Below are 115,343 nucleotides of genomic sequence, written 5' to 3' on the forward strand. Positions count from 1 at the left end.
CCTACGATTTACGTCATGTGAAGGTGGCGCTGTTACCTATAGGCGTAGGCGCTTTGTAGCAACGTTCAATGAGTAATAATTAACTTTTAAGTTAATTATTAGAAAAGGTCACTTCGGTGGCCTTTTTTAATGTCTGCGATTTACGTCATGTGAAGGTGGCGCTATTACCTATAGGCGTAGGCGCTTTGTAGCAACTATCGTAGGGTAATAATTAACTTATAGAGTTAACTATTAGAAAAAGGTCGCTTCGGTGGCCTTTTTTAATGTCTGCGATTTGAGCTTTAAGCCTTAAGCGGTAAGTTTTAAGTTGCTCGGAGTTAATATGTACTTGTAGGCGAGTGGCTTGCCACCGCGTTTATAACAGAAAGTAAATATATTAAATTTGCTTGCTATTTAAGTTGAGGAGATCTAGATTTTTACCGCTTACCGCTTACCGCTTACCGCTTACCGCTTACCGCTTACCGCTGATCCATCGTAACGTTATGATATAACAAATAAATAATGTGACCTTTCATTTTTATGTAACATAAAGTCACTTTTTAAGTAACAAAACCTACCTAATATGATGCTCTCATTACTACAGACATTCTTGACCAAATCGTATCAATGGAACTTAAAAATGAAAATTAATAAAATTGCGACTGCAATTGGTTTAACACTGGCATTGTCAGCGGGTGCTAATGCCGGTGTGTTACCTGATAACCAAATGAATAGTAATTGGTATAGCGCTGCACAGGCTAAATTAACCTCTAAAGAAACGATGGCTAATGCAACACCAGCTACTAAAGCAAAAAACGTAATTCTATTTGTTGGTGATGGCATGGGTATATCAACCCTCACCGCAGCACGTATCCTTGCAGGCCAAAAACAAGGCGCTTTAGGTGAAGAGGGCTTTTTGAGCTTTGAAGAATTTCCGTATTCTGCACAAATAAAAACGTATAACGTTGATGCGCAAACACCGGATTCAGCAGGCACCATGACGGCCATTATCTCAGGTGTTAAAACGGATGTTGGTGTTATTGGTGTAAACGAAGAGATTGAGCGTGGTAAATGTGCAACTGTAGCAGGTAATGAATTAATTACAGCTACAGAGCTTGCAGAAATTAAAGGGCTAGCCACAGGTATTATTTCTACTGCACGGATCACCCACGCAACGCCAGCCGCAACGTATGCAAAATCAGCTGATCGTAATTGGGAAGATATTTCCGACATGCCTGCAGATGCAGTCACTGCAGGTTGTGAAGATATTGCGTCGCAATTAGTTAATTTCGAAAAAAATCTTGAAGCGCGCTTTGCGGGTGTTGATGTTGATGGTCTAGAAGTGGTGATGGGTGGCGGTCGTCGTCATTTCTTACCAAAAGATGCTGCATTTAACTCTAATGATGCTATGAGTGCAGTCGAAGGTGATCGTACTGATGAACGTGATTTAACAGCGCAATGGCAGCAAATGTATAGCGATGGCAAATACATTACTGATCAGGCTGGCTTTGACGCAATAAATGGCGATACCAAACGTGTATTTGGATTATTTAATGAATCGCATATGCAATATGAAGCGGATCGCAGTAATGATATTGCAGGTGAGCCTTCATTAACGCAAATGACGACTAAAGCGATTGATATCTTAAAGAATAATGAAAAAGGGTTTTTCCTAACGGTTGAATCGGGTCGTATCGATCACGCACATCACGCAGGTAATGCTTACAACGCATTAAATGACACGATTGAGTTTGCCAATGCGGTAAAAGCAGCTGTAGAAAATACCGATCCAAATGAAACACTTATTTTAGTTACCGCGGACCACAGCCATGTATTTACTATTGCTGGCTATCCAAAACGCGGTAACCCAATTTTGGGTCAAGTTGTGGCCGTAGGCCGCGATGCACCAACACTTGCTAAAGACGGTATGCCTTATACTACAGTCGGTTACGCAAATGGCTTGGGCTTTAGAGGTTTAGGTAATGAAACTAATGCCGATGCTTCATATTTAGAAAAAGCCGTTGCTGGACGTGTTGAATTAAGCGGTATTGATACCTTAGCACCGGGCTTTCATCAAGAAGCAACTATCCCACTTAGCTCAGAAACTCATGCGGGAGAAGATATTTCATTGCATGCTAAGGGCCCTGGAGCACAGTTGGCACAAGGCGTTGTGGAGCAAAATGTTATTTTCCACATTATCAGTCAAGCGCTCGAACTAATAGAAGAATAATGGTGATTATAATGAAAAAACTTAACTTAATATCTCTCGCTGTAGTTGTTGCGTTAGCAGGTTGCTCTGATAATGATAAAAATACGCCGGAGCCAGCTGTCCCAGTTATAGATCCGGTGCCAGTGCCTATTGAGTCACTGACGGTTAAAAATACCCTTGCAGTTGGCTCTGAGCAATGTATCAATGGTGGCATTGAAACCCTAACAGGTGACGACAGCAATCAAAATGGTGAGCTTGATGCAGATGAAGTAACTACAACCACTGTAGTGTGTAACGATGCAGAAACTTCTTTGAATCCACAGCAGTTAGCGCCGCTTACTACCAATACTTGGTATAAAGAAGCACACACTAAATTAGCTAGTAGCCAAGATAATATTGCTAATATTGTTAAAGAGTCAGGCAAAGCGAAAAACGTCATTTTGTTTGTTGGCGACGGTATGGGGATCTCAACTGTAACAGCTGCGCGTATTTTAGCGGGTCAGTTACAGGGCAAAATGGGTGAAGAACATCAGTTAAGCTTTGAAACACTACCGTTTTCAGGATTTGCTAAAACTTATAATGTTGATGCACAAACACCTGATTCTGCAGGTACGATGACAGCAATGGCATCAGGCGTAAAAACTGATGTCGGTGTTATTGGTATTGATGAAGCAGTGGTTAATGGTAATTGTTTATCAGGTAAAGGCCATGAATTAGTAACGTCATTAGAGCTTGCGGAAATTGCAGGTAAATCAACGGGACTTATTTCAACAGCACGTATTACCCATGCCACACCAGCGGCAACGTATGCAAAAGCGGCAAACCGCAATTGGGAAGATATTTCAGATATGCCTGAGTCGGAAGCGGCTAATTGTGAAGATATTGCATCGCAACTGGTTAACTTTGAAAAGAACTTAGAAGCGCGTTTTGCTGGGATCGATGTTGATGGTCTTGAAGTGGTAATGGGTGGCGGTCGTCGTCATTTCTTACCAAAAGACGCTGCATATAATTCAGCCGATGCAGTTAGCTCAGTAGAAGGCGATCGTACTGATGGACGTGATTTAACTGCTGAATGGCAAGCTCAGTATCCAAATGGTCAATACGTAATGGATCAAGCGGGCTTTAATGCGATTGATGTGACTAACACTAAACATATTTTTGGCTTGTTTAATGAATCTCACATGCAATACGAAGCTGACCGTGGCAATGATATTGCCGGTGAACCATCGTTATCAGAGATGACAGCAAAAGCACTGGATGTATTGGATAACAACGAGAAAGGCTTTTTCTTAACGGTTGAAGCTGGACGAATTGACCATGCTCACCATGCGGGCAATGCCTATAACGCTTTAAGCGATACCATTGAGTTATCAAAAGCGGTGCAAGTGGCGCTTGATAAAACCAGCATTGAAGATACGCTGATTATTGTTACTGCCGATCACAGCCATGTATTTACTATCGCAGGCTACCCAAAACGCGGTAATCCAATTTTAGGTAAAGTGGTTGCCGTGGGTGAAACTGAGCCAACACTTGCTGCCGATAATATGCCATACACCACCGTAGGTTATGCTAATGGTGGCGGCTTTAGAGATTTAGGTGAAGAAACGGATGCTGAAGTAGGTTATGACTTTGCCCCAGTAACCGGTCGTGTTGATTTAACCGATGTGGATACGCAAAGCCCAGGTTTCCACCAAGAAGCACTTGTTCCACTGTCATCTGAAACTCATGCTGGTGAAGATGTTGGTGTTTATGCAATTGGCCCTGGTGCGCATTTGGTAACAGGTACTAACGAGCAGAGCTTTATTTTTCACGTGATGGATTATGCAGCTGACTTAGTAAAACAAGCGGATGCTAAAGTTACAAAATAAGTAATTGTCATGTAATACGCTTTACTAAAGAGCAACTCAAAACTGAGTTGCTCTTTGTCATTAATCTGCAAAATAAACACATTACAGTGACCCACAGTATTAAATCGAAAAGAGAATCCAGTGAAAAAAATTATCCTATCTTTAGCGTTAATAAGTCCATTGGCCAGTGCCACGCAGTGCGCGTTGGACAGTCAATATGTGCAAGCAAGCTATCAGGTTAGTAAGCAAGTTGCGGGCAAAGCTGTGGCTGAATCTCAGCAGTTTACATTATGGCGAACACCCCATCAGGTTGCAGAGCAAGGCCTTGAATTAGTTGAAGTGTGGCAACAGTTGAGTAATCAGCAAATTCGGCCAATTCGTTACTTTCAAACACCGCAGCGTGGTATTGAATATCAACCTTCAGAGGTGCAAGGTCAGCAAGATTGGAGTACTAAATACCAATTAGTTAGTGATGATTTTATTGCTAAGATGACTTTAACTGATGAGCAAGGTGATGGCTGTGAGAAAATACAGCATTATCAATTAGTGCAAGGTGATACTACGATTGAGCTTGCATGGTTGGTAAATCAAAAGCTGGTAAGCGCAATGAGTATTGCTAAACCGCAACTTACTCAAACATTAACGTTGGGCACTGTGGACTTTAAAAAAGCTCCGATACAGCAGCAATTTGCCCTGTGGGATGCTTATCAAACGACTGACTATGCGGATATCGGTGATAACGAAGGCGACCCATTTTTAGCCAAAATGATTAACTTAGGATTTATCGAACATGGTGCATCGGGCTTTTATGATGCTAATGGTAAAGCGCTTGGTGGTGGGCACAGCCATTAAAAAGAGCCGGTGAATGCTCTTTTAAAGTCTCGATTTGAGTGTTAAAAGGCCAAGTTCTAGCTTTATAAATTAGCATGTGGCCAGTGCCCGCAAAAGTATCGATTCGTTTAACCGTAATAAGTGATATTACATTACACTATCGTAGCTGTATTTAGGTCGGGTTCAAATCATTCGTTGTTTGTTTTGCTATAAAGATCACCTTACGATACAAATAAAATTGGCTAAAATGGCTTTCCTCTTTTAACTTTAGTAGATGTACTATTTAAGGAGATTGAATCGTGAGTGACACACAAAGTAATCACCCCCACGGGGTTTTCTGTTGGTCAGAGTTATGTACATCTAACTGGAAAAGCGGCAAAGCTTTTTACACTGAGTTATTTGCTTGGGGGGCTGATGATCAACCCATTGGTGATGGTCTTTATTACACTATGTTACAAAAGCAAGGTGATGATATTGCTGCCATGTATCAAATGCCGAACGAACAAAAAAACGCAGCAACATCAAGTCATTGGTTAGCCTATATTGCAGTAGATAATATTGATGAAGTAGCTGAAAAAGCTAAACAATTAGGTGCTGATATTATCGCCGGTCCTCATGATGTAATGGACGCGGGTCGCATGGTGCTGCTAAATGAGCCTGGTGGTGCATTATTTGCCTTATGGCAAGGTAATCAACATAAAGGTTGCAAACGTTTAGGTGAACTTAATACTCCCTATTGGCATGAACTGGCAACCCGCAACAGTGCTGCAAGCCGTGAGTTTTATTGCCAGTTATTGGGTTGGCAGAGCGTTGAAAAACCTATGCAAGGAATGAGCTACACATTATTCACTGTCGCTGACCAACCCGTTGCAGGGATGATTGAAATGACCGATGAATGGCCTGCAGAAATTCCTGCTCACTGGATGATTTATTTTGCTGTTGATGATTGTGATAACTATGTCGCAACGGCTCAGCAACTTGGTGGTGAGGTGTGTGTGGCACCAACCGATATTCCCGAGGTGGGCCGTTTTAGTGTGATCACCGATCCACAAGGCGCGGTGTTTTCAATTATGACCTCCGCTATGAATAATGTGAAATGTAACTAGTTATGCTTAATAAAATTGATTAAAAAGCACATAGGTGCTTTTTTTATTTTTGTTTGACCCAAAGTCTCAACTATTGGTTGTTTATTGGAGCAAAAGTATGACAAAGAATGTGGTAATTACAGGCGCTAATCGTGGCATCGGCCTTAATTTATGTCAGCAATATTTAGCAAAGGGCTACCAGGTTACGGCCGTGGTGCGTACTCCAAGCGATGAACTTAAAGAATTAGATGTGACAGTGATCAGCAATATCGATGTTGCCAATGCAGCAGACATCGAAACACTTGAAAGCCAGTTACATGGTCATAAGATAGATCTGCTTATTAACAATGCCGGTATTTTCCATAATGAAAGTATGGCAGAGATGGATTTTGATACTATTAATCAACAGATCGCCATCAATGCTGTAGCACCAATTCGAGTTACCCATGCGTTAATACATTGCTTAGGTATTGACGCTAAAGTCGCTATGATCACTAGTCGTATGGGTTCTATTGCTGATAATGGTTCAGGTGGCTATATTGGTTATCGTATGTCAAAAGCCGCACTTAATGCGGCATCGGTGAGTTTAGCCCATGAACTAAAGAGTAAAAAAATTGCTGTTGGCTTATTTCATCCTGGGTTTGTGCAAACGCAAATGGTTAATTTTGCAGGTGATATCTCAGCAGAGGAATCAGCAAGGCGTTTAACACTGCGTATCGATGAACTAAACCTCAATAATACAGGTAGTTTTTGGCATTCAAATGGTGAACCCCTACCTTGGTAAATTAGCCAAACTACACAGCGAGTGCCACTATATTTCAACAGTTAGTGGATAAAAATCCGCGAACTGTTGAAATCTTTCGCTAATTTTCGATGCTATTATTTGCTATAATCGTTCTATTAAAAGCCTGAACAGCCGCATTTAGAGAGCAGCACATGGAATTAGAGCAAGATAGCAGTTTAACCCTTCCGTTATTTCTTTTTGATGAGACCTTAAATGAACGAGATTTATCAACACCAGATCTCTCGTTAAGCGTACTTTTAGATGATGATTTACTGATCCAGCTTTGTCAAAACCCAGCACCAGATAGCAGTATTGCTATTACCATTTCTGATTATATGGTGGAAGCTCATAACCCTGCGTTTGCCGACGTAACACGCGAAGCACATCACGCACAGTTAACTTTAACCCACGGTCCATTGTTAAGCGCTGTGCTCGATGCAAAGTCAGAGCAAACATTTGTGTCACCGCAAATGGATATGATGCCGACGTTTGACTTGGGTGACGAGGACGAATAAATCGATGAAAAAGTCTTTTTTGCTGAGTGTATTTATTATTGTGCTCAGCGGCTGCGCTTATTTAGGTACAGCCCATTACAATGAGCTGTTTGGTCCAGAACAAACGCAACAACGCATTGTTGGGCATAATACTGGTAGTGGGGCCGAATTTTTACAGCATGTGCAACCGGTGCTCGATAGTCGCTGTGTTGTTTGCCATGGTTGCTACGATGCACCATGCCAACTGAAACTTTCATCTCCAGAAGGAATTGACCGCGGCCTAAGTAAGGAACGTGTTTACAATGGTACTCGTTTATTAGCATCGACTCCCAGCCGCTTACTTTTTGATGCAACGAATACCAGTCAATGGCGCGAAAAGGGGTTCACCCCGGTGCTGAATGAACGAGAGCAGTCGGAGCAAGCGAACCTTGCTGGCAGTGTGATGTATAACAGCCTTGTACTAAAAATGAGCTCGCCTTTACCTGAATATGACATACTTGAAGATGAGTTTGATTTTTCACTCGATCGCGAACAAAGCTGTACCGCCATGGGCGAGTTTGATCGCTTTGCAGATAGCCACCCGCATGCGGGTATGCCTTACGGATTGCCTGGTATCTCACGGGCTGAATTTAAGCACTTAGAAAAGTGGCTTAAAAACGGTGGAAAAATGGCGCACATCAAACCACCAAGTAAAGCTGCTTTAGCTCAAGCACAACGCTGGGAAAGCTTTTTAAATCAAGATGATTTAAAGCATCAACTAGCTGCACGCTATATATTTGAACACTGGTACTTAGCCCATATTTATTTTGTTCAAGATAGCGAAAAGAGCTTCTTTAAGCTAGTGCGTTCAAGTACGCCGCCAGGGCAGGACATTGAGTTAATAAATACTCGTCGTCCGTACGATGACCCTAAAGTGGAACGTGTGTATTATCGCTTAATGCATGACCGTTCGACTATTTTGGCAAAAACGCATTTACCACTGGCACTGAATGACAGTAAATTAGCGCGCTTATACAGCCAGTTTATTGCGCCAGATTATCACGTTGACAGCATGCCAAGTTACTTGCCAGAAATAGCATCTAACCCATTTAAAGTGTTTGCCGCCATGCCGGTTAAATCTAAATATCAATTCATGCTAGATGAAGCTGAATTAATTATTATGGGCTTTATTAAAGGGCCTGTTTGTCGTGGTCAAATTGCATTAAATGTTATTAATGATCATTTTTGGGTGGCATTTGCTGATCCTGCTAAAGCGGCAACGCCAGAAGTAGGGCAAATGCTGTTGCAACACGAAGATGCACTTGCACTGCCTGCGGCTGAAGAAAGTAATGCCTTACCTATATCTAGCTGGGTAAAATATTCTAAGCGCCAAAGTACTTACCTAGAAGCTAAAGTTAAACTGGCCAATCGTATGTTTCAAAACGGCGAAAACCTGACCACAGACGTGTTATGGCGTGGTGAAGAAATTAACAATAATGCTGCTTTGACTATTTTCCGCCATTTTGATAGTGCGACCGTGGTTAAAGGTTTTATTGGCCAAGAGCCAAAAACCATGTGGGTATTAGATTACGCACTTTTTGAGCGGATACATTATTTACTAGTTGCCGGGTTTGATGTCTACGGTAATGTTGGCCATCAGTTAATCACTCGCTTATACATGGATTTTTTGCGCCTAGAAGGCGAGCAAAACTTTTTAGCACTGTTACCTAAACCTCAGCGTAAAGAGTTAAAAGCAAACTGGTATCGTAAAGCACCACCGAGTTTAACTAATTTCTTTGAAAGTGGTGATGAGTTTAGTCAGCCAACTGGTATTGACTACAAAACACAGGATCAACAACACGAGTTATATGGCTTAATTAAACAAACGCTAAAACCGGTGTTAAGTCCGCGCTTTGATTACACACAAGTACCAGAGCCGTTACAGCAATTAAATAATATGCCTGCAAAAGCAATTAATTTACTGCCGCAAATCTCGTTTATATTAGTGAAAGACGGTGCTGCAGAGCATCAAGCGTATACCATGATCCATCACAATGCCCATTATAATATTTCTAGTTTATTGAACGAAGAAGGGCAGCGCGCTTATGCAGAAGATACCGTCACCATTGTGCCTGGTTTCATTGGTGATTACCCTGAAGCAATTTGGTACTTAAATAATCAGCAGCAAGTAAAGGCATTTGCTGAGCAATTACCGTTAATGCAAGTAGAGGCTGATTACCGTGCATTAAAAAGTAAGTTTGCTATTCGCCGCACGCACCCACAGTTTTGGCAATACAGTGATATTTTGCATAAAGTTGCCAAGCAATACCGTGGTGTGGAATACGGTTTGTTTGATTATAATCGTTTAGAAAATAGGTAATTATTAAACCAAAACTGATAAACCCCGCATTTAAGCGGGGTTTATTTTTTCATTAATATCATTGCGTAAAGTGTCGCTTTATCCCCTTTGGTCTACACTTATTAAAAAAAAGAAGGCCTATTATGATTCAAATTATTGCTAATATTCGGTCGCGTTATCGTTGGGCATTATTAGTGATAGCGATTCTTTCGAGCGCGAGTGCTCTGCTTATTCAGTTTATGTTTTTTGTGCAAAAAGATGATGCTCATATTATCAATGTTGCAGGTAAGCAGCGGATGTTGTCACAAAAAATCGCTTGGCATAGTAATGCTATGGCTACTGAGGTTGGTAGCAATATTAAATTACACCGTGATGTATTAGCTAAAACGAGCGCAGAGTTTAGAGCAGGGCATGAGTTTTTAGTACAGCAGCATTCAAATGGTGATTATTTATATTTAGATAACCAGTTAGTTGCTTATTATTTTTCGTCACCGGTTAATCTTGCGCAAACGTCGCTGGTATATTTGGCTAAAGTGCAGCAACTGTTAAATGATCCTAGTGCAAGTACAGCAGAAAAGAGATTTACAGTTGCTGAGATTGGACGCTTGCTCAAGGATCTTGATGGTGCAGTTACGCTATTTGAACAACAAGCAAATTTTAAAACCCGAGTGCTGTCCAACCTAGTGCTGGCTTTTTGGCTATTAACTTTAGTGTTGCTATTCATTGAGCTGAAATTTATATTTCAGCCTATGGAGCTGCAAATTACCGCTGCGATTAATAAATACCAACAACAAAAGTTGCGAGCAGAGCAGATAAGCACTTATAAAGAGCGCTTTATCGCACGGGCAAGTCATGAATTTAGAACACCGCTACAAGGGCTGGTAGACTCGATTGAGCAACTTCAGCTATCAGAATCTCAGCAAGCATTGCAAAAACAAGCAAAATATTGTGCCAGCAGAATTGTAAGTATGCTGGATGAGTTACATGAACTACAGCAGTTTAATACTGGGCAATGGCAGTTAAAATTTATCAAGCGTAATTTAATAACCACGCTTGAGTCGGCTATTACACCTTTTCAGTTTGCCTGTGATAACAAACAGTTAAAGTTTGAAGTAAAACTCAGTTCTGAGTTAGATCGCTATACAGAGTTTGATCATTTACGATTGCAGCAAATCATTACCGAGCTACTTAGTAATGCCATTAAATTTACTAGCACTGGGCAGGTTTCAATATCCGTTAGTTACCAAGATGGTCATATTAAAATAGTGGTCGCTGATAGCGGCGTTGGTTTTGCTCAATGCTATCCATATTTAAATCATCATAGTATAGAACAGAGCAATGACTTTCAGGGCTTACAAACCGGTTTGGCGCGTGTGCAACATATTGTCAGTGCTATGCAAGGCGGCATTGAGTTTAAAGATGTCATACCGCATGGTGCACAGATTAAGATCCGTTTGCCATTATCTAAAGCTACACTACTAACGAATCAAGGCAACTTACCCGCACAACTGCATTGCTTAATTGTGGAAGACAATTTATTAAACGCGACAATTTTATCGCGAATTTTAACCGAGCTTAATTACACGGTTGAAGTGGCTGAAAACGGTTTAATAGCAACACAAAAAATTGCTGAAAGTGAGTTTAATGTGATTTTTATGGATTTGAACATGCCGGTGATGGATGGCTTTCAAGCGATAGATATCATCCGCCAAGAACTAAATTCAACGGTTCCGATCATTGTGATCACCGCCAACACTGCGCCAAGTGATTTAGAGCGAACTTATGAACTTGGCTCTAATGTACATGTTTATAAACCATTTTCGGTTGCGGATATTAAAAAAGCCCTCATGAATATATTTAACGAGGGCTGATAGTTTTAATGGCTGATTTTTATATCACCTACACCGACTTTAACGTTAATGCGGTATTGGCCGTCACCGTTATATTTACTAGTTGAGGTGACCAGCTTACGGCTATGTTTAGCATCATTTTTCATGCCTGCTATTTTGGTGTCGCCAACACCACTATCTAGGGTGATCGTTTGATAGTCAGCTAACGCGCTGCTGATCCGCACCGCTCCCACACCGACATCGATGCTGGCAGTGTTAGCAAAATTATTTACTTCAATATCGCCCACACCTAGCTCTAAATCTATCGCCATGGTTGTTGGTATACTTACCAGCCAGCTTTGTTGCACATCGTCATTATCAATCGAGAGGCTCAGCTTATCGCTACTTTGTTGATGTTTTAAAGTGATATCTTCAAGTTCAACATCATCACTAAACCAATTATCATTTTTCGCTTTTAGCTCAATCGACACAGTTACTTGGTTACCTTGATGGGTGCTAAGTTCGAGGCTGCCAACGGGCACGTTGATCGCCAATGCCTGCTTGGCAGTGACATCAAAGGTCTGTTCAATTTTTTGCTCAGCATGAGCAGCTAAACTACTGGTTAATAAGATTACGGCTAAGCTAGAGATACTAAGTCTGTTCATTATTTTTACTCGTTGTTAATGGCTTTATAGGTTAGACGTTAGCAGATTTAAAAAGGTTTAAAGCGCGTGAATTTTATTCTATAGCCATGCTAATAAAAGTCATGTATTTTCAAACTAACTAATTTAAGAGCTAAAAAGGATCGCTGTGCAGTCAATTAAACTCAATAATGTGACGGCTAACCTTGGTACAAATGATCGCGAAAGTTTTCTCGTAAGTAAGCTAACTTGGCAGGTTGAGAGCGCTCAGCATTGGGTGCTGCTTGGCGGTAACGGAGCAGGAAAATCAGCCATAACAGCAGTATTACTCGATCAAGCTAATATTGTCAGTGGTACACGAAGTTGTGATTTTAAGCGTACAGAAATAGTCTCTTCAGATCTGCAAAAGCAATTGATTACCACTGAGTTATTAGCTGATCAAGACGACATCACCGATGGTAAAACTAGCCCTAAATTGGTGTCAGAGCTGATTTATCAGCAATCAAGCCCATATTTTGATCAACAGCTATGTCAGCAGTTAATCACAGGGTTTGCTTTTGAGGCATTGCTTAAGCAACGTTTGCGCGCACTCTCAACCGGGGAAACACGTAAACTAATGTTAATTAAAGCACTGAGTAATCGGCCCGAACTGATTGTGCTTGATGAACCGTTTGACGGTTTGGATGTGCAAAGCGTTGAGCTATTACGTAGCGTATTAATCGAACTAAGTGCCAGCATGACCATGATCTTTGTGGTTAATCGGTTAGACGAAATCCCCGTATTTATTACGCATTATGGTTATGTGAAAAATGGCGAATTACAACAGCAACTAGCAACTCCAGACCTTAAGCAGCGCGATGATTTATTTAAATTATTACACCTACAACAAACTGATTTAACGATCCCTAGCAAAGACGTGGCACACAGTGCCCCAGAGTTTAATGAGCCTGAGTTAGTAAGATTGCGAAATGCTATGGTCAGTTACAGTGGCAAGGTTATTTTTAGCCACTTAAATTGGACAATCAAAGCACGACAGCATTGGCAGCTCAGTGGTAAAAATGGCTCTGGCAAAACCTGCCTACTTAATTTAATCACTGGCGATAATCCGCAGTGTTATAACAATGATATTAAAGTGTTTGGCTATCAACGCGGCAGTGGTGAGAGTATTTGGCAAATTAAGCAGCATATTGGCTATATTTCCAATGCTTTGCATATGGAATATCGGGTTAGTATTTCCGCGCTCAATACCATAGTGTCAGGCTTTTACGACAGCATTGGCTTGTATCAAAAGCCAACTCAAATTCAGCTTGATATCGCCATACAATGGTTAGCGTTATTAGGTTTGAGTGAGTTAAAAAACACCCCGTTTACACAACTGTCTTTTGGTGATCAACGCATGCTATTGATTGCCCGCGCTATGGTAAAACACCCTACATTACTGATTTTAGACGAGCCATGTTTGGGGCTTGATGAAGCCAATCGGCAGCGTGTTTTACTGTTAATCGAAAAAATATGCGCTGCCGGCAGTAGCACAGTGATTTATGTCAATCATCATGCGAAAGATAAAATTACCGGGATAGAGCATTATTTAGATATGGCAGATTTTAGGGGGTAGAGAAAGGCGCTAGGTTTTAGGGGCTAGGTACTTATATGGACTCCCCAAGTAAATCAACAAAGAACTGTCATTAAAAACAAGTATAGATGCGTGCTTATATACGGGCTTTATTGAGGAGCTACCTCGCCCTAAAATGTACTCGCACCAATAGGCAAATTCTAGGAAGCGGCATCTAAAGTGCCTTAGGACCTAACTTGCTTCTATTGAGCAGAAAATTGACGCTGTGTGGGCTGCGATGGATATTGCTTTTTCTTGGCCTGTAACGGAATCTGATACCAAATCAGAATATGCGCCAACGCAAATAATATCAGAGTTTATTAAATCGAAAGGGTATGACGGGATTATTTATAAAAGCTCTTTAACTAAAGGGCATAATTATGTCCTTTTTAATTTAAATGATGCGGCAGTTGTTCAGTGTGACTTGTTTGTAGTATCTAAGGTTAAATATGACTTTGAGAGGTTGGATGAAAGCTCATCTTTGACAGCGTAGCGTGGCAACACATAACACATACGAACCTTAACTCTGGCAATAGGCACTAATGTTCTTTTTGACCGTTTTTATACAGTGACGGTCAATTCCTCAGTTTTCCATACCCAATACCGGACGATATGATCGATTACTGCCCGGATCTACAGCAAGAAGAAGGCCCAGAAAAGTTTACGAAAGATATTGAAATCCGCTCGTTTGAAGAAATATATAAAATGAGAGATGTATATTATCGAGCTATGTGGAGTTGTAGACATTACCAACTTAATAATGACCCCCATGATAATTTTAATATGAGCATAATCATGGAGCGCCGTCGAGCGCTAAGCTGGTGTCTTGATAAACAATTAGATTGGGATGATGTCCCTCAAGACACATAAAAAATATAGCAGGGTGATCACCCAAGGTCAGCTAATTTGCGGGTGATGGCGCTGTTGGAGATAAATATGAGATACATTGATGTCGAGTAGATACATGACCTTGAAGATGAGCCGTTTCGTCTCGTATCCGAAATTGGTGATGATAATTTTGAACTCCGCAAGCTTGAGGCATCAATAATATGCAAGAATATAAAGTGTCTCATAAACAGGGAAGCTCAAAGAAGCATATCGAGTTTTTTCACCGCCAGAGCCTGCTTATTGTAGAGCTGCATGTGAATCTGCTTTTTCTAAGCATAGCTTCACTATCGAATTTGATGGAAATTATTTATGTGTAACACATTCAGATAAATCGTCACGGTTGTCAGATATAAGTATTGAGTCTGATGAGTGGGGAGTTATTTGGGGTGAGGCATCTCAATGGGGATCGGATGAAGAGAACCATAGTGCAATAGAATTATTTGAAAAAATACTTGCAGAAAGTGGTGAGTTTATTGCTAAATAAATGCCATAACAGCGTTTTAAGTAAGAGTTTTTTGCAAAAGCTTGTCAAAAATTATAACCGCTTTTGCATTGATACCTATAACCGCTTGGCTATTACTAGCCAAGCAGGTGAGTTGTCTTTTCGTGAGTAATTACAGGCGAGTTACTGTAAAACCTTGATCTTTAAACTGCTTTAATAAACCGTGTTGTTCTGGCAAATGCAGGGCGCCTACGGCGATAAATAGTTTTTCTTTACCAATGCGAGGTGTGAGCTCTTTTATCCAGTTATTGTTACGTTCAATCAGCATAACTTGTTCGCTGATCTCACCGTAGTTGCTGTCGTCAAAGCTTTCATTGTAGTACTTAGTTAAGGTGGCCATATCGCCATTTTTCCATGCATTAACTAAGGTTATAAAGTAGGTTTCAACATCGGCAAGCTGTTCAAACGTTTCTTCAATCATTTCGTTACTTAACAACGATAGATTATTAAACATCTCCATTTGATATTCGAGCGTTTCTAATTCGCCAACCGGTATATTGTTAGTTTTTGTATAGGCAAGCACTTGTTTATCAATACCATATTGATCAGAAAAGCCGGCATTTTGAAACTCCATTTGCATCATGGTGACCATCACAGCCCACGGTGCAAGGTTATCAAACATAGCAATATCGATTGATTTTTTGCTAAAATACTCTTTTAGTTTGGTGTAGTTTTGTTCAGACAATTCGCTCTTTAGGGTTTTGCCATTTTTTAACATCATAAAAGGCATTGAGCGGCGCTGCATTTCCATCGGGCTAATTGCACTAACATTGACTTCAACAATTACTTTATCACTGGCATCGATGGCTTTAGTTACTTTACTTGGCAAGCCTTTCATACTGCTATCGCCCACATGTACGGTGCCAAATAAATACGATTTAACGCCATCTTTTTCAAGTTGCCAAAGGCCGGGCTCTGCATTGCTGGCAAAGCTGAGTGTAAATAAAACCGCTAAAATAAAGTAGCTACTGATACGCTGGGTGTAGTTCATAATTATCCTTATTGCTGAGTTGTTACTGCAATCATATATCCATCTCGTATGATTAGGCGAGTAGTTGTTCTGTTAATATAAAAAAAGCAACAGCAACTATATTGATCCTTCCACGCTTTGCTGGCAAAAATAAAACAATAATTTATACCGGTTTTGCTGAAAATTAATCAAACCAGTAATTGATTATAACGAGGTATGAAATATCAATAGCTTCATATATTAGGGAAATTAATCTATTTGGGCTTATATATTGGATTTTTATGCCTTTAAAGTTGATTGGTGAGTGTTTTTTTAGATTGATTTTAAGGTTGACTTAGCACTCTCATCGCGGTACTAATATAAAAAGACAGCGGGGGAGTTGCAATTCCTTCGTAAATTAACAAATTTTGGTATTTATTACATGCTTACAAACGCACTAAACCTAGTCCTTATTAACGTCGTGGTGATTATTATTACCGCGGGGGCTACTTAGTGCTTTAAAAATACGTAAAGCATTATAAAAGCCCCCCGCACTTAACCAGTCGGGGGGCTTTTTAGTTTCAGGGTTTAGCAATAGTTAAGTATAGATATGTCACTGAGGAATGAGGATTATTTAATGACAGGCGCAGAGTTAACAATTGATTTATTAGCCAAACACGGCGTAAAAGAAGTATTTGGTTACCCTGGTGGGGCAATCATGCCAATTTACGATGCGCTGTATGGTGCGCCGGTTAAACATTATCTCACTCGTCATGAGCAAGGTGCAGGTTTTGCTGCTGTTGGTTTTGCTCGTAGCACGGGTAAACTTGGGGTGTGTTTTGCGACTTCAGGCCCTGGGGCTACTAACTTAATCACCGCACTTGCTGATGCGATGATGGATTCAGTGCCATTACTTGCGATCACAGGCCAAGTGCCAACCGCTGCCATTGGCTCTGATGCGTTTCAAGAAATCGATGTACTAGGCATGTCATTGTCGTGTACTAAACACAGTTATATGGTTGAACGTCCTGAAGATTTAGCTGAAATACTGCAAGAAGCCATGCACTTGGCACAAAGTGGCCGTCCGGGTCCTGTGCTAGTAGATATACCAAAAGATATTCAAATGGCGCAAGTGCCTTTTCATCCTTGGCTTGCGGCTGATGATTACTTACCTCAGTTAGATTTAAAGCAAGTAGCTATTGCTAATCAACTATTAAGCGAAGCGAAACGGCCGGTGGCTTATGTTGGTGGTGGTGTACAAGCGGCCGATGCCCAACAGCAGTTAATGCAGTTTTTAGATAAAACGCAAATGCCAGCAGTATCAACATTAAAGGCGTTAGGCAGTGTATTACCTGAGTACGAATATAACTTAGGTATGTTAGGTATGCATGGCGGCCAAGCTGCAAATTTAGCGGTACAAGAGTGTGATGTACTAGTATGTATAGGTGCCCGCTTTGACGACCGCGTAACGGGTAACTTAAGTAAGTTTGCAGCCAAAGCAAAAGTAATTCATTTAGATATCGATGCAGCTGAAGTAGGTAAACGTAAACCGGCTAAAGCTTCGTTGATTGCAGACTTAAAAAGTTCATTACCTCAGCTTGAGTGTTTTGTTACTGAGCAAGCGTGGTTAGCGCATACCAAAGCGATGATGACCGAACATGCATGGCGTTATGATTACCCTGGTGAAAAGGTTTATGCGCCATACTTATTAAACCAGCTTAGTCAGCGTATGCCACAAAATGGCGTGGTTTGTTGTGATGTAGGCCAACACCAAATGTGGGTAGCGCAGCATATGAAGTTTAGCCACCCAAGCAATCATTTAAGCAGCGGTGGTGCAGGCACTATGGGCTTTGGTTTGCCAGCGGCGATAGGTGCACAAGTTGCGCGACCAAATGATTTTGTGATCACGGTTTCAGGTGATGGCTCAATCATGATGAACATTCAAGAGTTGGCGACTATTCGTCGTAACAATTTACCGGTAAAAATACTAATACTGGATAACCAACGTTTAGGTATGGTGCGCCAATGGCAAGAGCTGTTTTTTGATGGCCGCTACAGTGAAACAAACTTATCGGATAACCCAGACTTTGTGCAGTTAGCGGCGGTGTTTGGTATCCCAGGACAAACAGTTACCCATGCTAATCAAGTGGATGATGCAATTACGGCATTAGTTAACAGTACTGGCCCGTACATAGTACACGCCTGTATTGATGATAAAGAAAATGTATGGCCACTAGTACCACCAGGTGCTGCTAACGATGAAATGATGACGGAGAGTGTAAAATGAAACACAGTTTAACAGTGACTTTAAAAAACCAGAGTGTGGCCGTTGAGCGCTTTTTACGTGTAGTACGTCATCGTGGTTTTGATTTAATTCATTTTCAACTGAATATGGATGATGGCCAGTACCAAGTAGCTATGACAGTCGATAGTGATAAACCGATTCACTTATTAACTACACAGCTTAATAAGCTGGTGGATGTTAGGCATGTCACATTAGAGAATTTACACCAGCAAGCAATGTAGTTTGCTGTAGAAACTAAATCAACAGGGCTATTGGGATTTCCCTTTAGCGATAAAAATTTAAGAATGAGGATGTCAGCGGTTTATTAATCGTTGCAAAATACTGAGGTAACTATGGCTAAATTAAGAAGTGCAACTACAACTGAAGGTCGAAAGCGCGCAGGTGCTCGTGCATTATGGCGTGCAACAGGGATGACAGATACTGATTTTGGTAAACCAATTATTGCGGTTGTAAACTCGTTCACACAATTTGTACCGGGGCATGTGCATCTTAATCAACTTAGTGAGCTCATGGCTGAAACCATCACCCAAGCCGGTGGTGTGCCAAAAGAATTTAATACTATAGCTATCGATGATGGCATTGCCATGGGCCACGGCGGCATGTTGTATTCATTACCATCGCGCGACTTAATCGCCGACTCGGTTGAATACATGGTTAATGGTCACTGCGCCGATGCGATGATCTGTATTTCTAACTGCGATAAAATCACCCCAGGGATGATGCTTGCGGCACTACGTTTAGATATTCCAGTGATCTTTGTGTCAGGCGGCCCGATGGAAGCCGGTAAAACTAAGCTTGCCAATATCGATATCAAACTCGATTTGGTCGATGCTATGGTAAAAGGCGCTGATGAATCGGTAAGTGATGCCGATTCAGAGCAAGTTGAACGCTCAGCATGCCCAACCTGTGGTTCATGTTCAGGTATGTTTACCGCCAACTCAATGAACTGTTTATTAGAGGCGATTGGTCTAGCACTGCCGGGTAACGGTACAACGCTTGCTACTCATAAAGACCGCAAACAGTTGTATGTTGAAGCCGGTGCACGAATTGTTGATTTATGCCGTGAGTATTATCAAAAAGATAATAAAGATGTACTACCGCGTGCCATTGCTAATAAAACCGCGTTTATGAATGCCATGGTGGTTGATATTGCTATGGGTGGCTCATCAAATACCGTATTGCATTTACTTGCCGCAGCGCAAGAAGCCGGTGTTGATTTTGATATGTCGCACATTGATGCATTATCTCGTAAAACACCTTTCTTATGTAAAGTAGCGCCTGCAACTGCGCAATACCATATTGAAGATGTGCACCGTGCTGGTGGCATGATGGCAATCATTCGCGAGCTTGGCAAAGCGGGCTTAGTGGATATGTCGGTAAACCATGTTGCTGGCATGACTATGGCAGAGCTAGTTAAAAAATGGGATGCCACAGATCCAAACAACGAAGCTGCACAAACGTTTTATCGTGCAGGCCCAGCAGGCATTCGTACCACCAAAGCAATGAGTCAATCGTGCCGTTGGGATGAAGGCGATAATGACCGTGAAAATGGTTGTATCCGTAGCGTTGAACATGCGTTTCGCCAAGATGGCGGCTTAGCCGTACTATCGGGTAATTTAGCTGTTGATGGTTGTATTGTGAAAAGCGCAGGTGTGGTTGATGAAATGCTACACTTTGAAGGCACCGCCGTGGTGTATGAATCACAAGACGATTCAGTTGAAGGCATTTTAAATGACGAAGTAAAAGCCGGTGACGTAGTCGTTATTCGCTACGAAGGACCGAAAGGCGGCCCTGGCATGCAGGAAATGCTTTACCCAACCAGTTACTTAAAATCAAAAGGTCTGGCAGAGAAATGCGCTTTGATCACCGATGGTCGCTTCTCGGGCGGTACGTCAGGTTTATCAATTGGTCACGTCTCCCCAGAAGCAGCCAGTGGTGGCGCTATTGCTTACGTTGAAAACGGCGATAAAATTATTATCGATATCGCTACCCGCGAAATCACGTTAGCACTAACAGATGAAGAACTTGAAGCGCGTAAGCAAAAGCAACTAGCTCGTGGTAAGCAAGCTTATAAGCCGCTCGATCGTGAGCGTTATGTCTCATCTGCGTTAAAAGCGTATGCGCTACTTGCAACCAGTGCCGATAAAGGCGCGGTGCGTGATTTAGCCAAACTGGAGGAGCTTAGTTAATTATGGTTTCTCAAGAGCTCGATTATTTTCGCGCTATTATCCAGGCTAATATGGAGCCACTGGCAAAAGTTACTGAGGTTAGCGAAATGGCTGAACTCAGTGCTCGTCTTGGTAATCAAGTATGGCTAAAGCGCGAAGATCAGCAGCCAGTTTATTCGTTTAAACTGCGTGGTGCATACAACAAACTGGCTAAACTGCCAGCCGGTTCAGTGGTGATCACTGCCTCAGCTGGTAATCATGCTCAAGGGGTGGCGCTCAGTGCGTCACACTTAGGGCATCAAGCAACGATTGTAATGCCGGTCACTACACCTGAAATAAAAGTCAGTGCAGTACGTGCACTCGGTGGTGAAGTGGTTTTACATGGCCATCATTTTGATGCCGCTAAAGCTCATGCACTAGAACTAACTGAACAGCGCAATGGCGTATTTGTGCCACCATTTGATGACCCTGATGTGATTGTGGGTCAAGGCACCGTAGCCCGCGAACTTATGCAGCAGCTTAACCAGCTTGATGCGGTGTTTATCCCTGTGGGTGGCGGTGGTTTATTGGCTGGCATGGCGGTGTATATCAAATCATTACGCCCAGATATTAAAGTGATTGGTGTAGAAGCAGACGAAAGCGCCTGCTTACAAGCAGCCCTTGAAGCGGGTAAACCGGTAGAGCTGGAGCGGGTTGGCAGTTTTGCCGATGGTGTTGCGGTAAAAATTATTGGCGGCGAAACCTTTCGCTTAGCGCAAAAGTTTTGTGATGAAGTAGTCACTGTAACCGGTGATGAAATATGTGCGGCGATGCAAGATATTTTTGTTTCAACCCGTGCGATTGCTGAGCCCTCTGGTGCGCTGGCAACGGCGGGGTTAAAAAAATGGTGTCAGCAAACAGGCCAAAAAGGGCTGCATTTAGCCGCTGTGTTATCAGGCGCGAACTTAAACTTTGACCGTCTACGTTATGTGGCTGAGCGTACTGCGCTGGGAGAAAAAAACGAAGCGTTGTTAGCAGTCACCATCAATGAAGAAAAAGGCAGCTTTAAACAGTTTTGTGCCTCGTTAGGTGGCCGTGCGATTACAGAGTTTAATTACCGTTATGCTGGCCCTGGTGAAGCGCAAATATTTGTTGGTGTTGCACTACGCCAAGGTCAGCAAGAGTTAGATGAACTCACAGCTGATTTAACCACCAATGGCTATCAATTTTGTGATTTATCAGATAACGAACTGGCTAAATTACATGTTCGTTATATGGTTGGTGGTAAAGCACCTGAGCAGATGCATGAACGGTTATTACGCTTTGAGTTTCCTGAATATCCAGGCGCACTGGCGCGCTTTTTAGATACTTTAGGCTGCAACTGGAATATTACTTTGTTTCATTATCGTAACCACGGTGGCTCAATGGGCAATGTATTAGCTGGGTTTGCGATTGAACCTAATCAGTATGAGGTTTTTAACGAGCATTTAAATCGCTTAGGTTATAGTGTCCAAGATGAAACACTTAATCCGTGTTTTACCCAATTTTTAACTACTCAACTTCCTATCGATAGGGGGCAAGCGGTTAATAATTAAATATATACCCAAACCACTTCAAGATACGAATTCTGTAGCTTGAAGTGGTTTTAGTATAAGCAAGCACCTCAATTGAGGTGCTTTTTTGTCTCTTTGCAAACTCAATGTCTTGGGTTTATAGTTATAACAATATTAGTCAACTAATTAGATTACGATTTGTCATTAAATGGACTGAAGCTTAAGCTTTATACCACTAGGCTTATACTCAGCGGGCAAAGTTTTGCGGCTGTGACTTTACAACTAAAGTGGACCCATCAATTTTAATTTTCTGGTTACTATATGGCTCAGCAACAAGGCTTTTACAAAGCGGCAGGGCTAAAGTCACTATTTTACCGGCAGATCCTGAGAACCCAGATACCTTTAGTAAAGTGTTGGCTGGCCAAGCTCAATATTATGCGTGAGCAAGATGCCTTTAATCGGACGCAAGATGGCTTTATTTACCAGTATATTAAACCTGAACAAATTAAAATATCGTGGATGCTTATTACAGCAATTATAATTAGTTTGTTATCGATACCACTTTATTTACGTTTGATGTTCAGAAAAAGCGTATAATGCATAAATGAATTGACCATCGCTAAAATCACATGAGCCTTGCTGAGCAGTTTACAGCCCTAGATAACTTATTACATAGTACTCGCCGCTATTGGCAATGCACAGCATTCGATTTTGATCAGCTGCCATGGCCTGAATTAGAACAACCATTAACGGTGTTGAGCGATCAACAAGTTGCCGATCTCGATAGCAATCAAGATGCCTTGTATCAATTTTTTAGCCCGTATATTCCCGTAGTCAATAACTTAGCTACATTGTGTTACTTACCTCAAGCCTCCACTACGCGTAGCGAATATCCGTTTTGGATCAGCAATGGTATTAAAGGGCGCAAGTTTGCGCAGCTGCAAGATTTTGTTTGTGCGCTTGGCCAAGAATCACAATTACCGGTATTAGAATGGTGTGCAGGGAAAGGTCATTTAGGACGTATGTTGGCATTTAACCGTGCGCCGAGTGTGCACAGCATCGAACTGCAACAACATTTATGTGAACAAGGTCAGCAAAGTGCTCAGCAACAAGGGTTAGCCATGCACTTTAGCCAAGCAGATGTACTTAAGGATGATGTAACTGAGTATTTTCAACAAGCACAACATGCCGTAGCGCTGCATGCTTGCGGAGCGTTACATCAGACCTTCATGAGTGCCGCAGCTAGCGCGCAAACGCAAAAAATTAGTTTATCCCCGTGTTGCTATCACTTATTCACCGCTAATGATTATCAAGCTATGAGCGATGCCGGTAAGCATAGCCAACTGCAATTAACGCATCGTGATTTAAAATTAGCACTGCAAGAGACGGTGACAGCGCCTTCTCGGGTAGATAAAGTTCGTAAAACTGAAGTGCAATGGCGATTGGGTTTTGATGCCTTGCGCAAAAGTCTCACCAGCGAACAAAACTACGTCAGTGTGCCCTCTGTTAACAAAGCTATTTTTTCAGATTCATTTAAAGTTTTTTGTGCATGGGCAGCGGATAAAAAGGGCTTAAATATACCGCAAGATATTGATTATGAATCCTTTTTGAAAAAAGGCGAAATGCGCAAAAAAGTCACTGAACGTATCGAACTGGTCCGTCATGTGTTTAGAAGAGCAATTGAGGTTTGGCTTGTGCTCGATCGTGCTTTATATTTGCAACAACAAGGTTATCAAGTCAGTGTGCAGACGTTTTGCGAAAAACAATTAACGCCACGTAATATCTTGATCCAAGCTACCGTCAAAGACAGAAAAGAGATGTAATGAGAAAATTAAAAAACTTATTTGAAAACAATAAACGCTGGGCTGAACGAACGTGTAAAGATGATCCAGAATTTTTTAAAATTCTATCCATGCAGCAAAACCCAGAATACTTGTGGATTGGTTGTTCGGACTCTCGCGTACCGGCTAATGAAATCGTTGATCTAATGCCAGGTGAACTATTTGTTCATCGTAATGTGGCGAATGTGGTGGTGCATACCGATCATAACTGCTTATCAGTGATGCAGTACGCTGTTGAAGTGTTAAAAGTTAAACATATTATGGTTGTTGGTCACTATGGCTGTGGTGGGGTTCAGGCAGTACTCAAAGATGCTAAGTTTGGTTTAATTGATAACTGGCTTCGTCACGTCGGTGATGTAAAAGAAAAATACACCTCAAAGATCAATGCACTCGCAGAAAAAGATCGTCTCAATAGCTTGATTGAATTGAACGTGATTGAGCAAGTACGCAATGTATGCCGTACTAATATCGTCCAAGAAGCATGGCAGCGTGGCCAAGAGTTGACTATTCATGGTTGGGTTTATGGTCTAGCAAACGGTCACTTACACGACTTAGAGTCAGTAGTGACTTGTGCCGATGAAGTTGATGTTAACTATAAAAGTGCTGGGCTTAAAGTGTTTGAACGTTACGTAGTAGAATAAGTACGTAACTTAAGCACTGCGTCCTATCTGGGTGCGGGCTACCTTCAATAATTGTAATCTTAGTTTTAAAGGCTAAGTCGGTGTGCTTTTTGTGTGGTTAAAACACCCTCTATACTTTCGATGTTTTTCGCTTGCGATATTGCTGTGGTGTTTCAAAGGTAAAATTATGAAAGGCATGACAAAAGTGAGCCTGATCATAATAGCCACATTGCAAGGCTATATCTGTTATCGGTGTTTGGCTGTCAGCAAGAAGCGTGCGTGCGGCTTTTAGTCGGTAAAATTGCTGTAATTGAGTTGGACTAACTCCGGCTTCTTTTTTCAAGCGACGCTCAAGAGTACGGCGTGTCAGGCCAAGTTGCTTGCCTACACAGCTGGTGGAATTATTGAGTTGAATAAGTTGCTTGATCACTTTAATCGTATTGCTTTTGACGAGTTGATTGCTAATTGCTTGGCTGAGTAACCACTGCTCAAGTAAATACAGTTGACTGGTAAGTGGACTGCTTTGCATTTGTTCAACGCATGGCATTAAACTGTGATACCAGCTTGGGGTAAAATCTTCCCCGAGTAGATAATTTCCTTCAGCTAATTCGTGTAGCGTTATACCTAATAAGTGATAAGCACCAGTAGGCGCAAAACGAATACTAACTAAATAATCCTGATTGCTGAAAGTTATTGCCTGCGTTTGACGATTAAATGCGAAGGTAATAACGGGTGTCGCGTTGCTAAAATCAATTGTTAGGCTTGCGCCTGCATCAGGGTAGAGCTTTTCTGTAAATAACAGTGTTGTTTGTGTAGTGGTTGAACCTATTTTCCAATAACACTGCACCCAATCAGCTAAGCGTTGATCGGGTGCGAATTTTTGAAAGCTCAAATGGGGCAATGGATCATTTACTAATAAAATGGCCATGGTGTTAACCTGACTTATACCGTCGCAATAGCGATTTCTTCTTCGCGTAAAGTCAGTACTTCATAGCCGTCAGCGGTGACGACTATGGTGTGCTCCCACTGCGCAGAAAGCTTTTTATCACGAGTAACCACAGTCCAGCCATCCGGTTTAGTTTTTACTTTTGCCGCCCCTTGGTTGATCATCGGCTCAATGGTAAAGGTCATGCCTTCTTTAAGTTCAATGCCGGTATTGCGTTTACCATAATGTAAAACTTGCGGCTCTTCGTGCATTTGCTCACCAATACCATGTCCGCAGTATTCACGTACAACGCTATAGCCATTAGTATGGGCAAAATTAGCGATAGCGTTGCCAATATCGCCTAACCTGACTCCCGGTTTTACGAGCTTGATGCCTTGCCACATTGCTTGATAAGTTTTTTCGACTAAGCGCTTGGCCAGCGGTGACACTTCACCAAGCATATACATTTTACTTGAATCGGCAATAAAGCCATTTTTCTCAAGGGTAATATCTAAATTGACGATATCGCCTGATTTTAACGCGCGTTTAGGGTCTGGAAAACCATGACAGACTACTTCATTTACTGAGCTGTTTAACACATAAGGATAATCGTACTGGCCTTTGCTGGCAGGACGCGCAGCAAGCTCATCAACAATATAGCGCTCTACTAAATCATTGATCTCCATGGTGGTGATGCCGATTTTGACCTGTTTATCTAAATAGGCAAATACCTTTGCCAGTAGGCGACCAGACTCACGCATTAGCTCTATTTGTGCGGGAGTTTTAATAATTATTTCACTCATGCAAAGATTCTCCTGCTGTTACATCGGCTTGTGCAAGTTGCTGTTTGATTATTTCGGCGTAGGTCATGGTTGGATTAAGCTCAGCTAGCATGCCTATCTTTATCCAGTATTCAGATTGAGAGTTTATAGATCGTACCATAGTGGTACTGGCTTTGCGGATCTCTTCGTGCAGTTGGTCGCTGATTTTTACGATACCCATAACAGTGCCTATATATAAAACGTATACGTATCGTATATAGATGTTGATCTGTATGCAAGGCGTAAAATAAATCAAGCAGCCGAAGCTGCCTGAAGTAATAACTAAAACGGTATTATTCTGGTTGCTCGCTTTGTTTATTGCTACTGAGTTGTTGCTCAAGTAGTGCAACTTTCGCTTCTAATGCAACGAGCTTTTCGCGGGTGCGAATTAGTACTTGGCTTTGTACATCAAATTCTTCACGGCTGACAAAGTCCATCTCAGCAAGCTTATTTTGAATAGCTTGTTTGGTTTTCGCTTCAAACGTATCGGCAAGGTTTTTAACGCCTTGCGGCATGTTACTGGAAATCTGTTTGGCAATTTCTTCAAGTTTTGCTGGGTTGATCATGTCTGTCCCTTACTGTCGCGTAAATGATAATGGCTAATGTTACCTTATTGGCTAGGCGTATTGTAGTGATTACGTTAAAATTGCCCGTCTTTAATGCAATCTCTTTGGTCGATATGAAACTCAATCCTAAACAAGATGAAGCGGTAAAATATATTAGTGGTCCATGCCTAGTGCTGGCGGGGGCGGGATCAGGTAAAACTCGTGTAATTACTAATAAAATCGCTTACTTAGTACAAAAATGTGAGTATCAAGCACGTAATATTGCCGCAGTGACCTTTACTAATAAAGCGGCGAAAGAGATGCGCGAGCGAGTTTTTCAAACCTTAGGTAAAAAAGAGTCAAAAGGCTTGTGGGTATCTACCTTTCATACCTTAGGCCTTGAGATCATTAAAAAAGAATTAACAACACTGGGTTTTAAACCTGGCTTTTCGTTATTTGATGATCAAGATACCGGGCAATTAATTGCTGACTTAACTGAAGAAGAGCTAAAAAAAGACAAAGATTTACTCAATCTATTAAAAATGCAAATAGGCAGCTGGAAGAACGAGCTTATTTTACCAGAGCAAGCGATTCGCGAAGCGCGAGAGCCACAAAAAGCGCTATTTGCGCAATTATATGCGCGTTATCAAACCCAGTTACGCGCTTATAACGCTTTGGATTTTGATGATTTGATCATGATCCCCACCTTATTACTGATCAATAATGCAACTTCGCGTGAGCGCTGGCAACAACGTTTCCGTTACCTGCTGGTGGATGAATATCAAGATACCAATACCAGTCAATATCAATTAGTTAAGTTGCTTGTGGGTGAGCGTGCGCGTTTTACCGTGGTCGGCGATGACGACCAGTCAATCTATTCATGGCGCGGTGCACGACCACAAAACTTAGTGTTATTAAGCAAAGACTTTCCAGGTTTACGACTCATTAAGCTTGAGCAAAACTATCGCAGTGTGAAGCGTATTTTAAAAGCTGCTAATATCTTAATTGCCAATAACCCTCATGAATTTGATAAAAAATTGTTTAGTGAACTAGAAAATGGCGAGCCGATCAAAGTGATTGGCTGTCGTGATGAAGAACATGAATCAGAGCGGGTCGTCGCCGAGATCATCTCGCATAAATTTATGAAGCGCACAAGTTATAAAGATTACGCTATTTTATACCGTGGTAATCACCAAGCGCGTGGCTTTGAAAAGTCGTTGATGAGTAACCGAATACCTTACAAGATCAGTGGCGGAATGTCGTTTTTCTCACGCTCTGAGATCAAAGATATAATGGCGTACTTGCGCTTATTGGTGAATCAAGACGACGACAATGCGTTTCTACGTATTGTGAATACTCCGCGCCGTGAAATAGGCACAGTTACGCTGGAAAAGTTGGGCACTTTAGCCAATGAAAAACATGCCAGTTTATTTGCCACCTGTTTTGATAACGACTTAGGTTATCGCTTAAAAGGGCGTGGCTTAAACTCGTTGGCGGGATTTGCACGTTGGGTGGTTGAGCTGTCAGATAATGCGGTACGTGGTGATACGCTAGAAGCGGTAAAAGATTTAGTCAGACAAATAAATTACGAAGCCTATTTATACGAGTCATCGCCGAGTGCGAAAGCCGCAGAAATGCGCATGAAGAATGTTTCTGAGTTGTACCGTTGGATCACCGATATGCTCACAGGTGATGCGGATAACCCGCCATTGACGCTTGCTGAAGTGGTGAGTAAGTTAACTTTGCGTGACATGCTAGAACGTAACGAAGAAGAAGATGAAGCTGATGCGGTGCAATTACTCACGTTACATGCCTCTAAAGGCTTGGAGTATCCTTACGTATTTATGGTCGGCATGGAAGAGGGTTTATTACCTCATCAAGTGAGTATTGATGAAGAAAACGTTGATGAAGAGCGTCGTTTAGCCTATGTGGGGATCACTCGCGCTCAACAAGAGCTGACCATGACCTATGCGAAAATTCGTCGTCAATTTGGCGAAACATCACAAACCGAGTTGAGCCGTTTTGTACAAGAGTTACCGCAAGATGATTTAGCATTTGAAAATAAAAAAGCGCCAAATACGCAAGCTGAACGAATGGAAAAAGGCCAAGCCAGAGTCGCTAATTTACGTGCTATGCTGAAAAAGCCTGAGTAGTTCATATGAATTGCGGATAATAAACTGGTTATCCGCGACGCATATCGTTAATTTAAAATTTGCTCGTTCGAAGAGTCCGTTGGTAGTGTTACTGTGGAATTAATCGCATGTTGCCTACCAATAAAAAGCGATAAACCATGCGTGTCTAATAAGGCTCTATAATTTAATATTGAAGGGCCTTTCGCGATCACTTTCATTTGTTTTATCTTAGTTATCGCCAGTACCCCTTGTAGTTGTAAATCAAAGCTTTTTTGTTGTAACACTCGCTTACTAAAGGTAGAGCTAAGTAATAAATAGTTGAAATTGAGATCACAAAGTAAATTAAGTTCGCAGCGATCTTTAGCAAAATCATTTAAGCCAATCGAATAGCCTTGTTCACTGAGCATTTTTAAATTGCTAATTTGCATCGCTGAAGCATAACGGATCTCTTGTTCGTTAAATAATAAGCAAATTTGTTTTGTTATGTTGTGGTTTTGCATTGTTAGGCATAACGCCTGAAATTCATTTTTCTCCAGTAATAAACCTGAGCAAGGGAATAATACCATTTGCAGCTGTGCCGTTTGGATCTGTTGGCACGCTTTGGTTAATAACTGTAATTCCACTTCCAGCTGTTGTACTTTATCAGCGGCAAACTTCTTTAATATTTCAAAACTGGTGCTGCCAAGTACTGGGTGTTCGCCAAACGCCTCAAGCAATGATTCTGATTGATGCTGTTCATCAATAGTGATGATTTCAGAGCAGCGAAAATGCATTGGTAAAGAGTCTAAGTGATGACTGGTTTCTAGCTCATATGGACTGGTGCCGGCATTAAGTAATGGATGATAAAATTCAAACCGGCTGCGGCCAGCATTTTTTGCATAATACATGGCAGCATCAGCATCACGAATAATTTCATCAGTGTGCTTGTAGTTTGTTTTCGAATAGGTAATACCGACACTGGCACCACTTTGTACGCAAATACCTTTCATGCAAAATGGCTTTTTCATCAGTTCAATTAATCGCTTGGCAACATCTTCGGCTTGTTGACGATCGGTTAAATGAGTTAATAAAATAACAAATTCATCGCCGCCTAAGCGCGCAAGTAAATCGTGCTCCCGAATACATTGTGAAAAAGACTCACTGACGCTAATTAAAAACTGATCCCCGGCTTGATGACCAAGTTGATCGTTAATATCTTTAAACTTGTCTAAATCAATAAATAACACAGCAAACTGTTGTTCAGGGTAACGTTGATAATGCTGTAGAGTTTTTTCTAATTGGGTTAAAAACAAACTGCGATTAGGCAAGCCAGTAAGCGGGTCGTGGTGTGCATCGTGGTATAGCTGTTGCTCTACTTTTTTACGCTCTTCAATTTGCATTTGTAAATGCATGTTGGTTTGGCGGATCTCTTTGGTTTTTTCAGCAACCCGAAACTCTAATTGCTGATGACTCTGTTTTAAGGCTTGAGCAGCCAAATGTGCTTGTAATACAGTCGCTATTTGATGCGATACAAAGGTAATTAATTCAAAGTCGTCTTGATTAAAAATATGCTTATGATTGTAGGCTTGGCAAGTTATTAAGCCAATCACACCTTGCGCCGTTTTTAATGGTGCACCTAACCAGCTAGTTGCTGAGTTTGAGTCGGAGACTTGTCCTAGTCGTTCTACCTCACCTGACTTGAGTAATTTTTGTGCTCGATTACAATCAATGAGTTGAGTTTGTTCGGTACGTAATACTAATTCGCTATAACCTTTGGCGAAAGGACGCGGTTGAGTATTATCTCTATATTCATCCACACAGTACGGAAAGCTTAACCAACCCGTTTCGCGATCATACAATGCAATGTATAAATTATCAGCGTAAGTTATTGATTTTATTATTTCATGTACCTGCTGGTATATTTCATCAATATGCTTCGTTTGCGTTGCTAGTTCTGAAATTTTAAACAGAATATGTTGCCGTGCGAGGGTTTTTTTATGTTGTTCTACTTCGAGGTTAAGTGCTTCATTGCTTTGCGTTAATGCGCGAGTTCTTATTCTTACTTCAGACTCTAGTAATTCGCGTTTTTTTACCCGCTCGATAGCTGTTGATAAGTAGAGCGACATGACTTCTAACAGCTCGATTTGTTGCTCAGAGTAGTTTTGTTGTTTATCGTAACTTTGTGCGACTAGCACCCCAATAATGCTTTGCTCTCGATATACTGGCACGCCTACCCAATGTTCTGCTGGTGTGCCAAGTAACTTAAATAAGCCCTTATTGGCAGCAGTCTGCATTTCATCACCTTGGAAGTAGATGGTTTTACCTTGCTTAAACACATACCCAGTGACCCCTTGGAGAAAATTATTATCTTGATTAAGTGGCACAGAAATACCATCTTTTTCATCGGCAAAGTAAGATAACTCAAGGGTGTTACTAAATTGATTTAACAGCACTACGTAAAAGCTTTTACTTGGTACATAATCTTGCAAAATATCATGAATAGCAGGGTAAAGTAGTGTTAATTCGGCAACAGAGCTAGCCTGCTCTGATAATTGGATCAGCGCATTTTTTAGGTGGTGGGATTGCTTATACTTTTGGACTAGAGTTTTTAAACGATTGTTTTTATGCTCCAGCTTATGTAGTAAAGCTGTTATATCTTCCAGTGACATTAAACCGATTTTTATTATTGTATATTTATTGTTCTTATATTTTCACTTTTTTAACGAATCGTCAAGCGGACAATAGTATTAGAAAGTAATAATAATAAATAGTGAGAAAGGTTGGTTTATCTTTGTATCGATAATAAAAAAGGCTGAAAATATCAGCCTTTATAGAAAAATAGTACAGAATTAAGTATTATTTTTTGCTCATAAAATCAATAGCTGCGCTTATTTCATCATCTGAGCAATCCATGCATGTACCGCGTGGTGGCATTGCATTAAAACCATTAATTGCATGGTTCAATAGAGTGTCGGTGCCTTTCGCTAAGCGAGGAGCCCAATCATCGGCTGATTTTGGCGCTCCAAGTGCGCCAGTACCATGACATGCAAAGCATGCCGCTTGGTAAACTTGTTCACCGGTACGAGGACCTGTTGGCACTTCAGCAACTGCTGCTTTATCGCCTTCAAAATAAACGGCACCAATAGGTGCGATACGTTTTTTGATCGCATCTTCAGTCATAGAGTTATCATATGGCTGTGCGTATGCGGTGGTTGCTAGCAATAATAATGCTGTTGATAGTTTTTTCATTTTGCCTTGCTCACTTCGATTTGAACGTGATCAATCACGATAGATGACGGAATTTAATTCGATTATAACGCTTAGCCACAATTTATAAAACGTTACGATCACTTTTTATTATTAAAAAAGTACTATTTTTTGCGCTAACGCAAGAAAAGATCGTATACAAACTGGTGGATTGACGAGCTCAAATTACGACGTTTCGCAGCTGTTTAGCTCATAGCCAGTACATTCGCAACTAATTTCTCGATGCCTGCATCAGTATCTAAAATTGACTGCGCTAACATATAAGCTGGAGTGCTTACGAGTTTATGTTGCTCATCAATTACAATATCATCTACAGCACAATCAATGTGTTGAGCACCTAAACTTTGTAGTGCGTTAGCAGTATCAACATCATTACCAATAGTGGTTTTTACGCCAGCACTGTAGATCAATGGGATCATTGCTGGAGCAATGCACATATAGCCTGCTGGTTTTTTGGCATTTGCAAATGCTTTAGCTGCACAGAGCATTTCAGGGTTTAATTGTGTTTGCACACCTTTGACAGCAAAGTCACAGAGGTTTTTGGCTGCGCCAAATCCACCAGGGACAATTAACGCATCAAAATCATTAACGTCTAACAGTGTTAACGCTTTGATATCGCCACGGGCAATGCGCGCCGCTTCGACTAATACGTTCCGGTTAGGGGTCATTTGTTCCCCATTCAGGTGATTGATCGTGTGCAATTGATCAATATCAGGGGCAAAACACTGGTAGCTTGCTCCGGCTTTGGCAATATGCAATAACGTTATTACGGCTTCGTTGATTTCTGCACCGTCATAAACTCCACAACCTGCTAAAATTACAGCTATTTTTTTCATATACTATGCCCTTATTTATTATTTATAAAGTCAGTTTAGCATGACTTTTGCTTGCTGTTGTGGCCTTATTAAGATCATTTGATGATCATAATTATGGTGTATTAAAGATTATTTTTATTCGATTAATACATCCAAAGCATAGTAAAAACGGGCTATATGCTTTTTTTAAAGTTAGCTAATAGGAAAAAATTATAAAGGATCGCTATGATCTTTGATCCATTGTGGTAGAATGCTCGTCCGGTTATTTATAAGGAATGAATTAACCGCTTTTTAGTTGTAAATAAACGCAATCAAGCAAAGCATTAAAATGCTTTTCCACATTGTGATAAAAATAATAAAAAACGAACCTCGTATTATCTTTTTTAATAAAAACATGCAGTTAAGAGTTTCTAAGTAGTTTTAAATTACTTTGGAAGAATAGCTTGTGGGTGTTATCTACATAGTTATCCACAACTTACTCTTATTTAATAGTTTAAACAAAGCATAATTCACAGTCGTTTTATGTGTGTCCTTATGGCATGCTTACCGATATTTAGTTTTACCTCATTTAGGATCCAATTACACCATGGCTCAGATCCCTGAAAATCCGCTTATTTTAGTTGATGGCTCTTCCTACTTATTCCGTGCATATCATTCACCACCACATTTAACTAACTCTAAAGGTGAAGCAACAGGCGCTATTTACGGCGTTGTTAATATGATGAAAAGCCTGATCAAACAATATGATCCAAGCCATATGGTGGTGGTTTTTGATGCTAAAGGTAAAACTTTCCGTAATGATATGTACAGTGAATACAAGGCCAATCGTCCACCGATGCCAGATGACTTACGAACACAAATAGCGCCGCTGCATAGTATTATAAAAGCGATGGGTTTTCCGCTTATTAGCATTGAAGGTGTCGAAGCCGATGACGTGATTGGTACTTTTGCGCGGATTGCCTCAGAGCAGCAGCGTCATGTATTGATCTCAACCGGTGATAAAGACATGGCTCAATTAGTTAATGAACACGTTACCTTGATCAATACTATGACCGACAGTATTTCTGATCCCGACACTGTGGTTGAAAAATTTGGCGTTGGTCCTGAGTTGATCATCGATTACTTAGCTTTAATGGGCGATAAAGTAGATAATATCCCAGGTGTAGATGGATGCGGTCCAAAAACGGCGGTTAAGTGGTTGCAAAAATACGGCTCATTACAAGGTGTGCTTGATCATGCCGATGAGATCAAAGGTAAGATCGGCGAAAAACTTGCCGCAGCAGCTGATCATTTACCGCTAAGTTATGAACTGGCTACCATTAAATGTGATGTGGAGGTTGAATCAGACTTAGATACCTTTAAATTGCAAGAACCAAACCGTGATGAATTGATTGCCTTGTATGGCGAGTGTGAGTTCCGTCGCTGGTTAGCTGAGTTATTAGATAATCCAAAAGATGCAGACACTCACTTGGCTGTCCCCAGTGAAGCGAATGAATTACCGCAAGTGGCTGATGCGCAATATGAAACAGTCCTGACCACAGAGCAATTAGATACCTTAGTCGAGCAATTAAATGCCGCAGAACTATTTGCCTTTGATACTGAAACAACCAGCCTTGATTACATGCAAGCTAAACTTGTCGGGATGAGTTTTGCTGTGAAAGCAGGCGAAGCCGTGTATTTACCGATTGGCCATGATTATCCTGGCGCACCTGAACAGTTAAGTTTAGAGACGGTAATGGCTAAGATAGGGCCAATCCTAGCGGATGAAAACAAAGCAAAAGTAGGGCAAAACCTTAAATACGATAAGAGCATACTAGCCAATGCTGGTTTTGAACTCAAAGGCATTAAATTCGATACTATGCTTGAATCTTACGTATTTAATAGTGTTGGCACTCGCCATGATATGGACTCGTTAGCACTGAAATATTTAGGCCATAAAAATATCAGTTTTGAAGATATTGCAGGCAAAGGCAAAAAACAGCTGACGTTTAATCAAATTGAACTTGAAAAAGCCGCGCCGTATGCTGCTGAAGATGCTGATATTACCCTTCGTTTACATGAAGTGTTATGGCCTAAAATAGCTGCTGATGAAAAACTTAAATCGGTATTTGAAGAAATAGAATTACCGCTGCTTAGTGTAATTTCAGATATTGAGCGCACCGGTGTTGCGATTGATAGCAAAATGCTTGCCGCACACAGTCAGCGTTTGGGTGAGCGTTTAATTGAGCTGGAAAAAGAAGCGCATGAGATCGCTGGCGAACCATTTAACTTAAGCTCACCAAAGCAATTACAAGTGTTGTTATTTGAAAAGCTGGAACTGCCAGTTATTAAAAAAACGCCAAAAGGCGCACCATCAACAGCTGAAGAAGTGCTGCAAGAATTAGCTCACGATTATCCATTACCAAAAGTAATCATCGAACACCGTGGTTTATCTAAGCTTAAATCGACCTACACCGACAAACTGCCATTAATGGTGAATGAGCAAACGAAGCGTGTGCATACCTCTTACCATCAAGCGGTAACGGCAACAGGGCGCTTAAGCTCGACCGATCCTAACTTACAGAATATTCCAATTCGTTCAGAAGAAGGGCGTCGGATTCGTGAGGCTTTTATTGCTGCGGATGGCTATAAGATAGTGGCTGCCGATTACAGCCAAATAGAACTACGTATCATGGCGCACTTATCGCAAGATAAAGGCTTGTTAAATGCGTTTGCCAATGGTCTTGATGTACATAGTGCAACCGCTGCGGAAGTGTTTGGGGTTGAGTTAGAAGATGTAACCACAGATATGCGCCGTAAAGCTAAAGCGGTTAACTTTGGTTTAATTTATGGCATGTCGGCATTTGGTTTAGCACGTCAACTTGATGTACCGCGCCATGAAGCGCAACATTACATTGATAAGTATTTTGAACGTTTCCCTGGTGTGCTTGAGTACATGGAATCAACCCGTGAGAAAGCCGCCGAAAATGGCTATGTTGAAACTATTTTTGGTCGTCGCTTACATTTACCTGAGATCAATGCCCGTAATGGCGCGCGTCGTAAAGGGGCTGAACGTGCTGCGATTAATGCACCCATGCAAGGCACCGCTGCTGATATCATCAAAAAAGCCATGCTAACAGTTAACAAATGGGTGTATGAACAAGCACCGAGTACCGTTAAGTTACTGATGCAAGTGCACGATGAATTGGTATTTGAAATCAAAACTGAGTGTGTTGAGCAATACACTGCAGAAATTTGCCAGTTAATGTCTGATGCTGCGAAATTAGATGTGCCATTAGTGGTCGAAGCGGACAGCGGCGATAATTGGCAACAAGCCCATTAATCTCTGAACTTTTTAAATCATGTAAGCGCGGCTGCAATGACTGAAGCCGCGCTTTTTTATGCCTACGCAATGATAGGCTAGTAATTTAATACAATGGGTATAACACTAAAAACCGCCTTTTTTGATTTGCGGTTAAATGCTCATCAAGTAGCTGGGTAATTTTTTGTTCTGCTTGCTGTGGCTCATAGTGTTGTTTTAACAGTTTAATTTGTTGTGTGAGTTGCTCACTCAATGTTTGCCATTGCCGGCGCTGCTGCTCTAGAGCGATTAACCTTGTTGCTGCAGCATCGCCAAATTCCGCAGCCAGTTGATTGTAGTCTTGTTGTTGCAGGGCATCTTTTAACTCAGTGTTTAAAGCTTTTAGATCGTTACTTGGTTTTAGTGCCCGGATAATACGCTCAGGTTGTTCGCCCTCTAAATTAGATAATAATTGTTGCTTTAATTCATCACTAATATGGTTGTTCTGATTAATTTCAAGCTTGGCAATCGTATAGTGCTGCCACTCATTATCATCGTTAAATAAAAGAGCTATTTCCGCGGCACTGAAGTAGCGCTGTTGAAAAGCGATCATTGCAATTAATTGTTCGCTTAGCGGTAAATGAGCGATCTGTTGTTGTAGTTCTGCCAGCGTTATCTTAAAGCTGAGGTAGCGCTCAAATAGAGCCCTATTTACTTTGCAAGTAACTAACTTTTCGCACTGATGTAGAGCTTGCGAAGCGCTAAACTCATCGGACTCTTGGCTAGCTAATATAACGTGTTCAAAAATGCTATCAATTGCCATCGGTGGATCGATATGTGGTGGCGTTGCACTTGTTAGTTTTGCGTCGCTGAGTAAAAAAATAATAGCAGTGCTAGTGATAGATATCACTAGCACTAAAATGAGCAACCGCTTCATTGTTTATAAGCCTAATTTTTTTAAGCGATTAGCATGTTGACGGTAGACTGTCAGTGGATCGGTTGCAAATAAATGATGAAAGCCAATTAGTTGATTCACTTCATCAAGGTGATTCATGCGGTAATTATCTTTTAATACATAACCTAAATGGCTACTACAACGAGAGACTAAGCCATCGTCATCGCCTGGGATCAGCATTGAAGTGATCGCCAGTGCTGCATCTGATGGGTCAAATATATTTGTTAAAATTCGTGTGCCACTCCAAGAAAAGTAATATACGCCATTACTAGCATACATAGATCCTTGCTGGCATTGCTCTGCAGGTAGCCCTTCTGGGTATTTTTGATTAAAGGCCAGCGCGCCCTCTGTAGTTAAGCTCCCCAATGCACCAAGCGCATCTTGTGGTAACTGACTATTGCCAGAGAGTAATGCGATTAACCCGCCAAATGCATCAAAGGCCGTTTTAGCGATGCCTTCTAACTTAGAGCCTGGGGTTATTCCTTGGCGGACCACATCAGCAACAGGGCTACCAAAATTAACACCACCAACACTGGTCGCAGAGGCAACTAAGTCGGGGCGTAGTGAGGCAACATAGCGAATACTTTGCGCGCCTTGGCTATGACCAATGAGATTAACTTTTGTTGTACCGTTTAATGCAATTATCTGTTCAACTTGTTGTAGCAATTGTTCACCTCGTTGTTCAGAGCTATTTAACGGTGAGACAGCTGTTACATAGACTTGTGCACCATCTCTACTGAGGTTTGCTGGCACTCGGTAGAAATAATCAATCCCTAGAACATCGTCAAAGCCCATAATTCCATGGGCTAGTACGATGGGATATTTGGTTTTGGTGTAGCCTGCGTGGGTATTGCAGCTAAAAATAAATAGTAAACTGCATAAATATAGAATAGTTATTTTTTTCATGGTCATTGCTCTTTATATTGTGTGTGAGCACGCTTTTGAGTTGTCAAAGCAACTTAAAGAGTGTGGAGTCTTTATTCCAATTATTTAATAGAGCAAATTTTGAGCAATAATTCAATGTTAATATTAAGTTAAATTAACATGCAGTTTGTAGTATTAGTTATATGTTTATCAATTCGACTAGTTAGTACCTGTATTTAGTTTATTTATCATGGTTAGTTTGGTAAAGTCCGCGTCGTCCTCATCCTGTAGGACATCCTGTTGATGATGCACTCGAAAGGGTGCTCGTATTGATAGCTTCTCCCCAGTTTGCTATACCGGCCCAGCATTAATTTGTTGGGTCGTTTTTTTGTCTCTGTTATTTATTATGCTATTGATTGCACTTCATAGAACAAGTGATACCATTGAATCTCATTTTCATTTTGAAAGGAATGCGTGATGGTTAAATCAATTGCGATATTAGGTCTTTCGTTATCAAGCCTATTAGTCTCTGGTGTTGCCTGTGCTGACTGGCAGGTTAACAATGATCAAAGCAAAGTAAGTTTTGTGTCTATTAAGTCAAATAGTATTGCTGAAGTGCATCACTTCAAAAATGTGTCAGGTAGTTTAGCTGAAAATGGCTCTTTATCAGTCGATATTGAGCTGAGCTCAGTTGAAACGATGATCCCTATTCGTAATGAACGCATGACCAAGTTGTTATTTGAAACAGCGAAGTTTCCAACCGCAACCATAACAGCTAATTTAAGCAAGCAATTAAATGCGCTTGAGCCTGGCCAACATGTGTTTAAAGGTGTTAGTGCTGAACTTGATTTTCATGGTGCTAAGAAAGAGATTACAGTGGATGTTATAGCCAACCTGTCATCGCAAGGGGACATTACTGTTTCGTCAATGAGCCCAATTATTATTAATGGCGCAGACTTTGCTGTCATAGATGGCATTATGCAATTGCAAAAGTTAGCAGGTTTGCCATCGATAGCAACAGCAGTACCTGTTAGTTTTTCATTAACGATGAACAAGCATTAAATTATGCACTCTTTGAATGAGCTTGCCACTGCACTTGAGCAGCCAAGCAAGCCATTTGCGCAATGGCAGCCGCAGCATTGTGGTGAGCTGCCAATTGTGATTAATCAACAAGGAGATTGGTTTTATAGCGGTAGTAAAATTACTCGTATTGCTATGGTTAAGCTGTTTGCCTCAGTTCTGTGTAAAGAGCAGGATGCTTTTTATTTAAAAACACCAATCGAAAAAATAGCTATTACTGTCCATGATGCTCCCTTTATAATCGTTAATTGGCGCTTTGAAATGACAGAACAAGGGCAAGTGTTATGTTGTGTGGATAATTTACAGCGAACTTGGCTAGTAACCTGCGAACAACCTTTAGTAGTACAAGATTATCAGGGCAATGATGTGCCGTATTTACAGTTACCGTATGGCTGTAGTGCTCGGGTATCAAGAAGTGTGTTTTATCAGTGGGCAGAAATAGCACAAGCTGATAAGCAAGGCTATTTCATTCAATCTGCGGGTCAGCGTTTTTACTTAAACGTGTGATTAAGCATCTGATTCAGGCGTTTGTTCAATATCAGTAGGTGGTATTGCAACAATTGGCCCTAGGAACCATTCATCTAATTTCTTCGCGACTTCAGGTAATCCTGTGCCTTTTAAAGATGAAAACGCATGAACGGTAATATCACCTTCTAAGCTGCTTAACTCGCGACGAACTTGCAGCACCTGTGCTTTACGTGCACCTTGCTTTAGTTTGTCGGCTTTAGTTAATAGTGCCAATACTGGAATTTCACTACCAATTGCCCAATTAATTAAATCGCGGTCTAAATCTTTAAGAGGATGACGAATATCCATTAAGATCACGATACCTTTTAAACTTTGACGTTTTTGCAGGTATTCACCTAATGACTTTTGCCATTTCTTTTTCATTTCGATCGGTACCTTAGCAAAACCATAGCCAGGTAAATCGATTAGGCGCATATCATCAACATCGGCTAATTCAAATGTGTTGATCAGTTGCGTACGGCCAGGGGTTTTACTGGTGCGTGCCAGTTTTTGGTCAGTTAATGCATTAAGAGCGCTAGACTTACCGGCGTTGGAGCGGCCAGCAAAGGCAACTTCAATTCCCGTATCAGCAGGCAATTTAGTGATATCTGGAGCGCTGGTAACGAACGACGCAGTGTTATATTTGATACGAGATTTGAGCACAGGCTCTCCTAGAAACTTAATTAAGTATTACAGCGAGTAAACTTTACTTAATTAAAGTTCACTTAAGGGGCGCATTTTATACTATTACTACACTATTAAAAAGCGGATTTAGACTAAGATAGCGGGCTAAAACCAACGAAAATGATACGGCGAAAGCTTAATCTAGGTCAAAACCCTATAATTTATAAGTTTAATATGAGTAGAAAACGTGCCAGAGAATTTATTATCGTGTAGAATATATGAATCACAACATCCATATTGTAGATGATACAGGGTCGGAAACAGAGAATTCACCATGAAAAAAATAGCACTATCTTTAACTATATTGCTTGGTGCGTTGTCAGCAAGCAACGCAACAGCATTTGATGGCGATGTAAACGCAGGTAAAGAAAAATCAGCAACGTGTGCGGCTTGTCACGGCCCAGACGGTAACGCGCCGGTTAATATCTACCCGAAACTTGCAGGCCAGCACGCGGATTATATTTATAAGCAACTTACTGAATTGAAGTCAGGTATGACCTCAGGCGGCAAAGAAGGTCGTATGGATCCAGTCATGAGCGCGATGGCAATGCCGTTGAACGATCAAGACATGAAAGATTTGGCTGCTTATTTCTCGTCACTTAACATGTCTGAAGGTGCGACACCTAAAGATGTGGTTGACGTTGGCGCAATGCTTTATAAAGCAGGTGATGCAGAACGTGGTATTCCAGCATGCGCAGCATGTCATGGTCCACGTGGTAATGGTTCATCACTAGCTAAGTTTCCAAAAATTTCTTTTCAACATCCAGAATACATCAAGTCACAGCTTGAGAAATTCCGTGATGGCACACGTCATAATGATTTAAATGGCATGATGCACGATATTGCCATTAAACTAACAGATAAAGACATCGAAGTGCTTTCTAAGTACTTAGGTGGACTGCACTAAAGTAGTAGAGATTAGTTTTATTATTAATCCTAAAATCTATAGTGGTTACAAAAAGCAGCGCAAGCTGCTTTTTTTTGTATTTGTATTTTGTCGATATCATCTCTTCCTTTGTAAGACATTGACCATACCTTGATGTAAGCTAAATCCTATTTTTATTTTTGTTTTTATTATAACTTATTGTAATTTAATGTTTTGGTTGTGTTGCGATTTGTGTTTAGGAATAAAAGTTATATAAATTAGTTGTAACAAAATTATTAATGCGTAAATTAACCCCTGTCGCTGAAACAATAAGAACAAAATGGACCAAGCTACACGGAAAGTAGTGTGACGTGATTATCAGGGATATGACATCGGTTGATGTCACCGAAGGAATATTAAAAAAGAGTCAATGAAGGCCGAAAATAATAAAATCTCACGGAAGTTTAAAATAAAAACAAAATGGAATGTTACACGGAAGGTAAAAATAATAACAACATGGAACAACAAAAATAATAACAATAATAAAGACTAAAAAGTCGAAGGGAGAAGTGTCCAGTTAAATGGCGCTCAGATTAGCAGGCGGTAGAGATGTTTTCTCTACCGCCTTTTTATTTGTCCTGTTACAATAGCCATCGTTTATACTTAAGTGTATAGAAAGTGCGCAAGTAGTCGAGTTACCCAACCTCAATCCGCACAAACCGAATTCTTCTGGCAAGGCCAGCATTGCAACGCTAACATGGGCGTTGCTCAAAACCTCTTAAGTGAGATGATCAAGATATGAGTAGAACTAAAAAGTCACGTAAAATCCCGTCTAACGGTCCTGTTCGTTTAAGTAAAGATAAGCTTAAAGAAATGCGTGCATTGAAAGAACAACGCGTTAAAAAGACCAAAGGTGCAAAATCAGGCTCACGTAATTCGATAGATGCTTTACAGCCTGAGAGTAATAGTAATCAGCAACATAAAGACAAACGTGTTGGTAGTAAAAAGCCAATCCCTTTAATTGCCGTTGCACCTGAACCAGTTATTGAGCTTAAACGTAACTTAAAGCCACAAGTTGAACTGAAAAAAGTAGTGCAGCCTGAGCTTTCACCAGAGCAAGAGCTAGAAGCGCTAGAAAATGACGAGCGCTTATTGAAACTGGTTGAGTTACATGAAAGTGGCCAGTTATTAACAGGTAAAGATGCTAAATATTTCAACAGCCGTATTGCACGTCATCAAGTGTTATGTGAATTGCTTGGTATTGAAGACGAAGCTGACGATTTTGATGATGAAGAGTTTAACGAAGAAGCTAATAGCGATTTTGATCACTACTTGTCGAATGATTTAGCCAATGAATGGCTAGATGACGAGGACGATAAATAATGAACATAATGATCTTAGCTCTGTGTGTTGGCGCTGTGATCATTGCAGGGCTGGCATTTTATGCTGGCCAATTACTGTATAAACTCAGTGCGCAAAAAAAACTGATCGCGAAAGAGCAGGTAAAACAGCAAGCTAAGTTAGCTAAGTCACGTTTAGAGCGTAATGCCAAGCTCGCAGACAGCATTCATTTAATCGCCCGTGCGATGCATCAAGAGCAATGTGAGTTCTCAGAAGGGTGCTTACGTGTCTGGGTGCTAATGTCGCAATACAGCTTTAAGGATGACGAAGACCTTCCTGGGCGTTATCCAGGCATATTTGCGATGTATGAAGTGGTAAAAGAAATGCCAACTCATGACGCTCGTAAAAAATATTCGAAGAAAGAAATATTTAAACAAGACAGCGCTCGGTGGTGTGCTGAAGAAACTTATGCAGAGCAAATTAAAGCTGACTGTAAGCAAATCATTGAAGAGTTTAAAGCAGCCCCTGGTAGCGAAAACGTGGTGTTTAACTAATTTTATAGCATCAATAAAAAAAGCAGACCTCGGTCTGCTTTTTTTATGCTTGTGCACTTAGATTAAATTACCCGAGAGAACCGAGTCGCGTTAATCTGTTTTTGTAAATGAGCATCAAAACACATACAAATGATACGAATAAACAAATTGCCGCGTGCTGTGACGGTTATTAAGTCTGCATCGATAGTCACCATGCCATCTGCTATTAGCGGCTCAAGAGCTTGCAGTGAGCAGGCAAAGTAATCTTTAAAGTCGAGTTGATAGGTATTAGCAATACTGTGCATATTCAGTTCAAAGTGGCAAATAAGCTGTTTGATCACAGCAGCGCGAATAACGTCATCATGATCAAGTTTCATACCTTTGCTGATTGCGCTGCCAAGCTGATCATCAATCGCGTGATAGTAATGCTTTAACTCTTTTTGATTTTGCAAAATAGCAGTGCCAATTTGTGAAATTGATGACACCCCTAAACCCAGTAAATCACAGTCACCATGAGTGGTATAGCCTTGAAAATTACGATGTAATTGCTGACTATTTTGTGCAATGGCTAACTCATTACTGGTTTTTGCAAAGTGATCCATACCAATAAACTGATAACCTGCGTTACTCATTTGTTCTAAGGTATTCTTAAACATGGTGAGCTTATCGTGAGCGCTGGGTAAATCGGCGTCCTTAATTTTTCGCTGAGCGGCAAAGCGATCCGGTAAGTGTGCGTAATTAAATACAGATACACGATCAGGGCTAAGGGCAATTAATTGCTCAATAGTCTCTTTAAAGCTCTCAGGGGTTTGCAGTGGTAATCCATAAATCATATCTGCATTGATTGATTTGAAGCCGAGTTCACGGGCTTCACCAATCAAACTTTTTACTGCATCAGCACTTTGTGGACGGTTAACGGCAAGCTGTACATCATCATTAAAGTCTTGAATGCCAAATGATACACGGTTAAAGCCAAGGCTACGCAAGTGGCTGAGCATGTCAGTTGCCAGTGAGCGAGGGTCTATTTCAATGCCTCGCTCTGCATCGGGAGCAAACTTAAAGTGCAGCTCAAGTAGCGCGATTAAACGGCTCATTTGGCTGGTTGTTAAAAAAGTGGGCGTGCCACCGCCTAAATGCAGTTGCTGTACTTGATAGCTATCAAATAGCTGCGCTTGAGCGATGATTTCTTTTTCAAGATAATCTAGGTATAAGTCAGCTTTTGATTGATGGCGGGTTATTACTTTATTACAGCCACAGTAATAGCAAAGCTGACTGCAAAAGGGAATGTGGATATATAAGGATAAGCTGCGACTGTTTGATGAGTTAATTGCACTGATCAAGTCTTGTTGTTGATAGCCATCATTAAACGACAATGCAGTGGGGTAGGAGGTGTATCTTGGTCCAGACACATTGTACTTATTTATTAAGCTTTGATCCCATTTGGGTAAATTAATCATCACGCGCACCTTTTATATCATTTTCGTTAGTATAAAAAGGATGCGTCGAGGGAATATTGATCTACAACAAAAAAGAGTGCCGGAGCACTCTTTTGCTTATCAATATTGGCTTACTTAAGCTTAAACTGATTAACGGTTTTATTTAGTAAGCTGGCAAGCTCGTTAAGGTCCCTTGCTTCATCAGCAAGCTCAAGGGCATGATCTGCAGTGCTGTTCACTAAGTGATTAATTGCTGCTAAACTATTATTTATATCTTCGGCAACCACCGTTTGTTGCTCGGTTGAGGTGGCAATGTGATGACTTTGATCTTGTACTTTAGTCACTGAGTCAGCAATGTTTTGCAATGCATCGAGGACTTCTTGAGTTTGCGTAACTGAGCTTTGCGCGCGCTCTTGTCCTTGTTGCATCATAGTTGAAGCTTGCTGTGCAATTTGCTGTAAGCGTGAGATCATGTTGCGAATATCATCAGTTGACTCTTGTGTGCGACTGGCCAACGAGCGAACTTCATCGGCTACGACCGCAAAGCCACGGCCTTGCTCACCAGCACGGGCCGCTTCAATCGCAGCGTTCAGCGCCAGCAAATTGGTTTGCTCTGCAATGGAATTGATCACATCAACTACGGCGCCGATGTTACCACTTTCTTGCTCTAAGCCTGCGACCACTTTAGCAGCTTCGCCAATATGGTCAGCTAAGGCGGTCATCACGCTTTGTGCATTTTGCGAGCGAGTGGCGCCATCTGCGGTGATCTGTTGGACTTTCTCAGCTGCATTGTTGGTGTGTTGTGCATTACGCGAGATCTCCATAACTGTGGTCGCCATTTCGGTTACTGCAGTGCTAACACTATCAACTTGCTGTTTTTCTTGTTGAATTTCGTCATTAGTTTGTTGCGAAACCGATTTTAATTGTGCCGCCGCATCGGTAAGTTGTTCAGCCTGTGTTGCGGTATTAAGCATCATAACGCGTAACTTATCGATAAAGGTATTCATATGATGAGCTAACTGGCCAACTTCATCTTTGCTATCAATAGTAATTTTTTGGGTTAAATCGCCATCACCAGAAGCAATATCGCGCATAATATGGGTTAAGGTGATGATCGGTTGTGAGATCATCTGTGTGGCCCATAAAATCATTGCTATGATGATTAATAAAATAAGAATAACCGAGCTGGTAGTGGTCATGACTGCGTCATTCACCGGCTCATCAATCATAGTGCGTGGCACTAAAATACCCACGTACCAGTTTAGATAAGGATGCTCTAATTGTAAGCGGTTATAAACCACAAAATATTCTTGTCCTTGCAAGGTTACTTTGGCATCACCTGCGACGTTATTTTTCATTTGCAGGTTGAGCGCACTGAAGCCTTGCGTGTCGCTAAATTGTTTTTCAAGTACTTCTAAGCCTTCTTTACCGTTAGGGCCTTCATCAGTGATTGAAAGTTTATGGTTAGTGCGGTTCGATAGGTGTACTACCTTTTGATCGCCATCGAGTAAAAAGCCAAACCCTTGACCGTTAAAACGAATATCTTCGACCATTTTATTGATTTTATTCAGTTGTAAATCTACGCCACCAAAACCAATGAGTTCGCGTTGCTTATTATAAACAGGCTGTTGTACAACCGCTGAGGCATTACCTGTGGTTAAATCAACTGAAATGGGCCCAACATATAAACGGTTAATTTTTAATGCATTTTGCCACCAACCACGTTTATAAGCGTAATACGGCTGGCCATTATAGTGGGTAGTACGTTCATGCTCTTTAAAATATTCACCGGTTCTAGCGGAGGCAAAAAATGCCGAGAGAATATTTTCATCATTGCCACTAATGCGTATAAAGTCTTGATTTACTTCGTCGTAACCTGGCGCGCCTTGGAGTGTTTGGTCGCGTTTATCCCATGCGTCAAACCAGTTAACGAGATGAGGATTATTCACAAAAGTTTCTACAACTTTGCCATATTGAGAAAAATAGCTTTGCATAGACAGCTGTTCGCTTTGTAAGTAGCTGTATGCTTCACGTTCAATACTTTGACGAGACAAGGCGGCTATATGGTTCACAAAGTAAGCCGAGGCAATAAGTAACAGCACACTGATAGTGCCACCAATTAATAACAGTATTTTTTTTCGTAATGATAGATTTCGTAACATAAGTGCACACATTCTTATTATTTAGTAGAGTAAGCACTCTTATCTAATCATATCTTTATCTTAATCGCTATTGTGTGTGATGAGGGAAGTGAACAAATTTCTATTTAATTGTAAGGGTGATGTTACGTGGCGGGTAAAAATAAAGACCAATTAATAGTATTGGGCGCAGGTTGGTTGGGTCAGCCATTGTGCTTGCAACAGCTCGCAAAAGACTGGGATGTTCAAGGCACCCATCGCAGCGCAGAGCATCAACATGCTTTTCAGCGCCAGTTAGTATTTGCAGATCAGCAATTAGTTCATCAACTAGATTTACATAATGCGTGGTGGGTGTGTGCTATACCGCCACGTAGTCGCCACGCTGATAGCCATTATTTAGCCACATTAAAATTAGTCATTGAACTGGCAGGCACCATGAATGCAAAAGGCTTTTTGTTGTGTTCATCAACGGCTGTGTATGATCAAGATAATCTAACCTATACAGAGCAAAGTGAGATTAAAGCAAGCACTGCACGCCAACAGCCATTAATTGATGCTGAGCAACTGGTATTAAATGCGGGTGGAAAAGTACTTAGACTCGGTGGTTTAATTGGACCAGAGCGAGAGCCAGGGCGTTTTGTGGCAGGCAAAGAACTACAAAGTTCGAGCAACCAAACCGTTAATATGGTGCAGCAACAAGATGTGATTAATGCGATTGTTACTGTGTTGGAGAATTGGCAAGTTGCAGCGCCAATTTACAATGTAGTCAATCCAGCTCATCCAAGCAAAGCAGATTACTATCAGCAAAAATGCCAGCAATACGGAACAATTCCTCCTACATTTACGAGTGACGAAAGCGCCGAACGCATCATTGATGGTTCGGCTATTGAATCACTTGGTTTTAACTATCAGTTTGCAATTTAAAACGACGGTAATACGCCTGTAGGTAATAAATTACACAACTCACCTTGCTGTAATAATAAATTAGCTGCTTCGATATCTGGGCCAAAATAACGGTCTTTATCGTAGTAGCTCACTTTTGTGCGCAGTGTTGCTTTAGCTTGTTCAACTTTGGCTGATGCCTGCAATGGCTTTCTAAATTCTAACCCTTGCGCAGATGCCAACCATTCAATTGCCAGTACGCCTTGCGTGTTATCAGCCATTTCTTGCAGACGACGTGCTGCAAAAGTTGCCATAGAAACATGATCTTCTTGGTTCGCTGAAGTTGGTAAGCTATCCACAGAAGCAGGGTGCGCCAATGATTTATTTTCAGACGCTAATGCTGCTGCGGTTACTTGTGCAATCATAAATCCTGAATTAACGCCGCCGTTTTCAACTAAGAAAGGTGGCAACTTCGATAGGTTTGAATCAATCAGTAACGCAATACGACGCTCAGCTAGTGCACCAATTTCGGCAATCGCTAATGCTAAATTGTCGGCTGCCATAGCCACTGGCTCGGCGTGGAAGTTACCTCCCGAAATAATATCGCCTACATCAGCAAATACTAATGGGTTGTCGGTTACACCATTAGATTCACACAACAACACTTCGGCGGCTTGGCGAATTTGCGTTAAACACGCACCAAGTACTTGTGGCTGACAGCGTAGGCAATACGGGTCTTGTACTTTTTCACAATCCACATGAGCTTCGCTGATCTGTGAATGTTCACCGAGCATATCGCGAAACATTGCCGCAGTATCGATTTGACCAAGTTGGCCACGAATTTCATGAATACGTGCATCAAATGGCGAACGACTGCCCATTGCAGCTTCAATACTAATTGAGCCAATCGCGCAGCTTTGTGCATATAAATCTTCAGCACGAAATAGCCCTTGAAGCGCAAATGCGGTAGAGGCTTGAGTGCCATTTAACAAAGCTAAGCCTTCTTTAGCGGCCAGCGTTAATGGCTCAAGACCGGCTATTTTAAGACCTTCAGCAGCGCTTATTAAGTTACCTTGATGGCGCATTTCGCCTTCGCCGAGCAGTGGTAAACACATATGTGAAAGTGGCGCTAAATCGCCAGATGCACCTACCGAGCCTTTTTTTGGCACGCATGGATAGACTTGTGCAGCAAGTAACTGCATAAAGAATTCGATCACTTTTAGGCGAATGCCAGAAAAGCCACGTGATAATGAATTAATTTTCAATACCATCATCAATCGTACTGTGCTGTCATCCATATAAGCACCGATGCCCGCAGCATGGGAAAGTACAATGGATCGCTGGAGTAACTCTAATTCATGTTCAGCAATTTTAGTATTAGCGAGTAAGCCAAAACCGGTATTAATGCCATATACCGTTCTGTGTTGGTCAATCACGTCTTGCACGGTTTGTGCACTGGCTGCTATTTTTATCTCGCTATCTTTGGCGAGCGTTAACGTCACTGGTGATAAATTAATTTGGCGCAGTGTTGCTAAATCGAGCTTTCCAGGTGTTAGGGTGAGTTTAAACATGATTATTCCTTATTTAACATTGGCAGGTCGAGGCCTTGCTCGGTCGCACAATTAATTGCAATATCGTAACCTGCATCCGCGTGGCGCATAACGCCCGTTGCAGGATCATTCCATAATACGCGGCCAACTCGCGCAGCTGCTTCGTCGGTGCCATCAGCAACAATGACTACGCCAGAATGTTGGCTAAAGCCCATACCTACACCACCACCATGATGCAGCGACACCCATGTTGCACCTCCTGCGGTATTGAGTAATGCATTAAGTAATGGCCAATCTGATACTGCATCTGAGCCGTCTTTCATTGCTTCGGTTTCACGGTTTGGACTCGCAACTGAGCCTGAGTCTAGATGGTCACGGCCGATCACAATTGGTGCTTTAAGCTCACCATTTTTGACCATCTCATTAAACGCCAGCGCTAAACGAGCGCGGTCTTTTAAGCCAACCCAGCAAATACGAGCAGGTAAGCCCTGGAATTGAATACGTTCACGAGCCATATCAAGCCAGTTATGTAAGTGTTTGTCGTCAGGAATAAGCTCTTTCACTTTTGCGTCGGTTTTATAAATGTCTTCAGGATCGCCTGATAACGCCACCCAACGGAATGGACCAATTCCTTCGCAAAATAATGGGCGAATATAAGCTGGCACAAAACCAGGGAAATCAAAGGCATTTGTAACGCCTTCTTCAAATGCCATTTGACGAATGTTGTTGCCGTAGTCAGTTGTTGCAGCACCAGCTTGTTGTAGTGCTAGCATTGCGTTGACTTGCACTGCCATCGATTGCTTAGCTGCTGTGACAACCGCTTGCGGATCTTGTTCACGCATTTTAGCCGCGTGTTGCATGCTCCAACCTTGCGGCAAATAGCCATTCAATGGGTCGTGAGCAGAGGTTTGATCGGTCACTACATCGGGAGTAATAGCTCGGTTAACAAGCTCACTAAATACATCAGCAGCATTACCAAGTAAGCCTACAGACAGCGCTTCGCCTTTGGTACACGCCTCGTTGATAAGCTCCAGAGCATGATCTAAATCAGTTGCTTTAACATCCACATAGCGGGTTTTGATCCGAAAATCGATACGCGTTTCATCGCATTCAACTACGAGTGCGCTAAATCCCGCCATGGTTGCCGCAAGTGGCTGCGCGCCGCCCATACCGCCTAAGCCACCGGTTAACACCCATTTTCCAGTAGCGTCACCATTAAAATGTTGTTTTGCCATTGCCACAAAGGTCTCGTACGTACCTTGTACTATGCCTTGTGAGCCAATGTAAATCCACGAGCCCGCAGTCATTTGTCCATACATCATCAAGCCGAGTTTATCGAGTTCGTTAAAATGCTCCCAATTAGCCCAGTGAGGCACTAAGTTTGAGTTGGCAATTAATACTCGCGGTGCATTACTGTGAGTTTTAAATACCCCAACAGGTTTGCCTGATTGTACGAGTAGCGTTTCGTCGTCTTCGAGTCTGTCGAGGGTTTCGATGATTTTATCAAAGCAAGGCCAATCACGCGCTGCACGACCAATCCCACCGTACACAACTAAAGCATGTGGATGTTCGGCTACTTCAGGGTCTAAATTATTCATTAACATGCGCTTAGCTGCTTCGGTGAGCCAGCTCTTAGCGCTGATTTTATCGCCGTGTGGGGCGCGGATAACGCGAGATTCATCAAGTCTGTTGTTCATAGATTACTCCTGTTGTATATACAAGCTTATTGGTTTCAAAAAATACGCTGTTAAGCGCATCATTTTGATTTTTATATTCTTTCTAATGTTATTTTTTACATATTACTTTTTAAAAGTTAAATGTCCGCCTAAGCGATACTTACTACCCGGTGATACTAAACGGGCAAAACTAACAATCCCAGATGATGACCAAGTACGCCTAATCACCTGTAAGCATGGCTCTTCATGGTATAAATTCAGCCATTGGCACATTTCGCTGTTAGGCATTATTGCTTCTACCGTATGGCGCGCTTCAGTTAATGGTGCGACGCTCGATAGATATTCGTGCGGAGTTAACGCAGTAAAATCTTGTTGTAGGTAGCTTGTTGCGAGTGCCGGGTTAACAAAGCGCTCCTCAACTTGCAGTGGCTGTTCGTTTTCGTTATGCACTAATACACTGCGATACACCACGCTATCGACTTCAACACCCAGTGCAATCGCAATTGGCGCAACGGCGCTGATAGATTCAAGCACTAATACTGTACAGCTGTAATTGCCGTTACGGGCTTTGACTTCATCTGCTATATTTTTAATTTCAAGCAATGATGATTGTGATTTAAAACTGGCAACAAACGTGCCTAAACCTTGGCTACGAGTAAGAATACCGGCTTCGGTTAATTCGCTTAACGCTCGACGCGCAGTCATTCGACTAACACTAAATTGTTCGGCCAATTCATTTTCAGAAGCCACACGTTGGTTTTCAAGCCACGCGCCGCTGCGGATATTATCAACAATAAATTGCTTTATTTGTGCGAACTTAGGTGTCGTCATTAAATTATTATGGTCTTTTAAATTTGCTATTAGCTATAAGATGGCATATTTACCTTGTATATACAAGATGGCTTGTTAGACTGATAAAAAATAATTTTCGGAGTTAATATGACAACAATCACTGCAAATGATCCGGCTAATGACTGGGATTTATTGATCACCGATGCCAATATCGCAACTATGGATTGCAGTATTGCAGCACCTTATGGCGCCATCGAAAATGCAGCGCTGGCAATCCGCAAAGGTGTCATTGTGTGGTTGGGTAAACAAGCCGATTTACCTAAATTCGATGTATTAGCAACGCCGATGCTGTCAGTTAAAGGGCAGTGGCTAACGCCAGGTTTAATTGATTGTCATACCCATTTAGTGTTTGCTGGCTCAAGAGCTGAAGAGTTTGAACAGCGTTTGCAGGGGGTTAGTTATGAGCAAATAGCAGCGCAGGGCGGCGGTATCGCAAGCACAGTAAGCGCGACCCGTGCGGCTGATCAGGAAGCATTATTTGTATTAGCGAAAGATCGTTTAAATGCGCTTTATAGCGAAGGTGTGACGACGGTTGAAATTAAATCGGGTTATGGCTTAGATTGCAAAAATGAAGTTAAGATCCTTGAAGTAGCACGATTACTTGGTGAAAATCACCCTGTTGATGTGAAAACCACTTTTTTGGGCGCGCATGCACTACCATCTGAATACAAAGGCCGTAGTGATGAGTATATCGATTTAGTGTGCAATGATATGTTGGAGCAGGTCGTGGCGGGCAATTTAGCTGATGCAGTAGATGTGTTTTGCGAAAATGTTGGTTTTAGTAATGAGCAAACTCGGCGGGTTTTTAATGCCGCAAAAAAACATAATTTGCCAGTAAAATGTCATGCTGAACAGCTTTCAAATCAGCAAGGAGCGCAATTAGTCGCTGAATTTAATGGGTTATCTGCTGATCATATTGAACATTTAGATGAAGCTGGAGTAAAGGCCATGGCTACAGCAGGCACTGTGGCGGTATTATTACCCGGGGCATTTTATTTTTTACGCGAAACCAAACAGCCGCCAATTGAGCTATTAAAACAATATCAAGTACCAATAGCGATTTCGACAGACTTTAATCCAGGTACATCACCCTTGTGTTCTTTGCAATTAATGATGAATATGGGGTGCACTTTATTTCGCTTAACGCCTGAAGAAACTCTCGCTGGAGTTACGCGTAATGCCGCAAAAGCATTGGGTTTAACTGATCGCGGAGTGTTAAAAGTCGGCATGCGTGCCGATATAGCTCACTGGAAAATATCCCACCCAGCACAATTAAGTTATCAATTTGGCGTAAATAAACTGTTAAATCTGTGGATTTTGGGTAGACTGAATTAGTCTGTTGTAATGTTGTACTCGAAAAATGATTTTAATTGCGCTATTAACAAATACGGGACTTGAATATTCTGCAGGGAGCGCTTTTTTAAACCACATACTAACGCCTACTTTTTTAGCAGGCGCTATTTTAATGGCGATGATCAGTGCCTTGTGCATGGTTAACAAGCCATTACTAGGCTTTAGTTACCTCATCAATGGGGTACTTGCGTTGGCAATATTAAGTGGCGACTTTAACTTTTTGGAGTTCCTATTCGCACTAAGTATTGGTGTGCATTTATGGCTGGCATTTTCGCAAAATAAGTGGACTATGCTCACCTTGAGCTGCTGCTCAGCACTTGTATTTACGGTGTGCTTAGCAGCTCATTTATTACTTGAGTTACCACTTTATTTAATTGTGCTGGCGAGCATTGTATTGGCGATGTCTGGCTATTTTGATGATGAAGAACTAGTTGCTGATGTGGATGATGCCGCACACATAAACCACTTTATGGAGCCTGCGCCGCTATTAAATCTTCCCGATATTAAGCAGCTACGCCAAGGATATTACTATTGGCGTAAAAACAATCAACAACGAGCTGCGCTGGTGGTCATCCGGTTAGAGGGGTTTTCACTGATCAATCAGCATATAGGCCGAAATTTTGGGGATTTACTATTAGCGCAGTCTGCAAATCGTATTAAGCAGTTACTGCTTATTGAAGAGGTGGTTAATTTAGGAGGGGAGCAAAAATTAGCACATCTTGGTGGCCTTAATTTTGCGTTTATATGTAATTTAGCACAACAAAAACATTTACATGAGCAATTAATCAATCAAATACTAGGGGCCACCTTGAAGCCGTTTAATGTGGCTAATTGCACTATTAAAGTTAATGCTCGGGCGAGTTTTGTTGATTGCGATGAACAAGAAAATAGCTTTGATAATTTAATTTCGTTTGCTTACCTCGCTTTAGATAGTCACCCAAAACAACAAGTGGTGGTGTACCATCAACAAATGAGAATAGAGCAACTAGAACAGCAAGCGCGTTTGCAAGAATTAGCAAATATCGATTTTTCTAGCGAACTTGAACTGTACTTCCAACCCATCATTTGCAATCACGATGAAAAAATTGAATTTTTAGAATTGTTACTACGTTGGCAACATCCTAGACAAGGGATTTTATCGGCTAATCGATTTATTGATGATATACGTGTTGCAGGGCTTGCTTATCCATTAGCCACATTTGTTATTGAACGTGCCGCAGAGCTTGCAATGGCGCTACGCATGGAAGGCATAACGATGCCTTTGAGTATAAATCTATTTGGCTCTGAAATGCTAAATGAAGAATTTATCGAATTTCTTGATCGTATTTTTATCGAGCATCAACTGCAAGCAGGCGATTTAATTGTCGAGTGTCCACTTAGCCTATTTATGAATTTAGATGAACAAGGTAAAGCGATGGTCGCACGAATAAATAGCATCGGTATTAAAGTCTGTGTGGATGGCCTTGGTGACAGCCCTATTTGGCTTGCTAAGTTACCAAATTTAGCCGTTGCATATGTAAAGATTGCGCCCTCATTAACAGCTGATTTCAGCCAGCAAAGCCATATTCGTAGTTTGATCAGCGGTATGGTAGATATGCATAATCAACAAAATACGAAGGTAATTTGCGAAGGGGTAGAAACACTTGAACAGCTAAATTTTGTGAAAAGTTTAAACGCCTATGCCGCGCAGGGGTATTATTATAGTCATCCACTGAGCAGCGTTGGCATGATCTCTTGGTTAAAACAATGGCAAATAGAGCATCCGTAATCGTTTTTAGTTTACTTTGGCTTGTAAATAAGCATTCACAAGTGCGGTGATTATTTGTCCCGCATCGCTCACTCCGGCCTGTACACCACTAGGGTGTTGGTTGGGGGCTGCTTCACATAAATGCAAGTATTGGCTGTTTACTTGACTGGCAGCTAAATGCACAAAGTGTTCGGCATCGCTTACACTAAAACCACAATTGGTATACGCACTGACGGGCATTAATGAAATGCTATCAAGATCGACTTCAACCCCAAGTGGTGCATCAACTAGATTATATAGCGCCTGCTGGCATGCTTCAGTTAAGGTTTTTTCGCGCCTTACTTGCAGCGCTTGGTAGCTATCATAACTAAATTGGGCAGCAGCTAAAGCATCAATAATTGCTTGATTGTTTTTCAGCTCGTGCATACCAATAACATGATAATTATTTAAGTGTTGCTCGTTATAGGCATAGCGAAAGCCATTACCACTATGGCGGCCTTCACAATCACGAAAATCGGCATGAGGGTCAAAGTTGATCGCGTTTATTGGGCACTGTTTATATTTGCTTAATGCGCGAATAATACCAAGGCAGTTATTATGGCCACCGCCAATAATGATTGGCTCTAATCCCGCAGCAAAAATTAAGCTTAGCACTTGCTCAACACGTTGATCAAGCTGGGCGCATAACTTACGTAATTGCGTTAGTTGCTGAGGGTTTTGGTTAGATAAATCGCGCGCCGCTAGAGTTAAATCACTGATCGCGACTTCGCCTAATAACAAAACTTTTTCGTTCGCTAAAAATTGGTTATCAGGTTGATTTAAAAAGCGTTTAAGAAATGCTTGCCAACCATCTTCGGCACCACCGTTGCCTAAATTGGCGCGTGGTCCTATATCTTCGCAAATACCCAGTAATACATACTTAATACCAAATTGCGCGGCATCGAGCATGGCTTGTAAAGGATCAACACCAGTATCAAGTAGGGCTATTGATTGCCATGCCTTTTTTTCATTAGTGCGACTGCTACACCAAGGTTTTACAGTCGCTTCATCATAGATATGTAGGTGGTTTGACACTCGTTATTCTTCTATGATTTCCAGTTCAAGTTCTTCACCAGATAATACAATACCGGTGCTATCTGCATAGATAAAGTCGTCATCAAAGAAAGATACACCAGCGAAGTTAACGCCAATGCCGTCTTCACCAGCCCCCGTGCTGTCTGCTGCAACAGGGATCGAAGCAATTGCTTGAATACCTAAATCAAGCTCTTCAAGTTCATCAACATGACGTACGGCACCGTATACCACAATGCCTTGCCAGTTATTTTCAACAGCGAGTTCAGCAAGCTCGATATCGATTAATGCGCGACGAGTTGAACCACCACCATCAATTAATAATACACATTCTTCGCCATCCTGAGAGAGTATGTCGCGGATCAGTTCATTATTTTCAAAACATTTGACGGTTTTAATACGACCACTAAAATTGTGACGGCCACCAAAGTTAATAAACATAGGTTCGAGCACATCGACCACATCGGCAAAGTGATCGCATAAATCTGAAGTGCTGTAATCCATTTTTCTATCCTTTCTAAAGATATGTGAGCTGATGTTCAGTATACCTTTCTTAAATGCAATAACAACGACTTAATAACAGTTAATTGCGCTCTTTTTAAACAATTATTGCGCTAAAACAGGAAAAGCAATATTAGTGTCTTAAAAGCGTCACTCAATTGTTATTTTCACCGCCTAAGCTGAAATTGTGTACATAGTTTGTACAATTAAAGGAGCAAGTAATGAGTGAGAATAATATGCTAAAAAAAGTTGCCCAGCTGGATCAAAGTTTGTTTTTGATGCTATTTAATGGCAATGCCCCAAAATGGTTAAAAAATTCAGCTTTAGGTTTTTCAAAAACAGGCAATGGAGGGCTGTATGTATTAATCGCTGTTGGTTTTGGCTGGCTTAGTAATGAAGCGGAATTACGGCTTATGGCGATGACTCTATTGCTGGGCTTTTTAATTGAGCGACCCATTTATTACGTGGCTAAAAATAGTTTTGCCAGAATTCGGCCATGTGATTGTTTAGTAAAAGGCGCTTATATTATCCCTAGTGATAAATTTAGTTTACCGTCAGGGCACAGTGCTGGCGCATTTTTAGTGGCCGTTATCTTAGCGCAGTATTTCCCGCAATTCGCAGAGTTATGTTTTTTGTGGGCAACTGGGGTCGCAGCATCGCGCGTGTTACTAGGGGTACATTTTCCTGTTGATGTAGTGCTTGGTGCATTGATGGGGGGGAGTTGTGGTTTATTGGCAATCTTGATCGTGGCTATCTTATGAAAATACTTTATGGCATTCAAGGAACTGGGAACGGTCATATCACCCGAGCGCGAATAATGGCGAGTGCGTTCAAAAAAATGGGTGTTGCAGTGGATTATGTGTTTTCAGGGCGAGCCCAGCAGAGTTACTTCGATATGGACGAGTTTGGCAATTACCGCACCTTTCGAGGGTTATCATTTACCACTCAAAATGGTCAAATAAATAGTTATCAAACAGTGAAAAATAGCCGTATATGTAAATTGCGCCAAGACATTAAACAGTTAGATGTTTCGGGTTATGATTTTGTATTTAATGACTTTGAACCGATCACCGCATGGGCTGCAAAACGCCAAGGAGTAAAGGTGATTGGCATGAGTCATCAAGCAGCATTTTTATCACCCAAGGTGCCAATGTTTGGCAGCAACTTGCTGCGTCGTTCATTCATAAAATACTATGCACCTGCCGATGTCCATTTGGGCGTGCATTGGCAACCATTTGCGCACAATATCATTCCCCCTTTTATTGCTCATCATCAGCATGATAACCCGGTCAATATAGATAATAAAATATTGGTATATCTACCTTTTGAAGAACTGCAAAGTGTGATTGATTATTTGCAAGAGTTTCCTGACAAAGAGTTTTATTGTTACCACCCGCAGGCACAGGATAGCTCAACAGCGAATATTCATTTACGAGCACCTTCGCGTAGTGGCTTTTTAAATGATTTAGCTAATGCCAGTGGTGTGATCGCTAATGCTGGTTTTGAGCTCTCTAGCGAAGCGCTAAAACTAGGGAAAAAACTGCTATTAAAGCCATTATTAGGGCAATTCGAACAAGATGCCAATGCGCAAACATTATTAGCAATGAAAGCCGCGCACGTAATGAACTATTTAAACCCCAATGCGCTGGACGATTGGATCAATAGCACTTCAAAAAAACAAATTAATTTTCCAAGTGATCCACAACCGCTGGTTGAGTGGTTAGCTGCCAAACAGTGGCATAATACGCAGGAATTGCATCAAAATTTATGGGCTTCGATAAGCTAAACTCAAAATCAACGGTTTTTTTAAACATCATAGTAATTAAGAGCAATAATGTAAGCCAATTGTGTGTTATTTAACTATACTAACTTGCAGTGATTTATTTTAAAGGCTGTTGTTAATGAGTTTACTCCAAAATTTGACTATTAAACGTCGTTTACAAGTCAATGCATTAGTTGTTGGTCTCGCTATGGTCGTTATGTTGTGCGCCATTATTTATGAGGCACGTATTATGCTGAAACTAAATGAAACGATTCAGTATGCTGAAAAGCTCGATATACATGAACTGTCAATGCGTAAGTACGAAAAAGATTTTTTGTCTTATAAGCAAGAAAGTAGCTTAGAGTTATTCGATAAAGAATATGAGCTGTTGCAGGTTAAAATTAAAAGATTGGTTGAACTATCAAGAGAACTTGATATTGCCACTGCGCAAGTTGAGCAATTTGCAGTACTTGCCAAGCGATATAATGACGACTTTCAAAAGGTTGTATCATTACAGAAGACAATTGGTTTGCACCCCAAAGATGCGCTGTATGGCGAACTGCGAGATGCTGTGCATCAAATGGAAACGTTGTTAGACAAACAAGATAACTATCATTTACTCACTTTGATGTTGCAGCTTAGACGTTCTGAAAAAGATTTTATGCTGCGTCTTGATCTTAAATATTTAACACGTTTTGAAGATGGTGTCTCGCAGCTAGAGCGCCAAATTAGCAAGGAAAACGTGGCTTCAAGTGACCAATCTGAGCTGTTACGTTTACTTGCAATTTATAAAAGTAAGTTTAAATCGCTAGTTGATAGTCAAGTTGCACTCGGTCTGGATTTGAACTCAGGTGCGCTTGGGGAAATGAGAGAGAGCGTTAAGCAAAGTGATGATTTGGTTACTTTAATTACAACTGCAACTAAGCAACAAGTTGAATCTACAGCTGCACAAACGCAAATGCTCGCTATCGTAATTTTTATTGTTGCCAGCTTACTGGTGATGATCTTGGTGTACTTGACAAGTCGCTCGATTATCGTTCCAATTGAGCGGGTTTACCACACCATCAATGAAATTCGTCGCAACAATAATTTAAGGCTTGTTATAGAACACAGTGGTAAAGATGAAGTAACCACTATGACGATTGATTTTAATAGTCTTATAAATGACTTCAAAAAACTGATCTACGAAGTGAATACTGCTTTAACTACACTAAATATAGCGACCGATCATTTGTCTGAGACCACCGCCGCAACCAGTTCAGGTATGCAAGAGCAATTGCACGAAGCGGATATGGTTGCAACCGCCGCCACTGAAATGCAGGCGACTATTCAAGATATTTCGCATAATACTGAAGCGGCAGCTAAAAAGGCAGAATCAACCAATCAAAGTGCTCAACAGGGGCGCAAAGAAGTTGAAGCAACGGTTAAGCAGATCAATCAATTATCTGATTCACTGGGTGATGCGTCTACTGTGGTATCACAGCTTGAAAAAGACGGTGAAACCATTGGTTCAGTATTGGATGTTATTCGTGGTATTGCTGAACAAACCAATTTACTAGCACTCAATGCCGCAATCGAAGCGGCGCGCGCCGGAGAGCAAGGCCGAGGCTTTGCTGTTGTCGCTGATGAAGTGCGTTCACTTGCACAGCGTACTCAAGAGTCAACCAAAGAGATTGAGAGTATTATCTCGATTTTACAAGGGCGTACTCAAGAAGTCGTAAGCATAATGCAACGATGCCGAACACAAGGCGGCGAAAGCGCAGCACAAGCAACAAAAGCGGGTGAACTACTGAACTCTATTACCGAAGATGTGCAAACTATTATGGAAATGAGCACGCATATTGCCACCGCAATTGACGAGCAAAGCCAAGTTGCTTCTGAGGTGAATAAAAACGTCGTGCGTATTCGTGATATCGCCGAAGATGCCTCAGCCCATTCAGCAACAAACGCACAAACTAGCGAAGAAGTATCAGAGCAAGCAAGAGTACTTTATAAAGCAATAGATAAGTTTAAGGTTTAAAAACAGCAGCTAGGTTCTAGGGTTTAGGCGCTAGGAGTTAGCTGAGCTTTAAGCGCTAAGCCATAAGTTTTAAGCAGCCCTGAGTTGTTTGAAAGTTATGGCTTTTTTGTTTTCACACTTTTTTATTTTTAGGTTAAAGGTTACTCTCAGTTTTATTTCTCGACGATAAACCAGTTAATTGGAGCCTCTTTGCTAAAGTGTAATCAGTGTGCGGCTAAAAAAGATTTCAAAATACATTTTTGGATGTCAAAAATAGACATGGTTGGGTTTATCTTTCTCAGCCTTTGTTTATCTATACCCATTGGGATTGTGGCTTTCTTAGCTGAGGAGTCGCAAAGTTTTGCTCGCTTTATTGCTTTTGCCGTTCTAATTTTTGCCGCAATTAAAAAACACGAAAAAGTGGTTGCACTTTTAATCGTTGAGTTTGTTATTGACTGGGCTCTTGATAAGGCTGGAATGTATGAGTTTAACTTAATGGTTGCAACAGCATTTATCCTCACATTCATAAAAATTGGCAGTAAGGTTTATGGATTCTTTTTTCAATGTGTGAATTATAAGTTTGATTTAGACATCTTTTGTCCAAAGTGTAATAAAACATATAAAAAAGTTAGGCTACCAGAGAGCAAGTGATAGCTAACTTAAAGTAAATAGGCAAGGGCGATATCAATCTTTTTACTCTAAAGTGCAGTGCTTTAAATAATAGAAAAGTTATGATTATTTGTAGTGGCTCATATCTTATCTTACAGTTTCGATAAATAGACTTGGACTTCACCTAACTGGCATTTATGAGCAAAAGCGGTCGCTGGTAAAAGTTAAACTTAGTCCTGTTTTGATGAGTAGGATCCTAATTTTGTCTGATAACATTATTAACCGCCGTTTTGATGCAAAATAACAAGCTTTGAATTTTAGCTATTTTAATTACTTGTTTACAAAGGTAATTATTGGTGGAATTATAAGAGTATATAATATAAACCGTTTTGGTGTGTTATAAGCACGGATGGATATGAGAGCACTTTATTTACTTTTATTTTTAGTTTCTATCAATGTAAGTGCTGATGCTTACTTTCCCAGCTGCTTTGAGTCCTCTACTTTTGAGAGGAATGGTAAAAAGCTATTTATTACACCAGATGATTTGTTAAACCGTCCTAATTGGGGCTTAGGTGATGGCGAACCACCAATATCAATTGGTAGTGCAACAGAAAAAGTTATGTCATTTCTTCGTGATAAATACAGTGTTGAAGAAGTGATTTTTGCATTTGTTCACCTAAAGAGCCAAGTTTGTTCAATAGACCAGGAAATGCAAATAGTTTGGTTTTACGTTTTCGCTGCTGACTCACCAATTAGTCTTGTTGGTATCTCAATGACTGGACGATTGATTGAGGCCGTAGAATGACATTTTGGAAATATGCTTCTAACAAACCAAGTCATCGGAAAATCACTCACTGGCTGCGCTAAAACGTTCGTGTGTTTTCCGCTGCTTGTGGCATTATATTTCATGAGAATTTTGCTTTCATCTATGCTATCAAAGGGGTTATATATGGATCTTGAAAAACAAATCAAAGTATTTAAAGATTTAGGCTACGAATTCGCAGAAGGTGTAACTAAAGAGCTAATTCTTCGTGATGTATATGAAATGACATGGGAAGAAGAAACGGAAAAACATATTGAAGAGAACCCTTTTTCAATTTTATATTATTTCTATGGATGGAGAGATTCTGCTGTAAAAGGACGCAATTATACAGATGATTGTATTTGGTACGATTTAGAGTTCTTTGATTCTAGATCTGAATATAAATGGTTTATGGAAAGAATGGGAGTTATTACCCATGGTGATATGATTTTTTCAGATATAACAATAGATACAGATTCAGATGATTGGGAATGGATTGATTTTAAAGTTAACGGTATACCTAAGCGATGGAAATTGGAGAAAACGGGCATAATACCAGATCATTTTGTAGAACGTTTTTCATCTTTAAATAAAGAATTAGGTTTTTCGCGACAGTTTACCTATTACGATAATGGCGGGCAACAATGGGTCATTGATTATGCTAACAAATCAGAACAAAAAGAATTTAATGAAAAAACAGGTTTAAATAGAGAGTGGCTAGGTGAAGGAAATCATTTTAAAGCTCTTCCAGAAAGCCATGATGAAGTACCATCTAAAACTCTACAGCAAAAATTTGTGAGTATATATTCAAAGTTAGCTAGTAGATTTCAAAGTCAATAACAAAAGAAATATAACACATATGAGCCTTAACTCTGTCAATAGGCACTAGTGTTCTTTTTGACCGTCAATTCTAAATCAATAAATAAATTTGTTTACTTCGTCTGACGATGTGGCTGTTAAGGCAGTAGCTTAAGGCAGACACATATAAGCGCAACGTAATAGCCTTCATGTTATTGGCGCAGCATTTGCTTATTTTCCTCTTAAGCGCAGCGCCTCTTAACCGCTTTGTAAATAATTCACTAAATTTTTTGCACAAAGAGAAGGGAATGAGAAGTAAATGAGGGAAACTTAGCGTTTAGTATTGGCATGCTTAAATAATCGATAATCTAACACGAATATTACTAAGTGATTGAATCAAAATAGCAACTCCGCTATGGTTAATACATCAATAAAAATAAATTAAAAACGAGTTAATCAACAGGCTCGTTAGGTTTTATAATGTTCTGGAAAATTGGTCATTCAAAATATTTGATCGTAAATTTAGAAAAGGAAACTGAAGAATGGTGCCATTTCAAAATGGATGGCAATGTTTTTCATAAGTCTATTTCAGGCTTTGTGGTAAATAGTGAAGGCGAAATGGTCCAAGAATTGAAAATGTATCAAGCATATTCAATTAGTGATACATATTCAATTCTACCACTGTACAATATTTATAAGAATAAACTTTATGAAAGTCATATAAGTCAAACAGGGATGTATGCCCCAGAGTTCCAGACAGAAGTGATCTACCAAGAAGTACATAAGTGCTCAGAGAATGACTTACCTAAAAGCGCGGAGCTATTTAAATCTAAGTGAACGTATGTTAATTGAATTGGCACACATGCGACTGTCAGATTTGATTGAATCTCATCTGTTCAGAGCATTTTAGGGCTTATTAAAACCTAAAACCTAGTTACTTCTCGTTACGCTTCACTGCACTCAACCACAACCACATAACCAACTTTAACGCCGAGCAACTTACAGCTTACAGCTTAAAGCTCGCAGCTAACCTAAGGTACAAACTTGATCGGTACACTGTCTTTATTGGCTTGATGTTCTGCGAGGCGTTGTTGGTAGGTTTGCCATAAATCGTCATGTTGGGCTTGTAGATGGCTGAAATATGCCCAGCTAAATAAACCGCTGTTGTGGCCATCGTCAAAGTCTAAACGCAGTGCGTAGTGGCCGACTGGCTCGATGCTTTTGATGCTAACCTGCGATTTACCGAGTACCAATTTCATTGGTTCGTTACCATGGCCTTGTACTTCGGCAGACGGTGAATGAACACGTAAAAACTCACTACTAAAAGTACATTGGGTGTCATCGTCAAAATAGACATCAAGGGTTTTGCTAACGGTATGATGATGTACCTTGATAACTTGTTTCATTGTTATGCCTGTGTATTGAGCCTAGAACTTAGAGCCTGGGCCCTAAGTTCTAGTTTTAAAATTAAAGAATAAAGCGACTTAGGTCTTCATCTTCAACCAGTGCACCTAAATGCTTCTCAACATAGGCGGCATCAATGACTAAACTGGTGCCAGCTTGCTCTGATGCATCATAGGAAATTTCTTCCATCAGTTTTTCCATTACCGTATGTAGGCGACGTGCACCAATGTTCTCGGTTTTTTCATTAACTTGCCATGCCGCTTTGGCAATGCGTTCGATGGCGTCATCGCTAAACTCTACACTTACTTGCTCTGTTTTAAGTAGTGCATGTTGTTGCTCGGTCAGTGAGGCATGTGGTTCGGTTAAAATACGTTTAAAGTCGTCAGCGGTTAATGCTTCAAGCTCTACACGAATAGGTAAGCGACCTTGTAGTTCTGGGATCATGTCAGATGGTTTTGCCATTTGGAATGCGCCAGAGGCAATAAACAGCATATGGTCAGTTTTCACCATGCCATGCTTAGTGCTCACGGTTGAGCCTTCAATCAGTGGCAGTAAGTCACGCTGTACGCCTTCACGGCTTACGTCTGGACCTGATGATTCTCCGCGTTTACAGATTTTGTCTATCTCGTCGATAAACACAATACCGTTTTGTTCGGCTGCGAAGATTGCTTGCTCTTTTAGCTCTTCAGGGTTTACTAATTTAGAGGCTTCTTCTTCAACCAATAATTTAAACGCTTCTTTAATTTTAAGTTTGCGTTTAGTGCGCTTGTCACCCGCCATATTTTGGAACATGCCTTGCAGCTGGTTGGTCATTTCTTCCATACCAGGTGGTGCCATGATCTCAACATTTGGTTGTGCTTGGGCTAAATCAATATCAATTTCTTTATCGTCTAATTGACCTTCGCGTAATTTTTTACGGAAGATCTGACGCGTTGAAGAGCCTTCGTCGCGTTGGCTTTCACCAGACGAATCTTTAGCTGGGGTCAGTAGTGCGTCTAAAATGCGTTCTTCGGCAGCTTCTTCTGCGCGATGTTTGAATTTTTTAGTTTGTTGTTCACGGGTCATTTTGATTGATACATCAACCAAGTCGCGAATGATGGTTTCAACTTCTTTACCAACATAGCCCACTTCAGTGAACTTAGTCGCTTCGACTTTAATGAAAGGCGCGTTGGCAAGTTTTGCTAAACGACGGGCAATTTCAGTTTTACCAACACCGGTTGGACCGATCATCAGGATATTCTTCGGCGTTACTTCTGTGCGAAGATCTTCATCTAATTGCATGCGGCGCCAGCGATTACGAAGGGCAATAGCCACTGCTTTTTTTGCTTTTGCTTGACCAATTATATGCAGGTCAAGTTCATGAACGATTTCTCTGGGAGTCATATCAGACATAGCAGTTCCTATTACAATTCTTCGATGGTTTGAAAGTTATTTGTGAATACACAAATGTTGCCGGCAATTGTCAGGCTTTTTTCAACAATTTCGCGGGCGCTTAAATCGGTGTTTTCAAGTAGGGCTGTTGCAGCTGATTGGGCAAAGTTACCACCACTACCAATGGCAATTAAATCATTTTCAGGCTGCACAACATCACCGTTACCAGTAATTATCAGTGAAGCTGTGGAGTCGGCAACAGCAAGCAATGCTTCGAGTTTGCGCAAGGCGCGATCGCTACGCCAATCTTTAGCCATTTCAACAGCGGCTTTGGTTAGATTGCCTTGGTGCATTTCAAGCTTGCTTTCAAAACGTTCGAACAGGGTGAAGGCATCAGCAGTGCCGCCAGCAAAACCAGCGATCACTTTGCCATTATAAAGGCGTCGAACTTTGCGGGCGTTGCCCTTCATTACGGTGTTACCAAGTGAAACTTGGCCATCGCCACCAATGACGACTTTATCGCCGCGACGTACACTTACAATAGTGGTCATGTTATTCCTCATCATCGAGTCGCAGGGGCGACTCGTTAAAAGCGATTGATGATGAGTTAATATGGGTTAATGGGCTAAAATCAAGTCCAATTCCAAATTCCGCAACCAGTTATTTTGCTACGCTTTAGTTTGTTTTTATCACTTTCGGCTAAACGTTTGGTTTTATAAGGACCTAAACGTACTTTATACCAGACACCGTTAGTGCCGGTTGTTTCACGAATTTCGGCGATTAATCCGGCAAATGCGATTTTAGCTTTTAAGGTTTCTGCTTGGCCATGGGTTCTGAACGAGCCGCATTGCATTACATAAGGGCCTTTTTGTTCAAGCTCTCTTACTTCAACTTGAATTTCATGCTCTTTGATTTCTTTTATGAATTCAGGAGGGCGTGGTTTAGGCAACTCTTGTTGCACTTTTGCAGGTGTTGGGTTTGCTTGCTGTTCAACCAGCTTTGGATCTGCATTGGTTTTGACATACCATAAACCAAAACTAAAACCGCCAACTAGTAGTACGGTAACCAGTACTAATAATACGGGGAATGGTTTTTTCGGTGGCGCTGTTTTTTTGCTATTACGGTTGCCCGGTTTTTTATTAATAAAATCGTGTTGTGCCATGGTGGTATTGGGCTTCTAACCTTAAATCATATCTATTGGATCTACATCTAAGCTCCATCGCACCTTTTGCGCTAATTTACTGGTACTTAAGTAGTCTACCATTTGCGCGAGATATTGGTGTAATAGAGGGCGTTCGAGCGCTTGAATATGCAATTGAAAGCGATATTTCCCTGCAATTCGCTCGAGCGGTGCAGGGATCGGACCTAGCAATTGTATACCAGTTAGACCCTGGACTGGAACTAAATCTGTTAAAAAATCGACCACTTGTTTTATATTGTGACCTTCGGCGCGGACAATCGCCATATTAGTTATTGGTGGTAGCTGTGCGTCATCGCGCTCTTGCAGTGCAAAACGGGCGAAATCTTGATAACCATTATTGACTAAATCTTGTAATAAAGGATGTTCGGGAAAGTGAGTTTGCAATAATACATGACCCGGTTCGCCACTGCGCCCAGCACGGCCAGCCACTTGAGTAACCAATTGTGCTAAATGCTCTGTGGCGCGAAAGTCGCACGAGTACAAGCCGCCGTCGACATCAAGGATCAATACTAAGCTCACATCAGCAAAGTGATGACCTTTGGCAAGCATTTGGGTGCCAACTAAAATCCGTGCACCGCCTTGGTTTATATCGTCTAGGGCTTTTTCTAAACTGCCTTTACGACGCGTTGAGTCGCGGTCAATCCGGCTAATCGGGGTATCAGGAAACTCGGTTGTTAAAAACTCTTCTATTTGTTCGGTGCCTTTGCCGTTAGGAAATATTTGTGTACTACCACAGTCTGGACACTGATGCGGCACGCGTTCTTGCTCCCCGCAGTGATGGCAAATCATCTGGCCGATGGCCTTGTGAAAAGTCGCGCTTGTGCTGCAACGTGTGCACTCACTTAACCAACCACATTCATGGCAAATCAGGGTAGGCGAAAAACCGCGACGGTTTAAAAATACCATCACTTGTTTGCCTCGTTTTAAATGCTGACGCATAGTGGCAAGACTGGCATGGGCTATACCAGCTTGATCCGGCTGGCCTTTCATATCAATCAGCTGAAATTTATTGTCGGTACTGGTTTGCGCACGTTGCGTTAGGCTCAGCAGTTGGTATTTATTATGAATTGCCTTATGCAAGGTTTCGAGCGCCGGGGTTGCTGAGCCTAAGATCAGCGGTATTTTATGTTGAAAAGCGCGGTATGCGGCTAAATCACGGGCATGGTAACGTAAGGTATCTTGTTGTTTAAATGAACCGTCATGTTCTTCATCAACAATGAGCATACCAAGCTTTAAAAATGGTAAAAAGATACTCGAACGTGTACCAATCACAATTGCGCAACTGGCTTTTTCACAAAAGCGCCAAGTTTGTAAGCGTTCGTTATCGCTCAGTGCTGAATGCCACAGCATAATCGGCGTATCAGGAAAGCGACGACGAAATCGATTAACCGTTTGTGGCGTAAGGCCAATTTCAGGCACGAGTACGAGTGCTTGTTCACCGCGTTTTAAAACTTCTTCAAGGCATTGTAAGTAAACCTCGGTTTTACCACTGCCAGTGACACCTTCTAGTAAAAAGCTATTGAAACCGACCGCTTGATTAATGGTGGTACAGGCTACTGCTTGCTCTTTATTTAGAGTCGGCTTAGTGCCTACGGTGGGAAGTTGTTGTTGCCATTGGTTGTCGTGTTCAATCGTTTGGCTGATCAGCTCTTTGTTAAGTAAGCTGTCGATGGTTTTTTTACTAAACCCCAGCGCTTTTAATTCTGTAAGTGATGATTTACCTGAATCTGCCAGTTGTTTGAGTAAGCTTAGTTGGCTCTTTGCTTTTAAAGATGGTAATTTAGCGCCTTTTTCAGTTAGTGCCACCATACTAATACTGCTTTTATCTGGGCACAGTCCTTGACGCAGCGCGCCAGGCAGGGCGATATGAATTGTTTCACCTAGTGGGTAGCAATAATAGCGTGCAGTAAAACGCAATAATTCGATATGTCGCTCTGATAAAACGGCTTCATCATCAATCACTTCAAGCACTGCTTTAAGTTTATTAACTGGCACATCGGTGTTGGTTTTTAGCGCCAGTACTACCGCAACTTTGCGCTGATTACCAAATGGCACCCACACCCGCGCACCGACTTTAGGCATCACCGATAAAGCATCGAGTTGCTCTGGAATGCGATAATCAAAGGTGCGATGCAACGGTACTTTTATAGCAACTTCAACAAAACTCATAACAACCCAAACAAGAACGAATAAGGGAGTTAATGTACTAAAATTATGGCTGAAAACCTACCTGCAAATATCTTCTTTAAAACTTTTGTTCATTTTATTAGCAAAAACGACATTTAAAGCTTGTAGCAAGTGGGGTTGTTGCTTAGAATACGCGTCCTAAATAATTTGTTTTAACGACGTATGGTGCCAGACTTCGGGTTTGGAGAGCGATGCGGCCTTAACTAGAGGTTTCTATGAAAGAAGGTATTCACCCTAAGTACGAAGTAATTTCAGCATCATGTTCATGTGGAAATAAATTCGAAACTCGTTCTACTCTGTGTAAAGACATTCACTTAGACGTATGTTCTGCGTGTCACCCGTTTTACACTGGTAAGCAAAAAGTTTTAGACACAGGTGGCCGTGTTGATCGCTTTAACAAGCGTTTCGGTTCACTTAGCAGCAAGTAATTCTTGTTGTTTTGTCGGAAAAAGCACCTTAGGGTGCTTTTTTTTATGCCTGCTATTTATTAAAAACACCGCCTTTTAGTCTTTATTTCTTGCTCTAGTGCTCCAGTTTACGCATTCATTATGTTGTGACTATTTCCCACTTTTATATTCAGTATAGCGAACAAATAACAGACAAATAGTGATTTGTTGACTATATTGTCATTCTCTTTAAAACGATAAATTAAACGGTTTTGTCGGTAAAGTTAGGTTTTTTGCGGTTAAATGTTGTTAACGTCTTACTTTGATGGTTTTTAGTCATAGGCCATTATTGTTGCTTTAAAGCGTTACATAATAAGCATTTTAAGAAGGGTTTTTTGATGCTTTGTGGCGTTTTTATAGTCGAAAATTGAAGGTTTTTTGCAAAAATTGCTGACAAAACGCATAAAATTAACGGATATAGCATATAACAGGATAGACCTGATATTGCTTGAATTTAATTATAATCTAGGTATTGTTCCCTATAAGATATTAGAACTGCTTACTCTCACTTTCAATTTAACTTACTTGCAGGATAAAATCGCGTTATGTCAGACTTTCGTGAACAAGCTTTACATTACCATTCGCACCCCGTTCCAGGAAAAATAAGCGTTGAGCTTACAAAGCCAGCTGAAACCGTACAGGATCTTGCACTCGCATACAGCCCCGGTGTTGCAGAACCGGTACGTGAAATAGCTGCTGATCCCGCCAATGCCTACAAATACACAGGTAAAGGCAATATGGTTGCGGTTATTACTAACGGCACTGCCATTTTAGGTTTAGGTAACTTAGGTCCATTGGCTTCAAAACCGGTTATGGAAGGTAAAGCGTTATTGTTTAAACGCTTTGCGGGTCTAGATTCGATAGATATTGAGGTGAAACACAATACCACCGAAGATTTCATCAATACAGTTGCTAACATCGCTGATACGTTTGGCGGTATTAACTTAGAAGACATTAAAGCCCCAGAGTGTTTTGAAATAGAAAAAGCGTTGATCGAGCGTTGTAGCATTCCAGTGTTCCACGACGATCAACACGGTACCGCGATTGTAACGGCCGCAGGTATGATCAACGCACTTGAAGTACAAGGCAAAGAAATCGAAGATGCGATTATCGTTTGTTTAGGAGCCGGTGCCGCAGCAGTTGCGTGTATGGAGCTACTGATCAAGTGTGGCGCATTGCGTGAACATATTTACATGTTAGATCGTAAAGGCGTTATTCATACTCGTCGTGATGATTTAAATGAGTACAAACAGTTATTCGCTAACAATACCGATAAGCGCACACTGCAAGATGTTATTGCTGATGCTGATGTATTTGTTGGTGTATCTGGCCCGAATTTACTTTCTCCTGACGATCTTAAGTTAATGGCTGATCGACCTGTCGTGTTTGCCTGTTCAAACCCAGATCCAGAAATCTCACCAGTGCTTGCTCATGGTGCTCGCGATGATTTAATCATGGCAACGGGTCGTTCAGATTATCCAAACCAAGTTAACAACGTGTTGTGTTTCCCATTTATTTTCCGTGGTGCGCTAGATGTGCGTGCTAGTAAAATTAATGACGAAATGAAAATTGCTGCGGTTGACGCTATTCGTAGCATTGCTAAAGAACCAGTACCTGCGGAAGTACTAAAAGCGGCGGGTGTTGAGAAACTTGAATTTGGTGCGCAGTATATTATTCCAAAACCGATGGATCCGCGTTTATTACCGCGCATTGCCAAAGCAGTAGCGCAAGCGGCAATTGATTCTGGTGTTGCACAAATTGATATGCCGGAAAACTACATGGAGTAGCTGCTCAGCTGCAATTTGTAATGGCACAATAATAAAAACCTCAGTAAGGTAAGTTACTGAGGTTTTTTTGTAGCCAATTCCTGAAGCAGGAATGTATATAAATGATAACTTAATCTTCGTTGAGTACAGGTACTTCGAGACCCATCTCAAGCATGATTTTTTTCACTTCTTCAGGCACTTTCTCTGGATTATCTTTACGTAAATCTTCATCGTTTGGCAGTGGTTGGCCAGTAAATGCGTGTAAAAATGCTTCACAAAGTAATTCGCTATTTGTTGCATGGCGAAGATTATTAATTTGACGACGAGTACGCTCATCAGTCAAAACTTTTAATACATTTAGCGGGATCGAAACGGTGATCTTTTTAACTTGTTCTGATTTTTTCCCGTGTTCTGCGTATGGGTGAATATATTCACCATTCCATTTAGCCATAGGATGTATCGTTGCCTCAGGTTGTTAATTGTTTGCGCGACCTTTTGCAGCGCAAAGATGGCGAAATTCTATCGTGTTAAAAAAGATAGTCAAATACTTGTTTTTTAGCCATCTAGCAGCTTAAATGTTTTTACTTCTAATCTTGCGGCTAAAAGCACATAAATGCTTTGACTTATTCAACTTGATCCTCTAACCTTTTAGACGTCTAAACATCCATTTAATAGTAGGTGACGGTATGAGTCAAAAGAATAAAGCAACCATTGCAGTACGCAATGGTATTGATGCAGATAAACATCACGGTGCGGTTGTGCCTCCTATTCATTTATCGACCACCTACTCATTTGCTGATTTTGATAAAAAGCGCCAATATGATTATGGCCGCAGCGGCAACCCAAACCGAGACTTACTCGCTGAAACGCTCGCCAAGCTTGAAGGTGGCGCTAAGGGTATTATCACTGCAACGGGCATGGCTGCGGTACATTTAGCTACTCAGCTGCTAAACAGTGACGATACCTTAGTGATCCCACATGATTGCTATGGCGGTAGTTACCGCTTATTTACTTCACTTGAAAAGCGTGGCTTATTAAAGTTAGTGGTTTTAGATTTAACTAAATCTGAAAATCATCAAAAAATTCTTGAGATAAAACCAAAGTTGATTTGGATTGAAACACCAAGTAACCCTATCCTACGCTTAACCGATATTAAAGCGATCACCTCGATTGCTAAGCAGTGCGGTGCATTGGTTGGTGCGGATAACACATTTTTATCACCGGCTTTGCAAAACCCAATTGAGTTTGGTGTTGATATTGTGGTGCATTCGACCACTAAATATATTAACGGCCACTCAGATGTTGTTGGTGGCGCGGTGATTGCCGCTACTCAAGAGTTGGGTGACGAGCTTGCTTGGTGGGCTAATAATATTGGTATTACTGGTGCGCCGTTTGATAGCTACTTAACGTTACGTGGCCTGCGTACCTTAAATGTCCGTTTACGCCAGCATCAAGAAAATGCCTTTATTATTGCCCAGTATTTAGAAAGCTCGCCTTATGTAAGCCAAGTATATTACCCTGGATTAGTATCTCATCCACAGCATGAACTTGCTAAACAGCAGCAACGTGGTTTTGGTGGTATGGTAAGCTTTGATATCAAGGGTGATGTTAACGATGCTGCGGTATTTTTAACCAGCCTTGAAGAGTTTAGCTTGGCTGAGTCATTAGGTGGGGTTGAGAGTTTAATTTGTCACCCAGCAACTATGACTCATGCAGGTATGGAGGCGACTGCTCGTCTTGCGGCGGGAGTCGGTGATACCCTGATCCGTATTTCGGTGGGCATTGAAGATGTGAAAGATTTAGTCGCTGATTTAGAACGAGTATTTAATAAAGTGAAGCCTGGTCAGGGGCTGCATGCAGCTGCTGCATTAACATCAGTTTCGCAACAACAAGATGAAGTGCAATCAAGCTCATTTAAACTGACTTCTGCACATACGGCTTTGTGGTAATAAAAAATGGTAAATGTAGTTCATAAATTTGGTGGTTCAAGTCTTAGTTCTGCGGAGCGTTATCAGGCTGTAGCAAATATTATTTTAGCCCATACGGAAGCTGGTGATTGTGTGGTGGTATCCGCAGCCGGTAAAACCACTAATACGTTAGTTACGCTATGGCAGAGTTACCAGCAAGGTGATCAACAGGCAGTGACTGATATTTTATTGCAGCTTGATAATCACCAACGTACTTTGATCGAGCAGTTGTTGAGTCCAGCAGCGCGACATACGGCATTAAATGTATTAGAACAAGAGTTAGCCTTAATCGCACTGCAAACTCAACAGCAAAGCTTACAGGAAGCCGCACTGCTTGCTCACGGTGAAGTTTGGTCGGCACGGTTATTGGCTAATTATTTAAAACAGTTAAATGTTGCAGCTCAAGATGTTGATGCTCGTCAATTGTTTACTCTTAATGATGGGCAATTATTACATCAAAAAAATCAACAAGCCTGTGCCGAGTTAATTTCAGCCAATTGCATTAACGTTGTTACTGGTTTTATAGCCGCTGATTGCCAAGCAAATACCGTTACTTTAGGGCGCAATGGCAGTGATTACAGCGCGACTTTGTTAAGCAGTTATTGCCATGCTAGTCAGGTATCAATTTGGACTGATACCCAAGGGGTGTTTAGTACCGACCCTCGTAAAGTAAAAAAAGCGATTAAGTACTCAAAAGTATGCCGTGGCCAAGCAAATTTACTGGCGCGTTTGGGCAACCCAGTGTTACATGCTAAAACTCTCTCGCCATTAAAAAATACTGATATCAAGTTAGTCGTTCGCAGTAGTTACGACAGCGAAGCTAGCGCGACAGAAATTGTCAAAGAAGGCTACAGTAAAGCTAAGCGTTTTATCACTACCTTAGAAAATATTGATTTACTGCGTATTGATCAGCTGCGTGGCGGTGAAATTGGCGAATTAAGTCAGCTTATTCAGCACAGCTTGCATCATTTTATTAAAAACGGCGATACCTACTTACTCGTGCCGGCAGTAGCGACTCATCAGGTGGTGAGCCACTTGCAAGGGCGCGCTAATATTATTGAATCGAACTTACATGGTTGCGCTGTTGTGGCGCCACGAAATGATGTAGCGCAATTATTTGAACAAGCAACGCAAGTACTTAGTGAGCAAAGTTTAGTGCCGCGCTTTAGTCATCAAGACGCAGACTACGTATTACTTCTTACAGATCAATCAATTGATAGTGATGTATTGACTATATTGCATGATAAGTTGATCAACAAAGGCCAAGAGCTTGCTATTATTGTTGCTGGCCTTGGTAATGTTGGTGAAGTATTTATTGAGCAACTAAGTCAGCAGCTTAATCGTTTGCAGCAACACTTCAGCGTTAAGCTGGTTGGTTTATTACGCTCGCGCTCTATGTTGTTCAGCCCAAGTGGTATCGTGCTTGAGCAATGGCAGTCACAGTGGCAAAACGAAGCAATAGATTACCAAGAAGCTGATTTACTGACACGTATCAGCGAACTCGATTACGAACACAAAGTACTGATTGATATTACTGCTAGTGAAGCGTTTAGTAAGCTTTACCCGGCGTTTGTAAATTTAGATTGCCATTTGATCAGCGCTAATAAATATGCGGGCACTGCAAATAATGACTGGTATCAAAATTTACGCCGTAATTTAGCTGAGCGTAACTTATTATGGCGTTATAACGCCAGTGTTGGTGCAGGGTTACCAATTAATTTTGCGTTAGCTGATTTACAAAACAGTGGCGACAGTATTACCCATATTGAAGGCGTGTTTTCAGGCACTTTGTCGTGGTTGTGCAGCAGTTATGATGGCGGTGTGGCGTTTTCCGATTTAGTGTTACAAGCTCAGCAAATAGGTTATACCGAACCTGATCCACGCGAAGATTTATCAGGGCGTGATATGCAGCGTAAGCTGCTTATTTTAGCGCGTGAGTTAGGACTCACCTTGGAGCTTGATGAGATTGGCTTAACGCCGTTGATGCCAGAGCAACTAGCGCAAGGTGATTGGCAGTCTTTCCTTGATAACAAGCAGTTACTTGATGACTTTATTGCTGAAAAAGCGCAGTCAGCTGCCAAAGAAAACAAAGTACTGCGTTATACTGGCGCGCTGACAATTACCGATGGAAAAGTAACCGCTAAAGTGGGGCTGGCATACGCAACTCAGGGGGATGCCTTAGCTAACTTGACTCCTGGCGATAATATTTTTGTGATCAACAGCCAGTGGTATAGCGATAATGCGTTGGTGATCCAAGGCCCTGGTGCAGGTAAGGAAGTTACCGCAGCAGGCGTGCATTCTGATTTATATTGGTTAATACAAAACTTAAAATGAGTTCTGAGTTTGTAAAATGAAAAAAGCGCCGATTGGCGCTTTTTTTATGTAGCAGCGATTTTATATCGCGACATAGTAATATTAAAACAGCTCTTCTTCTGTTTTGGTTTCTTCTTCAAACACGTTTTCTACATGCTGCATCACATACTTAGTAGGCGAGGTGCCTTTTTCAAAGTATTCAAAGCGACTGGTGTAATCGTTCTTTTGACTCAAGAGCCCTGTTGCTAAATCTATTCGTACCGACACTAATCCTTCAGGTGGCTCGATTGGCGCTTCTGGTTTATCTTTGAGTGCTACTCGCATAAAGTCAATCCATGCTGGTTGAGCTGTTTTAGCACCAGATTCTGCACCAGAGATCTGGGTATTATCCATGTTGTTATTATACGTCGAGCGACCAAGCGGGTTACCTGGATTATCAAATCCAACCCAGACCGAGGTCATAACATTGCGGTTAAAGCCGCTAAACCAAGTATCGACAGAGTCATTAGTAGTACCCGTTTTACCGGAAAGATCGCGGCGCTTTAATACTTGAGCACGCCAACCAGTGCCACTCCAACCGGTTTTATGCGTCCAACTACCGCCTCCCCAAATAGCGCTATTCATCGCATCAGCTATCAAAAACGCATTTTGTTTGGATATGATGCGCGGTGCACAATGATTTGCTGCTTGGCTGGCATTTAATCCAGTTGTGGACTCAAATTGAGTCATTGTTAGCTGAGGAGTAACAGGATCACAGGCTAATAATGGTTCTGCTTTAAATAACACATTACCTGCTGAATCTTGAATTTCATTAATGAAGTATGGCGTGATCAAGTGACCGCCGTTGGCAAAGGTACTCATACCACGAGCAAGCTCTAAAGGAGTAATTGACGCACTACCTAAAGCTAGCGATTCACTGCGATTGATATCATTATTTTGAAAGCCAAACTTTAATAGGTGGTCAGCTGTGCGCTGTAAGCCAACGCCGCGCAGCAAGCGCACCGAAATAACGTTTTTCGATTGTGCTAAAGCACGACGTATACGGATTGGGCCGTTATATACCGCAGGACTGTTCTTTGGTCGCCATGCAACCCCTAAGCTCTTGTCCCATTGATTAATTGGCGCATCATTTAAAATAGACGCTAAGGTATAGCCATTATTCAGTGCCGCAGAGTAAATAAATGGCTTAATGTTAGAGCCTACCTGACGCTTTGCTTGCACGGCTCGGTTATATTGGCTTTGTTCAAAGCTATAACCGCCAACAATTGCTTTAATGCGACCATCATTCGGATCCAGCGATACTAATGCGCTTGACGCTTCGGGTAACTGGCTGAGTAGATAGCTACCATCGTCATTTTTACGTAGCCAAACTTGCTCTCCTGGATTGAGTATGTCGGCAGCGGTTTTTGGTGGGAAACCTTGGCGGTAGCGCGTAATGTATTTACGTGCCCACTTTAGGTTATCCCAATTAAGGTCGGCTTGCTCACCATTTTTTAATAATACAGTGGCGTTTTGCTCACCGACTTCAAGTACGGCAGCTGCTAATAATGGACCAATTTCTTTTATTGGCTTTAACTTTTCTAAAATTTTGCTATAACTTAAAGCTGTTTGCGTTTCAAAGTCCCACAGTTGCTGCTCTGGGCCACGATAGCCATGGCGCATGTCGTATGCATGTAGATTATTAACGAGTGCAGTTTGCGCTGCGGCTTGTACGTCAGATTCAACACTGGTGTAAACTTTAAAGCCGGTATTATAGGCTTTTTCGTAGCCATAACGAGCGACCATTTCTGCACGCACCATTTCAGATATATAAGGCGCATATAAGTCTATTTCGGCACCATGAAATTTTGCCGTAATTGGTTCTTGAGAGCTCTGGGTGTAGTCTTCTTGAGAGATATAACCTTCATCGAGCATACGTCTTAGTACCACATTACGGCGTGCCTTGGCGCGAACAGGATTTCTGATCGGATTTAAAGCAGATGGCGCTTTTGGTAAGCCTGCAATCATTGCCATTTGCGCTAAAGTTAACTCGTTTAGTTGCTTACCATAATAAACTTGTGCGGCGGCCCCGATACCAAAAGCACGGTTGCCTAACTCTATTTTATTTAGGTATAAAGCGAGTATTTCATTCTTGCTAAGTAAGTTCTCAATGTGTAATGCAATGAAGATCTCTTTTACTTTACGAATATAAGCCTTTTCGCGTGTTAAAAAGAAGTTACGAGCAAGTTGCATTGTTATAGTGCTTGCGCCTTGCTTTTTCTCACCAGTTGAAATTAATACGAGCGCTGAACGTAAAATACCTATAGGATCTATGCCTATGTGGTCATAAAAACGGTTATCTTCAGTGGCTAAAATAGCATTTATGAGTGGTTGTGGGATCTCTTCTATAGTCACCGGAATGCGGCGTTTTTCACCGAACTGATTGATTAATAAACCATCTTTAGAAAAGACTTGCATAGGAGTTTGTAATTGCACGTCTTTTAAAACTTGCACACTGGGGATATCAGATCTAACGTAATAATAAAGGCTTACTAAGGTAATGAGCCCTAAAAACACGCAAATGATAAAAAATTGTAAAGTTCGTTTCAATAAAATCACTTATATTTTCCCTAAATGGACTCCCAATTAGAATCGGAGACTGCTAGTATATATTGATTAAAAAATGAATAGTATTTTTTCATATAAAAATTATAACTTGTTTATTCTTAAAACAAAGGCCAAGTTGCGAACATGCTAAGTCAACTATTGAATAAGTCTTCATCGATGATGGTAGGGATCGATATCGGTTCACACGCTATAAAAGCGGTGTTACTTAATGAAACGGACAGTGGCTATAGGCTCGAAGCGCTTGCAATTGAGCCAATGCCAAAAGGTACTATGGCTGAGCGCAGTATTCAAGATATTGAGGCGATTGGTAATATTGTTACTAAATTAAAGCGTAAGTTACCTAAGTCAATTCGCTCGGCGGCAGTGGCAGTATCAGGACAAACCGTCATTACAAAAGTAATTTTTATGGATGTCACGCTCACTGACGCAGAGCTTGAGTCGCAAATAGAAATCGAAGCTGACAGCCTTATTCCTTACCCATTAGATGAAGTTAGCTTAGACTTTGAAAAGCTTAGTACCAACGAAGCCGATCCTTCTAAAATGAATGTGTTACTTTCAGCTGCGCGTACCGAAAGTGTTGAAGCCCGAGTTGGTGCATTAGAATCGGCTGGCTTAACCACAAAAGTGGTTGATGTCGAAAGCTATGCCCTAAGTCGCGCAATGGAAGTGTATTATCAACAATTACCAAGCGATGCATTTAATAAGTGTGTGGCAGTGGTCGATATTGGTGCGGTACTTATGTTAGTAAGTGTGGTGCTTAGTGGTGAAACGATTTATACCCGGGACCAAGTATTTGGTGGCGATCAATACACCAACAGCATCGTGGCTTATTACAATAAAAGTTTTGATGAAGCTGAAATAGGCAAAACCACTGGCGATCTTCCGCCTAACTATACGTTTGAAGTTTTGGCACCGTTTCAAACTTCATTATTGCAGCAAGTGCGCCGCGCAGTACAGATGTTTTTAACCACCAGCGGCAAAGATCAAATAGATTATATCGTGCTTACCGGGGGCACAGCGATGATTGATGGCCTCGATAGACTGCTAATTGAAGAGCTAGGTATTCATACCATAGTAGCTGAGCCTTTTGAAAATATGGATATTTCCCACCATGTCGATCGTAATGTGTTACAGCGTCATCGTACTCAATTTGCAATAGCGACAGGTTTGGCATTAAGGAGTTTTTCATCATGCCACATATAAATCTACTACCGTGGCGTGAACAGCAACGAAAACAATCGCAGAATAAATTCGTCACTATTTTATTTTTCGTGGTGCTTGGTAGTTTTATCAGCATGTATTTATTGAGTAGCTATTACGGTAGTTTACGAGACGGCCAAAATATTAAAAATAATTACCTTTTAGCTGAAATTGGCCAATTAGATAAACGTATTAGTGAAATACGTGAATTAGACAAAAAGAAAGAAAACTTGCAGCAACGTATGCGCTTAATTGAAGAGTTGCAAAGTAGTCGTAATTTAGGTACGCAAATTATGGATGAAGTTGCCAAAGTTGTCCCAACGGGTGTTTATCTAACTAAGTTAGAGCGCCGTGGTAGTGCAATTCATGTGGTTGGTCGTAGCGAATCAAATAATTATTTGTCAAACATGTTGCGCCAAGTACAAAACTCCTATCTGCTCGAAAAGCCGATAATGCAAGGTATTATTGCAGGGGAGAAATCGTCTCGTTTATTGAGTGATTTTAATATGGAGTTTTATGTAAAACCCTTTGATAAGATCGGTGAGGTTAAATAATGAGCCTTGATATCAAAGCGTTAACAGAGATTGAATGGAACGAAATTGAACTTGAAAATATTGGCGACTGGCCAATAGTGGTAAAGATGATTTGCTGCACTTTTGTGGCTGCTTTAGTGTTGTTTTTTAGTTATAGCTTATTGGTTTCAGCCGAAATCGATAGCTACCACAGTGCGGTTAGTAAAGAAGTTGAGTTACGCAGTACCTATCGAGTGAAATATGCAGTGGCCAGTAATCTAGAAATTTACCGTCAACAAATGGTTGAAATGGAAGAAAAGTTTTCTTTATTACTAAAACGCTTACCGACTTCAAACGAAACGCCAGGCTTACTTGATGATTTATCTTATGTGGGTACAACCAGTGGCTTAACATTCCTTAAAATTGGCTGGTTACCAGAGGTGGAAAAAGAGTTTTATACCGAGTTACCGATTAAAATTGAAGTAATAGGTAGCTACCATGAGTTTGGTGACTTTGTTGACAAAGTGGCGCAGCTTCCTCGTATTGTAAGTTTGCATGACTTTTCAATTAATAGTTCAGATTCAGGCAAACTGACCTTTAGCGTTGTTGCCAAAACTTACCGCTATGAAGGTGGTGTGAAGAAAGCAGGGGCTAAAAAATGAAAAAACTAGCCTTGCTTTTACTCTGTAGTATTTTGGTGAGCGCATGTAACGATGATACTTCTGAGCAAAAAGAATTTATTGATCAGGTAAAAGCCAGCACTACGCCTAAGGTCGAGGGCATTCCAAAACTGACCCAATTTGAGCACTTTGGATATAGTGCACAACAACTGCGTAGTCCTTTTGTTGCGCCGCAACCGGAAATTATTCAAAATAATATGATCCAAGTTAAAAATTGCTTACACCCTGATCCTGATCGTACGCGGGAAGTATTAGAGAAATATCCATTGGATAACCTAACAATGAAGGGCACGCTAGGGTCTGCCAGTAAAACATGGGCACTAATTAAAGCCGCAGATAATACTTTACACCGAGTCACTGTAGGTAATCATATTGGTTTGTATCATGGTGTTGTACAAAATGTTAAAAGTGATTATATAGAATTGTTAGAATTAATACCCGATGGGTCTGGTTGTTGGAAAGAGCGGCTGACAAAGCTGGAAATGTTAGAGACGGGATCCAATGGCACTAGTTAAAAATAAAAAAGGTAAAATTAAAATGCATAAGGGAGTATCTTGGAGTAATCGTATTCATCAGGCTTTGTTTGTTATTATTGCCCTTTTTATCACACAATCAGCAATGGCTACCCCGCTATTGTATGACGTTCGTTATAGCCCGTTAATAGCTGGAGAAACACAGTTACAGCTGGTATTTGATGAAGAACTGAGTACCGAACCAAAAGTTCAGGTATTTAATAACCCAGCCCGTATTGAAATGCGCTTTAATGCCGCTGGTGTTGATCAAGGTTTGAGTGAAGTCCAAATTAACCAAGCGGGTATTGAAAAAGTTAATAGTATAGCTGTTGATGGTAACTTGATTGTTACTGTTCATTTAGAGCGTTTAAAAATTTACCAAACAACGGTTAATAATAATCTTGTTTCATTGCACGTCTCAGATAATCCTATCACGTCACAAGAAGATGATAATACAGTTAAAAAAGTGACTGGTAATTACATTAACTCAATCCAGTCTATTGATTTTCGCCGAGGTGAAAAAGGCGAAGCGCGAGTCTTAGTCTTTTTACAAGACACTCAAGCTGCAATTGATGTGCATGAAAGTGGCGGAAAAATTATTGCTGAACTTCATCACACCGATATTTTAGATGACTTATTGTATGAGCTAGATGTGCTTGATTTTGGTACAGTGGTGAGCTCAATTGAGACATTTAAAGCAAATAATATGAGTAGGGTAGTGATAACCCCTAATGCCGCGTTTAAATTCACTTATCAACAAATTGAAAATATTCTTACACTTACAGTTGAAAAAGATGATTCGCAACGTTCATATTTAGAAGGTGGTAAAGAGTATCAAGGTCGGCCTATGACCTTAAATTTTCAAGACATCTCAGTGCGTGCCGTATTGCAAATTATTGCCGGCTATAATGATTTCAACCTAGTAACTAGTGACTCAGTCAGTGGCAACATAACCCTTCGTTTAGATGGGGTGCCTTGGGATCAAGCGCTTGACGTAGTGTTACGTGTTAAAGGTTTAGACAAGCGTATGGATGGCTCTATATTAATGGTGGCACCATCTGAAGAGCTGGCCGCCCGCGAAGCGAAAGATTTAAAGGCCAAACAACAAGTTGAAGACTTAGAGCCGCTTTACAGCGAATACATTCGTTTAAACTATGCTAAAGCGGAAGAGTTTGCTGATCTACTAAAAACCGATACTAACAGTATCATTAGTGCTCGCGGCAGTGTATCCGTTGATAAACGTACCAATACTTTGCTAATTAAAGACACAGCTAAAAGCATTGCAAGTGTTCGCCGTATGGTCGAAACTTTGGATATCGCAGTCAGACAAGTCATTATTGAGGCACGTATGGTCACTGTACGTGATAACGTAAAAGAAGATTTAGGAGTAAGGTGGGGGTTTAGTGATCAACAAGGCACAGATGGTATTTCAGGAACTTTAAAAGGTGCTAATACGATTTCTAACGGGAAAATCCCAGATATTTCAGATCGCCTTAATGTCAACCTGCCTATCACAGGTGCTGCTGGTAGCATCGGTATGCACGTTGCTAAATTAGCAAATGGCACATTACTTGATTTAGAGCTAACCGCGCTTGAAGAAGAAAATCGTGGTGAAATTATCGCAAGTCCGCGTATTACTACTGCCAACCAGAAAAAAGCACGTATTGAACAAGGTACTGAAATACCGTATGTTGAATCAGCTTCAAGCGGTGCTACAACGGTTAGCTTTAAAAAGGCAGTATTGAGTCTTGAGGTAACACCACATATCACCCCAGATAATAAAGTTATCTTGGATTTAATCATTACCCAAGATACCCGAGGTGATACGGTACAAACTGGAACTGGTCCTGCAGTTGCAATTGATACCCAAGAAATTCAAACCCAAGTATTGGTTGAGAATGGTCAAACCGTGGTACTTGGTGGTATATTCCAGCAGCAAATCATTAACTCAGTTAAAAAAGTACCATTATTAGGTGATATTCCATACCTAGGAGTGCTGTTTAGAAGCACAAGTGAGTTTAATGAAAAGAAAGAATTGCTGATTTTCGTTACTCCGAAAATCCAAATAGAGTAATTTGCACTGATTTATTCTTACACAATGGGCAATTATTGACTTTAATTGCTCGTTAATTGGCTTTTTGTTCTAATTGACTTGAAATACCCAATCAATTACTGAGATAATCCCCTCCTTAATTTTGGGGCCAGGTCGTTAGGCGGGGTTTTATTTCAAATTTTAGAGTTCGTTTGTACTAAAAGATATGGCTGAAAAACGTAATATATTTCTAGTTGGCCCTATGGGGGCTGGCAAAAGCACAATTGGTCGTCACATTGCAGATCAATTGCACCTTGAATTTGTCGATTCTGATCAAGAAATCGAACGCCGTACCGGTGCAGATATTGCCTGGGTGTTCGATCTTGAAGGTGAAGAAGGCTTTCGACTTCGTGAAGAATCTGTCATTGGCGATCTAACAGAAATGCAAGGTATTGTACTTGCAACTGGTGGTGGTTCAGTGATGAGTAAAGAAGTTCGAAACAAGCTTTCGGCTCGTGGTATTGTTGTATACCTAGAGACACCTATCGAAAAGCAAGTTGCACGCACGCAGCGCGACAAGCGTCGCCCATTACTGCAAACAGAAGAAGCACCTCGTGATGTATTAGAGCGCTTAGCTGAAGAACGCGAACCGCTGTATAAAGAAGTAGCTGATTTTGTTGTACGCACTGATGAGCAAAGCGCTAAAGTTGTCGCTAATCAAATCATCGAGAAATTAGATTTTTAAATACCAATAAGAAAGGATACTAGCGATGCTTGAATTAACAGTTAATTTAGACGAGCGAAGTTATCCTATTTATATTGGTCAATCTGTTCTTCAACAGACTGAGAGGCTGCGTCATCATATTGGTGATTGTCGACCTATCATTATCACTAATGACACCATTGCACCTTTATACCTAAGCGATGCAATGGCGTTATTAGCTGATTTAAATCCGCTAAGTTTTATTATTCCTGATGGTGAGCAATATAAATCACTGGAGTGGTTTGAGAAAATCTCGGCATTTTTACTTGAAAACAATTGCGGCAGAGATACTTGCTTAATCGCCCTTGGTGGCGGTGTGGTTGGTGATCTGACTGGTTTTGTTGCGGCCTGCTATCAACGCGGAGTACCGTTTATTCAAGTACCCACTACCTTATTATCGCAAGTTGATTCATCAGTTGGCGGTAAAACGGCGGTTAACCATCCTTTGGGTAAAAACATGATTGGGGCTTTTTATCAGCCGCAAGCTGTGTTTATTGATACACAATCATTGCATACACTTCCTACTCGTGAATTTGCAGCCGGTATGGCTGAAGTCATTAAATATGGCTTAATTTACGACACAGAATTATTTACTTTTCTTGAAAACAATACCGCGCAATTGCAGGCCTTGGATGAAGAAACCATTCAGCATGTGATTTTTCGTTGTTGTGAAATTAAAGCACTGATTGTCGCTCAGGATGAAAAAGAAGCAGGACTACGAGCGTTACTTAATTTAGGCCATACCTTTGCACATGCTATCGAAGCGCAAATGGGGTACGGTCAATGGCTACATGGTGAAGCTGTTGCCACTGGCATGGTATTGGCAGCACGGCTAGCTCATACTCGTGGTGATTTAAGTGCACAAGAAGTTGCAAGGATCGTTACCTTAATAGCGCAATATAATTTGCCTAGTGAGATCCCCGATATCATGACTGCTGAACATTTCCTTCATCATATGCGTAAAGATAAAAAGAATAAAAAAGGCACGATCCGGTTTATTCTTCCTACAGTGTTTGGTCAATGCGCATTGGTTGATGACGTCTCAGATCAACAGGTCCGAAATTTAATAGGGCGCTAATGCAATCGCAAATCTTACCTAGCCGTGCGGCTTTGGTTGATCGGATTGCCCTACAGTTTGAATATGGGCAAAATTTAATTGTCTTACTGGGTCCTTCTGGACTTGGTAAAAGTTATCTTCTCGAAACCTTCATTACTGATAAATATAGTGATTTTAATAAGTCATTTGTGCAGCTTAGTGCGCGTATGAGTGATATGCAATTGATGAGTGAGTTACTGGAACAAAGTTTCCGCTCGCCGTTAATTGATCATAACCTAAGCTTGTCAGAGAATTTTTACCAACTAGCTAAACAGCAAAACTGTGGTCCATGTTTATGGGTGTTAGATGGTGGACGGCATTTATCTGAAGAAATGGTCGAAGAGTTAACAACGCTTGCCAAGCATAGTCCTACTACTTTATATGTCTTACTGGCATCGCAATCAGTAGGGCAATTTAAAAGCGCTGTTGAAATTCATCTCGAAGCACTTTCAATAGTAGAAAGTAAACAGTTGATGAAACGCTATTTTAATGATTTACCTTATGATGAAGACCCGGTATTTCAAACCTTTTTGCGCGAAGCACACGGTAATCCGAGTTTATTGTTAGCGTGGCAACCAACACAGCATACAGCTAAGGTTGTAGTCACTGATAAAGTATCTTGGCGAGTACATTTAATAACGCTGCTAGTGATTATTATGTTACTCATCATTGGCTTTTTATATAAATCTGATATGACCCGCTGGTGGCATGATTTTTATCAGCCACAAGCAGAACCACCAGTTGTGACAGCAATCGCAGTCGATACTTTAAAGCAAGCAGCACCTGCGGTGGCAACAGATTCGTCAGCAGTAGAACGCACTGAAGCTCAACTAGAACAGGTTAAGCAGGCAGATGAAAACCCTACCCAGAAAGAGAATAATGTCGCTGCAATATTAGATAGTTTGGCGCCAGCCGCTGAGCCTGAAGATGTTACAACGAGTTTAGCTGATGCTGTTATTGAGCCTGAAGTGAGCAGCGAAGCGGACGTTATTCTGCCCGTTGATAATCGCTGGTATCTACAACAGCCAGACAGCAAGCTCGTGATCCAATTATTAGCGGTAACTCAACAAACAATTGCTGAACAGTATGTGTTTGAACAAAGGTTACAACCACTAGCTAAGGTCTATCAGACGCGACGTAATGCTAAGATGTGGTGGGTGGTAACCTATGGCAGCTATGATAATTTAAATGCTGCTCGCGAAGTGCTAGCAAGCCTACCTGAAGCGGTGCGTAAAAATCAGCCGTTTTATAAAAAAATCAGTAAAATAAAACAAGAAATCGCGTTACTAGATCAGTAAATTTACACTGTTTAGTGTAAAATCGCGGCACACTAGTTTGAAGTAAAGAGCCGATGCAGAAAAAGACCAGAGCCTTCCTTAAATGGGCTGGCGGAAAATACAGCTTAGTTGAAGATATTAGTGCACGCTTAAATGAAGCGAGCAAACACGCTGATACCTTAGTTGAACCGTTTGTTGGTGCTGGCTCGGTATTCTTAAATACAAATTTTAAAAATTATATTCTTAATGATATTAATGCTGATCTCATTAACCTGTATAACGAATTAAAAAACTCACCAGATGAATTCATTTGCGATGCTAAAAAGCTGTTTGTTGATTTAAACAACCAGCCTGACGCATATTATGATTATCGCGTACAGTTTAATCAAAGTAATGACATCTACGAGCGAGCGGTTTTATTCTTATATATGAATCGTCACGGCTACAACGGTTTATGCCGCTATAACCTGAAAGGAATTTTTAATGTTCCGTTCGGTAAATATAAACGTCCGTATTTTCCTGAAAAAGAAATGTACTTTTTTGCCGAAAAAGCACAACAAGCCACATTTACTTGTTTAGGTTATGACGATGTATTTAAATTAGTACCCGATAACGCAGTGATCTATTGTGATCCACCTTATGTGCCTTTGAGTAAAACGGCGTCGTTTACCTCTTATGCTAAGGGGGGCTTTAATTTAGATGATCAGGCGAATCTAGCTAATTTAGCTGAGCAAGCGGCATTTGAAAACAAAACACCGGTATTGATCTCCAATCATGACACTGTATGGACGCGTAAAATATATAGCCAAGCAACGTTAGCTGAAATTCAAGTTAAGCGGACGATTAGCCCAAAAGGTGGTTCGCGTAATAAAGTCAATGAATTGATGGCTATGTACTTAGCACCCAAGTCACCACGCCATAGATAGCGGTTACAAAAAATATAAATAAAATAATAGCGATGATGATGATATTGGTAGGCGAGTGTTGTTTAAAGTCAGCGTCACGCTTGTGTTCAGATTGCACGCCAAAAAATGCCGCAATAACACTTTGTATAGCGCTGATCAGTTGCCGCATTTGATTAGAACCTAGGGCCAAGTGAACGCGCTTTTTGTGGTTCGTCTGAGCTGGTTAATAATTCAAGTAAATCTAAATAATGAAATTGTGCACTGCGACTACCACCAGTGAGCCATGACATCCAACTTGATTCTTGTTCGACCCTCATGCATTGCACTGCATTATTAATTGTTAAATGGCCTGAGCTACATTCGCAATCATTAGCTGTAATAAGTGCATCATCACTTTTTGAAAAATAGCTGATTGTACCGATAGTTATAGCAACCGCAGTTAAGATCCCGATTTTAAAAGCACGCATTTTACTAAGTCCATAATAGTGTTACTCACTAGAGCATACATAAAAAATGCTCAAATAACAAACTTAATTTATCCTTAACAAATATAAAAAATTAATAAAATTAAAAGGTTAAGGTAAAAATAATGTTTATATTTAACTGTTTAAAATATAACCGTTGCAAAACTTCAAATAGAGTTAAAGCTTTAATTAACTGGGATTCTTGGGGAATAGCTTGATTTAGGTTACATTATGGCAATTAACGGCCCTGCTATTTTGCGCATTTTTAATATCACTAAGGATTGTTTATGTTAGAAACACTACAAAAGTACCTTATCGCCCCGTCTATTTTATCTGCTGATTTTGCCCGTTTGGGCGAAGATGTTGAGCGTGTTTTAGCTTCTGGTGCAGATGTAGTTCATTTTGATGTGATGGATAATCACTATGTGCCAAACTTAACAATTGGGCCTATGGTGTGCAAAGCGCTGCGTGATTATGGTATTACTGCGCCTATTGATGTGCATTTAATGGTTAAACCGGTCGATAGTTTAATACCGCAATTTGCTGATGCTGGCGCTTCAATCATTACTTTTCATCCCGAAGCGAGTGAACATATTGATCGCACTTTACAGCTGATCAAAGATCATGGTTGCCAAGCTGGTTTAGTCTTTAACCCTGCGACGAGTTTAAGCTATTTAGAACATGTGATTGATAAGCTTGATGTAATTTTACTCATGTCGGTTAATCCAGGTTTTGGCGGTCAAAGTTTTATTCCTCATACTTTGGAAAAACTACGCCAAGCACGGAAAATAATTGATGATTCAGGTCGTGCTATTCGTTTAGAAGTAGATGGTGGTATTAAAGTCGATAATATTGCGGCGGCGGCTCAAGCCGGAGCTGACATGTTTGTTGCCGGCTCTGCTATTTTTAATCAGCCAGATTACCAACAAGTAATTGAACAAATGCGTGCTCAGTTAGAGGGTGTAAAATAATGAAGTATGAAGCCGCTTTATTTGATCTTGATGGTACTTTAGTTGATAGTGTTTATGATTTATATATAGCGATGAATCTGACTTTATCTGATTTAGCTTTTCCAATTGTAAGTCAGGGGTTGGTACAAAGCTGGGTTGGTAACGGCATTGAAATGCTGGTTAAGCGAGGCCTCAGTGGCGACATGAAAGTCAGTGAACACCTAGATCCAGCATTAGCAGATAAAGCAATTGCGCTTTTTTATGGTCATTATGAGCAACAAGTAGGTGAATACAGTGTGCTTTATCAACACGTAGAAACAGGCCTTGCGGCGTTACGTGGTATACCAAAAGCGTTGATCACTAACAAAGCCCGTTGCTTTACTGAAAAGCTACTTGATAAGCTCGCTTTAAGAAGTCATTTTGAGGTGATAGTGTGTGGTGATGACATGGCCAAAAAGCCTTCACCAGAGCCTCTTTTATTTGCTTGTCAGCAATTAAATGTACCAGTGAGTCAAGCAATTATGATTGGTGACTCAAAAAGTGATATCTTAGCGGCGCAAGCGGCACATATAGACGTACTTGCCGTTAATTATGGTTATAACCAAGGTGAAAATCTTGCTGATTTGAATCCACAGTACCTCTGTGAGAATTTCTTAGATATAATACCTGTTCTTACCCAGCGTTAAGCGATTTTTTAATTTTAGCATTTTTTATTTTTGTAATATAAAGGAACATCATGAGTAAACCAGTAGTGTTAAGTGGCATGCAGCCAACCGGTGGAATGACAATAGGCAACTATGTTGGCGCTATTAACCAGTGGGTAAAGCTACAGGAAGAGTATGATAGTCACTTTATGTTAGCTGATTTGCACGCGATTACGTTACGCCAAGATCCAGAGCTTTTAAAAAACCGTGTATTAGATGGCATAGCTTTGTATGTTGCATGTGGTATTGATCCAGACAAAGCTGCTTTATTTGTGCAGTCGCAAGTGCCTGAACATGCACAGCTAGGTTGGGTATTAAACTGTTATGCGCAAATGGGCGAGCTTAACCGCATGACCCAGTTTAAAGATAAGTCAGCAAAGAACACCAGCAACGTAAACGTTGGTTTGTTTGCTTATCCGGTATTACAAGCAGCTGATATTTTACTTTATCAAGCGGCGCAAGTACCTGTAGGTGATGATCAAAAGCAGCACCTTGAACTAACACGCGATATCGCAACGCGCTTTAATAACTTATATGGTGAAGTTTTCACGATCCCAGAACCTTACATTCCAGAGTTTGGTGCGCGCGTAATGAGCCTGCAAGATCCACTGAAAAAAATGTCTAAATCAGATGAAAACCCAAATGGTTTTATCATGATGTTAGACGAACCAAAAAAGATCGAGAAAAAGCTTAAAAAAGCAGTAACCGACTCAGACGAGCAAGCGCGTATTTATTTTGATCGCACTGAAAAACCAGGTGTATCAAACTTACTAACACTTATGTCTGTTGCAACCAAGCGCTCAATTGAAGAGTTAGTGCCTGAATACGAAGACAAAATGTATGGCCATCTGAAAAAAGACACCGCTGACGCAGTAGTAAGCATGATCGAGCCAATCCAAGCGCGCTATAAAGAGATCCGAGAAGATCAAGCATTGCTCAACAACATCATGAAAACCGGTGCTGAAAAAGCCAGCGCACGTGCAGAGGTAACCTTAAAGTCTGTTTACAACGCGTTAGGATTTATTCCACGTCCGTAACGCTTGCTAATAACTAACCATATAAAGCCAGATGGCTCCAACTACAACGGAATATCTGGCTTTTTTGTAACTGCTATATACCGATTACAGCTCAATGAAGAGCAGCTTTTAAAACTTAGGCTATGTGTAGGCAATCAATTTTTTGTTGTTTTAATGCTCTAAATTCTGTTCAATAGAAAAGTAATAGATATTGAGCAGTGCAGGGGTTGCTTAGATACAACAAGCACACAATTACATTTGTTTGATTAGTTTATACTAAAAAGACTTTCCATAAATTTAAAACCCTTAGCATAAACGACAGCAACTCTGACAGATCGAGCAGATAGCGCCTCGGTCAACGAGCGACACTAAAATATAAACTGCGTGTTGCATAAAAACTAAAATGTTATATTTAAGGATAAAAAAATTGGGTCTTGGCGGGTGGGATGATGCAATACTAAAAAGCCTCTTATATGTGGGACTAGGTATTGCTATTTACGCTTTATTTAATAGTTTTACATCATCATCAGAGAGCGATACTTTAGGCTTTGTTGTTACGTTATTGCTATACATCGGTGTGTATTTGCTTATTTCTATTGTTGGATGGTTAGTAATTGGATTCCCTCTCCATTTTGTAATCAGCAAATATACTAATGGTTCTTATTTATACTACGCTGCTTTGCCAAGTGTATTTGTTATACCGTGCTTGTTTTATGAAGGTTCGTTGTTGTTTGGTCTCGCAGCATTATTTCAAGCTTTAATATTTCGTTTTTTCGTTTACAAAAAAGCCTAATCAGATAGCCGGAGGTCACTAATCTCCAGAGTCTATATCACCCATCAAGTACTTTTTATTAACGGGGAGTGCAATGGGCGGTTCATCTTCCGTAATAAATATTTATCCAGATATCTCTCAGTAACGTTAAACCTCGTGAAGCTAAATAGTCATAGCGTTAATTCCTTCCAATCTCAAAAAAAACGGTACAAAAACAACCTGTATCATCATCTAAAACCCCAAATAATATTAATGACTACCAAATTAGAAAATCACTAAAAATTGAATCAAAATAGTAACTCGACTATGGTTGATACATCAATAAAAATAAATTTAAAATGAGTAAATTAACAGGATCGCTATATATTACTCAGAAAGCGGAGTTCAAATGAGTTCGACTAATAATTCAAATAGTGTTTTTCAAGATTTCCCAATAAACGTAAAACTAATAATATCCTCGCTTTGGGTGGCTGTTATGTTTTGCTATGTATATGGTGATTATATTGAAATTTATGTTCCTGGAGTTTTAGCTAATGCGATGGAAGTAACATCAGCGAAAGAAGGGATTCAATTAGAGTTCTTTGCCGTAGCTCTACTTATGTCTGTTCCAAGTGTAATGATATTTCTTACTCTAGTGTTAAAACCGAGTATAAATCGCTGGTTAAATATAATCATGCCTACTTTATAAGTCGTCCTTCTTATTGCGGCAAACTTAGAAACTACATGGGGTTTCTATTTATATCTAACGGCTATTGAAATATTACTTTCAATTTCTACTGTTTGGTATGCGTGGAACTGGCCTAAAACCGAACCGTGTGCATTAGGTAATGCATAAACGGGGGGGGCAATGGGCGGTTTACCTCCCGCGATGGGGATTACCGTTTTACTTTAATTCGCTGACTTTAGTATTTTCCGTAGCCCGCTATGGCGCCTTAATGCCCGGCGATTGGCAGGCTTTTACCGTAAAGCTGTAACCGTAAGGTTTGCTGTTATCGGGTGTAATTTCAACAATTTCGTAGTCGTTAATCTCAATCGCTTTACTGTCGTCAGATTTTTTGCAACGGGAGTATTGGTCTGCTTCGTAGGTGTAAGCAAACATAGCAATTAAGCGTTTGCTGCGTTCAAAGTAACCTTTGGTGTTAAAGAATAATCGTACGGATAGAGTAGTTTCATCTTCTTTCGTTGTGGTTACTAACGGTGTGGGAGGTGTTTGCGTAATGTTTTCACTTGGCAATTGCCCATGTATTTGTTGGCTGAGCTTTTCTACAACTTCAACTTCTTGTTGCTCTGTTAGTGCTCGACTTGAGAGCTGCTTGCTGCTGACGAAGTTGCTTACTATGTCATCAATAACGGCACCGGTATCTTTGTCATCAACAAAAGACATTAGATTGATTATTACAATAGTCGATAAAAAAAACCGTATAGAAGCGGTAAGCAAAGGTGAATAGCTTTGGCTAATAAACTTTACCCGCTGCGAACCAAATGGTTTGATGATTAAGAGCGCAAAAATGTAGAACGGCAATATCAATTGTAATAATAGCAATGTCGATAAAGAGATTCCCAACGCCCAGGGTGGTAAATAAAGTAGCGTGGCAAAATTATGGGTGTAATTAAAATGTGTTGCTGAAACATGAGTTACATTATTTACAATGCCACTGGCGTTGGCCAGCACAAAGTTGGCGATACTGGCATAGAAAATAAGTATTAGTGCTTTGCCAGCCAGTGAGTGCCAGAGCTTATTGAACTTTGGCCAAAACTCAATGGTAAGCGCTACGATGGTGATACTGGCGCACAGCCAACCACTTTGAAAGATAATTAGGCAGATTAACGCCAATAAGTAGAGTTTTTGCGCGGTGTTAAGATTAAACCAAATAGCTTTACCTTGCTCATAAAAGCGCAGTTTATGAGGTTGCAAATTTTGCTGTTGTTTCCTCAGCTGCGATTTGGCAATTTTTATATATCTTAACACCGGCCAACCTTAGTACATAAAGCGAAAACCCTATTTTGATAATAGGGGTTTCAAATAGTGGCCGGTATGTGAACGCTCACATTCGGCTACTTCATCCGGCGTGCCTGCAATGAGGAGCTCACCGCCGCCAGCACCACCTTCAGGACCTAGATCAATGATCCAATCGGCTGTTTTGATTACATCAAGATTATGCTCAATAACCACAATCGTATTACCGTGGTCACGCAGGCGATGCAGCACTACTAATAATTGTTCAATATCAGCAAAGTGCAAGCCTGTGGTTGGTTCATCTAAAATGTATAAGGTTTTACCTGTATCACGTTTAGATAGCTCGCGGGCGAGTTTAACCCGTTGAGCTTCGCCACCAGAGAGCGTTGTAGCGGCTTGGCCTAAGCGAATATAAGACAAGCCCACATCCATTAAGGTTTTTAGTTTACGCGCAATGGCAGGTATTTTATCAAAATAGTCGTGTGCATCTTCCACCGTCATTTCTAATACTTGATGGATGTTTTTGCCTTTATACTGCACTTCTAACGTTTCACGGTTATAGCGTTGCCCTTTACAGACATCACATGGTACGTATACATCCGGTAAAAAGTGCATTTCTACTTTAATTACGCCATCACCTTGGCAGGCTTCACAGCGGCCGCCTTTAACGTTAAAGCTAAAGCGACCCACTTTATAACCACGCGAGCGAGATTCTTGGGTACCCGCAAACAACTCACGGATACCAGTAAAAATACCGGTATATGTGGCTGGGTTTGAGCGTGGCGTACGGCCAATTGGGCTTTGGTCAATATCGATTACTTTATCAAAATGCTCAAGGCCACTAATTGATTTGTATGGTGCGGCTTCGGCGGTGGTTGCTCCGTTTAGTTCGGTATGAGCAAGTTTAAATAAGGTGTCGTTGATAAGCGTTGATTTACCAGAGCCTGATACACCAGTAATACAAGTCATCAAACCAAATGGTATTTTTAAATCGACATTTTTTAAGTTATTACCGCTAGCGCCAAACAGCTCTAACCATTTATCGTTGATTTTATGGCGCTCTTTGGGAACTTCAATTTTGCGTCGGCCAGATAAAAACTGCCCTGTTACTGACTCTTCGCTAGCTAAAATATCATCGCGAGTACCTTGGGCAATGATATAACCGCCATGCACGCCAGCGCCAGGGCCAATATCAATAATGTGATCGGCGGCGCGTATGGCATCTTCGTCATGCTCTACCACAATTACGGTATTACCTAAGTCGCGTAGATGGATCAGCGTTTGCAGTAAACGGTCATTATCGCGTTGATGTAAACCAATCGATGGTTCATCAAGCACATACATTACGCCAACAAGGCCAGCACCAATTTGGCTAGCGAGGCGAATACGCTGTGCTTCACCACCGGATAACGTGTCGGCACTGCGCTCTAATGAAAGGTAATTAAGCCCGACATTAATTAAGAACGATAAACGGTCGCGAATTTCTTTTAGGATTTTTTCGGCAATCTGACCTTTTTGGCCTGTTAAGCTTAGTTGCTCAAAAAAACTCATCGCTTCACCAATACTCATACTGGTGATCGCGGGTAAGTTAGTTTGTCCGATAAATACACTGCGTGCTTCTTGGCGTAGGCGCGACCCTTTACAACTTGGGCAAGCTTGGCTGGTTTGATATTTAGCCAGCTCTTCGCGCACAGAATTAGATTCTGTTTCACGGTAGCGGCGGTTCATGTTATTGAGTACGCCTTCAAACTCGTGATTACGGGTAATTAAATCACCACGATCATTACGGTAATTAAAAGCAATTTTTGTATCGCTAGAACCTTCAAGAATTATCTTTTTAGCGTCTTTACTAAGATCTTGAAACGGTACTTCTAAATCAAATTTATAGTGTTCAGCAACTGCTTGTAGCATCTGAAAATAATAAAAACTGCGTTTATCCCAGCCTTTTATGGCACCGCCAGATAAACTAAGCTCTGGGTTTTGAATCACTCGATTTGGGTCGAAATACTGACGAACGCCTAAACCATCACAACTTTGGCATGCACCTGCTGGGTTATTAAATGAGAATAACCGAGGTTCAAGCTCGGTCATGGCGTAGCCACATGTTGGGCAAGCAAAGTTGGCTGAGAGCAGTAACTCATCGGCGTTTTCGTCGTCCATCGATGCAATAGATACCACACCTGCTGATAGCTCTAACGCGGTTTCAAACGATTCGGCTAAACGTTGTTGCAAGCCATCTTTTACTTTAAAGCGATCGACTACCACTTCAATAGTGTGTTTTTTATGTAGTTCTAGAGTTGGTGGATCAGAAAGGTCGCATACTTCGCCATCAATACGGGCGCGAATATAGCCTTGGCTGGCTAGTTGCTCTAATAACTTAACGTGTTCACCTTTGCGTTCTTTCACAACTGGGGCTAGCAGCATCAGTTTGCTGCCCTCTGGATACGCCAGCACGGTGTCGACCATTTGGCTAACAGTTTGTGCCGCAAGTGGCAAATCGTGAGTAGGGCAACGCGGTTCACCAACACGAGCAAACATTAAGCGTAAGTAATCATATATTTCGGTAATGGTGCCAACGGTGGATCGGGGGTTATGTGACGTTGATTTTTGTTCAATTGAAATTGCCGGCGACAATCCTTCAATATGGTCAACATCCGGTTTTTCCATTAAAGATAAAAATTGTCTGGCATAAGCCGATAAAGATTCTACATACCGACGCTGCCCTTCTGCATATAAGGTATCAAATGCTAAAGACGATTTACCCGAACCAGATAGACCGGTGATAACAATTAATTTATCACGGGGAATGGTTAGGCTGATGTCTTTTAAATTGTGCGTGCGGGCGCCTCGGACTTCAATGTTTTCCATGCTATCTCGTTTCATTACCAAATTGATTTACTGAGTATCTCATAATACGTGCGAAGATTAATCCTTGATCAATGAAAAATCATCGCATTGGGGCGATTATTTCTCTGTAAGCTTGTGGTAGAATCCCAGCTCAAATTTTAATAGACAGCAAGAACACGCGAATCATGACAGCTTCTTCACTCAATTCAAGAGAAAAACGCGCCGCAGTTTCCTTAGCGAGTGTGTTTGCATTTCGTATGCTTGGCCTATTTATGCTGATGCCAGTATTGGCGATTTATGGGCAAGAATTATCAGGGTTTTCACCTATATGGATTGGTTTTGCGATTGGCGCCTATGGTTTAACACAAGCTGTGTTACAAATTCCCATGGGCTGGTTATCGGATAAAATTGGCCGAAAAAAAGTCATTGTTGGCGGTTTAACTATGTTTGCGATCGGCTCGGTAATTGCTGCCACGGCTGATTCAATGCAAATGGTCACGTTAGGGCGAGCATTACAAGGAATGGGTGCAATTGCCAGCTCGTTATTAGCTTTTGCTTCTGATTTGAGCCGCGATGAGCAACGACCAAAAGTGATGGCCGTGATTGGTATGAGCATAGGCATGAGCTTTGCTATTGCCATGTTACTTGGTCCAATGGTTGCCGCAGCGTGGGGTCTTGCTGGAGTGTTCTGGTTAACTGCTATTTTGGCTGTTGCGGGTATTTTTATTGTGTTGTTTTTGGTCCCCAAAGCGGTTAGCAAAGCCCCCAAAGGCGATACCTTAGCAAGCGTTAGCGATATTAAAAAACTCATTAAGCACCCGCAATTAGCACGTTTAGATTTAGGGGTGATGCTATTACATTTGACCTTGACGACGATTTTTGTCGCCTTACCAGGGCAGTTAATTGCCAAAGGTTTAGCAGCACAAGCGCATTGGCAAGTATATATTCCCGTTTTATTACTGGCATTTTTATTAATGGCGCCAGTGATGATCATTGCGATCCGTAAAGAGAAAGAGAAACAGGCATTTGTTGGCTCTATCGCAGTGCTCGCTCTAAGTATGTTGGCAATGGCAATTGGTGTTGACTCAATCATCGGCATGGCGATGTGTATGCTGGCGTATTTTGTTGCCTTTAACTTTTTAGAAGCGACGATGCCGGCATTAGTATCGCGCTTAGCACCTGCTAGCCAAAAAGGCTCGGCGATGGGAGTGTTTTCGTCAGGACAATTTTTTGGTGCATTTTTAGGTGGTATTTTAGGGGGTTACGTTGCGCAATCAACAACGCCGCAAGCAGTGTTTGCCGCAGCCGCAGTTGTTGGGGTAATATGGCTTATCCTTGCGTGGAATATGCAAGTCCCGCCACGCAGTAAAATGATAAGCTTAATGACAGAATTAAGTAATGAGCAGCAAGCGCAAACCCTTGCTTCTCGTTTAGTTGCTTTACCAGGCGTAATTGAAGCAACAGTAGTCTGTGATGAAAATCGCAGTTATTTAAAGATTGATGATAAAGAATTTGACCTAGACCAGGCCCGCAAAGTGGCTGGTTTAATATAACGTTTATAGGAGAAAGGTCCATGGCACGCGGTGTGAACAAAGTAATCTTGGTTGGTAATTTAGGTCAAGATCCAGAAGTACGTTATATGCCTAACGGCAATGGTGTAGCGAATATTACTCTAGCTACGTCAGATAGCTATAAAGACAAAAACACCGGTCAAATGGTTGATAAAACAGAATGGCACCGTGTTGTGTTTTTTGGCAAGTTAGCTGAAATTGTTGGTGAATATTGCCGTAAAGGTTCACAAATTTACGTTGAAGGCAAACTTCAAACCCGTAAATGGACTGATCAACAAGGCCAAGAGAAATACACCACTGAAATCGTAGTGGATGGTTTCACTGGTCAAATGCAAATGTTAGGTGCCCGTGGTGGCGACCAACAAAGTGGCGGTTACCAAGGTGGCCAACAGCAAAACCACGGTGGTCAATCTCAAGGAGGTTACGGCCAACAACAAAGCGCACCACAACAAGGTGGTGGTTATGCTCAGCAGCAAAGTGCGCCACAGCAAAGCGGTGGTTATGGGCAACAACAAAGTGCACCACAACAAGCGCCAGCAGCTCGTCAGCAACCAGCGGCAGCACCACAGCAAAGTAATCAATACCAAGGTGGCGGTTATGCTCCACAAGGTGGCGGACAAGCGCAAGGTGGTTTTGCACCTAAGCCGCAAAATGCTCCGCAAGGCGGCGCATCTAACCCGATGGAACCACCAATCGATTTTGATGACGATATTCCGTTCTAAATGATGGTTTATTTAAAAGTGTAGATTTGTAAAGAGTGAAATATTAAAAGCCCTGATAATTCAGGGTTTTTTGTTTTTATAGTGTGCTGTAGTCGGAATATTAAAAATAGTGAGGGTTGGAGAGTAAAGGGTTCTGAACACCATTTTCCTTGTGCGCGGCAGCTTTTAAGTAAGCAGTATATTGACTGCGGCGATAGAAAACAAAGTGAGAGTTATTTTTATTTAAAACATGTACTGCCCTAGGTCTTTAAAAAGGCGTCAGTTTTGGCTTTGTAACTATGTTTATAGCATTTAAAAGCATCTTTAATCATGCTGTAGGCTTGTGTTTATAAGGATCTTGAGCAACACTTTAGCTATTCATATAAATAGCGTAACCGCCATGGTGACTCAATTAAAAACTGCACAAGTACGAATGCTAAGTATTTATGTGATTGCTTTTATGCTTTTACTGACGGTATTTAATCTTTTTTTAGGAGAGATATTGCATCAAAAAGTACACATCACAGGGAGTCAATTAGCTCAACAGATCTATAGCTTAAAGTTGCAACCAGTTGCAGATAAAGAGGTCGTTGCCGCACTTGTTGAAAGTCATGGTTTTATGCTTGAACCAGATCATAAGTCGTTTAATTTCTTTGTTTTTATGCACCAAAAGGGTGATATCTTTAAATATAAAACGGTTAGTTTGAAGCTTTATCATTGGCCTTTTTGGATTGTAGAAAGTCCACTATTTATTTTATTAAACCTAGTGATGATTGGTGCTGCTATTTGGAGTTATCGCTGGTGGCGACTGCTATTTAAACAGCGCAATGGTGTGGATTCAACTTCATTACTAACTGATATTCAAGTATCAAGCAGTCAGAAAACGCCTAAAAATGTGGTTAAATTAGCGCTTAATGATATTGCTATTAATAGCACAAAAGTACATATAGCTAAGCGTAAATTGAGTTCCGCAGGCGATGCTGCACTTACCGTAATGTATGGTATTCAAAATAATCATAACCACCTTTTTGCTTTACTTTATTGGGCGCAGCCACTTCCAGATAACGTTGATTTAGAAAGCCACTTTAAAATTATTGTTATTAAAGGCTTTAAAGAGTTATCACGGGTATCAGTTAAGTTGTTATCTTCAGGCGGGTTGGCAATTACCCTAGAGAATATACCTCAGCCTGATATCGATGCCTACACTAAACGCTTACATCAAATTATTTATCAGGCTTCTTTGCTTTATCGCGGTGATATATCTCGCAAAGAAATTAAAATAGGCGTGTGTAATTACCGCGATGGTGCCGATCAAACGGTGGTTTATCAGTTAACTAAATCCGCTCTTGCATTAGCAAAGCAAAGTCCATGGCAGCATATTTACCGCGTACCATTTAACCATACACGTTCAACGGTGCTGGCAAATAGCGGTGAGAATTTAGCGGATTACATTGGTAAAAAGAAATTTATGTTATTTTTTCAGCCGTTATTTGAGTTCGCAAGCGGCGATATTTTACAGCATGAAGCTTTGATCCGGGTTCGTCATAAATCATTAGGAATACTTTCTGCTAAGCAATTCATTCCTCAACTTAAAGATGATTCAGCGATTATTTTATTGGATAAAACTGTATTGGATCAAGTTATTAAGTTATTAGATAGTGAAAAAAGTCCGATGGCAGTGAGTATTAATTTACATGCATTTAATTGGTTCTCTGATGACTATTGGCGTTGGTTTGGCCAGAGAATGAAAAACGTAGCAGGCGCTGACAAATTGCAGTTCGAGATATCGGAGGTGGATTTTTATCAACATCAGCAGCGATTGAATTTTGCTTTTAGCACTATTAAATCAGTGGGGAGCTCAGTATTGATTGATAATGTTTCATCGCACGATAGAATCGCTTTATTAGCGCCCTATAAAGGGATCAAAGGACTCAAGCTCAGCTATGATCTAATCCATGACATTGATAAAAATGTAACGCAACAAAAAATAGTGCGCCAAATAGTCGGGAGTGCAGAGCGAGTGAATTTACCTGTATACGGTGTTGGTGTTGAGACACAGCAAGAGCTCAACATGCTAAAAAAACAAGGCGTCATAGGCGCGCAAGGGTTTTATTTTACGGAGCCTTTACACGAGTTTACTAATGCCATAGTAGATTAATCTATTAACTGACGATAACGCAGTCCATCTAAGCCTTGTAGGCCGCCGGTATGAATTGCAACGATCCGGCTACCAGCAGGGAAGTAGCCCCGTGTGATTAATTGCCATAAGGCATACATCATTTTTCCTGAATAAATTGGCTCAAGTGGTAATTGATGTTGGGTTTGCATCATTTGGCAAAACTGCCAAAGTTTAGGGCTAAATTTACCATAGCCACCATCATGAAACTCTGTGAGTAACTGCCAGTTTTGCTGTTGCGTAGCAATTGCACTAAGAGATTTGATTTCATCCACTAGATAATCTGCTTGCTTTAATACCGCAACCCCTAAAACTTGAGTGGTCTTATCGCAGCCTTCAATCAGTCCTGCTAGGGTGCCGCCACTACCTGTTGGACATAAAACATAATCAGCGAGAGGTAATGACTGAGCGAGCTCTTTACAACCTAGCAAGGCGGCTTTATTAGTGCCACCTTCCGGTAACATATATGCATTGGGGAAACGTGCTTGTAACTGAGCTAGGTAATCTGGAGTGTTACGCTCTCGGTATTCTATGCGTGTTACTGGGTGAAGTTGCATAGCGCATTGCTTAGCAAATTGTAAGGTAGGGTTGTGTTGATCAAGTTCAGGGCCGCGAATAATACCATGGGTTTTGAAGTTGAACTGCTTTCCTGCGGCCGCACAGGCATGAATATGATTTGAAAAAGCGCCGCCAAAAGTAACTAACTCTGTTTTACCCTGTGCTTTCATTGCAGTTAAGTTATATTTTAATTTCCGCCATTTATTGCCGCTTATTAATGGGTGTAGAAGATCGTCGCGTTTTATCGATAAAGATATTTTTTGTTCACTTAACATCGAGCAAGTGATTTTTTGCAGTGGAGACTCTGGTATTAAATTCACAGTTGCAACTTAAAATTAATGGGGCATCAGTTTAACAAAGTAGCCATGGACAAGAAAAGGGGCTATTTTCATACTATGTGATGGTAATTTACTGGCATGGGGTGCGGTAATAGTTGTAAACTCAGATAATTTATGAACAAAGCTTGTGTTTTGCCTTGCAAGTACATAGCATAAGAGTTTAATTATAAAAAATAAATAATGACCAAATAATTGCCGCTTTTTGGGAATGGAATATATGCGAATTGCTCCTTTATCTCTGTTAATTTCAGCTAGCTTGTTTGCATCAAGTGCATTTGCGCAAGATACAGCCACAGTTACTGGAATTGAATCTGAGATCAGCATTAAACAAGCTGAATATGATAACGCTACACAGATACTTGAAAAACATTTAAAAGAAGAAAGTCAGTTACAAAGTCAACTTGATTTATTACGCACTCGTTCGGCTGAACTAGACAAAGAAAAAAATCAAGCACTTGATGCCATGAATGAAATGTATCGTCGTTTAATTGATGACCCCACTATTGATATTAGTGCTGCCCAAGCTCGATATCAGCAAGCTGTGGTTGATCATAAGCAAAATAAAGACGATATCGCGATGCAGTTGGCGGCAATTGCATCCCACCGCAAAGACATTGAACAAATTCGCGTAGCAAAACATACTCAGTTAAATACACTCGAAAGTTTAAAAGAGCAATTAACAACAGCCCGAGTTGAGCGCTTACGTAATGAATTTACTCGCGAAGGGACGCTGGAAGTTAACCACACTATCAATTGTAAACGTACAGAAACATTGGCAGCCTGTGAGCAACGAGGCCAGCAAATGGGCTTACAAAAAGCAACTAAGCGTTTTATAGATCAAATATTTGCTAATTTAACTGAAGAGCGCTTAGTTGAACCAAAACGCAATATGGCTGGTGCGCAAGTACAGGTTTTAAGTAGCCATGTGGTCAATAGTGCTTTTAGCGGCCAAGGCAATTATAACGTTAACTTAAGCGTTACTATGCGCGGTGATGTAAATAGTAGCCGCTTATGTAATTTATTGAGTGTCGATAACCGCTATTGTTCAGAGTACGGTACGCCGCTAACGGCAACTTATCAAACTCGTTATGACACTACTTTTACTGATAGTCAGTTAACATTCAGTGATGGTCAGGATAATGCCAACATTTCAGTGTCGCGTTTGAATGAGCAACCGATACGCGACTATTCAGTCAAACCAATGTCAACGGTTGATACGCAAGTTGTTGATAGTAAAAAAATGATTGAATTTACATTGCGTTCAAACGTATACGACGACGAAGTATTTATTGATGGCGTAAGTTTTGGTTCAACACGTTTGGCAACAACTTTACCAAGTGGTATTCATGATATTGAAGTACGCAAGCAGGGTTATAAACCTTATCGCGTGCGTGTTGATTTACGAAAGCCACAAACGATTCATGCTAAGTTAGTAAAAAAGCCTGAGTCGATTGCTGCACCGACATACACCAGTGAGCAACGTAATGCGACATCAGTAACCAGTAGTGCTTTAAGCAATGCTGCAACTGCTGACGTGGTAGTCATTCCCGCAGGTAAGTTTGAAATGGGTGATATCAATGGTAATGGACTTGCAAATGAGCGTCCAGTTGTTAAAAAAACCATTGCAAACTCATTCGCAATGCAAAATAAGGAAGTGACGGTAGGTGCTTATCAAAAGTTCGTAAGCAATACTAATTATAAAACTGAAGCTGAACGTAATCGTGGCTGTGCCTATTACTTAAATGGCGAACCTGTTTGGGAAGTTGGTTTCAATTGGCGTAATCCAGGTTTTGAGCAGGGGAGTGATTTTCCGGCCGTGTGCTTGACCTACAACGATGCGAAAGCATATGCTGATTGGTTGTCTGGTCAAACAGGCCTGCAATATCGTTTACCTAATGAGGTCGAGTGGGAGTATGCAGCACGCGCTGGTACTAAAACTGAATACCCGTGGGGCAATGAAATAGGTAAGAATTTAGCCAATTGTGGTTGGTGTGGTAGTGAATGGTCAAATAAAAGTGCATCGCCAACTGGCTCATTTGCACCTAATGCGTTTGGTCTCTACGACACGGTAGGAAATGTATGGGAATGGACTCATAAGTCAGCTGGACAAGCGGATGTTACTGTCCGTGGTGGTGCGTGGAATTTTGCACCTAGTTTAGCTCGTGCTTCAACTCGTTTGATTTTAGCGCCAGACTTTCGTGCAAACTATATCGGTTTTCGTCTAGTACGCGAACGATAAATTAATTTAAAAAGGAAGCATGGCTTCCTTTTTTACCCAATTAACAAAGGTAGCTGCGCTTTTTATTGCCGAACTGATTCAGCATGGTAAAGTTGCATAAGCTAATATAAGAACGTTTTTCAAAGGTCATCCAGCCTCATGTTTAAAAAGCTCCGTGGTATTTTTTCAAACGATCTATCGATCGACTTGGGTACAGCCAACACCCTTATTTATGTTAAAGACGAAGGCATTGTCCTTAATGAACCATCAGTAGTTGCGATCCGTCAAGAGCGCGCAGGTGGTCCTAAAAGTGTAGCTTCAGTAGGGACTGAAGCAAAGCAAATGCTTGGTCGAACGCCAGGTAATATCAAAGCGATTAGGCCAATGAAAGACGGTGTAATTGCTGATTTTTATGTAACTGAAAAAATGTTACAACACTTTATTAAACAAGTGCATAACAATAACTTTTTACGCCCCAGTCCGCGTGTACTTATTTGTGTGCCGTGTGGTGCTACGCAAGTAGAAAAACGCGCAATTCGTGAATCGGCTATGGGGGCAGGTGCACGTGAAGTTTATTTAATTGAAGAGCCAATGGCTGCTGCAATTGGTGCGGGTTTACCAGTATCTGAAGCAACCGGTTCTATGGTGGTTGATATTGGTGGTGGCACTACCGAAGTTGCGATTATTTCGCTAAACGGTGTGGTGTACTCATCATCAGTACGTATTGGTGGAGATAAATTTGACGAAGCAATTATCAATTATGTACGCCGTAATTTTGGTAGTTTAATTGGTGAAGCAACGGCTGAAAACATTAAGCATCAAATTGGTTCAGCGTTTAAAACGGATGAACCAATTGAAATTGAAGTACGTGGTCGTAACCTTGCTGAAGGTGTACCGCGTTCATTCACGCTTAATTCACATGAGATTTTAGAAGCCTTACAAGAGCCATTAATGGGGATTGTCAGCGCGGTAATGGTTGCTCTTGAGCAATCGCCACCAGAGCTTGCGTCAGACATATCAGCCAAAGGCATGGTACTAACTGGCGGTGGTGCATTACTTAAGGATTTAGACCGTTTATTAATGGAAGAGACCGGTATTCCAGTTGTGGTTGCTGATGATCCATTAACGTGCGTTGCGCGTGGTGGCGGTAAGGCGCTTGAGATGATTGACATGCATGGTGGTGATGTATTTAGTTACGACTAATGAAGTTAATGTTTGGGCGTGCCATTTCTTTGCAGCTGCGACTTTTTGTCGCAGTGCTTTTGAGTATCGTGTTGATCGTAGGCGATCGTTATACGCAAGGTGGCACCACAGTACGCACTAGTTTAAATACCTTAGTTAGTCCATTATTGTATTTAGCTAATTTACCTTATGAAGTATTTAGTCTTGGGGCTAAAAGCTTACACACGCGCGAGCAATTATTAACTGAAAACGAAGCCCTCAAGAAAAAACAATTACTACAAAGCGAACAGCTGCAGCAATATCAATTCTTAAGCAAAGAAAATCAAAAGCTACGAGCTTTACTTGGTTCTTCTGCTAAGCAGTCAAATCGTAAAATTATTGCCCAAGTTCTCTCGGTTCATTCAAACCCTTATAGTCATCAAGTGGTGATCAATCGTGGCACGACAGATGGCATCAGTGAAGGTCAAGCCGTGATTGATGAAATGGGTGTCGTCGGACAACTTACTAAAGTCGGTTCAACGACGTCTAGAGTGTTACTGATGACCGATACAACCCATGCCACACCAGTACGTATTTTACGTAATGATGTGCGTACTGTGGTTGAAGGGATTGGGAAAATCAATTCAGTTAAACTCTCTCATGTACCCCATAGTTTAGATGTACGGATTGGCGATGTGCTGGTGACATCAGGACTCGGAGGCACTTTTCCTGAGGGCTATCCGGTTGCGGTAGTAACTGAAATTAATCGCGATGAGGGCCGCCCGTTTGCTCAAGTATACGCCGAGCCGATAGCTCAGTTAGATCGTATTCGCTTATTAGTGATCTTATGGCGTAATCAGCAGGAAACTATCAGCAATGAATAGCCGTTACTTTTTATTGATAGCCGTGAGCATTTTTCTTGCGTTGATCATGGCATTGATGCCATTGCCTTTTTCGTTTGAACCCTTTCGCCCTGACTGGGTGTTATTAGTATTAATGTACTGGTCGTTAGCCGTGCCACATCGATTAAACATTGGTACGGCTTGGGTGGTTGGCTTGCTGATTGATTTAGCCACGGGGTCGCCGCTAGGTATTAATTCACTCACTTACTCAATTTGTATTTTTGTAACCGCAAGTAACTTTCAAAAGATTCGTAATTTTTCAATTTGGCAGCAAGCGATACTGGTAGGATTATTTTTAATCTTATATCACTTAATGCAATTTTGGCTTAATCACTTTTTAATGGATGTCTATTTTAACCCGCAGTATTTATGGCCGGTGGTGACTGGCATGTTAAGTTGGCCTTGGATTTTCTTATTGCTACGTAAATATCGCCGTCATTTCAGGATCAGATAATGCAAACCCAAACCGCCATTTATTTAGCGTCAGCTTCTCCTCGGCGAAAAGAATTACTAACTCAGCTTGGTATCGAATTTTCACAATTTAGTGTCGATGCTGATGAAAGCCAGCTAGCAGACGAAACTCCTCTTGAACTTGTTGAGCGTTTAGCGCGTCTAAAAGCCCAAACCGGTGTTGCTATGGGATACACAGATCGCCCTGTTCTCGGCAGTGATACTGTGGTGGTCATAGATAATCAATCACTTGGTAAGCCTCGTGATAAAGCTGACTTTATGGCAACCCTAAAGCGTTTATCTGGTCGCAGTCATCAAGTATTAACGGCAATCGCATTTGCCACTGAACATCAGGTTATGAGTTGTGTAGTAACCACGCAAGTGAGTTTTAAAACGCTCTCAGAACAAGAATTAGATGCATACTGGCAAACGGGAGAACCGCAAGATAAAGCCGGTGGTTATGGCATTCAAGGGCTTGGTGGGCGCTTTGTTACTAATATTTCCGGTAGCTATTTTGCGGTAGTAGGCTTACCTTTATATGAATGCGAAAAATTATTAAGCGAATTCCTAAGTAGGTAACATGAGTATAGAATTACTGATCAACGTCACCCCGAGTGAAAGCCGTGTTGCCCTGATTGAAAACGGTGTATTACAAGAAATTCAACTAGAACGTATTGGCAATTTAGGTATCGTCGGTAATATTTATTTAGGTAAAATAAGCCGAGTGTTACCGGGTATGCAAGCTGCATTTGTTGATATTGGCTTAGATAAAGCGGCTTTTTTACACGCGTCTGATATTGTAAACAGCGCCTCTATTGTTGAAGGTGTTGACGAGCAACCAATCAAAAAAGTACAAGATATTCGCGAGTTAGTGCGCCAAGGTCAATACATCATGGTGCAAGTGGTAAAAGATCCTCTGGGTACTAAAGGCGCACGTTTAACGACAGACATTACCATTCCTTCTCGCTATTTAGTGTTTATGCCAGATGCCACCCATGTTGGTGTAAGTCAGCGAATAGAAACCGAAGAAGAGCGCGCACGCTTAAAAAGCATTGTTGGTGAGTACGGCGACGAAGACGGCAGCTTTATTGTCCGTACTGCCGCTGAAGGTGCCAGCGAAGCTGAATTGCGTCATGATGCCGAGTTTTTAAAGAAACTATGGAAAAAAATCGTCACTAAACGTAAAAAAACCAGCAAAGAAAGTATTCTGCATGAAGATTTAACCTTAGAATTTCGAACTTTACGAGATTACGTAGGGGAAGACATGGAGCGTATCCGTGTTGACTCAAAGCTAACTTATGAAGAGCTAAAAAGCTTTACCGCAGAGTTTGTACCAATCCTTTCCGATGCTTTAGAGTATTACCCAGGCGAGCGACCAATTTTTGACTTGTTTGATGTTGAAAACGAAATACAAAAAGCCTTACATCGTAAAGTGACGTTAAAGTCTGGTGGCTATTTAATTATCGACCAAACTGAAGCGATGACCACGGTCGATGTTAATACCGGTGCTTTTGTTGGTCATCGAAATCTCGAAGAAACTATTTTTAACACTAACGTTGAAGCCACGTCTGCGATTGCCCGTCAGCTTAGGTTGCGTAACTTGGGCGGTATTATCATTATCGACTTTATTGATATGGTTAGCGAAGAGCATAAGCGCAGGGTATTGCATTCACTGGAGTCTGCGCTGGGTAAAGATCGCGTTAAATCAAATATTAATGGTTTATCGGCACTAGGCTTAGTGGAAATGACCCGCAAGCGTACTCGAGAAAGCCTTGAACATATTTTATGTGATGTATGTCCGGCCTGCTCTGGGCGCGGTTCGCAAAAAACCGTGGAAACAGTATGTTATGAAATACTGCGTGAAATTGTCCGCGTAAACCGTGCTTACGCGGCTGATAAATTTATGGTTTATGCAGCTCCCGCAGTAAGTGAGGCATTACTTAATGACGAGTATCATAATCTTGCAGAGCTAGAGTTATTTATTGGTAAACAAGTGAGCATTCAAACCGAAAGCCTCTACAGCCAAGAGCAGTTTGATGTGGTTATGATGTAATGAAAGCAAAGACGGTCTGTTTTTTTTGTATCCGTAAGTTATGGCAAATGTGTGCTATCACTTTGGTACTATTGGCCGTTGTTGTTTCGGTTTTAAAATATACCCTGCCGTATGCCAATGACTATAAAAGTAACATTGAAAGTTACTTATTTGATAACTTTGCTGTTAATTTATCAATTGGGGCTATTTCTGCTAGCTGGCATGGCAAAGGTCCTTCTATTGTCTTGGAAGATATCACCTTTGAAGATAATAAAACCTCACCCATCGCACTGACCATCGCTAAAGCTAGTCTTGAATTAAATGTATGGGAAACCATCAAAACACGACAGTTAAAATCTAACTACTTTGTGATCAACGGTGTTCATGCTGATATTGATATGTCGACTATGTTGCAATCAAACCGTAGTGAGGTAACCTTTGAGCAAAAAGAGCTGATTGAAAGCTTGTTTTTGGGTAAAACTGGTCATTTTGCGGTTGAAAATAGTAGTCTTAATTTTATATTGGCAGATGGTAAAGAGCGTCGGGTGATGCTTGAAAACATCGTTTGGCAAAACCAACGCGAGCAACACTTAGGTAGCGGCACGTTAGCATTACCGGGGATTTCAGTGGGGACTTTTGATGCTCGTTTGGCATTAACCGGATCGACGCTAGAAACTATGCTGGGTGATGTTTATGTGCAAGCAAATAATGTTGATGTGTCGAAATGGCTGGCTCAGTATATTAATGCTAGTAAAGAGCAGCTCAATTCTGACATTAACTTAGAATCATGGTTGAGTATTGAAAAAGGCTTGATCAAAGATGTCACAGTTAAATGGTTGCCAAGCTTTATTAATTGGCAGCAAGATACAAAAAATCATCAATTTAGTTTAAGTGAAGGGGGATTTCACCTTTACCCTTGGCAGCAAGGTTGGCGGCTGAAAAGTTCAGGGGTGCGGCTTTCAAACGATCAACAGCATTGGCCCGACTTTCAATTTGAAGCGCAGTTGGATAACAAGCAACAACAGATTTGGTTGCAAGAACTCGATTTTGATTTGGTTACAAGGTTGGTCCAGTTAAGTGATTTTGCTGAATTAGAGCCGCTGTTAAATCGTCAACCCAGTGGTCAAGTTAAGCGCGCTTATATGCTGTTTACATCAACACAGCAATGGCAATTATGGTTTGAAGCTCAGCAATTGGGTTGGCTTGCAGAGCAAGGCGTGCCAGGTGTACAGGGTTTACGTGTTGATGGTTTGTTAAATCAAGATCGTGGCCGTATTAATCTGCTTGGTGAAAATAGCGAGTTACTTACCGCTGATACTTTTAGCCAGCCAATCAAATATAACCAACTGAATATGCAAATTGATTTAGTCAATAGTGAGCAAGGTTGGCAGATCAGCAGTGATAATATGTGGCTTGATAATGAAGAAGTCACTGTTGCAGCCGAAATGAAGCTTAGCTTAGGCGAACAGCCTCGGCTTGATTTATATGCAGAAGCATTTGCACCGGATGCCAGTATTGCCAGCCATTACTTCCCACGGCCTGTGATGACTGAAAACTTAGTTGATTACTTAACTGGGGCTATTAAAAGTGGCGAACTCACGCAAACACAAGTACTGTTTTCTGGGCCATTAACGGGCTTTCCGTTTGCTGATAACTCAGGACAGTTTGAAGTGTTAGCACAGGTAGATAACGCTAATTATCAATTCGCCCCTGATTGGCCTGCAGTCACTAAAGCGAGTGCAAAACTACACTTTGAAAATCAGCGTATGGATATTTACTCTCAGCATGGGCAATTAATTAACTTAGCGGTTGGTGATGCTGTGCATGTCAGTATTGCAGATCTAATGAATGCAGATGTACTGAGCGTAAAAATTAATAAACGTGCTGAGATGGAAACATTACTACCGTTTTTTAAAGCAACGCCAATTGCTGAACCACTAGCAAATGTATTTGAGGTGATCCAAGGTAAAGGTACTGCCAGTGCTGATATTGAGCTACTTGTTGATTTAAACGAGTTAGATGTAACAGCTAAAGGTATGGTTAATTTAAAAGATCTGCCAGTGTATTTAGCACAACCAGGACTACAGCTTGAAGGTGTAACAGGTAAACTCTATTTCAATGATGATCAGATCACTTTAGAAAATGCTAACGCAAGCTGGTTAGGAATGCCGCTGAAAGTTAATTTTAATGGTAAAAATATTGACCAAAATTATCGTGCCGACGTTGATATAAAAGCACAGTTGAATGCCCAGACGTTAATTTCTCATGGGCAAGACTTACTAAAAGGTTACTTACATGGCGAAAGTGAAGTAACTATTAATCTTGTATTAAACTTTTTAGCTGATGGCTTTAACTATCGTGCTAATGTGAGTTCGCAACTTGAAGGACTCAGTAGTGAATTGCCAGCACCTTACGGTAAAAGTAGTGCTGATTTTTGGCCGCTAACGGCCGTTATTCAAGGTGATAATATTTCTAATTTGATCACCGCTAATCTTAATAACAGCTTGTATTTTAATGGCATCTTAGCGAATAACGTTGGCAAACTAACCAACGCACAGTTTATTTTAGGCAAGCATGATTTGGGCTTAAATCAGCAAGGCTTAAGTGTTGTTATTGATTTAGAGCAAACAGATCTATTACCTTGGCTTGGTTTGATCCAGCAGATCATCACCATCAGTCAAATAGAACCAGCTGAACCGAGTGTACTACCACCATTAAAAGAAGTGGTGGCTAACATTCAGCAATTAACCATAGGTGATATTGCATTTAATGATTTTGAAATGCGCTTAGCGCCTACTTCCAGTGATTTGAGGCTACGCCTGAATGCCAAAGAACTGCGCTCACAAGTACTTATTCCGCTCGATAAATCAAGTCGTCCGATTCATATTGCCAGTGATTATTTACGTGTTAATTTTGCCCCAACAACAGACGTATTGCCGTCATCTGAAACTCCACAAGATTACACGTGGTTGGGTGACATACCGGCCATTGAATTTGAATGTGCAGATTGTAAAGTGGCTAGCTATCAATTAGATAAAGTCAGCGCATCGCTTTATGGTGATGGTCATAAGCTCATTATCTCTGAGTTGGTGGTTGATAAAGGCGAACATGTGTTACGTGCTAAAGGGTATTGGCAAGAGGGTATAAGCCAATTTAGCGGTAATATGCAAAGTGATGATATTGGCGAACTATTTGATGAGTTTGATATTACCACTACAGTTAAAGATTCAACTGCGGACATTCAATTTGATCTCGGCTGGCAAGATGCGCCTTATTTATTTGATGTAGCAAGTTTGTCGGGCAATTTAGATTGGCGCTTAGGTGAAGGGCATTTAGCTGAGATAAGCGATGGCGGAGCGCGGGTATTTTCGTTACTGAGCCTTGATTCATTAGTACGTAAGTTAAAACTCGACTTTAGAGATGTATTTTCGAAGGGGTTTTTCTATAACAGCTTACAAGGCACTATGCAGTTAGATAAAGGTGTTGCCTATACCCAAGATACGAAAATGGATGGTGTTCCTGCTGACTTAACCATTAAAGGCCATACTAATCTCAATACCATGGAAATAGATTATGATTTAGCGGTTGCTCCACAAGTAACATCGAGTATTCCGGTGATTGTTGCTTGGATGGTTAATCCCGTAACCGGGCTGGCTGCACTGGCGATAGATAAAGTGATCCACTCGGCGCGGGTTATTTCAGAAATTAACTTTAAAGTGACCGGCAGTATGAACGACCCTGTTGTGAAAGAAATCGATCGTAAGAGCCGTGAAATGACATTGCCACAAGCTGCACAAAATCAACCTCAAGCGTCTACATCAGATGAGCTAATATTCAAAGATGTCGCAGCCACAGCCACGCAGTAAGGAGCAAGCTATGATAGTCGCGTTACAAATGTGCTCTGGATTATGTGCTGATGCCAATATTGAGCAACTTAACCAGCAGTTACAACAACTCCCCACAACTCGGCCATTACTTGTTTGTTTACCTGAGAACTTTTTAGTATTTGCTAAAAGCGGCCAGCAGACACGCGCGATTGCTAAGCAAAGTGACGTTTATATACAGCAATTAAGTAACTTATGTCGTCAGTATGATATTTGGCTTGCGGCCGGCACCGTGCCGATTACCACAGAGCATGACAAATACTTTGCCGCGTCGTTGTTTTTTAATAACCAAGGTGATGTGCTTGCCCAATACAACAAGATGCATTTATTTGATGTTGATGTAGCTGATGGGACTGGTGCGTATCGCGAGTCTAACTTCACCGAAGCGGGCAGTGACATTGTGGTGGTGGATTCACCGTTTGGTAAAATAGGTCTTACAGTATGTTATGATCTACGCTTTAGTGGACTGTTTAGTGCATTACAGCGTGCAGGAGCAGAAATCATATTAGTGCCCAGTGCTTTTACAACAGTAACGGGGGCAGCTCATTGGCAGCCACTTTTAACAGCGCGAGCGATAGAAACGCAAAGTTATGTTATTGCTGCAGCACAAGCTGGGCAGCATGAAAATGGTCGAGCAACGTATGGCCACAGTTTAATTATTTCTCCTTGGGGCAATATCCTCAGTGAGCTTAAAAATGGTATTGGGTTTATTGGTTGTCAGCCAGATTTAACTCAATTGCATGCCATTAGACGAGATATGCCAGTGCAATCTCACCAACGATTTAGAGAGCATTTATTATGAACACGGTTGAACAGCATTTACTACACGACAGCCAGCTAAATCGAGAAGAACTCGAAAAAACATTAGCTTATATTCACCAGCATAAAGTTGATTATGCCGACCTTTATTTTCAATCTAGCCATCATGAGTCATGGGTATTAGAAGACGGCCTTGTTAAAGAAGGTTCTTATAATGTTGAGCGTGGTGTTGGCGTACGCGCGGTGAGTGGTGAAAAAACCGGTTTTTCATACTCAGATGCTATTAATCTTGAAGCGCTTAATAAAGCCGCAACAGCTGCACGAAGTATTGCCGAAGCCGGTGAAGATAAAGCGGTTAAAGTATTTAGTGATGTGGCTGCAAAACAGCAGTTTGCACCGCATCAGCCTATTTCTAGCATGAGCGATACCGATAAAGTTAATTTGTTACGTGAACTTGAAAACTATATTCGCGAGTTAGCCCCTGATGCTGAGCAAGTGATCAGCTCAATGTCTGCGGTATACGAGGAAGTATTAATTGCAGCCAGCGATGGCACCTTTGCAACAGATATTCGCCCATTGATACGTTTAAATTGCTCGGTATTACTTGAAAAAGACGGCCGCCGTGAACGCGGTGGCGCAGGTGGTGGCGCACGTTTAGACTATGGTTACTTTAAAGAGCTGGTGGATGGTAAGCCGCGTTGGATGGGTTTTGCAGAAGAAGCCGTTCGTCAAGCTAAAGTAAACTTAGAAGCTATTGATGCCCCTGCAGGTACTATGGAAGTGGTATTAGGTAATGGCTGGCCAGGTGTGTTGTTACACGAAGCGGTAGGCCATGGCCTCGAGGGTGACTTTAACCGTAAAGGCGCATCTGCGTTTAGCGGTAAAGTAGGGCAAAAAGTCGCTTCAGAGCTATGTACTGTGGTTGATGATGGCACTATGGCCGATCGCCGTGGTTCACTTAATGTTGATGACGAAGGCACGCCAGCAGCCTATAACGTACTTATCGAAAACGGTATTTTAAAAGGCTATATGCAAGATAAAATGAACGCGCGTTTGATGGGGGTAAACCCAACAGGTAACGCACGTCGTGAGTCATACGCGCATTTACCAATGCCACGTATGACCAACACTTACATGTTAGGTGGCGAGCACAGCCAAGCTGATATTATCAGCACGGTTAAAAAAGGCGTGTTTGCCCCTAATTTTGGTGGCGGCCAAGTGGATATCACCTCAGGTAAGTTTGTGTTTAGTGCCTCAGAAGCTTACTTAATTGAAAATGGTAAAATTACTCAGCCAATTAAAGGGGCAACATTAATTGGTAATGGCCCTGAGGTTATGCAACAAATCTCTATGGTAGGTAATGATTTAGCGCTTGATAAAGGCGTAGGAGTATGTGGTAAAGACGGCCAAAGTGTACCTGTAGGCGTTGGCCAGCCAAGCCTGAAAATTGATCAGTTAACAGTAGGCGGTACTGCTTAACTTTATAACTGCCAAACGCTATAAATAAAACCTTGAAAGTGCAAACTCTCAAGGTTTTATTTTGTCGGCTGCTTATTGTTTTGAGGTTAAATTTGCTGCTGAAAAAAATCCATAAATGCGGCAACTTGTCGTGGCTGAAATTGCCTTGATGGGTAAAGAAACTGTAAGCCAATTTGTTGTTTATCTTTATTACTAAAACCGAGAATATAATCATCAAGTAGCGTCACTAAATTACCCTTAGTCAGATCATCATTAATATCTACCATTGATTTTAGAGCAATACCTGCACCGTTAATTGCCCACTGTCTGATCACTGCACCATCACTGCTACTCATAGCTACAGGTACGCGAATTACCTCGTCTTTAAAATGCCAATCATGCATCGATTGACCAAGTCTCTCCATTACTAAGCAGCGATGGTTTAATAAATCGCTTGGTTGTAAAGGTTGGCCATGTATTTTTAAATATTCAGCTGAAGCACATAACACACGCTTATTGGCTTTGATCATTCGGCTAATCAAATTACTATCGGGTAAGTTTCCAAAGCGAATAGCAATATCAATGCCTTCTTCAACTAGATTAACTAAGCCATCGGTTAAATGCAGGTGTGGTTTTACTTGTGGATTCTGTGCTACAAATTTAGCTATTGCAGGGGCAACAAACTGTTTACCAAAGTCAGAGGGTGCGGTTATTTTGAGGCTACCCGAAAGAGTGCTTTTACTAAGCTGAATACTTTGCTCTGCGGCATCAATTTCAGCAATCACTCTTAAACAGCCTTGAAAAAAGTGCTCTCCAGCCTCGGTTAATTTAATACTTCGAGTATTACGTATTAAGAGTCGGGTTTGATAGTGATTTTCAAGCTGGTTGATACGTGCCGTCATACTCGCAGGCGATAAACCAATTTTTCGCCCAGCTGCAGCAAGCCCGCCAGAGCGCACCACATGAACAAAAAGCTGCATATCATCAATCTTAGCCATCATTCTTTACTCTTTATAGTTCAGTATTAATGAATAGTGTTTTTGATATTAACTCAATTATCAAATTTAAGTAAATAGTTAAACTGGTTGTACTCATTATCAACAGAGAAAGTTTATGCGTTTAGATCATGTATTAATTTCTAGTTGTGATTACCAGGCGGTGCGACAGTTCTTTATAAATTCAGTTGGGCTAGTTGAAGGGTATCGTCCGCCTTTCCCTTTCGAGGGGGCATGGTTATACGGCAGTGATAATGTTGCTTTGATTCATTTGGTTAATGCCACGGGTAATAAAGCGCAACAGGGTTACTTATCAGCATTAAACAGCAAAACCCAAGGCCGAGGAGTGGTAGATCACATTGCGATTCGTAGCATAGGTTATCAAGGATTGAAAAGTCGCTTAGCGCAAACAGGTATAAGCTACTTTGAGCGAACCGTGCCAGAGCTATTAGAGCAGCAAGTATTTATATACCCAAACCACCTCAAGATGCGAGTTTCAGTTGGAATTAAAAGCGATTTAGGCAAGGCATTGATTGCAAGTAATAGTGATTCTATTTTTAAAGTCAATAACGCAGTATAAATTGCTTTTAAACCAACCCTTTGGGCGTTTCACAGGCACTTACTCTCATCGTTGTTACTTCTTAAAAGGGACTGCCATTGTTGCAAAGTAACGCCTTGATATTAAGCCCCTGTGAAACGCTGAATTCTGCACATTGAGGTGGCTTGGGTATACAAGGACCAGAAGAGATAAAGGTCGAAATGCTATTTAGTAGTGATGAAATTTAATTTAAATCCAGATAAACATTATTTATAAGAGAGTTAGTTATGTCTATAGAATCCTTATTTGAAGCTAAAACACTCGGTGGCATGGTCACGCAAAATAGAATTGTGATGGCACCTATGACCCGTTCGCGAACTGCGCAACCGGGCGATATTCCTACTGAACTGATGGCCACTTATTATGCGCA

Annotated in this window: 100 protein-coding genes and 1 pseudogene (1 of these 101 running past the window's edge); 69 read left to right on the top strand and 32 right to left on the bottom strand. The window is 41.1% G+C overall.

Translation table 11 applies throughout. From position 1 onward, the window contains the following. The first annotated feature begins 619 nt into the window (after positions 1-619). The 8 genes from J7338_RS05135 to J7338_RS05170 all read left to right on the top strand — a co-directional run bounded on the left by J7338_RS05135 (position 620) and on the right by J7338_RS05170 (position 11,438). Complete coding sequence (locus tag J7338_RS05135) at positions 620-2,209, top strand: alkaline phosphatase (RefSeq protein ID WP_210796062.1); 1,590 nt, start codon at positions 620-622, stop codon at positions 2,207-2,209. An 11-nt stretch (positions 2,210-2,220) separates the two neighbouring features. Further along, the gene (locus tag J7338_RS05140) at positions 2,221-4,056 is read left to right on the top strand and encodes an alkaline phosphatase (protein ID WP_210796063.1); all 1,836 of its coding nucleotides are present in this window, start codon (positions 2,221-2,223) and stop codon (positions 4,054-4,056) included. Between the two features lie 120 nt (positions 4,057-4,176). Next, positions 4,177-4,887 carry a hypothetical protein gene (locus tag J7338_RS05145; protein WP_210796064.1) on the top strand — a complete coding sequence of 237 codons (711 nt, stop codon included), beginning with the start codon at positions 4,177-4,179 and terminating at the stop codon, positions 4,885-4,887. A gap of 278 nt (positions 4,888-5,165) precedes the next feature. Then, positions 5,166-5,972: a VOC family protein gene (locus J7338_RS05150; RefSeq protein WP_210796065.1), complete on the top strand. Its 807-nt coding sequence runs from the start codon at positions 5,166-5,168 to the stop codon at positions 5,970-5,972. Positions 5,973-6,069: 97 nt separating this feature from the next. Beyond that, complete coding sequence (locus J7338_RS05155; protein ID WP_210796066.1) at positions 6,070-6,735, top strand: SDR family oxidoreductase; 666 nt, start codon at positions 6,070-6,072, stop codon at positions 6,733-6,735. Between the two features lie 152 nt (positions 6,736-6,887). After that, complete coding sequence (locus J7338_RS05160) at positions 6,888-7,250, top strand: hypothetical protein (RefSeq protein WP_210796067.1); 363 nt, start codon at positions 6,888-6,890, stop codon at positions 7,248-7,250. A gap of 4 nt (positions 7,251-7,254) precedes the next feature. Beyond that, the gene (locus tag J7338_RS05165) at positions 7,255-9,588 is read left to right on the top strand and encodes a fatty acid cis/trans isomerase (RefSeq protein ID WP_210796068.1); all 2,334 of its coding nucleotides are present in this window, start codon (positions 7,255-7,257) and stop codon (positions 9,586-9,588) included. Positions 9,589-9,710: 122 nt separating this feature from the next. Next, on the top strand, positions 9,711-11,438 hold the full coding sequence (locus J7338_RS05170) for a response regulator (RefSeq protein ID WP_210796069.1): 1,728 nt from the start codon (positions 9,711-9,713) through the stop codon (positions 11,436-11,438). Positions 11,439-11,443: 5 nt separating this feature from the next. Here J7338_RS05170 and J7338_RS05175 read toward each other — a convergent pair whose 3' ends face one another. Then, the gene (locus tag J7338_RS05175; RefSeq protein WP_210796070.1) at positions 11,444-12,061 is read right to left on the bottom strand and encodes a hypothetical protein; all 618 of its coding nucleotides are present in this window, start codon (positions 12,059-12,061) and stop codon (positions 11,444-11,446) included. Positions 12,062-12,206: 145 nt separating this feature from the next. Here J7338_RS05175 and modF point away from each other — a divergent pair, with 145 nt between their 5' ends. From modF to J7338_RS05195, 5 genes are all read left to right on the top strand, one after another. Continuing rightward, a complete protein-coding gene (modF, locus tag J7338_RS05180) occupies positions 12,207-13,652 on the top strand; it encodes a molybdate ABC transporter ATP-binding protein ModF (protein WP_210796071.1) in 1,446 nt (481 codons plus the stop codon). A 235-nt stretch (positions 13,653-13,887) separates the two neighbouring features. Further along, the gene (locus tag J7338_RS05185; protein WP_210796072.1) at positions 13,888-14,142 is read left to right on the top strand and encodes an RES family NAD+ phosphorylase; all 255 of its coding nucleotides are present in this window, start codon (positions 13,888-13,890) and stop codon (positions 14,140-14,142) included. 119 nt (positions 14,143-14,261) lie between these two features. Then, on the top strand, positions 14,262-14,519 hold the full coding sequence (locus J7338_RS05190; RefSeq protein WP_210796073.1) for a DUF4272 domain-containing protein: 258 nt from the start codon (positions 14,262-14,264) through the stop codon (positions 14,517-14,519). A gap of 90 nt (positions 14,520-14,609) precedes the next feature. After that, positions 14,610-14,783: a DUF6881 domain-containing protein gene (locus tag J7338_RS21110; protein ID WP_415837788.1), complete on the top strand. Its 174-nt coding sequence runs from the start codon at positions 14,610-14,612 to the stop codon at positions 14,781-14,783. Between the two features lie 94 nt (positions 14,784-14,877). Continuing rightward, positions 14,878-15,021 (top strand): hypothetical protein, encoded by a 144-nt coding sequence (locus J7338_RS05195; protein WP_210796074.1) that lies wholly within the window; start codon positions 14,878-14,880, stop codon positions 15,019-15,021. Between the two features lie 130 nt (positions 15,022-15,151). Here J7338_RS05195 and J7338_RS05200 read toward each other — a convergent pair whose 3' ends face one another. Next, positions 15,152-16,030, bottom strand: coding sequence for a TraB/GumN family protein (locus J7338_RS05200; protein ID WP_210796075.1), 879 nt, complete (start codon positions 16,028-16,030; stop codon positions 15,152-15,154). Positions 16,031-16,625: 595 nt separating this feature from the next. Here J7338_RS05200 and ilvG point away from each other — a divergent pair. The 7 genes and pseudogenes from ilvG (at position 16,626) to can (ending at position 24,475) form a co-directional block, all read left to right on the top strand. Continuing rightward, positions 16,626-18,275, top strand: coding sequence for an acetolactate synthase 2 catalytic subunit (ilvG, locus tag J7338_RS05205; protein WP_210796076.1), 1,650 nt, complete (start codon positions 16,626-16,628; stop codon positions 18,273-18,275). After that, on the top strand, positions 18,272-18,514 hold the full coding sequence (ilvM, locus tag J7338_RS05210) for an acetolactate synthase 2 small subunit (RefSeq protein WP_210796077.1): 243 nt from the start codon (positions 18,272-18,274) through the stop codon (positions 18,512-18,514). Before ilvG ends, ilvM begins: the two co-directional genes overlap by 4 nt. A 111-nt stretch (positions 18,515-18,625) precedes the next feature. Continuing rightward, positions 18,626-20,482: a dihydroxy-acid dehydratase gene (gene ilvD / locus J7338_RS05215; RefSeq protein ID WP_210796078.1), complete on the top strand. Its 1,857-nt coding sequence runs from the start codon at positions 18,626-18,628 to the stop codon at positions 20,480-20,482. 2 nt (positions 20,483-20,484) lie between these two features. Beyond that, positions 20,485-22,035, top strand: coding sequence for a threonine ammonia-lyase, biosynthetic (gene ilvA, locus J7338_RS05220; protein ID WP_210796079.1), 1,551 nt, complete (start codon positions 20,485-20,487; stop codon positions 22,033-22,035). A gap of 171 nt (positions 22,036-22,206) precedes the next feature. Then, positions 22,207-22,427, top strand: a pseudogene (locus J7338_RS21115) (ABC transporter substrate-binding protein); the annotation flags it as partial. A gap of 195 nt (positions 22,428-22,622) precedes the next feature. After that, entirely contained in the window at positions 22,623-23,816 is a 1,194-nt protein-coding gene (locus tag J7338_RS05225) for a methyltransferase (protein WP_210796080.1), read from the top strand. Continuing rightward, entirely contained in the window at positions 23,816-24,475 is a 660-nt protein-coding gene (gene can, locus J7338_RS05230; protein WP_145238393.1) for a carbonate dehydratase, read from the top strand. Before J7338_RS05225 ends, can begins: the two co-directional genes overlap by 1 nt. A gap of 109 nt (positions 24,476-24,584) precedes the next feature. On the opposite strand, the gene J7338_RS05235 is transcribed toward can, so the two are convergent. From J7338_RS05235 to ubiK, 4 genes are all read right to left on the bottom strand, one after another. Further along, positions 24,585-25,382 carry a helix-turn-helix domain-containing protein gene (locus J7338_RS05235; protein WP_210796081.1) on the bottom strand — a complete coding sequence of 266 codons (798 nt, stop codon included), beginning with the start codon at positions 25,380-25,382 and terminating at the stop codon, positions 24,585-24,587. Between the two features lie 14 nt (positions 25,383-25,396). After that, positions 25,397-26,182 (bottom strand): type I methionyl aminopeptidase, encoded by a 786-nt coding sequence (gene map, locus J7338_RS05240; RefSeq protein WP_210796082.1) that lies wholly within the window; start codon positions 26,180-26,182, stop codon positions 25,397-25,399. Further along, positions 26,175-26,381: a ParD-like family protein gene (locus J7338_RS05245; RefSeq protein ID WP_149982600.1), complete on the bottom strand. Its 207-nt coding sequence runs from the start codon at positions 26,379-26,381 to the stop codon at positions 26,175-26,177. The genes map and J7338_RS05245 overlap by 8 nt, the downstream gene beginning before the upstream one ends. Before the next feature lie 112 nt (positions 26,382-26,493). After that, positions 26,494-26,766 carry a ubiquinone biosynthesis accessory factor UbiK gene (gene ubiK, locus J7338_RS05250; protein WP_145238407.1) on the bottom strand — a complete coding sequence of 91 codons (273 nt, stop codon included), beginning with the start codon at positions 26,764-26,766 and terminating at the stop codon, positions 26,494-26,496. A gap of 113 nt (positions 26,767-26,879) precedes the next feature. On the opposite strand from ubiK, the gene rep reads away from it, so the two are divergent. Further along, positions 26,880-28,898, top strand: a complete 2,019-nt coding sequence (gene rep, locus J7338_RS05255; protein ID WP_210796227.1) for a DNA helicase Rep — start codon at positions 26,880-26,882, stop codon at positions 28,896-28,898. 47 nt (positions 28,899-28,945) lie between these two features. Here rep and J7338_RS05260 read toward each other — a convergent pair whose 3' ends face one another. From J7338_RS05260 to elbB, 3 genes are all read right to left on the bottom strand, one after another. Further along, positions 28,946-31,519 carry a diguanylate cyclase domain-containing protein gene (locus tag J7338_RS05260; RefSeq protein WP_415837787.1) on the bottom strand — a complete coding sequence of 858 codons (2,574 nt, stop codon included), beginning with the start codon at positions 31,517-31,519 and terminating at the stop codon, positions 28,946-28,948. Between the two features lie 193 nt (positions 31,520-31,712). Continuing rightward, positions 31,713-32,105 carry a c-type cytochrome gene (locus J7338_RS05265; protein WP_210796084.1) on the bottom strand — a complete coding sequence of 131 codons (393 nt, stop codon included), beginning with the start codon at positions 32,103-32,105 and terminating at the stop codon, positions 31,713-31,715. Positions 32,106-32,308: 203 nt separating this feature from the next. Next, positions 32,309-32,959, bottom strand: a complete 651-nt coding sequence (gene elbB / locus J7338_RS05270) for an isoprenoid biosynthesis glyoxalase ElbB (protein ID WP_210796085.1) — start codon at positions 32,957-32,959, stop codon at positions 32,309-32,311. Positions 32,960-33,524: 565 nt separating this feature from the next. Here elbB and polA point away from each other — a divergent pair. Further along, positions 33,525-36,260, top strand: coding sequence for a DNA polymerase I (gene polA / locus J7338_RS05275; RefSeq protein WP_210796086.1), 2,736 nt, complete (start codon positions 33,525-33,527; stop codon positions 36,258-36,260). Between the two features lie 85 nt (positions 36,261-36,345). On the opposite strand, the gene J7338_RS05280 is transcribed toward polA, so the two are convergent. Next, positions 36,346-37,155, bottom strand: coding sequence for a lipase secretion chaperone (locus tag J7338_RS05280; protein WP_210796087.1), 810 nt, complete (start codon positions 37,153-37,155; stop codon positions 36,346-36,348). Positions 37,156-37,158: 3 nt separating this feature from the next. Beyond that, a complete protein-coding gene (locus J7338_RS05285) occupies positions 37,159-38,079 on the bottom strand; it encodes a lipase family alpha/beta hydrolase (RefSeq protein ID WP_210796088.1) in 921 nt (306 codons plus the stop codon). A gap of 435 nt (positions 38,080-38,514) precedes the next feature. Here J7338_RS05285 and J7338_RS05290 point away from each other — a divergent pair, with 435 nt between their 5' ends. Both J7338_RS05290 and J7338_RS05295 read left to right on the top strand, forming a co-directional pair. Further along, the gene (locus J7338_RS05290) at positions 38,515-39,099 is read left to right on the top strand and encodes a YceI family protein (RefSeq protein ID WP_210796089.1); all 585 of its coding nucleotides are present in this window, start codon (positions 38,515-38,517) and stop codon (positions 39,097-39,099) included. 3 nt (positions 39,100-39,102) lie between these two features. Further along, positions 39,103-39,624: a DUF1285 domain-containing protein gene (locus tag J7338_RS05295; RefSeq protein ID WP_210796090.1), complete on the top strand. Its 522-nt coding sequence runs from the start codon at positions 39,103-39,105 to the stop codon at positions 39,622-39,624. Here J7338_RS05295 and yihA read toward each other — a convergent pair whose 3' ends face one another. Next, complete coding sequence (yihA, locus tag J7338_RS05300; protein ID WP_182740283.1) at positions 39,625-40,287, bottom strand: ribosome biogenesis GTP-binding protein YihA/YsxC; 663 nt, start codon at positions 40,285-40,287, stop codon at positions 39,625-39,627. Positions 40,288-40,582: 295 nt separating this feature from the next. Here yihA and J7338_RS05305 point away from each other — a divergent pair, with 295 nt between their 5' ends. From J7338_RS05305 to J7338_RS05315, 3 genes are all read left to right on the top strand, one after another. Next, positions 40,583-41,215 (top strand): c-type cytochrome, encoded by a 633-nt coding sequence (locus J7338_RS05305; RefSeq protein ID WP_210796091.1) that lies wholly within the window; start codon positions 40,583-40,585, stop codon positions 41,213-41,215. Positions 41,216-41,971: 756 nt separating this feature from the next. Then, positions 41,972-42,556, top strand: a complete 585-nt coding sequence (yihI, locus tag J7338_RS05310) for a Der GTPase-activating protein YihI (protein ID WP_210796092.1) — start codon at positions 41,972-41,974, stop codon at positions 42,554-42,556. Further along, positions 42,556-43,068: a DUF2489 domain-containing protein gene (locus J7338_RS05315; RefSeq protein WP_215909010.1), complete on the top strand. Its 513-nt coding sequence runs from the start codon at positions 42,556-42,558 to the stop codon at positions 43,066-43,068. The genes yihI and J7338_RS05315 overlap by 1 nt, the downstream gene beginning before the upstream one ends. Before the next feature lie 62 nt (positions 43,069-43,130). On the opposite strand, the gene hemN is transcribed toward J7338_RS05315, so the two are convergent. Then, complete coding sequence (hemN, locus tag J7338_RS05320) at positions 43,131-44,504, bottom strand: oxygen-independent coproporphyrinogen III oxidase (protein WP_210796093.1); 1,374 nt, start codon at positions 44,502-44,504, stop codon at positions 43,131-43,133. Between the two features lie 110 nt (positions 44,505-44,614). Continuing rightward, positions 44,615-46,645, bottom strand: coding sequence for a methyl-accepting chemotaxis protein (locus J7338_RS05325; RefSeq protein WP_210796094.1), 2,031 nt, complete (start codon positions 46,643-46,645; stop codon positions 44,615-44,617). Positions 46,646-46,771: 126 nt separating this feature from the next. Between J7338_RS05325 and J7338_RS05330 the strand changes: the two genes are divergently transcribed. Continuing rightward, positions 46,772-47,545 (top strand): Rossmann-fold NAD(P)-binding domain-containing protein, encoded by a 774-nt coding sequence (locus tag J7338_RS05330; RefSeq protein ID WP_210796095.1) that lies wholly within the window; start codon positions 46,772-46,774, stop codon positions 47,543-47,545. Here the strand turns inward: J7338_RS05330 and hutH are convergent. From hutH to hutC, 3 genes are all read right to left on the bottom strand, one after another. After that, positions 47,542-49,074 carry a histidine ammonia-lyase gene (gene hutH, locus J7338_RS05335; RefSeq protein WP_210796096.1) on the bottom strand — a complete coding sequence of 511 codons (1,533 nt, stop codon included), beginning with the start codon at positions 49,072-49,074 and terminating at the stop codon, positions 47,542-47,544. The genes J7338_RS05330 and hutH overlap by 4 nt on opposite strands. Before the next feature lie 2 nt (positions 49,075-49,076). After that, entirely contained in the window at positions 49,077-50,750 is a 1,674-nt protein-coding gene (gene hutU, locus J7338_RS05340; RefSeq protein ID WP_210796097.1) for a urocanate hydratase, read from the bottom strand. Positions 50,751-50,852: 102 nt separating this feature from the next. Further along, entirely contained in the window at positions 50,853-51,560 is a 708-nt protein-coding gene (hutC, locus tag J7338_RS05345) for a histidine utilization repressor (RefSeq protein ID WP_145238461.1), read from the bottom strand. A gap of 108 nt (positions 51,561-51,668) precedes the next feature. On the opposite strand from hutC, the gene hutI reads away from it, so the two are divergent. Continuing rightward, complete coding sequence (gene hutI / locus J7338_RS05350) at positions 51,669-52,916, top strand: imidazolonepropionase (RefSeq protein ID WP_210796098.1); 1,248 nt, start codon at positions 51,669-51,671, stop codon at positions 52,914-52,916. 130 nt (positions 52,917-53,046) lie between these two features. Further along, positions 53,047-54,702 carry a GGDEF domain-containing phosphodiesterase gene (locus J7338_RS05355; RefSeq protein ID WP_210796229.1) on the top strand — a complete coding sequence of 552 codons (1,656 nt, stop codon included), beginning with the start codon at positions 53,047-53,049 and terminating at the stop codon, positions 54,700-54,702. 6 nt (positions 54,703-54,708) lie between these two features. On the opposite strand, the gene J7338_RS05360 is transcribed toward J7338_RS05355, so the two are convergent. Together J7338_RS05360 and rraA are read right to left on the bottom strand one after the other, a co-directional pair. Continuing rightward, entirely contained in the window at positions 54,709-55,755 is a 1,047-nt protein-coding gene (locus J7338_RS05360; protein WP_210796099.1) for a formimidoylglutamase, read from the bottom strand. Positions 55,756-55,758: 3 nt separating this feature from the next. Beyond that, a complete protein-coding gene (rraA, locus tag J7338_RS05365; protein WP_210796100.1) occupies positions 55,759-56,256 on the bottom strand; it encodes a ribonuclease E activity regulator RraA in 498 nt (165 codons plus the stop codon). Positions 56,257-56,474: 218 nt separating this feature from the next. Between rraA and J7338_RS05370 the strand changes: the two genes are divergently transcribed. The 7 genes from J7338_RS05370 (at position 56,475) to J7338_RS05400 (ending at position 63,060) form a co-directional block, all read left to right on the top strand. Next, the gene (locus tag J7338_RS05370) at positions 56,475-57,014 is read left to right on the top strand and encodes a phosphatase PAP2 family protein (protein WP_210796101.1); all 540 of its coding nucleotides are present in this window, start codon (positions 56,475-56,477) and stop codon (positions 57,012-57,014) included. Beyond that, a complete protein-coding gene (locus J7338_RS05375; RefSeq protein ID WP_210796102.1) occupies positions 57,011-58,039 on the top strand; it encodes an MJ1255/VC2487 family glycosyltransferase in 1,029 nt (342 codons plus the stop codon). The genes J7338_RS05370 and J7338_RS05375 overlap by 4 nt, the downstream gene beginning before the upstream one ends. Positions 58,040-58,154: 115 nt before the next feature. Then, positions 58,155-60,035: a methyl-accepting chemotaxis protein gene (locus J7338_RS05380; RefSeq protein ID WP_210796103.1), complete on the top strand. Its 1,881-nt coding sequence runs from the start codon at positions 58,155-58,157 to the stop codon at positions 60,033-60,035. A 189-nt stretch (positions 60,036-60,224) separates the two neighbouring features. After that, on the top strand, positions 60,225-60,665 hold the full coding sequence (locus J7338_RS05385; protein WP_182758646.1) for a hypothetical protein: 441 nt from the start codon (positions 60,225-60,227) through the stop codon (positions 60,663-60,665). A gap of 373 nt (positions 60,666-61,038) precedes the next feature. Further along, on the top strand, positions 61,039-61,428 hold the full coding sequence (locus J7338_RS05390; RefSeq protein ID WP_182735066.1) for a hypothetical protein: 390 nt from the start codon (positions 61,039-61,041) through the stop codon (positions 61,426-61,428). 144 nt (positions 61,429-61,572) lie between these two features. Then, positions 61,573-62,265, top strand: coding sequence for a hypothetical protein (locus J7338_RS05395; RefSeq protein ID WP_182758645.1), 693 nt, complete (start codon positions 61,573-61,575; stop codon positions 62,263-62,265). A 438-nt stretch (positions 62,266-62,703) separates the two neighbouring features. Then, positions 62,704-63,060 carry a hypothetical protein gene (locus J7338_RS05400; RefSeq protein ID WP_210796104.1) on the top strand — a complete coding sequence of 119 codons (357 nt, stop codon included), beginning with the start codon at positions 62,704-62,706 and terminating at the stop codon, positions 63,058-63,060. A 194-nt stretch (positions 63,061-63,254) separates the two neighbouring features. Here J7338_RS05400 and J7338_RS05405 read toward each other — a convergent pair whose 3' ends face one another. From J7338_RS05405 to priA, 5 genes are all read right to left on the bottom strand, one after another. Then, positions 63,255-63,629 (bottom strand): gamma-butyrobetaine hydroxylase family protein, encoded by a 375-nt coding sequence (locus tag J7338_RS05405; RefSeq protein WP_210796105.1) that lies wholly within the window; start codon positions 63,627-63,629, stop codon positions 63,255-63,257. Between the two features lie 61 nt (positions 63,630-63,690). Continuing rightward, positions 63,691-65,019, bottom strand: a complete 1,329-nt coding sequence (gene hslU, locus J7338_RS05410) for an HslU--HslV peptidase ATPase subunit (RefSeq protein WP_210796106.1) — start codon at positions 65,017-65,019, stop codon at positions 63,691-63,693. Positions 65,020-65,030: 11 nt separating this feature from the next. Then, complete coding sequence (hslV, locus tag J7338_RS05415) at positions 65,031-65,549, bottom strand: ATP-dependent protease subunit HslV (protein WP_145238496.1); 519 nt, start codon at positions 65,547-65,549, stop codon at positions 65,031-65,033. An 80-nt stretch (positions 65,550-65,629) separates the two neighbouring features. Further along, the gene (locus tag J7338_RS05420) at positions 65,630-66,160 is read right to left on the bottom strand and encodes an SPOR domain-containing protein (protein WP_149982624.1); all 531 of its coding nucleotides are present in this window, start codon (positions 66,158-66,160) and stop codon (positions 65,630-65,632) included. A gap of 21 nt (positions 66,161-66,181) precedes the next feature. Then, a complete protein-coding gene (gene priA, locus J7338_RS05425) occupies positions 66,182-68,368 on the bottom strand; it encodes a primosomal protein N' (RefSeq protein WP_210796107.1) in 2,187 nt (728 codons plus the stop codon). Positions 68,369-68,601: 233 nt separating this feature from the next. On the opposite strand from priA, the gene rpmE reads away from it, so the two are divergent. After that, positions 68,602-68,814: a 50S ribosomal protein L31 gene (gene rpmE, locus J7338_RS05430; protein ID WP_145238505.1), complete on the top strand. Its 213-nt coding sequence runs from the start codon at positions 68,602-68,604 to the stop codon at positions 68,812-68,814. A gap of 563 nt (positions 68,815-69,377) precedes the next feature. Next, a complete protein-coding gene (locus tag J7338_RS05435) occupies positions 69,378-70,619 on the top strand; it encodes a malic enzyme-like NAD(P)-binding protein (protein ID WP_182760696.1) in 1,242 nt (413 codons plus the stop codon). A gap of 109 nt (positions 70,620-70,728) precedes the next feature. Here J7338_RS05435 and metJ read toward each other — a convergent pair whose 3' ends face one another. Next, positions 70,729-71,049 (bottom strand): met regulon transcriptional regulator MetJ, encoded by a 321-nt coding sequence (metJ, locus tag J7338_RS05440; protein WP_016709540.1) that lies wholly within the window; start codon positions 71,047-71,049, stop codon positions 70,729-70,731. A gap of 235 nt (positions 71,050-71,284) precedes the next feature. Here metJ and metB point away from each other — a divergent pair, with 235 nt between their 5' ends. Together metB and metL are read left to right on the top strand one after the other, a co-directional pair. Further along, positions 71,285-72,547, top strand: coding sequence for a cystathionine gamma-synthase (metB, locus tag J7338_RS05445; RefSeq protein WP_210796108.1), 1,263 nt, complete (start codon positions 71,285-71,287; stop codon positions 72,545-72,547). Between the two features lie 6 nt (positions 72,548-72,553). Further along, positions 72,554-74,899, top strand: a complete 2,346-nt coding sequence (metL, locus tag J7338_RS05450; protein ID WP_210796109.1) for a bifunctional aspartate kinase/homoserine dehydrogenase II — start codon at positions 72,554-72,556, stop codon at positions 74,897-74,899. Positions 74,900-74,980: 81 nt separating this feature from the next. Here the strand turns inward: metL and J7338_RS05455 are convergent, their stop codons facing one another. Next, positions 74,981-77,476 (bottom strand): penicillin-binding protein 1A, encoded by a 2,496-nt coding sequence (locus tag J7338_RS05455; RefSeq protein ID WP_210796110.1) that lies wholly within the window; start codon positions 77,474-77,476, stop codon positions 74,981-74,983. A gap of 132 nt (positions 77,477-77,608) precedes the next feature. On the opposite strand from J7338_RS05455, the gene J7338_RS05460 reads away from it, so the two are divergent. The 9 genes from J7338_RS05460 to J7338_RS05500 all read left to right on the top strand — a co-directional run bounded on the left by J7338_RS05460 (position 77,609) and on the right by J7338_RS05500 (position 86,483). Continuing rightward, on the top strand, positions 77,609-78,688 hold the full coding sequence (locus tag J7338_RS05460) for a pilus assembly protein PilM (protein WP_210796111.1): 1,080 nt from the start codon (positions 77,609-77,611) through the stop codon (positions 78,686-78,688). After that, complete coding sequence (locus J7338_RS05465; protein WP_210796112.1) at positions 78,676-79,239, top strand: PilN domain-containing protein; 564 nt, start codon at positions 78,676-78,678, stop codon at positions 79,237-79,239. The genes J7338_RS05460 and J7338_RS05465 overlap by 13 nt, the downstream gene beginning before the upstream one ends. Next, positions 79,239-79,859, top strand: coding sequence for a type IV pilus inner membrane component PilO (locus tag J7338_RS05470; protein WP_210796113.1), 621 nt, complete (start codon positions 79,239-79,241; stop codon positions 79,857-79,859). Before J7338_RS05465 ends, J7338_RS05470 begins: the two co-directional genes overlap by 1 nt. Then, the gene (locus J7338_RS05475; RefSeq protein WP_210796114.1) at positions 79,856-80,392 is read left to right on the top strand and encodes a pilus assembly protein PilP; all 537 of its coding nucleotides are present in this window, start codon (positions 79,856-79,858) and stop codon (positions 80,390-80,392) included. Before J7338_RS05470 ends, J7338_RS05475 begins: the two co-directional genes overlap by 4 nt. Next, positions 80,379-82,463 (top strand): type IV pilus secretin PilQ, encoded by a 2,085-nt coding sequence (locus J7338_RS05480; protein WP_210796115.1) that lies wholly within the window; start codon positions 80,379-80,381, stop codon positions 82,461-82,463. The genes J7338_RS05475 and J7338_RS05480 overlap by 14 nt, the downstream gene beginning before the upstream one ends. 184 nt (positions 82,464-82,647) lie before the next feature. Continuing rightward, positions 82,648-83,166, top strand: coding sequence for a shikimate kinase AroK (gene aroK / locus J7338_RS05485; protein ID WP_008466255.1), 519 nt, complete (start codon positions 82,648-82,650; stop codon positions 83,164-83,166). A 25-nt stretch (positions 83,167-83,191) separates the two neighbouring features. Further along, a complete protein-coding gene (gene aroB / locus J7338_RS05490; protein WP_210796116.1) occupies positions 83,192-84,262 on the top strand; it encodes a 3-dehydroquinate synthase in 1,071 nt (356 codons plus the stop codon). Then, positions 84,262-85,578, top strand: a complete 1,317-nt coding sequence (locus J7338_RS05495) for an AAA family ATPase (RefSeq protein ID WP_210796117.1) — start codon at positions 84,262-84,264, stop codon at positions 85,576-85,578. Before aroB ends, J7338_RS05495 begins: the two co-directional genes overlap by 1 nt. Before the next feature lie 53 nt (positions 85,579-85,631). Then, on the top strand, positions 85,632-86,483 hold the full coding sequence (locus J7338_RS05500) for a Dam family site-specific DNA-(adenine-N6)-methyltransferase (RefSeq protein WP_210796118.1): 852 nt from the start codon (positions 85,632-85,634) through the stop codon (positions 86,481-86,483). On the opposite strand, the gene J7338_RS05505 is transcribed toward J7338_RS05500, so the two are convergent. Both J7338_RS05505 and J7338_RS05510 read right to left on the bottom strand, forming a co-directional pair. After that, positions 86,446-86,631 (bottom strand): DUF2970 domain-containing protein, encoded by a 186-nt coding sequence (locus tag J7338_RS05505; RefSeq protein ID WP_210796119.1) that lies wholly within the window; start codon positions 86,629-86,631, stop codon positions 86,446-86,448. The two genes, J7338_RS05500 and J7338_RS05505, sit on opposite strands and share 38 nt — an antisense overlap. A gap of 4 nt (positions 86,632-86,635) precedes the next feature. After that, a complete protein-coding gene (locus tag J7338_RS05510) occupies positions 86,636-86,929 on the bottom strand; it encodes a hypothetical protein (RefSeq protein WP_210796120.1) in 294 nt (97 codons plus the stop codon). 284 nt (positions 86,930-87,213) lie between these two features. Here J7338_RS05510 and rpe point away from each other — a divergent pair, with 284 nt between their 5' ends. From rpe to J7338_RS05535, 5 genes are all read left to right on the top strand, one after another. Then, positions 87,214-87,897: a ribulose-phosphate 3-epimerase gene (gene rpe, locus J7338_RS05515; protein ID WP_182717700.1), complete on the top strand. Its 684-nt coding sequence runs from the start codon at positions 87,214-87,216 to the stop codon at positions 87,895-87,897. Further along, positions 87,897-88,562 carry an HAD-IA family hydrolase gene (locus tag J7338_RS05520; protein ID WP_210796121.1) on the top strand — a complete coding sequence of 222 codons (666 nt, stop codon included), beginning with the start codon at positions 87,897-87,899 and terminating at the stop codon, positions 88,560-88,562. Before rpe ends, J7338_RS05520 begins: the two co-directional genes overlap by 1 nt. Positions 88,563-88,612: 50 nt before the next feature. After that, on the top strand, positions 88,613-89,617 hold the full coding sequence (trpS, locus tag J7338_RS05525) for a tryptophan--tRNA ligase (RefSeq protein WP_210796122.1): 1,005 nt from the start codon (positions 88,613-88,615) through the stop codon (positions 89,615-89,617). A 406-nt stretch (positions 89,618-90,023) separates the two neighbouring features. Beyond that, positions 90,024-90,389 (top strand): hypothetical protein, encoded by a 366-nt coding sequence (locus tag J7338_RS05530; RefSeq protein WP_210796123.1) that lies wholly within the window; start codon positions 90,024-90,026, stop codon positions 90,387-90,389. A gap of 367 nt (positions 90,390-90,756) precedes the next feature. Continuing rightward, positions 90,757-91,056, top strand: coding sequence for a DUF6326 family protein (locus J7338_RS05535; protein ID WP_228732924.1), 300 nt, complete (start codon positions 90,757-90,759; stop codon positions 91,054-91,056). A 234-nt stretch (positions 91,057-91,290) separates the two neighbouring features. Here J7338_RS05535 and J7338_RS05540 read toward each other — a convergent pair whose 3' ends face one another. Beyond that, positions 91,291-92,337 (bottom strand): hypothetical protein, encoded by a 1,047-nt coding sequence (locus tag J7338_RS05540; RefSeq protein ID WP_210796124.1) that lies wholly within the window; start codon positions 92,335-92,337, stop codon positions 91,291-91,293. 30 nt (positions 92,338-92,367) lie between these two features. Next, positions 92,368-95,193: an excinuclease ABC subunit UvrA gene (gene uvrA / locus J7338_RS05545; RefSeq protein ID WP_210796125.1), complete on the bottom strand. Its 2,826-nt coding sequence runs from the start codon at positions 95,191-95,193 to the stop codon at positions 92,368-92,370. 164 nt (positions 95,194-95,357) lie between these two features. Between uvrA and J7338_RS05550 the strand changes: the two genes are divergently transcribed. The 3 genes from J7338_RS05550 (at position 95,358) to J7338_RS05560 (ending at position 99,602) form a co-directional block, all read left to right on the top strand. Further along, on the top strand, positions 95,358-96,725 hold the full coding sequence (locus tag J7338_RS05550; protein WP_210796126.1) for an MFS transporter: 1,368 nt from the start codon (positions 95,358-95,360) through the stop codon (positions 96,723-96,725). Between the two features lie 20 nt (positions 96,726-96,745). Further along, on the top strand, positions 96,746-97,465 hold the full coding sequence (gene ssb, locus J7338_RS05555; RefSeq protein WP_210796127.1) for a single-stranded DNA-binding protein: 720 nt from the start codon (positions 96,746-96,748) through the stop codon (positions 97,463-97,465). Between the two features lie 337 nt (positions 97,466-97,802). Next, positions 97,803-99,602 carry an EAL domain-containing protein gene (locus J7338_RS05560; RefSeq protein ID WP_210796128.1) on the top strand — a complete coding sequence of 600 codons (1,800 nt, stop codon included), beginning with the start codon at positions 97,803-97,805 and terminating at the stop codon, positions 99,600-99,602. On the opposite strand, the gene J7338_RS05565 is transcribed toward J7338_RS05560, so the two are convergent. Then, positions 99,599-100,453, bottom strand: a complete 855-nt coding sequence (locus J7338_RS05565; protein WP_210796230.1) for a 1-aminocyclopropane-1-carboxylate deaminase/D-cysteine desulfhydrase — start codon at positions 100,451-100,453, stop codon at positions 99,599-99,601. The genes J7338_RS05560 and J7338_RS05565 overlap by 4 nt on opposite strands. 280 nt (positions 100,454-100,733) lie before the next feature. On the opposite strand from J7338_RS05565, the gene J7338_RS05570 reads away from it, so the two are divergent. The 9 genes from J7338_RS05570 (at position 100,734) to tldD (ending at position 113,401) form a co-directional block, all read left to right on the top strand. Beyond that, positions 100,734-102,755, top strand: a complete 2,022-nt coding sequence (locus J7338_RS05570) for an SUMF1/EgtB/PvdO family nonheme iron enzyme (RefSeq protein WP_210796129.1) — start codon at positions 100,734-100,736, stop codon at positions 102,753-102,755. Between the two features lie 138 nt (positions 102,756-102,893). After that, complete coding sequence (locus tag J7338_RS05575; protein ID WP_145238587.1) at positions 102,894-103,937, top strand: rod shape-determining protein; 1,044 nt, start codon at positions 102,894-102,896, stop codon at positions 103,935-103,937. Continuing rightward, entirely contained in the window at positions 103,937-104,779 is an 843-nt protein-coding gene (mreC, locus tag J7338_RS05580; RefSeq protein ID WP_210796130.1) for a rod shape-determining protein MreC, read from the top strand. Before J7338_RS05575 ends, mreC begins: the two co-directional genes overlap by 1 nt. Then, a complete protein-coding gene (gene mreD / locus J7338_RS05585; protein WP_210796131.1) occupies positions 104,772-105,251 on the top strand; it encodes a rod shape-determining protein MreD in 480 nt (159 codons plus the stop codon). Before mreC ends, mreD begins: the two co-directional genes overlap by 8 nt. Further along, entirely contained in the window at positions 105,251-105,826 is a 576-nt protein-coding gene (locus tag J7338_RS05590; RefSeq protein WP_210796132.1) for a Maf family protein, read from the top strand. The genes mreD and J7338_RS05590 overlap by 1 nt, the downstream gene beginning before the upstream one ends. A 1-nt stretch (position 105,827) precedes the next feature. Continuing rightward, a complete protein-coding gene (rng, locus tag J7338_RS05595; RefSeq protein ID WP_210796133.1) occupies positions 105,828-107,300 on the top strand; it encodes a ribonuclease G in 1,473 nt (490 codons plus the stop codon). Next, entirely contained in the window at positions 107,300-111,145 is a 3,846-nt protein-coding gene (locus J7338_RS05600) for a YhdP family protein (protein WP_210796134.1), read from the top strand. Before rng ends, J7338_RS05600 begins: the two co-directional genes overlap by 1 nt. Before the next feature lie 10 nt (positions 111,146-111,155). Continuing rightward, positions 111,156-111,965, top strand: coding sequence for a carbon-nitrogen hydrolase family protein (locus J7338_RS05605; RefSeq protein WP_210796135.1), 810 nt, complete (start codon positions 111,156-111,158; stop codon positions 111,963-111,965). Continuing rightward, positions 111,962-113,401 (top strand): metalloprotease TldD, encoded by a 1,440-nt coding sequence (tldD, locus tag J7338_RS05610; RefSeq protein ID WP_210796136.1) that lies wholly within the window; start codon positions 111,962-111,964, stop codon positions 113,399-113,401. The genes J7338_RS05605 and tldD overlap by 4 nt, the downstream gene beginning before the upstream one ends. An 86-nt stretch (positions 113,402-113,487) precedes the next feature. Here tldD and J7338_RS05615 read toward each other — a convergent pair whose 3' ends face one another. Then, positions 113,488-114,381 (bottom strand): LysR family transcriptional regulator, encoded by an 894-nt coding sequence (locus tag J7338_RS05615; protein WP_228732925.1) that lies wholly within the window; start codon positions 114,379-114,381, stop codon positions 113,488-113,490. Positions 114,382-114,493: 112 nt separating this feature from the next. Here J7338_RS05615 and J7338_RS05620 point away from each other — a divergent pair, with 112 nt between their 5' ends. Both J7338_RS05620 and J7338_RS05625 read left to right on the top strand, forming a co-directional pair. Continuing rightward, positions 114,494-114,955 carry a VOC family protein gene (locus J7338_RS05620; protein WP_210796137.1) on the top strand — a complete coding sequence of 154 codons (462 nt, stop codon included), beginning with the start codon at positions 114,494-114,496 and terminating at the stop codon, positions 114,953-114,955. A gap of 245 nt (positions 114,956-115,200) precedes the next feature. Further along, positions 115,201-115,343, top strand: partial view of an alkene reductase gene (locus tag J7338_RS05625; protein ID WP_210796138.1) — the 5' end (the start) only. It continues 958 nt past the right edge of the window; only the first 143 of its 1,101 coding nucleotides appear in the window; its start codon is at positions 115,201-115,203; its stop codon lies beyond the right edge, outside the window.

The sequence above is a fragment of the Pseudoalteromonas ostreae genome, from assembly GCF_018069805.1.
Taxonomy (GTDB): domain Bacteria; phylum Pseudomonadota; class Gammaproteobacteria; order Enterobacterales; family Alteromonadaceae; genus Pseudoalteromonas; species Pseudoalteromonas ostreae.

Bases quoted from the DNA above. Each gene is read 5' to 3' on its own strand.
- J7338_RS05135 (WP_210796062.1), top strand. From the start codon at position 620: ATGAAAATTAATAAAATTGCGACTGCAATTGGTTTAACACTGGCATTG.
- J7338_RS05140 (WP_210796063.1), top strand. From the start codon at position 2,221: ATGAAAAAACTTAACTTAATATCTCTCGCTGTAGTTGTTGCGTTAGCA.
- J7338_RS05155 (WP_210796066.1), top strand. From the start codon at position 6,070: ATGACAAAGAATGTGGTAATTACAGGCGCTAATCGTGGCATCGGCCTT.
- J7338_RS05160 (WP_210796067.1), top strand. From the start codon at position 6,888: ATGGAATTAGAGCAAGATAGCAGTTTAACCCTTCCGTTATTTCTTTTT.
- J7338_RS05165 (WP_210796068.1), top strand. From the start codon at position 7,255: ATGAAAAAGTCTTTTTTGCTGAGTGTATTTATTATTGTGCTCAGCGGC.
- J7338_RS05170 (WP_210796069.1), top strand. From the start codon at position 9,711: ATGATTCAAATTATTGCTAATATTCGGTCGCGTTATCGTTGGGCATTA.
- J7338_RS05175 (WP_210796070.1), bottom strand. From the start codon at position 12,061: ATGAACAGACTTAGTATCTCTAGCTTAGCCGTAATCTTATTAACCAGT.
- J7338_RS05185 (WP_210796072.1), top strand. From the start codon at position 13,888: ATGGATATTGCTTTTTCTTGGCCTGTAACGGAATCTGATACCAAATCA.
- J7338_RS05190 (WP_210796073.1), top strand. From the start codon at position 14,262: ATGATCGATTACTGCCCGGATCTACAGCAAGAAGAAGGCCCAGAAAAG.
- J7338_RS05200 (WP_210796075.1), bottom strand. From the start codon at position 16,030: ATGAACTACACCCAGCGTATCAGTAGCTACTTTATTTTAGCGGTTTTA.
- ilvG (WP_210796076.1), top strand. From the start codon at position 16,626: ATGACAGGCGCAGAGTTAACAATTGATTTATTAGCCAAACACGGCGTA.
- ilvM (WP_210796077.1), top strand. From the start codon at position 18,272: ATGAAACACAGTTTAACAGTGACTTTAAAAAACCAGAGTGTGGCCGTT.
- ilvD (WP_210796078.1), top strand. From the start codon at position 18,626: ATGGCTAAATTAAGAAGTGCAACTACAACTGAAGGTCGAAAGCGCGCA.
- ilvA (WP_210796079.1), top strand. From the start codon at position 20,485: ATGGTTTCTCAAGAGCTCGATTATTTTCGCGCTATTATCCAGGCTAAT.
- J7338_RS05225 (WP_210796080.1), top strand. From the start codon at position 22,623: ATGAGCCTTGCTGAGCAGTTTACAGCCCTAGATAACTTATTACATAGT.
- can (WP_145238393.1), top strand. From the start codon at position 23,816: ATGAGAAAATTAAAAAACTTATTTGAAAACAATAAACGCTGGGCTGAA.
- J7338_RS05235 (WP_210796081.1), bottom strand. From the start codon at position 25,382: ATGGCCATTTTATTAGTAAATGATCCATTGCCCCATTTGAGCTTTCAA.
- map (WP_210796082.1), bottom strand. From the start codon at position 26,182: ATGAGTGAAATAATTATTAAAACTCCCGCACAAATAGAGCTAATGCGT.
- J7338_RS05245 (WP_149982600.1), bottom strand. From the start codon at position 26,381: ATGGGTATCGTAAAAATCAGCGACCAACTGCACGAAGAGATCCGCAAA.
- ubiK (WP_145238407.1), bottom strand. From the start codon at position 26,766: ATGATCAACCCAGCAAAACTTGAAGAAATTGCCAAACAGATTTCCAGT.
- rep (WP_210796227.1), top strand. From the start codon at position 26,880: ATGAAACTCAATCCTAAACAAGATGAAGCGGTAAAATATATTAGTGGT.
- J7338_RS05265 (WP_210796084.1), bottom strand. From the start codon at position 32,105: ATGAAAAAACTATCAACAGCATTATTATTGCTAGCAACCACCGCATAC.
- elbB (WP_210796085.1), bottom strand. From the start codon at position 32,959: ATGAAAAAAATAGCTGTAATTTTAGCAGGTTGTGGAGTTTATGACGGT.
- polA (WP_210796086.1), top strand. From the start codon at position 33,525: ATGGCTCAGATCCCTGAAAATCCGCTTATTTTAGTTGATGGCTCTTCC.
- J7338_RS05280 (WP_210796087.1), bottom strand. From the start codon at position 37,155: ATGAAGCGGTTGCTCATTTTAGTGCTAGTGATATCTATCACTAGCACT.
- J7338_RS05285 (WP_210796088.1), bottom strand. From the start codon at position 38,079: ATGAAAAAAATAACTATTCTATATTTATGCAGTTTACTATTTATTTTT.
- J7338_RS05290 (WP_210796089.1), top strand. From the start codon at position 38,515: ATGGTTAAATCAATTGCGATATTAGGTCTTTCGTTATCAAGCCTATTA.
- J7338_RS05295 (WP_210796090.1), top strand. From the start codon at position 39,103: ATGCACTCTTTGAATGAGCTTGCCACTGCACTTGAGCAGCCAAGCAAG.
- J7338_RS05305 (WP_210796091.1), top strand. From the start codon at position 40,583: ATGAAAAAAATAGCACTATCTTTAACTATATTGCTTGGTGCGTTGTCA.
- yihI (WP_210796092.1), top strand. From the start codon at position 41,972: ATGAGTAGAACTAAAAAGTCACGTAAAATCCCGTCTAACGGTCCTGTT.
- J7338_RS05315 (WP_215909010.1), top strand. From the start codon at position 42,556: ATGAACATAATGATCTTAGCTCTGTGTGTTGGCGCTGTGATCATTGCA.
- hemN (WP_210796093.1), bottom strand. From the start codon at position 44,504: ATGATTAATTTACCCAAATGGGATCAAAGCTTAATAAATAAGTACAAT.
- J7338_RS05325 (WP_210796094.1), bottom strand. From the start codon at position 46,645: ATGTTACGAAATCTATCATTACGAAAAAAAATACTGTTATTAATTGGT.
- hutH (WP_210796096.1), bottom strand. From the start codon at position 49,074: ATGTTTAAACTCACCCTAACACCTGGAAAGCTCGATTTAGCAACACTG.
- hutU (WP_210796097.1), bottom strand. From the start codon at position 50,750: ATGAACAACAGACTTGATGAATCTCGCGTTATCCGCGCCCCACACGGC.
- hutC (WP_145238461.1), bottom strand. From the start codon at position 51,560: ATGACGACACCTAAGTTCGCACAAATAAAGCAATTTATTGTTGATAAT.
- hutI (WP_210796098.1), top strand. From the start codon at position 51,669: ATGACAACAATCACTGCAAATGATCCGGCTAATGACTGGGATTTATTG.
- J7338_RS05355 (WP_210796229.1), top strand. From the start codon at position 53,047: ATGGCGATGATCAGTGCCTTGTGCATGGTTAACAAGCCATTACTAGGC.
- rraA (WP_210796100.1), bottom strand. From the start codon at position 56,256: ATGGATTACAGCACTTCAGATTTATGCGATCACTTTGCCGATGTGGTC.
- J7338_RS05370 (WP_210796101.1), top strand. From the start codon at position 56,475: ATGAGTGAGAATAATATGCTAAAAAAAGTTGCCCAGCTGGATCAAAGT.
- J7338_RS05375 (WP_210796102.1), top strand. From the start codon at position 57,011: ATGAAAATACTTTATGGCATTCAAGGAACTGGGAACGGTCATATCACC.
- J7338_RS05380 (WP_210796103.1), top strand. From the start codon at position 58,155: ATGAGTTTACTCCAAAATTTGACTATTAAACGTCGTTTACAAGTCAAT.
- J7338_RS05390 (WP_182735066.1), top strand. From the start codon at position 61,039: ATGAGAGCACTTTATTTACTTTTATTTTTAGTTTCTATCAATGTAAGT.
- J7338_RS05395 (WP_182758645.1), top strand. From the start codon at position 61,573: ATGGATCTTGAAAAACAAATCAAAGTATTTAAAGATTTAGGCTACGAA.
- J7338_RS05400 (WP_210796104.1), top strand. From the start codon at position 62,704: ATGTTCTGGAAAATTGGTCATTCAAAATATTTGATCGTAAATTTAGAA.
- J7338_RS05405 (WP_210796105.1), bottom strand. From the start codon at position 63,629: ATGAAACAAGTTATCAAGGTACATCATCATACCGTTAGCAAAACCCTT.
- hslU (WP_210796106.1), bottom strand. From the start codon at position 65,019: ATGTCTGATATGACTCCCAGAGAAATCGTTCATGAACTTGACCTGCAT.
- hslV (WP_145238496.1), bottom strand. From the start codon at position 65,549: ATGACCACTATTGTAAGTGTACGTCGCGGCGATAAAGTCGTCATTGGT.
- J7338_RS05420 (WP_149982624.1), bottom strand. From the start codon at position 66,160: ATGGCACAACACGATTTTATTAATAAAAAACCGGGCAACCGTAATAGC.
- priA (WP_210796107.1), bottom strand. From the start codon at position 68,368: ATGAGTTTTGTTGAAGTTGCTATAAAAGTACCGTTGCATCGCACCTTT.
- rpmE (WP_145238505.1), top strand. From the start codon at position 68,602: ATGAAAGAAGGTATTCACCCTAAGTACGAAGTAATTTCAGCATCATGT.
- J7338_RS05435 (WP_182760696.1), top strand. From the start codon at position 69,378: ATGTCAGACTTTCGTGAACAAGCTTTACATTACCATTCGCACCCCGTT.
- metJ (WP_016709540.1), bottom strand. From the start codon at position 71,049: ATGGCTAAATGGAATGGTGAATATATTCACCCATACGCAGAACACGGG.
- metB (WP_210796108.1), top strand. From the start codon at position 71,285: ATGAGTCAAAAGAATAAAGCAACCATTGCAGTACGCAATGGTATTGAT.
- metL (WP_210796109.1), top strand. From the start codon at position 72,554: ATGGTAAATGTAGTTCATAAATTTGGTGGTTCAAGTCTTAGTTCTGCG.
- J7338_RS05460 (WP_210796111.1), top strand. From the start codon at position 77,609: ATGCTAAGTCAACTATTGAATAAGTCTTCATCGATGATGGTAGGGATC.
- J7338_RS05465 (WP_210796112.1), top strand. From the start codon at position 78,676: ATGCCACATATAAATCTACTACCGTGGCGTGAACAGCAACGAAAACAA.
- J7338_RS05470 (WP_210796113.1), top strand. From the start codon at position 79,239: ATGAGCCTTGATATCAAAGCGTTAACAGAGATTGAATGGAACGAAATT.
- J7338_RS05475 (WP_210796114.1), top strand. From the start codon at position 79,856: ATGAAAAAACTAGCCTTGCTTTTACTCTGTAGTATTTTGGTGAGCGCA.
- J7338_RS05480 (WP_210796115.1), top strand. From the start codon at position 80,379: ATGGCACTAGTTAAAAATAAAAAAGGTAAAATTAAAATGCATAAGGGA.
- aroK (WP_008466255.1), top strand. From the start codon at position 82,648: ATGGCTGAAAAACGTAATATATTTCTAGTTGGCCCTATGGGGGCTGGC.
- aroB (WP_210796116.1), top strand. From the start codon at position 83,192: ATGCTTGAATTAACAGTTAATTTAGACGAGCGAAGTTATCCTATTTAT.
- J7338_RS05495 (WP_210796117.1), top strand. From the start codon at position 84,262: ATGCAATCGCAAATCTTACCTAGCCGTGCGGCTTTGGTTGATCGGATT.
- J7338_RS05500 (WP_210796118.1), top strand. From the start codon at position 85,632: ATGCAGAAAAAGACCAGAGCCTTCCTTAAATGGGCTGGCGGAAAATAC.
- J7338_RS05505 (WP_210796119.1), bottom strand. From the start codon at position 86,631: ATGCGGCAACTGATCAGCGCTATACAAAGTGTTATTGCGGCATTTTTT.
- J7338_RS05510 (WP_210796120.1), bottom strand. From the start codon at position 86,929: ATGCGTGCTTTTAAAATCGGGATCTTAACTGCGGTTGCTATAACTATC.
- rpe (WP_182717700.1), top strand. From the start codon at position 87,214: ATGTTAGAAACACTACAAAAGTACCTTATCGCCCCGTCTATTTTATCT.
- J7338_RS05520 (WP_210796121.1), top strand. From the start codon at position 87,897: ATGAAGTATGAAGCCGCTTTATTTGATCTTGATGGTACTTTAGTTGAT.
- trpS (WP_210796122.1), top strand. From the start codon at position 88,613: ATGAGTAAACCAGTAGTGTTAAGTGGCATGCAGCCAACCGGTGGAATG.
- J7338_RS05535 (WP_228732924.1), top strand. From the start codon at position 90,757: ATGAGTTCGACTAATAATTCAAATAGTGTTTTTCAAGATTTCCCAATA.
- uvrA (WP_210796125.1), bottom strand. From the start codon at position 95,193: ATGGAAAACATTGAAGTCCGAGGCGCCCGCACGCACAATTTAAAAGAC.
- J7338_RS05550 (WP_210796126.1), top strand. From the start codon at position 95,358: ATGACAGCTTCTTCACTCAATTCAAGAGAAAAACGCGCCGCAGTTTCC.
- ssb (WP_210796127.1), top strand. From the start codon at position 96,746: ATGGCACGCGGTGTGAACAAAGTAATCTTGGTTGGTAATTTAGGTCAA.
- J7338_RS05565 (WP_210796230.1), bottom strand. From the start codon at position 100,453: ATGTTAAGTGAACAAAAAATATCTTTATCGATAAAACGCGACGATCTT.
- J7338_RS05570 (WP_210796129.1), top strand. From the start codon at position 100,734: ATGCGAATTGCTCCTTTATCTCTGTTAATTTCAGCTAGCTTGTTTGCA.
- J7338_RS05575 (WP_145238587.1), top strand. From the start codon at position 102,894: ATGTTTAAAAAGCTCCGTGGTATTTTTTCAAACGATCTATCGATCGAC.
- mreC (WP_210796130.1), top strand. From the start codon at position 103,937: ATGAAGTTAATGTTTGGGCGTGCCATTTCTTTGCAGCTGCGACTTTTT.
- mreD (WP_210796131.1), top strand. From the start codon at position 104,772: ATGAATAGCCGTTACTTTTTATTGATAGCCGTGAGCATTTTTCTTGCG.
- J7338_RS05590 (WP_210796132.1), top strand. From the start codon at position 105,251: ATGCAAACCCAAACCGCCATTTATTTAGCGTCAGCTTCTCCTCGGCGA.
- rng (WP_210796133.1), top strand. From the start codon at position 105,828: ATGAGTATAGAATTACTGATCAACGTCACCCCGAGTGAAAGCCGTGTT.
- J7338_RS05600 (WP_210796134.1), top strand. From the start codon at position 107,300: ATGAAAGCAAAGACGGTCTGTTTTTTTTGTATCCGTAAGTTATGGCAA.
- J7338_RS05605 (WP_210796135.1), top strand. From the start codon at position 111,156: ATGATAGTCGCGTTACAAATGTGCTCTGGATTATGTGCTGATGCCAAT.
- tldD (WP_210796136.1), top strand. From the start codon at position 111,962: ATGAACACGGTTGAACAGCATTTACTACACGACAGCCAGCTAAATCGA.
- J7338_RS05615 (WP_228732925.1), bottom strand. From the start codon at position 114,381: ATGATGGCTAAGATTGATGATATGCAGCTTTTTGTTCATGTGGTGCGC.
- J7338_RS05620 (WP_210796137.1), top strand. From the start codon at position 114,494: ATGCGTTTAGATCATGTATTAATTTCTAGTTGTGATTACCAGGCGGTG.